This is a genomic window from Streptomyces sp. NPDC033966 (genome assembly GCF_055575955.1).
The window spans coordinates 113,276-226,749 of the sequence record NZ_JBVIRQ010000013.1 but is presented as its reverse complement, the minus strand read 5'-3'; the positions used below and the strand labels follow the sequence as shown (position 1 = coordinate 226,749).

Genomic DNA, 113,474 nt, shown 5'->3' with positions numbered 1-113,474 from the left:
GCGGGGAAGTGCGCACGGCGCAGCGGGCTGTGGATCCCGTCGGCGGCGACGACCAGGTCGGCGGTCAGGTCCGGTCCGCCCGCCGTACGGACGGTCGCGCGGCCCCCGGTGCCGTCGGGGCCCGCCGGGTCGACGCCGGTCACCGCGGTGCCGTAGCGCAGGGCCTCCGGCGGGAGGGCCGCGGCGAGGGCGGCGGTGAAGACCGGGCGCGGGACGGCGATCGGGGGGATGCCGTAGCGGGCCGCCATGTCCGCGGTCGCGGCCCGGGTGAGCCACCGGCCGTCGGGGCGGCGTACGCCCATGGTGCCGGGTACGGCGCTGCCCGCGGCGTGGGCGGCGTCGACGCCGATCGCCGCAAGTGCGCGCAGGGCGTTGGGGGCGAGGCCGATGCCGGCGCCGGTGGCCGGCGGTTCGGGGGCGCGTTCGCAGACGGTGACGCGCCAGCCCCGGCGGCGCAGGGCGAGGGCCGCCGTGAGCCCGCCTATCCCGGCCCCGGCCACCACCGCGTGACGTTCCGGCATCCGACACCCCTTCCGTTCGCCTCGGGCACCGTTCACGACGGCGGAGCCCCGACCCTACCGTCGTGGGCCGGGGCTCCGGCCGCGTGGTGTGCCCCGGGTGAAGCCGCGCCCCCGATGTCCTGACGCGGGGTCAGTGCTCCTGTGCCGTGACGGACTTGGCGTCCGCAACCGCCGGAACGGACGGCTCGGCGAGGAGGTCGTCGACGAGTACGAGCCGCGTCTCCGGCATCCTCTCCTCGATGGCCCCCGACATCATCTGGATGCCCTCCGGGTCCGGTACCGCGCAGCGCTCGCGGGTCTCCTCGTCCGGCCAGCGGGCGTACGCGACCCAGGTGCCGTCGTCCGCGCGGTGGAGCCGCGAGCCGTAGCTGCCGCACTCCCGCAGGATCGCCTCCGTCACCCGGCGCCAGCCCTCGCGGAACTGCTCCTCCTTGCCCGGCAGCAGCCGCCACCGGTAGATCACCGCGAACACGTTTCCCCCGTCGCTCCGTCGGCCGCCGCCGGTCGTGCGGCGCTCCGGGGTACACCGTACGGTGCGCGGCGACGGCGGCGGCGTCCGCGGGTCAGGAACCGCCCCGCGGGTGGCCGCCCCTGCGGCGGCGGACGGCCACCGCGGCCGCCGCCACGAGGAGCGGGCCGAGCGCGACGGGGCCCGCCCGGCGGGCCCCGGGAAGGCGTTACGCGGGGGCGGGCGCAGCGCCGGACTGCGGCGCGGCCTCGGCCGCGGTGTACGAGGAGGCGAAGGTGAACGCGTACGGGGACGGGCCGTGCTCCCTGAGGCCGGCCAGCCGCTCCAGGGCCTCCTCAACACTCGGGACGTGGCCGGCGGGGATCCACCAGAAGACCATGTGCGCCTCGACGTGCCGCTCGAACCAGTCACGGCGGCGGCGCATCACCTCCAGGTGCCCGCTGCGGTAGGTGAAGTCCCACAGCGCCTCCCGGCTCTCCCACACGGACATGTTGACGATGACGTTCTCACCCAGGGGGCGCAGGGCGGTGGCGTCGCCCTCCCCCTCCTCCGTGAGCCGCCACACGAAGCCGGGCGCCGCGTCGGCCGCGGAGTTGACCGGGTCGAGCATCTCGACGAACGGAGCCACGCGCGGGTCTTCCAGGGGGTGGCGGAGCGTCGCGACGTTGAGCTGGGCCAGGTGGACGGCGGCAGGGCCGTGCGGGGATGCGGTCATGACCCCATCCCAGCACGGCGGTTATTTCTATGTCAATGAGTATTGTTTTTAGAAGCCTCGACCACCACGCAGCACTCCCCGGGGCGGGCGTCCATCCGGGCGCGGACGGGACCGTCCGCGCCGAGCAGCCCTTCCAGCAGGGCGAGGTTCATTCCGCAGACGAGCGGCGGGAAGCGCTCGGCGACCGCATGGAAGGGGCAGTTGCGCATGCGGACCGCGGGCGCGGCCACCCCGGCCGCATCCTCGGGGCCCCCCTCCCCGCCCTCCCCGACTTCCCCGGCGCCCTCCAGGTGCGGTTCGTAGCCGCGGGCGGCCAGCACCTCCATCGCCTCTTCGAGCCCGGCGCAGGGCGCCGCCGGGCCGCGCAGGGCTTCGCCCCGGCGGCGCGCCGCCTCGCAGAGCCCGGCGTCGAGGCCCGCCCGCTCGGCGGCCTCGGCCAGCAGCTCGGCGGCCGTGAGGTAGTCGCGGGCCGGCAGCGACACCGACCACTCGGCGCGGGCCCGCGTGTAGACCTTGGCGGGACGGCCCGCCCCCGGCCCCGAACGGCCGGTCAGCCGGCGGCTGCCGCTCTCCAGCAGGCCCGCCTCGGTCAGCCTGTCCAGATGGTGCGCGGCGAGGGTGCGCGCGACCCCGGCCGCCTCGGCCGCCTCGTTCCGGCCGACCTCGCGGCCCTGCGCCACCACGTACTCGTACAGCCGGCGCCGCACGGGGTCCTGCAGCACCGCGATCGCATCGATGTCCTCCATCTCGCCATTCTAGGAACAACCGAGGTTGGAGATAGAAGGCCGGGCGGCACCCCGGGCGGACCTGACGGGGTGGAAGGTGACCGGGGAGGCCGGGAGGCGGTACGAAGGCGTACGTGAAGGAACACACCCAGACCGCGACCGTCCGCGTCTTCATCGCCCTCGCCCCGCCCGACGACGCGAAGGAGGAGCTGGAGCGGGCGCTCGCCCCCGCGTACGCGGCGCACCCGCACATGCGGTGGAACCGGGTCGAGGACTGGCACATCACCCTGGCGTTCCTCGGCGAGCTCCCGGTCACGGCCGTTCCGCCCCTGCGCCCCCGGCTCGCGGAGCTGGCGGCGGCACGCCGGCCCGTACGGCTGTCCCTGCAGGGCGGCGGACACTTCGACGAACGGGTGCTGTGGAGCGGGATAGGCGGGGAGCCGGCGGAGCTGCACGTACTGGCCTCCGAGGTGCGCGCCGTCGTCAAGGAGTGCGGCATCGGCTTCGCGGACCGGCCGCTGCGCCCCCACCTCACGCTGGCCCGGGCTCGGCGCGGCGACCCCTCCGCCGCACTGGAGGCCGCCGCCGGGCTCGCCGGCTTCAGCGGGCGGGAGTGGGGGGCGGAGCGTCTGCACCTGGTCGGCAGCAACATCGGCCGGGGCCCGGGGCCGATCCGCTACCGGGACATCGAGTCCTGGGCGTTCGGCGGCGGGAACTGAGGAACGAGGACCTCCGGAGGGCCGGATCGCGATCCGGAATTGCATGACCATGCGGCGGCATGCATAATCTTCCTATGTCTAAGGTCCTCACCTCCCTTCCCGCCGGCGAGCGCGTCGGCATCGCCTTCTCGGGCGGCCTCGACACCTCTGTCGCGGTCGCGTGGATGCGCGACAAGGGTGCCGTCCCGTGCACCTACACCGCCGACATCGGCCAGTACGACGAGCCCGACATCGCCTCGGTGCCCGGCCGTGCGAAGACCTACGGCGCCGAGATCGCGCGCCTGGTCGACTGCCGAGCGGCGCTGGTCGAGGAGGGCCTGGCCGCACTGACCTGCGGTGCGTTCCACATCCGCTCGGGCGGGCGGGCCTACTTCAACACCACCCCGCTCGGCCGCGCCGTGACCGGCACCCTGCTGGTCCGGGCCATGCTGGAGGACAACGTCCAGATCTGGGGCGACGGCTCGACCTTCAAGGGCAACGACATCGAGCGGTTCTACCGCTACGGACTGCTCGCCAACCCGCACCTGCGGATCTACAAGCCGTGGCTGGACGCGGACTTCGTGACCGAGCTGGGCGGCCGCAAGGAGATGTCGGAGTGGCTGCTGGCCCACGACCTCCCCTACCGCGACAGCACCGAGAAGGCGTACTCCACCGACGCCAACATCTGGGGCGCCACCCACGAGGCCAAGACCCTCGAGCACCTGGACACCGGCGTGGAGACCGTCGACCCGATCATGGGCGTCCGGTTCTGGGACCCGTCCGTCGAGATCGCCACCGAGGACGTGACGATCGGCTTCAACCAGGGCCGCCCCGTCACGATCAACGGCAAGGAGTTCTCCTCCGCCGTGGACCTGGTCATGGAGGCCAACGCCATCGGCGGCCGCCACGGCATGGGCATGTCGGACCAGATCGAGAACCGGATCATCGAGGCCAAGAGCCGCGGCATCTACGAGGCGCCGGGCATGGCCCTGCTGCACGCCGCGTACGAGCGCCTGGTCAACGCCATCCACAACGAGGACACCCTCGCCCAGTACCACAACGAGGGCCGGCGTCTCGGCCGGCTGATGTACGAGGGCCGCTGGCTGGACCCGCAGGCCCTGATGGTCCGGGAGTCCCTCCAGCGCTGGGTCGGCGCGGCCGTCACCGGCGAGGTGACCCTGCGGCTGCGGCGCGGCGAGGACTACTCGATCCTCGACACCCGGGGCCCTGCCTTCAGCTACCACCCGGACAAGCTCTCCATGGAGCGCACCGAGGACTCGGCCTTCGGCCCGGTGGACCGGATCGGCCAGCTCACCATGCGCAACCTGGACATCGCCGACTCCCGCGCCAAGCTGGAGCAGTACGCCGTGCTCGGCCTGATCGGAACCGGCAGCCCCGCCGTCGGCGCCGCGCAGGCGGCCGCGACCGGGCTGATCGGCACCATGCCGGAGATGCCGGAGGGCGGCGCCGAGGCCATCGCCTCGCGCGGCGAGGTCTCCGCCGACGAGCAGATGCTGGACCGCGCCGCGATGGAGTTCGGCACGGACTGACCCCTCGGCGGGCGGTACGACGCGAAGGACCGGCCCGGCGCCCCGGAGGCGCCGGGCCGGTCCTTCGCGCGTCCCGGGGCTCAGTACACGAGCTTGTACGTCACGTCCTTCGGCACCGGGTGCGGGGCGGTGCCGGTGTAGAGCAGCCGGATCGTGGTGAAGCGCCGGACGTCGGGGCGCTCGGGCCAGGGCTGCGGCTTGCTCAGGGTCACCGTCACCGGGTAGGCGCGGAAGTGGCCCGCCGCGCAGTACGGGCGGCAGTCGTTGACCATGTCGGTCCCGGTGGCGGTCGCGCTGCCCGGCCCCCAGCTCTCCCAGCGCAGCCCGACGAGCCGGTTGTTGCCGTCGCCGCAGGCCAGCAGGTACTCCTCGGGGCGGACCTGGGGCTTGGCGAAGCAGTCGACCACGACGAGCGGGTCCGGGTCCGGCGCGCGGGTGCGGGCGGCGGAGGCCGGGACGGCGGCGGCCGCGAGGACCGCGAGCGCGCACAGCAGCACCGCCCTGCGCGCCCCGTGCCGGCGTACCCGTACGGGTCGGGTCCCTCGCGAAGCTTCCATGGCGTCCACCAGCCCCTCCTCGCCGGTCCGGCCCGCCGCCGGCGCCGCGGCACTGCCCAGCTTTCCGTATCCGGCCGCGCCCCGCACCCGCAGGAGGTACCGGGGCCGGGTCCCGGCCGAGCGGCCGGCTCACCGCCCGGTCCGGCCGCTGGACCCCGCCCGCGTCCCGGGCGTTCCGCACCCGGATGAGCTCGGGGCGGAGTGGGAGGATCCCGTTGACCCCGGCCCCCTACGTGCCGGTAACTTGGTGGCCGCCCAAGAGGATCCGACCGGAGAGAACGGAAGACCCGTGGCAGATCACGACCTGACCGGCTTCACCAGCGGCACGTTCACGCACGAGGGCACCACCCGGCGGCTGCTGCGCCGGGGCACGGGCCCGGCGGTGATCGTCATGGCGGAGATCCCGGGCATCACCCCCAAGGTCCTGGAGTTCGCCGAACGGGTGGCGGAGGCGGGGTGCACCGCCGTGCTGCCCGTGCTCTTCGGCGAGCCCGGCCGGGACGCGGATCCCCGCACCGCGGGCTGGCCGAGGACGGGGCGTTACGTGGCCTCGACCATGCGGCGGGTGTGCGTGAGCCGGGAGTTCACGCTGCTGGCCACCGGGCGCGCGTCGAGGGTGGTGTCGTGGCTCCGGGCGCTCGCCGCGGCCGAACACGAGCGGTGCGGCGGTCCCGGGGTCGGCGCCGTCGGGATGTGCGTGACCGGGGGTTTCGCGCTGGCCATGGCCACCGACCCGCGCCTGCTCGCCCCGGTGCTGTCCCAGCCGTCGCTGCCGCTGGCCTGCACCCCCGGCCGTGCGGGCCGCATCGACATCTCCCCCGAGGACCTGGCGGTCGTACGCGGGCGCTGCGAGCGCGAGGGCCTCCAGGTGCTCGGTCTGCGCTTCCGGGGCGACCGGCTGGTGCCCGGCGACCGCTTCGCGTACCTGCGCCGCGAGCTGGGCGACGCGTTCGTCGCCGTCGAGCTGGACGACGCCGCGGCCAACCCCGGCAGCGCGCTGCCCCCGCACTCCGTCCTGACGGAGCACCTGGTCGACGAGCCGGGACAGCCCACGCGGCAGGCGCTGGACACCGTCCTCGACCTGTTCCGGACCCGGCTGCTGGCGGCCGAGCCCGGCTGACCGCGCTCAGGCGTGCCGCCAGACCGTTCCTCCCGTGCCGAGGGCGATCGTGACGCGGGGGCGCATCGGCCCCTCGTCCCGGCGCGCGAGCAGCACCACCTCGTCGACGCGGGCCGACATGGCGCCCAGGCGGGCGGCGCACTCCGGGGCCAGTCGGCGCGGGTCGCGGGTGCGGCCGAGCGACAGGTGCGGGGTGAACCGCGGGAACCGCCCCCGGCAGCGGGGGAAGGGCTCCGCCAGGGACTCCTGGAGCGCCGTCCAGGGGCGTTCGCCCGCCGCCGCGGGGTCGAGCCACACGGTGGCGTACGCACGGTGGCGGAAGGTGCGCACGCCGCTGAGGCGGACGGCGAAGGGCTCGCACCGCGCCGCGGCCGCCGCGAGCAGCGGTACGGCTGCCGGGAAGTCCTCCTCCGGTACGAAGCCGAAGAGCAGGTTCACGTGCGGCGGCCAGCGGCGGATCTGGGGGTCGTGCTCGGCCCGGAGGTCCTGGATGGGCGGCCACAGCCCGGGCGGCGGGAGCCACACGACGGCGGTCCGGGGCGTGGGGGCGACGTCCAGGATCTCGGGGACCCCGGCGGCCGGGCCGCCGGCGGCCGGGGGAGGGCTCGGCGGGCTCACCCCGCCATCATGCCCCCGGTCAGTCCCACGGGGGTGCCGGGGGGCGGATGCGGGACAGGTCCTGCCCGGCCAGCTCGGGGCGGACGGTGAGTTCGCCGTGGACCGCCCGCAGGAGCGGGAGCGGGGCGGCCGCTGTGTCCAGGGCCAGGGCGACGTCCTTCGCGGCCAGGGCCACCGGGAAGTGGGAACCGGCCGCGAAGGTGCGGGCGACCGCTCCCGCCAGCGGGCCCCTGGCCAGTTCCCCGCGGACCAGGTCGGCGGGGAGCCCGAGCGCCTGGCCGAGGCGGAGCGCCTCGGACACCAGGGCCACGCCGCCGATCACCGCGTTGATGAGGACCAGTTTGAGGGCGGCCCCGGCGCCGGGGGCGCCGCATTCGGTGACTTCTCCGAGCCGGTCCAGGACCCGGCGCACCAGGTCGGGGAGCGGTCCGCCCGCCAGGATCCACAGCTGTCCGGCCTCCGCCCGGTCCACGCTGCCCATCACCGGCGCGTCGGTCAGCGGGACCCCCTCCGGGAGGCGGGCGGCCAGCTCGGCGATCGCGTCGGGCCCCACCGTCGAGGTGTCGATCCAGTGGGTGCCGGGCCGCAGGGCCGGGATCACGGCGTCGGCCACGGCACGGGCGGCCGCCGGGTCGGCGAGCATCGTGATGACCAGGTCGGCCCCGCGGACGGCCTCCCCGGGCCCGTCGGCGAGGCGGGCGCCGGCCGCGACCAGCGGGCCGGCCTTGTACGGGGTACGGTTCCAGACGGTCAGCGGGTGGCCGGCGTCGAGCAGGCGACGGGCCATGGGCAGGCCCATGGTGCCGAGGCCGAGGAATGCGATCTTCTCCATGGCCCCGACGCTAGGACCGCCCGGGACATGCGACAAGCGAATGTCTAGCATGGCTGCCATGCCCGATTCACATGGCTTGTACGAGGTGTTCCTGCGGGTGGCCCGGGACGGCTCCTTCACCGCCGCCGCCCAGGCCCTCGGGTACACCCAGTCCGCCGTCTCCCGGCAGGTCCAGGCCCTGGAGGAGGAGTGGGGCACCGCCCTGTTCGACCGGCTGCCGCGCGGGGTGCGGCTGACCGAGGCGGGGCGCGTCCTGCTCCCGCACGCCGAGGGCATGCGGGAGCGGCTGCGGGCGGCGCGCGCGGAGCTGGCCGCGCTGCGCTCCCTCGGCGGCGGCACGCTGCGGATCGGGGCCTTCGCCGCCGCCAACGTGTCCCTGGTCCCGCGCGCCCTGGCCGCCTTCGGGGACAGGTACCCGGGCGTCACCGTCGTCCACTCGGAAGGGCCCACCGCCAAGCACGCGGCGCTGCTGGCCGAGGGCGGCCTCGACCTGGCCGTACTGAGCACGCCCGCCGGGATCACGCTGCCCGGACCGGAGTTGTACCACCTGCTGGACGAGCCGATGTACGTGGCGCTGCCGCGCGGCCACCGGTACGCGGGGCGCTCCGTGCTCCACCTGTCCGAACTGGCCGGCGAGGACTGGATCGAGGGGGACGTCCGCCCCGATCAGACCTTGCTGTCACCGGCGTTGGCGGCGGGGTTCGTGCCGCGCGTGGCGTTCCGGGTCAACGACTGGACCGCCAAGCAGGGCTTCGTCGCCGCGGGGCTCGGCATCACGGTGCTGCCGGAACTGGCGGCCGGGGCGGTGCGGCCGGACATCGCCCTCGTACCGGTCGACCCGGCGGACCTGCCCTGCCGGAAGGTGTACGCCGGCACCCCGCGCGGGCTCCGCCACTCCCCGGCGGTCGGGGCCTTCCTCTCCCTGCTGCGCTCCGCCGCCACCGGGCGGACGGACCCGGCCGAGGGGATCCGCCCGCCTGTCCGATGATCCGTCAGCGGGACTTGTTCCGAGGCGAGTTGACCGGGGACGGTCCTGCCGCAGGACTCCGGGCGGGCAGAACGACGGCGGGGCGGTCAGGGGCCGCCGTTGGCCGTAGCGCAGCACCGTGAACCGGCCCCGGCTGATGCCGTCCTGCTCGACGATGCCGGCGCCGGCCACCACGACCGCGCCGTCGGCCTGGAGCGCCAGCGCGTTCCCCCCGTCGCCGGAGCTGACGTGTGTGCGCACCCGCCCTCGGCGGGCCCCGCAGCCCGCCCCCGGTCCCGGGACACACCGGTCCCGGGCGCGCCGGATCAGCCGATCGGCCCCCGCGCGGCCCGTGTACGCCACGCCGGGCGCGGGCCGTCTCGGCGTGTCCAGGGGCCGGCCGTGACAGACTCCGCGCGGAATCCCGAGCCCCGTCCACCACGGGAGGTCGCCCGTGCCGAACCGCCCCTCCTCCGCCCTCGCCGCCGGCTCCCTGGCCCTCGTCCTGGCCGCCGGCGCCTCCCCCGCGGCGCCCGCGCCCGCGCCGCCGCCCCCGTCGGCCGCCGGGCCGCGGGCGACCGCCGTGGCGGCGGAGCCCGGGAGCGCGACGGCCCTGGCCGGGTACGCGATCCAGTCGACGGCCAAGGTCCCGGACTCGGCCGCCGCCGTGTCCAGCCCCGGCTATCCGGCGGCTGGCTGGTACCCCGCCGGGTCCCGGTCCACCGTCCTCGCGGCGCTGCTCGCGGCCGGGGTCCACCCCGACCCCTTCTACTCCGCCAACCAGAAGCGGATCCCGGCCGGGGACTTCACCGTGCCGTGGTGGTACCGGTCCGACTTCCTCGTCGCCGACACGAGCGCCCGTACGTACCTGGACTTCAGCGGGGTGATCTCCGCCGCGGACGTCTACGTCAACGGACGCCGGATCGCCGACACGAGCACCGTCACCGGCACCTACACCCGGCACGAACTCGATGTCACCGGCCTGGTCAGGGCGGGCACCAATACGGTCGCGTTCCGGATCCAGCCCAACAACCCGCGCAAGCACCTCACGATGGGCTGGCTCGACTGGCTGCAGCCGCCGCCCGACGAGAACATGGGGATCGTCCGCGACGTCACCGTGCGCCGGGGCGGTCCGGTCGCCCTGCGCGACGCGCACGTGGTGACCTCCCTGGCGCTGCCCTCGATGTCCTCGGCCGAGCTGACCGTCAAGGCCCGGGTGCGCAACGACTCGTCGGCCGCCGTCACCACGACGGTGGCGGGCACCGTCGGCCCGGCCTCCGTCAGCGGGAGCGTCACCCTCGCCCCGCACGAGACCCGGACGGTGGTCTTCTCCCCCGCCGACCACCCGGGCCTGCGGCTGGAGTCGCCCCGCGTGTGGTGGCCCGCCGAGATGGGCGGGCAGCCCCTCTACTCCCTCGACCTGACCGCCTCGGTGGACGGCCTGCCGTCCGACAGCGCGCACGAGTCCTTCGGCATCCGCGACGTGCGGGCGCCGCTGAACGCCGACGGAGCACGCCAGTACGTGGTGAACGGGCGCCCGCTGCTGATCCGGGGCGGCGGCTGGTCCCCCGACGAGTTCCTGCGCTGGGACGCCCGGTACGCCGAGGACCGGCTGAAGTACGCCGTCGACCTGGGGCTGAACGCGCTGCGTCTGGAGGGGCACATCGAGCCCGACGAGTTCTTCGACCTCGCCGACCGGTACGGGATCCTCACCCTGCCCGGCTGGGAGTGCTGCGACAAGTGGGAGGGGGAGGTCAACGGCTCGGAGGCCGGGGAGCGGTGGGAGAGCGCCGACTACCCGGTCGCCAAGGCCTCCATGGCCGCCGAGGCCGCACGGCTGCGCGACCACCCCAGCGTGGCCTCCTTCCTGATCGGCAGCGACTTCGCCCCGAACCGGACGATCGAGCAGGGCTACCTCGACGCGCTGAAGGCCGCCGACTGGACGGCCCCGGTGATCCCCTCGGCCTCCGCGCGGTCCTCGCCGGTCACCGGGCGCTCCGGGATGAAGATGACCGGCCCCTACGACTGGGTCCCGCCGGGCTACTGGTACGCCAAGCGGGAGGGCGGGGCGACCGGGTTCAACTCCGAGACGAGCGCCGGGCCGGACGTGCCGACCCTCGACACGCTGCGCCGGATGATGTCGCCGGCGGAGCTGGAGAGCCTGTGGAAGGACCCCTCGGCGGTTCAGTACCACCGCTCGCCCTCGGCCACGTTCTCGACGCTCGGGCTGTACGACGCCGCCCTGACGGGCCGCTACGGCGCGCCGACGGGCCTCGACGACTACGTGCGCAAGGCGCAGCTCGCCCAGTACGAGGCCGTGCGGGCGCAGTTCGAGGCGTACGCCCGCAACGCGAAGGACGTCTCCGCGCCGTCGACGGGGGTCGTGTACTGGATGTTCAACAGCGGCTGGACCTCGCTGCACTGGCAGCTGGTCGACCGCTACCTCGACCAGGGCGGGGCCTACTTCGGGGCGAAGAAGGCGAACGAGCCGCTGCACGTCCAGTACGGGTACGACAACCGCGCCGTGTCGGTCGTCAACAGGCGCGCGTCCGGGGCCTCGGGCCTGACCGCGCGGGTGACCCTCTTCGACCCCGACGGCACGCAGCGGTACGACCGGACGGTGACGGGGCTGAGCGTGGCGGGCGGCGGCGCGAGCACCACCGCGCTGACCCTGCCCGCGTCGGTCCCGGGCCTCGCCACCACCCACCTGGCGCGGCTGCTGCTCTCCGACGCCACCGGGCGGGAGGTGAGCCGCAACGTCTACTGGCTCTCGTCCCGGGCCGATGTGCTCGACTACTCCAGGAGCACCTGGTACCACACGCCGACCAGCGCGTACGCCGACCTCAAGGGGCTGAACCCGATGCCGCGGTCGGCCGTGGCGACGACGGCCGCCACGACGGCCGACGACCGGGGCGTGTCGACGACGACGGTGACGGTGCGCCACGCCGGCGCGGGCAGCGCCCCTGCCCTGCTCACCGACGTGCACCTGCTGGGCGCGGGGGGCGAGCCGCTCCTGCCCGTACGGTGGAGCGACAACCAGATCACCCTCTGGCCGGGCGAATCGGCGACGCTGACGGCGACCTACCGCACGGCCGGCCTGCGCGGCGCGGCACCGGCCCTGCGGGTCTCCGGCTGGAACACCCCGACGACCACGGTCCCGGCCGGCTGACGGCCGGGGGACGGGGGCCCCGGGGCGAGTTCCGTCACAGGGGTGAAGCCGGCGACAGCGCTGGCGCTGCGGGCCGAGGCGGTCGACGCCGCACGGCGGATGCACGCGCTGGAGCACGGGCGGGCGGGGCTGGTGCACACCGCGCTGGAGCGCTACCGGGAGCAGCTGGAGGTCATGGGGCTGCTGGAGGAACTGGCATCGGCAGAGGCGGAGATGGCACGCCTGCGGGCGGGGGGACGCTGAGTTCCGCGTCCGCTCCGGGGCCGGTGTCAGGGACGGTCGTACCAGGAGAAGTCGGCGGTGCACCGGCCCCGACCCGGCCGGGGTGCTCGCGGGTTCCTTAGCGGAACGTTAGATCTGGGTGCCGGGCCTTGTCCGGGTCCGGCACCGGATCCATGCTCTGGGCACCCCCCTCATCCGGGGCGTCCCCACCTCCCATCAGGGATTTCCGTCTGGAGCCGCCATGTCCTCGTCCGCCGTCACGCCCGAGTCTCCGCACCGGGAGGAGCGCGCCAGGCGCCGCCTCGCCCTGATCGGGGGGTCCCTCGGCAACCTCGTGGAGTGGTACGACTGGTTCGTCTACGCGAGCTTCGCGATCTACTTCGCCGACTCCTTCTTCCCCGGCGACAATCCGACCACGCAGCTGCTGAACACGGCGGGCATCTTCGCGGTCGGCTTCCTGATGCGCCCCGTCGGCGGGTGGATCCTCGGCCGGGCCGCGGACCGGCACGGGCGCAAGAGCGCGCTCACCCTCACCGTCACCATGATGTCGGTGGCGGCGCTGATGATCGCCGTCGCGCCGACCTACGGCCAGGCCGGGTACTTCGGCGCCCTGGTGCTGCTGCTGGCGCGCCTGCTCCAGGGGATGAGCATCGGCGGCGAGTACGCGGCCAGCGCCACGTACCTCACCGAGGCCTCGGCCCGCGACCGGCGCGGGCTGGGCTCGTCCTTCCAGTACGTCTCGATGACCTGCGGGCAGCTGCTGGGTCTCGGCATCCTGATCACGATGCAGCACACGCTGACCGCGGCCCAGCTGTCGAGCTGGGGGTGGCGGATCCCGTTCGTCGTCGGGGCCCTGTTCGCGGTGGTGGTCTTCTGGCTGCGGCGGCGGCTCCAGGAGACCGACGCGTTCGAGGAGGAGTCCTCGGAGGGGGGCGCCCACGACGACAGCCCGCGCGGCTCGCTGAAGGCGCTGTGGGAGCACCGGCGGCAGGCCGGTCTGGTGATGGCGCTGACCCTCGGCGGAACCGTGGCGTACTACACGTACACCACGTACCTCACCAAGTACCTGGTCGGCAGCGCGGGCATGGCCAAGACCACGGCGACGCTGGTGAGCTTCACCGCCCTGGCCCTCTTCGCCGTGCTCCAGCCCTTCGCCGGGATGCTGTCCGACCGGATCGGCCGCCGCCCGCTGCTGATCACCTTCGCGGTGGGCTGCACGCTCGGCACGTACCCGATCATGACGGCCCTCGGTTCGGCGAACTCGTACTGGTCGGCGCTGGGTCTGTCCCTGCTCGCCCTGGTGATCGTCACCGGCTACACCTCGATCAACGCGGCGGTGAAGGCCGAGCTGTTCCCGACCCGGGTGCGGGCCCTGGGCGTGGCGCTGCCGTACGCCGTCGCCAACGCGCTGTTCGGCGGCACGGCCGAGTACGTGGCCCTGTGGTTCAAGAGCGGCGGCCACGAGAAGATGTTCTTCTGGTACGTGTCCGGCTGCGCGCTGGTCTCGCTGGTGACGTACGTCCTGATGCCGGACACCCGCAACGCGGCGCTGAGCCGTGCCGAGGCGGCCGGGGCGGGCGCGTCCGACGGGGGCGCCACGTCGGCGAAGGCCGGTGCCGGGGCCGCCCGCTGAACCCCTGAACCCTCCGGAGGCCCGATGCACGCACTGCTCGTCGAGGACGACGACCGCATGGCCCGGGCCCTCGGCACCGCGCTCGCCCAGCGCGGGCACACGGTCCGCCGGGCGGCGCGGGCGGCGGACGCCCTGCGGCACGTCCGCGAGGCCGAGTTCGTCCTGCTCGACCTGGGACTGCCCGATCTCGACGGGCTGGAACTGCTGCGCCGGCTGCGTACGGTCTGCGACGCGCCGCTGATCGTGGTGACGGCGCGCTGCGAGGAGCGCGACATCGTGCAGGGGCTGCGGGCGGGCGCCGACGACTACGTGGTCAAGCCGTTCCGGATGGCCGAGCTCATGGCGCGGATCGACAGCGTGCGGCGCCGGTCGGGCGGGCGCACGGCAGCCGAACCCGCACGGTACGCCGGCGGGCGGGTGCGCAGCGGGGACGTCGAGGTGGATCCGGCGGGCCGCACCGTCACGGTGGCCGGGACCGAAGTCCGGCTGACGCGGCGGGAGTTCGACGTACTGGCCTTCCTGGCCGCGCGGCCGGACCAGGTGCATTCCCGGGAGGAGATCCTGGACCGGATCTGGGGCGACGCCTTCCTCGCCGCCTCCCGCTCCCTGGACGTGCACATCGCGGGCATCCGGGCGAAGACGGGCCGGTCCGGCCTCGTGCGCACGGTACGCGGGTTCGGTTACCAGCTCGGCTCCCCCGCCGGCTGTGCGGACCGGGACTCCGGCCCGTGAGGCGCAGGCTCCTCGTGGTGCTGATGGTCCTCATGGGGGCCGCCGCGCTGTTGCTGTGCGTCCCCCTGGCCGACGCGTACGCGCGCGGGCGGACCGAGCACCTGCTGCTGCAACGGCGTTCGGAGGCCGTACGCTTCGCGGACCTGGCCGACCGGGCGGGTACGGCCGCCGACCGGGCGGAGCTGTCGGCCGAGATCGGCCGGTACGCCGAGCTGTACGGGGCCGCGGTCGTGGTCGTCGACCCGTCGGGGGCGACGGTGGCGCGGGCCGGTTCGGGCGCGGCGTCGGCCGCCCTCACCGGGCCCGGGGCCTCCTCGGCGGCCGAGGCCCGGGACCGGGCGCTGACCGGGCGTTCCACCGACCGGCTGCCCACGGTGCGGCCCTGGGGGCCGGCGCGGGTGGTGCTCGCGGAGCCGGTGGGGCGGGACGAGCGGGTCAGCGGAGCGGTGCTGCTGGCGGTGCCGACGGACGCCGCCCGCCAGGACGTCACGGTCCGCTGGTCGCTCATCGCGGCCGGTGCGGCGGCCGCCTTCGGCGCGGCGGCGCTGGTGGCGGCGGGGATCACGCGCTGGCTGATGCGGCCGCTGCTCGACCTGGACCGGGCGGTGGAGGGGCTGGCCGCCGGGAGCCTGCACACGCGGGCGGTCTCCGACACCGGTCCGCCGGAACTGCGCCGGCTGCGGCGGCACTTCAACGCGATGGCGCAGGCCCTGGCCGACTCCATCGGCCGCCAGCGGGACTTCGTCGCCGACGCCTCGCACCAGCTGCGCAACCCGCTGGCGACGCTGGTGCTCCAGCTGGAGAACGTCGAGCCGCACGTCGCCCCCGGGCCCGGCCGGGCCGAGCACGGTCGTGCGCTGGAGGAGACGGAGCGGCTGGAGGAGCTGCTCGACGGGCTGTTGGCGCTGGCCCGGGTGGAGTCGGCGGCGCCGGAGCTGTGCGAGCAGGACGTGGCCTCGGCGGTACGGGAGCGGGTGCGCGCCTGGCTGCCGGTGTTCCGGGCCGCCGGTCTGGAACTGACGGTCTGCGGCCCGCCCGGGGAGTTGCGGGCCCGTGCCCTGCCGGACGCGGCGGGCCGGGTCCTGGACGCGGCCCTCGACAACGCCGTGAAGTTCGTACCGCGCGGCGGCCGGGTCGAGGTGTGCGCCCGGCGGGGCGCGGACGGTTCGGCCGTGGTCCGGGTCACCGATGACGGGCCGGGCGTCCCCGAGGAACAACTGGAGCTGCTGCCGAGGCGTTTCGCCCGCGCGCCCGAGCACCAGAACGTGCGCGGCAGCGGGCTGGGGCTGGCCATCGCGGACGAGATCGCCCGGACCAGCGGCGGCCGGCTCGGCGTCGGCGGCAACGCGCCGCGCGGGCTGGCGGTGGAACTCCGGCTGCCGGCGCCGTGACCGGGCCGCGTCTTTCGGATCTTGCCGGCTGAGCCCGCGGCTCCCCCGGCTACCGCTGGGAGGTGCCCCCAGTGCCGTGCCCCGGTGCGTTGGCGGGGCGCCCGTGTACTGGACGTACTCGGGCGCTCCGCAACGCGGCGAGGTGCGGTGCCGGGCGGCGCGGGCCCGGCCCGATCCGAAAGACACGGCCTAGTGCCGTGCCCGGAAAGGTCCACCGGGTCGCGGCGCCCGGCACGGCACTAGCCGTACACCGAGCGGTAGTGGGCGGCCGCGCCCGGATGGAGGGGGACCCTACCGGTCGAGATGGCGAACCGGGGCTCCAGCCGTACGCCCGCCGTCACTTCGCGCAGCAGGTCGCGCCACCGGTCGAACACCACCCGCAGCAGGGCGCCCGCGGCGTCCGCGGGCACCGTGTCCCGGGCGAGGAGGTAGTTGCCGACGCCGAGGGTGCCGACCGGCGCGGCCAGTCCGTACGCCCCGGCGGGGAGGGTGACGGCCGTGTAGACGGGGCCGTGGCGCTCGCGCAGCGGGCCCACGTGGCCGTCCAGCGCGAGGAAGCGCAGCGGCAGCTCCCGTGCCAGCTCCGTCAGTGCCGGGGTGGGAACGCCGCCGGACCAGAAGAAGGCGGCGACGGTGCCCGTGCGCAGGGCGGCCGCCGATTCGGCGAGGCCCAGCTGGCGCACGTCCGCCGGGGCGGGGCCCGCGCCGGAGCCGGTGAGCCCCGCCGCGCGCAGGATGCGTCCGGCGACCACCTGTACCCCGGACCCGGCGGCGCCCGCCGCGACGGGGCGCCCGGCGAGGTCGGGTACGGCGTGCACCGGTCCGGCGGCGGGGACCACCAGGTGCGTGTAGTTGACGTAAATCCGGGCCAGCGCCGTCACCGCGGCCGGCCGGGGAAACGGCTCCCGCCCGAGTACCGCGTCCTCGGCGACGTCGGCCGTGGCCAGGGCCAGGTCCACGGAGCCCTCGTCCAGTCTCCTCAGGTTGTCCACGCTCGCGGCGGTGTCCGCCGGCACGATCTCCAGCCCGCTCCCGCCGTCGGCGGCGGCACGTGCCAGGGCCAGGCCGAAGGCGTTGTACGGACCCCCGCGCGGCCCGGTCGCGAGCCGCAGCCGGCGTACCGGCCCGGCGTCCGCCGCGCAGCCGGCGAGCGCCGCGGCGGCCGCGCCGAGCCCGGCCCGTATCAGCCGCCGGCGGCCCGGCCCGGTGTCCGTCACGGGGGCAGCGTAACCACTCCGCCGCCGCCCGCTCCCCCGGCCGGCCGGGAAACGTCATGGTTGCGTGACAGGACTGCCACAACGGCGCAGCGCGGGAACTCCGGCGGGGGCGGGTGCCGTGTCCGTCCACGCGTGCCGGTGCGGGGCCGGCCGGGAGACACCGAGGAGCATCCCATGCAGTACACAGCAGGCCCGCGCCGCTCGGCGGCGGCACTCGTGGCGGCCGCCGCGGCCGCCGTCCTGATGACGGGCTGCGGTCCGGCCGACGACGGGGCGGCCGGGACACCGACGGCGCCGCCCGCCGCTTCGGTGCCGGCCAAGCCGACGCCCACCGGCGGCTCCTCGGCCGGCGGCACGGGCGGTTCCGCAGCCGGCGGCGGGGGCGGGACCACGCCGAGCCCGGCGGGGTCCGCCCCGGGCGGCGGCGGGGCGAAGCCCTGCACGATCGACGAGGTGAAGGTCTCGGACGCCGAGCAGGCCGCGGTCCGGCCGCCCGGTACGGGGACGGGGGCCGCCATCGTCTCCGTGACCAACACCTCGAAGCACGCCTGCACCCTCAACGGGTTCCCGACGGTCGCCGGGGCGGGCAACGGCTCGCCGGGCAAGAACGTTCCCCTGGCCGTCACCCAGAGCGGCAAGGCGTCGGCGGTCCCGCTGGCGCCGGGCGCCCGCGCGTGGACGAAGCTCACCTTCGTCAACGTCCAGGGCGAGGGGGACGGGTACTGCGTCTCCGGCGCCACTCCCGCCAGCTTCCCGACCATGGTGATCGGCGTCCCCGGCGCGGGCTCGCACCAGATCGCCATGACCGACGGCGTCTTCGCCGAATGCGACAACAAGGCGACCGCCACCGCCTTCTCCGCCGTCAAGCCCTCCTGAGGCGGGCGCGGGGTGGTGCGCCGGCGGACTCGCGCCGATACTTCACGGGCAGCTCGGTCTGACCATGGAGGGGAAGCGATGAGGCTCGACAGGATGCTCCGCACCGTCTTACGGGGACCCCGCGCGGGCTTCGTGGCCGCGGCCGTACTGGCCGCGGCCACGGCCGTTCCGGCGGCGGGGCCCGCGTACGCCGCGGCGCGGTGCGCGGCCGAGGCGCCGGCGCCGGCGCCGGCGCAGGTCGGACAACTCCCGGACTGGGTCGAGTCGATCGCCGTCGACGGGCGGGGCCGGATGTTCGCCACCGCCTACTTCAGCGGCCGGGTCTACCGGATCGACGCGCCGGGGAGCACCCCGGTGGCCCTGACCGGGGACATCGGGGCCAACGGCGGGATCGTCGTCCGCGGCGACGGGCAGCTCCTCGTCGGCACGGGCAACGACCTCGCGCACTCGCTGACCGGTGACCTCTTCCCCACTTCGCGGCTGCTGCGGGTGGACCCGGATTCCGGCGCGGTCAGTACGTACGCCTCCGGCCTCGGCGGGATCGACGGGGTCGCCCTCGCGCCCGACGGGACCGTGTACACCACGACCCTGGGCGGGCGGAACATCGGCCGGGTCACCCCGGACGGCCGGGTCGACCCGGCCTGGGCCCGCGTCCCGCAGCCCAACGGGATCGCCGTCTCCCCGGACGGGAGCGAGGTCTACGTCGTGCAGACCACCGTGGCCCCCGGGCTGTACCGGATTCCCGTCGGCGATCCGGCGCACCCCCGGCTGTGGGTGTCCGCCGGCGTCCTCGACGCCCTGGCCCTGCCGGACGGGCTGACCCTCGACGGTCTGGGGCGCCCGCTGATCGCCACGCACGCGGCGGGCGAGATCTGGCGGGTCGAGGACGGGCGGCTGTGCTCCGTGGAGTCGGGGCTCCACCTCTCGACCCAGATCACCTACGGGCACGGCGACCGGGGCTTCTCGGCGGGCCGGCTCTTCCGGGCGGGCGTCGACGGGAAGGTCTACGAGGTGCCGGGCGGCGCCGGGCCCGGTCGCTGAGCCGGCCCGCGGCCCCGCCCCGGGCGGGGCCGTGTCAGGTCCAGGGGAGGGTGCGCCAGGGGCTGGCGGGGTCCGTGGCCAGGACCCGGTGGACGCCGAGGACGGTCTCGTACCACTCCCCGAACTCCTCCTCGTCGAAGTGGAGGCAGCGGCCGAGCACGTAGGCGGCCGAGAAGTCCTCCCACGAGCGGTAGTTGACCTGGACCAGGCGGCCGGCGCGGACCACCGCCGCCTCCGCCTCCCGCAGGGAGCACAGGCGGGCGGCGAGGCCCCAGCGGGCCATGGCGGAGGCCCGCCCGTAGTCCCACGCCTCGACGGAGCGGACGAACCCGCCTTCGGGGAGCAGTCCGTCGGCGCGGAAGCGCGCCTCGTAGCGGGCGATGCGGCCGATCAGCCGCTGTACGCCCGTGACCTGGCCCTCGGTCTCCGCCTCGGTGACGGTGCGGCCCCGGCTGACGCCGTCGGCCGTCAGCCGGGGCTCGGCGGCCGCCTCGGCGCGCCGGCGCACCACGTTGGCCGCGGCCTGGCGCCAGTGGTCGGCGTCGACGGGGCCCGCGAAGTCCAGCGCCATGGAGCGGCGCAGCTGCAGGACGAACTCCCAGACGCCGCTGACCATGTCGGCGCGCAGCAGCCGCTCCTGGGTGTCGAGCCAGTCCTCCCGGGTGGTGACGCCCCACCAGCGCTCCAGCGTGCGCTTCTCGTCGTGGTAGCCGCAGCCGTGGTAGGCCATCGAGTTCCAGTAGCGGCCGTTGCGCACGTTGATGTGCGCGCCGGCCGCGAGGCCGAAGGCGACCTGGCCGCTGCGGGGGCCGCCGACCTCCAGGGTGTGGATGGCGTCCGGGGCGAGCCCGGGCCGGTCCACGGGGGCGGAGTGCCGCTGCCACAGGGCACGGCCCTCCGGTCCGGCCGGCAGCACGCCCTCGCACGGGCTGCCGGGGTTGACGACGAGGTAGGGCGGGTCGTCCGGGTTCCAGACCTTCGCGAACCAGCCCAGGTCGTAGCAGTTGTAGACGGGGTCGGCGGCGGGCGGCGGCAGCATGCCGCCCGTGTAGACGGCCAGGCACATGGACTGGGTCTGCGGGTTCCAGTACGGGTGGAAGCGGGTGTTCCCCGGGTTCGCGTCGACGTCGGCCCGCGACTCCATCATGTACAGGTCCGCGCGGGCGACGATGTCGTAGTACGCGGGCCAGTCGCCGCGCGTCCTCGCCTCGTACAGCCCCCGCTCGACCGCGCTCGGTGCCTGCCAGCCCTGCGCCGGCGCCGTCGGACCGGGCGGGGCTCCCTGTTCGTGACCTGCTGTCAAACCCATGGGCAAACCCTAAGGGGTGGGTCGTGCGGGGTGGCGGGCCGGTGTCAGCCCGCCGGGCGCGGGTCGAGCGGGGTGAGGACGCCGAGCCGGTCCTCCACCGCCTGGGCCGCGTCCAGGCACAGGTCCTCCCGGAAGGCCCGTCCGACGATCTGCACCCCGCCGGGCAGGCCGTCGTAGAGGCCGGTCGGCACGGCCACGGCGGGCACGCCCACGAAACTGGTGGCCGTGCACAGCCGCATGCCCGCGGCGACGCGGTCCCGGCCGGCGCGGTCGCGGGACTCCAGTCCCGGCTCGACGGGCGGTTCGGTGAAGGAGGGACCGAGCAACAGCGGGTAGCCGTCGAGGAATTCGGCCCACGAGCGGCGGATGTTCAGCCAGGTGCCCATCAGCCGGACGAGCTCTTCGGCGGTGGCGGGCGGGGTCTTCTCCATCGCCATCTGGATGTAGCGGTCCCCGCCCTCGCCCAGGAGGGTGCGCACCACGGGCCAGCTCGGGGCGAATTCGGTCATGGTGATCCGGTCGTACGCCTCCAGCGCCTCGTCCAGCCGGGGCACGTCCGCCACCTCGCGCACGTCGTAGCCGGCGTCGCGGAGGGCGCCGGCCGCGTCGGCGACGGCCGCGCGGACCGCCGGATGGACGCCGTGCCCGCCGGGGTCGGCCACCACCGCGACCTTCACGGGGCCGGGGAGCGGGGGCCCGTACACGGGGACGGGCACGGACCGGGGGTCGCGCGGATCGGCGCCGGCCAGCGCCTCGTACGCGAGCCGCAGGTCGCCCACCCGGCGGGCGAGGGGGCCGTCGGTGACCAGCGCCTGGGACGCCGGGCCGGGGTCGTCGGGGCCGAGGACGCGGTGGTCGGCGGGGAAGCGCCCGGTGGTGGGCTTGAGCCCGGCCACCCCGCAGAACTGGGCGGGGATCCGGATGGAGCCGCCGGAGTCGTTGCCGAGGCCGATCGCCGCCATGCCGGTGGCGACGGCGGCCGCGTCGCCGCCGCTGGTGCCGCCCGGGGTGCGGGTGGGGTCCCAGGGGTTGGCGGTGTCGCCGAAGAGCTCGCTGCGCGTGTGCATCCCGGCGAGGATCAGGGTGGGCATGTTGGAGTGCCCGATCGGGACGGCGCCCGCGGCGCGCAGCCGGGCCACGGGGGGCGCGTCGGCGGGGGCTGTCAGCCGGCGGAAGCGCTCGACGCCGAAGGTGGTCGGTACGCCCTCGACGGGGGTGCTCTCCTTGACCGTGAACGGCACGCCGGCGAGCGGGCCGAGCGGCTCGCCCGCGGCCCGGCGGCGGTCCGTCGCGGCGGCTTCTTCGAGCGCCCGGTCCGCCATCAGCTGGGTCACCGCGTTCACCGCGGGGTTGACCTCGGCGATCCGCTCCAGGTGGCTCCGGACGAGTTCCACCGCCGACACCTCGCCGCCGCGGACGGCTCGTGCCTGTTCGGCGGCCGGCCGCCGCCAGAGGGCTTCCTGTGTGTCCCGCATGGTCCGGTACTCCCCTGCTCGCTCTCGTTCTGATGCGCTTGCATCGGAACCATAACCGAGGAACCGATGCGCTCGCATCGAATAAAGTGGGAGGCGTACGCACGTGCGGCGGGCGGCCCGAGCGGGCCGGAACAGGAAGGCGGGTACGCATGCCCAGGCAGGTGGACCACGAGGGGCGGCGCCGTCTCATCGCCGAGGCCGTCTGCCGCCTCGCCGACGAACGCGGGCTGGAGGGCGTCACACTGCGCGACGTGGCGGCCCGCGCCGAGGTGTCGATGGGCGCCGTGCAGCGGTGCTTCGGCACCAAGGAGGAGATGCTGCTCTTCGCCCTCGGACACGTCGGCGAAGCCATCGGCGCACGCGTACGGGCCCGGCTGGTCCGCAGCCCCGCCCAGTCGGCCGCGTCCGCCCTGGGCCACGCGGCCACCGAGGTCGCACTGCTGCGCGAGGAGCACCGGGCCGAGGCCCGGGTCTGGCTCGCCTTCGTCGCGCAGGCCGCCGTCAGCACACCGCTGGCCGCGGCGCTGAAGGCCAACTACGCGGCCCTGCATTCGGCGTTCGCCCAGCTCATCGCGGAGGCCGACGAGGGCGCGGACGGGCCGGCGCGCCTCGATCCGCAGCGGGAGGCCCGCGCCGTCCTGGCCCTGGCGGACGGCCTCACCACGCACGTCCTGATCGGGCACCTCGCCCCGCGGGAGGCCGAGGAGGTGCTCCACGCCCACCTGCGCGGCCTGTGGGAAGGGCCGGCCGGTGCCCGGTGAGGCCGCCGCCGCGGGCCTGTGAAAGAGTGCCGACTCAGCGCACGACAGGACGGAAGGACTCCCCCACCATGCACACTGCCGACCGGATCGACCACGGGGCGGCGGTCGCGGCGGAGACCGCCCGCTTCGCGGCCCTGCTCGCGGACGCCGACCTGACGGTCCCCGTACCCACCTGCCCCGGCTGGACGCTGGCCGACCTGGTCCGGCACGCCGGCGGCGTGCACCGCTGGTTCTCGGTGCTGCTGCGGCAGCGGATCCAGCAGCCCCCGGCCGGCCGCGAAGTGGACCTGCGGCTGCCCGAGCGGCAGGACGGTTACGCCGAATGGCTGAGGGCGGGCGCGGCCGAGGCGGCGGAGGTGTTCGCCGGCACCGACCCGGACGCCCCGATGTGGGTGTGGGGCGCGGACGGGCACGCCCGGTTCTGGGTCCGCCGGATGCTGTTCGAGACGCTGGTGCACCGCGTCGACGCCGAACGGGCGCTCGGACTGGCCTCGGTCATCGACCCGGGGCTCGCGCGGGACGGCGTGGACGAGTTCCTGGCCAACCTGCCCTACGCCGCGCTGTTCGCGCCGAAGGTGGCGCACCTGCGCGGGTCCGGCGAGGCCATCCGCTTCCGGTGCACCGACATGGACGGGACCTGGCTGGTGCGGCTGCGGCCCGACGGTTTCGGCCTCGACGCTGACCTCGGCGCGGGCGGTGTTCCGGCCCCCGCCGAGGCGGAGGTCCGGGCGGGGGCCGCGGACCTCCTGCTCCTGCTCTACGGCCGGCTGGACCGTACGGCGCCGGGCGTCGGGACCACCGGGGACGGCGAGCTGCTCGACCTCTGGTTCGCCAACTCGGCGTTCTGACAGGCGACAGCCGCGCCGAACGGGAAATGCGGATCCCCGGGGGCTGTGTCAGCGTGGGAGGGGCACATGCCCCGCCGAAGGGATCCTCACGTGGCGTCTCCTGGTGACCCGCCGTCCGCCGCCGCCCTCGCGGCGCAGGCCCCTCCCCCCGCGGAGCGGCCCCTCGGGCAGGCGCCGACCGACCTGTGGGCGCTGGGCCTGGTGATGGCCGCCGCCCCGTGTTCGGCCCGTGAGGCGAAGCAGATCCTGCTGGCGGCGGCCGACCGGGCCCGGATCACCGCGGCGCAGGCCGCGGAGGCGATGGTGGCCGGGTCGCTGGGCCTGCCGGTGCCCGGGCGGGTGGAACGGGCCCTGCACCGGGCGCTGCAGGCGGCCCGCACCCCGCTGCCGCCGGGGGCCTTCCGGGGCGTCGGGATCCTGCCGAGCCGCCTGCGGACCGAGGAGGTCCTCTCACGGCTGCGCGGCTGCCAGGCCCGCCTCGCGGCCGCCCCCACCGACCCGGGCACGCTGCGGGCCATGGACGACGTGGCCTACACCCTGTGCGTCCTGATGGGCCGTCCCACCACCCACGAGGCCGTCCTGGCGGCCGAACGGCACCTCCGCGCCCCGGAGTAGGGCGCGCCGGTCACCAGCGGACGGGGAGTTCCCGTACGCCTCGGATCAGCATGCCGGGCACCCAGGAGAGCTTGGCGACGTCGGCGTCGCCCTCCAGGTCCGGGAAGCGCTCCAGCAGGGAGCGGAGGGCGATGCGGCCCTCCATCCGGGCCAGCGGCGCGCCCAGGCAGTAGTGGAGGCCGTGGCCGAAGGCGATGTGGCCGCGCGCGTCACGGCGGATGTCGAAGCGGTCCGGGTCCGCGAAGCGCGCCGGGTCGCGGTCCGCGTCGGCCATGGCGATCAGGACGGCGGAGCCCTTGGGGATCACCACCCCGCCCATCTCCACGTCCTCCAGGGCGAGTCGCTCGGTGCAGGTCTCCACCGGTCCGTCGTAGCGGAGCATCTCCTCGATGGCGCCGTCCAGCAGGCCGAGGTCCGCGCGCAGGTCGGCCAACTGCTCGGGGTGGGCGAACAGCGCGCGCATCCCGTTGCCGATCATGTTGACGGTGGTCTCGTGCCCGGCGATGAGCAGCAGGACGCACATGCCTATCAGCTCGGACGGCGACAGCCGGTCACCGCCCTCGTCGACGGCGTGGATCATCGCGCTCAGCAGGTCGTCGCCCGGTTCGGCGCGCTTGGCGTCGATCAGACCGCCGAGGTACCGGGGCATCTCCTCGTACGCGCGGGCCTCGGCCTCCGCGCTGGTACGGGCGACCATCTCGCTGGACCAGCCGCGGAAGGCCTCGCGGTCCAGGGTGGGCACACCGAGCAGTTCGCAGATGACGGTCATCGGCAGCGGGAAGGCGAAGGCCTCCACCAGGTCGCCGCGGCGGTCGCCGTTCGCCTGCATGGCGTCGAGCAGTCCGTCGGTGATCTGCTGGATGCGCGGCGCCAGCGCCTCGATGCGGCGCGGGGTGAACTCCCGGGCCACCAGGCGGCGCAGGCGGGTGTGGTCCGGCGGGTCCGACATCAGCATGTGGGCCAGCGCCGGGTGGTCCTGTTCGGCGTTGATGATCTGGCCGACGTCCCCGGAGCGGCGCCAGTCGCGGCTCAGCCGCGGGTCGGTGAAGGCCGTACGACAGGCCTCGTGGCCGACGACGAGCCACATGTGCTCGCCGTCGGGCGTCAGCACGTGGTGCACGGGGCCCCGCTCCCGCAGTGCCGCGTAGACCGGGTACGGGTCCCGTATGAAGTCCGGGCTGAGTTCCAGCAGATCGACGACGGCAGGCTGAAGTGCCATTCCATTCCCCCTGGATCGAATGCGTCGCGGCGCCGCGGCGCCGCGTGTTCACCCCAGAGTAGTCGCGGTGTCACCGCGAGGGGCGGCCGGCCTGCCCGGTTCCGGTTCGATCGCGCGTGGAGGCATTGCGGCGCCGTAAGTGGGAAGACGCCAACCGGAGATCGGAGAAGCCATGATCATTCTGGGCGTCATTCTGCTGATCGTCGGCTACGTGACCGGCATAGCCATCCTCTGGACCCTCGGCATCATCCTGGTCCTCATCGGCCTCGTCCTGTGGGTCCTGGGAGCCGTCGGACACGCCGTCGGAGGACGACGGCACTACTGGTAGGAGTGCCGGGCCCGGCGCCGTCCGCGGCGCCGTCCCCGGCGCCGGACGGCCGTACGGGCCGGAGGTTCACCCCTCCGGCCCGTACGCCGGCGCCCGCGGGCCGCGGCCGGTCAGTTCCCGGCGCCGTGGTCCTCGGGCAGTCCGGTGCCGCCCATGCGCGTGAGCAGGGCACTGAGGGTCTCGACCTCGGCAGGGGCCCACTCGGGTGCCGCGAACACCTCGGCCGCGACCTGACCGGCGGCCTTGAGGCACTCCGCCAGCCGTTCGCGGCCGGCGTCCGTCAGCGCCGCGTAGGCGACGCGGGCGTCACGGGCGTCGGCCTCGCGGACCACCAGGCCGATCCGTTCCAGCGGGCCCAGTCCCCGGGTCACGCCGGAAGCCGTCAGCCCCAGCGCGCCGGCGAGGTCGACGCGCCGCATCCGGCCGCCTTCCGCCCGCCCGAGGTGGAGCAGCACCATGAAGTCGGCCAGGCTGACTCCGTACAGCGACCCCAGGCGGGAGTCGAACCGTCGCACCAGGGCCGTCTGGGCCTTCACCAGGCGCAGGGACACATCCAGCGCATCACTCATTGCTACCTCCTTGACCCCTCAAGCATCTCTCCAAAAACTTGAGGAGTCAAGGAGCTGCCAAGCATTTCTCCCCGGGGCCGGGGCGGTGGCGTATCGTCCTCCCGTTCCCGAAACCGGAGGCACCGACCATGGGGCTCGTAGGGCTGCTCCTGCTGAACGGCTTCGCCCTGGCCGCGTTCGCCTTCGGCCGCCTCGCCGTCCGGCTGGTGCGCCGCGCGCCCGTGTGGGCGTACGCGGCCGCCCCGCCCCTGGCGGTCATCGCCGCCGGCTGGGCGCTGGGATGGCTGATGTGGCCCTCGTACGCGGCGGCCCCGGCGGTCCTGGTGTGGTGGCTGGGCGGACTGACCGGCGCCGTCACCTGGTGGACCTGCCAGGCCCGCACCCACCGGCGCCGCCACTGACCCGGCTGCCCGGGCCGTCTCTTTCGGATCTTGTCGGCCTAGTCTTCTCCCGTGACGACGAACGCGGAGACGGTCAGGGACGGCGGGAGGCTGCTCTACGGGTGCATGCGGCTGGGCGGGAGCTGGGAGCCCGGCCCTTACGGCCCCCGGGACATCGACGCCGCCGAGGAGGCCGTACGCGCCGCCCTCGACATCGGGATCACCGTCTTCGACCACGCCGACATCTACCGGCACGGCAAGGCCGAGGCGGTCTTCGGCGAGGTACTGGCCCGGACGCCCGGGCTCCGGGAACGCATCACCCTCCAGACCAAGTGCGGCATCCGCCTGCCCGGCCGGGACGGGGCCCCCGGGATGTACGACCTGCGCGGCCCGGGCATCGTCCGGCGGGTCGAGGAGAGCCTCGAACGGCTGCGGACCGACGTCATCGACGTGCTCCTGCTGCACCGCCCGGACCCCCTCGCCGACCCCGACGCGATCGCGTCCGCCCTGATGTCCCTGCACGGCCGGGGACTGGTGCGCGCCTTCGGGGTCTCCAACATGGGCGCCCCGCAGATCGCCCGGCTCCAGGCGCGCCTGGACCTGCCGCTGGCCGCCAACCAGCTGGAGATGAGCCTGCACAGCCGCGCCTGGGTGGAGTCGGGGGTACTGCTCAACACCCCCGAGGGCGCCGGCCACGGTTTCGCCTTCGGAACGCTGGAGCACTGCCTCGACCACGGCATCCGCCTCCAGGCCTGGGGCGCGCTCGCCCAGGGCCGGTTCACGGGACGGCAGCGGACACCGGCCGAGCGGGCCACCGCCGCCCTGCTCGAAGAGCTGGCGCGGAAGAAGGGCACCACCCCGGAGTCGGTGCTGCTGTGGTGGCTGACGCGGCACCCGGCGGGCATCGCGCCGGTGATCGGCACGGCGCGTCCCGACCGGATCCGCGCCTGCCGCGACGCCGCCCTGAATCCGCCCGACCTCACGCACGAGGAGTGGTACGAACTGTGGACCACGGCCCGGGGCGTACCGCTGCCCTGATCACTCGTCCCGCCTGCCGGGGGCGAGGTGGGCCACCACCTCGGCGAGGTCCTCGCACACCTCCTCGATCTTCAGGCGGACGTTGTTCTGCTCGGTGACCATGGCCGACAGCAGCAGTCCCGTCAGGGCCGCGGCCCCGTTGAGGGCCTGGAGGTTGACCATCACCTCCAGGAGGCTGTGGTGGGCGAAGGGCCCGGCCTGGTCGATCGCCGCGCCGACGGCCACGATGGACACGGCCAGGGCACAGGGCGCGCTGCCGGCCAGCTGGAAGCGCACCGCCGCCCAGATGAGCAGCGGGAAGACCAGGAAGAGCAGCGACAGGCTGCTGCGGGTCGCCACCTCGGTCACCACGACCGCCGCGAGCATCAGCGCGACCGCCTCGGCGATCCGGAACGGGTCCCGGGGCAGCCTGGCCCCGCGCAGGACCAGCAGCAGCGGGGTCACCAGCAGCACCCCCATGGTGTCCCCGGCCCACCAGGCCGCCCACACGCCCCAGAACTTCGCCGCCGGCAGGTCTCCGGTGAGCAGCAGCGTCCCGGCGCCGCCGGTGGCACTGATCAGCATCGGCGCGAGACCGCCCAGGAAGACCAGCACCACCCCGTCCCGCAGCCGGTCCAGCTCGGCCCGGAAGCCGACACGGCGGAGGAGTGCGTAGGCACACAGCGGGGCCAGGGTGTTCCCCGCGACGATGGCGAGGTCGACGGGGCGGAACGCGCTGATCCCCTCGATGGCGAGGTACGTGCCCAGCGCGATGCCCGGCCAGATCCGCGGTCCGAACCAGAGCAGGGCCGCCAGGGCGACCCCGGTGGGGGGCCACAGGGGCGTGACGACCGAGCCCTCGACGACGACCTGCCGCAGCAGGCCGAGCCGGCCGCTCAGGTAGTAGGCGGCGGCGACGCCGAGGATCCGAAGGAGCGCTTCGGACGGACGTCGCCATTCCACGGTGCGCACCACAGCATCAGACAACAGCCCGGCCACCGGGGCGGGGCGTGACACGCCCGGCGGGGTTCAGGGGCCCGCCGCATCGTGACTGAGGACGAGCACCGCCGCGTCGTCGGCGTGGCCGGTGGAGTCGGCCACCTTCATCACCTCGGCCGCCAGCTCGTCGGGGTCGCCGCCCGCCGCCTCCCTGACGATCCGCAGCACCCGCTCCAGGCCCACCTCGATCGGGAACGCCGGTCCTTCCACGACACCGTCGGTCAGCAGGACGATCGAGCCCGGCTCCGTCAGCCGGCGCCGGGTGACCGAGTACCGCGCGCCGGGGACCGTGCCCAGGGGCGGGCCGCCCGCGTCCTCGGCGACGCCGTACCGGCCGGCGGCGGTGGCCCAGACGGTGGGCACGTGGCCGGCCCGGGCGCTGGCGAGGTCGCCGGTGCGCGGGTCGTAGCGGAGCAGGCTGCACGTGGCGAACAGCTCGCTGTCGAGGGAGAGCAGTACGTCGTTGGCACGGCCGAGCACCTCGCCCGGATCGGTGACGACGGCCGCCACGGCGCGCAGGCAGACGCGGACCTGCCCCATGAAGGCGGCGGCGGCCACGTCGTGCCCCTGTACGTCGCCGATGGAGAAGGCGAGGGCGTCCTCGGCCACCCGGAACCCGTCGTACCAGTCGCCTCCGATCTCCAGGCCGTGCTGGGCGGGCGCGTACCGGGCGGCCGTGCGCAGCCCCGGCAGGACGGGGAGGGAGGAGGGCAGCATCTCTCGCTGGAGGGCCTCGGCCAGCTCCACGCGGGCGTGCTGGAACCGCGCCCCTTCCCGTGCCTGGGCGCTCAGCCGCCCCAGCATGCTCAGCAGGTCGGCGCTGTCCGGCCGGTGCGGTTGTCGCCGAGGGGTCACGGACCCCTCCGGGGTATGCCCATGGTCTCCCTGCTCCCGCCGCGCGAAGATGCAGGCCCATCATATTTCGGCCGGGCGGATTCCGCCGGGCGCCCGGCGCCGTCCCGTCCCGCACGACGAGTACCTACGGGGCGTCTTGTGGAGCACCAGCGCGCCGGGGGCCTGGCGCTCCAGGATCTCCACCGGCCGGTCGAAGACCGTCGGGCCGCGGCCCACGCGGGCGGCCGCCAGGTCCCGGGCGACCCGTTCGCGGTTGGTGGGGTGGCGGCGGCGCAGCGGTCCTCCAGGACCCGCGCGGTCTCCGCGTGGCCCAGGGCCTGCCGGGAGTGAAGGTGGCCGCGCCGTTCCACCGTGAAGGAGCCGTCCTCCGGTGTGCCGAACCCGCCGCGCAGGCAGTCGTCGAAAGCGTCGAGGTTCTTCCCGAAGTAGCCGCCGTGGCCGTTGACGGCCTCTCCGATCACCCGCCAGAAGTCGTCCAGGGTCTGGATCCGCTCGCCTTCCAGCACGCAGGACGTCGTCATGCGCTGATCCCACGGGCCGCCAACAAGCCATTTTCTGGCCGAAAATGACGGGGCTTCGGCCGGAACCTCGATGCCCTGCTCTGCATCATCTTGCGTAGGCCCTTGATCGACTCGGACCGCCGCCCGCCGCCCCTCACCCCCGGCGGCCGGTCTCCGGGTCCGGCTACCGCACCGACCGAGTATGAGGAACACCGTGCCCCTGCCTTACAACCGCCGTCTGGCCGTCAGCGCCGCCCTGCTGGCCACGGTGGCCGCCGTGGTGCCCGCCACCGCCGCCCAGGCCGCGCCCGCCGCCTTCCCGCAGACCGCCGGGACGGCCGCCGCCGCCACCCTGCCGGATCCCGATCTGGAGGCCGTGGCCCAGGCGTTGCGCAACACGTCCGCCGCCGGGGCCCCCGGCGCGCTGGCCCGCATCGGCGACGGGAGGAACACCCTGGTCGAGAAGGTCGGGGTGCGCGACAAGGGCACGGGCCAGGCGATGGACCCGCAGGCCCGCTTCCGGATCGGCAGCGTCACCAAGACGTTCTCGGCGGTCGTGCTGCTCCAGCTCGTGGACGAGAAGAAGATCGAGCTGGACCAGCCGGTCAACCGCTACCTGCCCGGCCTGCTGCCCGACGACCGGATCACCGTGCGGCACCTGCTGAACCACCGCAGCGGGCTGGCGGACTACACGAACGCCATGTTCGACAAGACCGTTCCCGGCTTCGAGGCCGTACGGAACAAGGTGTTCGGCTACGACGAGCTGGTGAAGCTCTCCCTGGCCGAGCCGCGCACGACGGAGCCGGGCGTCGCGTACAAGTACTCGAACACCAACTTCGTGGTCGTCGGCATGCTCATCGAGAAGGCCACGGGCCGGCCGGTGGCCAAGGAGTACGAGCGCCGCATCATCAAGCCGCTGAAGCTGCGCAACACCTCGTACGTGCACCCCGACGCGAAGATCAAGGGACTGCACACGCACGGCTACCTCACCCCGGACGAGGCCGGCGCCCCGCTGGTCGACTCCACCGAGCAGACGGTGTCGTGGGCCCAGTCGGCCGGTGCGATGATCTCCAACCCGGCGGACCTCGGCACCTTCATGTCCGCGCTGGTGAGCGGGAAGCTGGTCGCGCCCGCCCTGCTGGACCAGATGCTGACCATGACGCCCACCGACGCGACCAACACCCGCTTCTACGGGCTGGGCCTGCGCCGCTACGACCTGTCCTGCGGTACGTCGGTCTACGGGCACACGGGCACCGTGCAGGGCTTCTACACCTACGCCTTCGCCACCCGCGACGGCTCCCGCACCCTCACCGCCATGGCGAACACCTCGAACCAGGGTGCGGCGAACACCGCCCTGGGCGGCACCCTCGAAGGGGCCTTCTGCGGCAAGAAGCCGGTGAAGGCGAGCGCCCGCGGCTTCGCGGCGGCCCCGGCCGACGTGGACCTGCCGGAGCGCAACGCCCGATGAGGGCGGGCCGCCGCGGACTCCGGCCCGCGGCGGCCGTCCGGCACCGGGCTGCCGCTGCGCCCCGGCCGCCGGCCGCCAGGAGACCGCGGCGGGGCTGCTGGAGGCCGCGGTGCGCCGCGAGCTCGCGCCCGCGGCGCTGGAGGAACCGGCCGCCGGCTGTTCCTGCGGCCGCTGGGACCTGCCCGCCATGCTGCGCGCGCTGAGGCCTCTCCGGGCCGGCGCCGGATGCGCGTGCCGCTCGCGTCAGAGGTTGATCCAGTAGCGGCGCTTGGGGCCGACCAGGGTCTCCCGTACGTCCTCCAGGACGCCGCCGCCCCGCTCGATGGTGCGGGTGGATGCCTCGTTGCCGGGGTCGCAGGTGAGCAGGACCCGGTCCATGCCGAGCAGCCGCGCCTCGTGCAGGGCCTCGCCCAGGGCCCAGGTGGCCAGGCCGCGCCCGCGCGCCGAGGGCCGGACGCTGTAGCCGATGTGGCCGCCCGCGTCGAGCAGGAAGGCGTTCAGGTAGTGCCGCAGGTCGATGGCGCCGAGGTAGGTGTCGCCCTCGGTGATCCACCAGTAGGTGGCGTGGACCCGGCCCTGCTCCACGGGTGCCGTGCGGTCGGCCTGGCGGCGCAGCTTGTCGGTCCAGTCGGCGAAACCCCGCGGGGTCGTGACGTCGTCGGCGGAGCCGAGCCCGGCCCCGTCCATGTGGGCGTCGGGTCCCCATTCCTCCTGCGCGCAGAGCCAGGAGGAATGCAGGCGGGGGGTGGGGGCGACCAGTTCGGGCATACCCCGGACCGTAACAGTCCGGTGATCCGGCTCCGCAATCCGGTTCGGATCACGCCCACCGGCTGATGCCGAAGCCCTCTCCCTCCCGGCGGACCTCCACGGCTCCCCCACCGCCGAAGTGGGCGGGCACCACCAGTTCCCGCAGCTCCGCGGCCCGGCCGAGGACCTGTCGGCGCGTGGCGGCGGCCTGCCGCGGGTCCGCGCAGAAGCAGCTGTTGCAGGAGGGGGCGAGGATCTGGACCGGGCTGTGGACGAGGTCGCCGACGAAGACGGCCCGGTCGGCGCCGGAGGCCAGCCGCAGCACCGACGAGCCGGGCGTGTGGCCCGGGGCGGCCTCCAGGGTGAGGTGCTCGTCGATGCGGTGGGACCCCTCCCAGAGCACGGCCTGACCGGCCCGGTGCACGGGCGCGACGCTGTCCTCGTAGATCAGCCGGTCGTCCTCCCGCACCCCCTTGGCGTACCCGCCGCGCGGGCCGAAGTGGTGGTCGTCGGCGGCCGGGATGAGGTAGCGGGCGTTGGGGAAGGCGGGTATCCACTCCCCGGCGGCATCGACGGTGTTCCAGCCGACGTGGTCGGCGTGCAGGTGCGTGTTGACGACGTAGTCGACGTCGCGGGGGTCCACGCCCGCCCGGGCCATGGCCCCGAGGAAGTCGCCCTCCCGCCGGTGGAACAGCGGGGCGCTCGGGCGCTCGCGCCCGTTGCCCACTCCGGTGTCCACCACGACGGTGGTGCCGCCGCTGCGCAGGACCCAGGTCTGCAGGGCCATCACCGCCCGGCCGTCCTCCGCCCCCATGTGGTCGGGGGCCAGCCAGTGCTCGTTGTCCTTCCACATCCGCTCCCCCGCCTCGGGGACCAGGTCCCGCACGGGGCCGAAGGGCCCCTGCCACTCGATCACCCGGATGACCTCGACGTCGCCGAGCACCATGCTGCTGCCGTTCGCGTTCTCCATGATCGTCACTGTACGAAGGACCCGGTGAGCGGCTCAATGCTCCGGACGCTCTTCGGAATACGCGAGCGGCTCACCTCCGGCCCTCTGGATAGGCTGGCGCGGTGGATGTGGTGAGCGACGCGATCTCGGCCGTACGGGTCGGCAGGCCCTCGTCCGACCGGATGCGGGTGGACGGCAGCTGGTGCGTGCGGTTCGCCCCGTACGACGGCGCCGGTTTCCACGTCGTCCTGGAGGGCGGCTGCTGGCTGCTGCCCGACGGCGGCCCGCCCGTGTCGCTGGGCGCGGGTGACACGGTGCTGCTCCCGCACGGTACGGGGCACGTGATCGCGGACGCCCCCGCCGATGCACGGGCCGTGGCGCGGGCGGTGCCGTTCGAATCGGTGAGGGCGGGATGGCAGCGGCCCGGGCCGCAGGGCGACGGCGCCGGCGCGGTGGAGATGCTGTGCGGCAAATACCGGCTCGACCGCAGCCGGGCGCATCCGCTGATGGCCGAGCTGCCGCCGGTGGTGCACCTGCCGAACCGGGTGGGCAGCCACCCCGAGCTGCGCTCCGCGATCGACCTGCTGGGCCGCGAGCTGGGCGGGCAGCGGCCGGGGGCCGGTGTCGCGGTGCCCAGCCTGCTCGACCTGCTCCTCGTCTACATGATCCGCTCCTGGCTGACCGCCGAGGGCACGGCGGGCAGCTGGCCGGCCGTGCTGGGGGACCCGGTGACGGCCGCCGCGCTGCGGGCGCTGCACGCCGACCCGGCGGCCCCGTGGACCAACGAGCGGCTGGCCGCCGCGGCGGGCGTGTCCCGCCCCACGCTGGCGCGGCGGTTCACGGCCCTGGTGGGGCGGCCGCCGATGACGTACCTCACCTGGTGGCGGCTGAACCTCGCCGCCGCCCACCTGCGCGACACCGAGGATCCGCTGGCCGCCGTGGCGCGCCGGGTCGGCTACGGCACGCCGTACGCCCTGTCGCACGCCTTCAGCCGAGCGTTCGGTACGACCCCGGGCCGGTACCGGGCCCGGGGGGCGGCCGGCGCGGAGCCCGCCGGCCAGGCCCGGGACCCCGGGGAAGACTGACCGGAATCCGCCCCTACACTTTGTCCTTCGTTTGCCCATGCCCTCCGAACCGCGCAGGAGCCCACGCATGCCCCACCTCATACGCCGCCCCGTCCGGGCGGCGGCCCTGGCCGCCGCCTCCTTGCTGGCGGTCCCCGCCCTGGCGGCCTGCGGCAGCGATGCGAAGGCTCCGGCGCAGGCGAAGCCCTCGGGACCGGCCACCGCCACGGCGCCCGCCCCGCTGCCCGCACTGCCCGCTTCCCTGACCGGGCAGAAGCCCGAGTGGCGGACCTGCCCGGCGCCGTCGGCGGCCCAGGGCGGCGGCAAGGCCCCGGGCGCGGCGTGGGACTGCGCGAGCATGAAGGCGCCGCTCGACTACGCCAAGCCGGCCGGCGAGACCATCGACGTGGCCCTGATCCGCAAGAAGGCCACCGACGCCGGCAAGCGGATCGGCTCCCTGGTCTACAACTTCGGCGGCCCCGGCGCCTCCGGCGTCCAGACGCTCCCGCAGGCGGCGGACGAGTACAAGAAGCTGGGCGCGGTCTACGACCTGGTCAGCTTCGACCCGCGCGGCGTGGGCAACAGCGCCCCGGTCCTCTGCCTGGACGACAAGACGCTCGACGAGGACCCCGGCTCCGGCAACACCCTCGACGACATCAAGAAGTTCACCGACGCCTGCAAGCAGAAGTCCGCGAAGCTGCTCCCGCACGTCGGCACGGCCGACACGGCCCGCGACATGGACCTGATGCGCCAGGTCCTCGGCGACCAGAAGCTGAACTACTTCGGCATCTCGTACGGCACGCAGCTGGGCGGCGTGTACGCCCACCTGTTCCCGAAGAACGTCGGCCGCACCGTGTTCGACGCCGTCGTCGACCCCACGGCGGACCAGGTCCAGGCCGGTCTCGGCCAGGCCAAGGGCTTCCAGCTGGCGCTGGAGCACGCCATGAAGTACTGCCGTGACAAGTACACCGCCAACTGTCCGACCGGGCCGAGCGACGCCGAGGGCAACAAGCGGATCAACGAGCTGCTGGAGAAGCTGAAGGCGAAGCCCGCGGCCACGGACAGCGGCCGCAAGCTGACCTCCGACCTCGCGCTCACCGGCATCGCCGCCAGCCTCTACGACAAGGAGGCCTGGGAGTACCTCGTCCAGGGCCTCGGCGAGCTGCGCCAGCTGGGCACGGGGAACCTCCTGCTGCTGCTCGCGGACTCCTACAGCGGGCGCGGCGAGGACGGGCACTACGACAACTCGAACGCCGCGCAGGCGGCGATCAACTGCGTCGACACCAGCCGCCGGTACACCGTCGAGGAGAAGACGGCGCAGGAGCCCGCCTACCGCACCGCCTCCCCGGTGTTCGGGCCGGAGATGGCGGAGGGCCTGCTCGGCTGCTCCCAGTGGCCGGTCCGCGGCACCTCCGACAAGCCGCAGGTCTCCGCCGAGGGCGCGGCCCCGATCGTGGTGATAGGCAACACGGGCGACCCGGCCACCCCCGTCGCGGGCGCGAAGCGCATGGCGGACTCGCTCGGCCGGGGCGTCGGCGTCAACCTCACCGTCAAGGGCGAGGGGCACGGCACCTACGGCAAGAACTCCTGCGCCACCAAGGCCGTCGACGCGTTCCTCATCGGCGGCACCGCTCCGGCGGACGGGACCCAGTGCTCGTGAGCGCCCATCTCCGCCCGTACCGACCTCTGTTCGGCTGCCGCCAGGCCGCCGCCTACACTTGTGCCGCCCGGCCCGCGGTGCCGGCTTCAGGGGAGTGAATCCTAAGTGAGCAGCACCAGCAGTGATGCGCCGATCTACGCCCAGCTCGTACGCGAGCGCGGCGACGTACCCGGTCAGGTCCGACGGGAGGCGGAGGAGATCCTTCGCCACCTGGCGCAGGTGATGGCCTGGCGTCCTTCGTCGGCCGGCCTGCCGAACTGGCGCCCCCACCAGTAGGAGGGGCGGCCCGGGGTACGCCGACAGCGCCCCGGGCCGGCCCCCTGTGGTGCCCGCCGCCACAGCACGGCCGCCGAGTGTGGCGGCGGCGCACATCGGCACGGGGTCGCGCACGTCCTTAACGTTCGGGGCATGACCAGCGAGATCAGCACCTCATCCGGTGGAACGGCGTCCGTCCTTGCGGGGCGCGTGGCCCTGGTGACCGGCGGCGGCAGCGGCATCGGGCGGGCCTGCGCGGTGGCGCTCGCCGGCGCGGGGGCCTTCGTGCACGTCGTGGACGTGGACGCGCGGGCCGCCGGGGCGGTGGCGGAGCTCGTCGGCGGGCGGGCCCATTCCGCCGACCTCGCCGACCCCGAGGCGATCGGCCGGCTGCCCGCCGAGGCCGACGTCCTCGTCAACAACGCCGGGCTCCAGCACGTGGCGGCCATCGAGGACTTCCCGCCCGAGCGGTTCGAGCTGATCCAGAGGGTCATGGTCACCGCCCCGTTCCTGCTGCTGCGGCGGACCCTGCCGTACATGTACGGGCGTGGCTGGGGACGCGTCGTCAACATCTCCAGCGTCCACGGGCTGCGCGCCAGCGCCTTCAAATCCGGGTACGTGGCCGCCAAGCACGCGCTGGAGGGGCTCAGCAAGGTCACCGCCCTGGAGGGCGCCCCGCACGGGGTGACGAGCAACTGCGTGAGCCCCGGCTACGTGCGCACCCCGCTGGTGGAGCGGCAGATCGCCGCCCAGGCCGAGGCGCACGGCATCCCCGCCTCCCGGGTGGTCTCCGAGGTGCTGCTGCGGGGTTCCGCGATCAAGCGGCTGATCGAGCCGGAGGAGGTCGCGGCGGTCGCCCTGTGGCTCTGCGGCCCGCACACGGGCCACGTCACCGGCACCTCGGTGCCCATGGACGGCGGCTGGACCGCCGCCTGACCCGGATGCCCGGGCCCGTACCCCCCTGAACGGGCGGGTACCGGGTGTCCGGCAGCTCTCGTTACGTTCTCCGCGTCAAGGACGTTCTGACGACAGGAGAGAGCAAGTGGTGCGAAAGTTGGGCAGGCTCGGCGGGCACGGCGCGGTGGCCGCCCTGATGGGTCTGCTGGTCCTGCTGCTGCCCACGTCGCCGGCGCGGGCGGCCGAGAACCCCGGCATCCGGTACACGACCAGTTTCCACGACGCGGCCATCTACGAGCTGAGGGCCGCGGTCAGCGGGAAGTGCCTCGACATCCGCGGCGGCGGGCGTCCCCGGGAGGGGACGATCATCCAGACCTTCGACTGCAAGGAGGCGCTGCACCAGCGCTTCCACTTCCAGCACGCGGGCAACGGCAACTTCACCATCGGCGCCTTCGGCGTCTACTGCCTGAGCACGCAGGGCGGCGGCACCGCGCCCGGCACGGCGATGGTCCTGGCCGCCGGCCGGGGCTGCTCCACCTTCACCTGGAGGCACCGGGACACGGACGCCAACCCGAACCGCTGGGAGATCGTCGAGGCGAGCACGGGGCAGTGCATCCGGGACACCGGCCGCCGCGCCCCCGTGGTCCTGGGCGCCTGCGGCAGCACCAGCACCCCCTGGCCCGAGGTCTGGGCCCCGCAGTACAAGCAGCAGTACGACTACGACCAGATCGGCTGAGCACGGGTCACCGCGAGTGGCACGGGAGGCGGCACGGCGGAGGGCCCGCCGTGCCGCGTTCCGCGTGCTACCGGCGGGCGGGTCCTTTCCTGAGGCCGTCCTTTCCGCTGCCTTAAGCGGAACCTAAGGTTCGCCGATGGCGCCCCGAAGCGAACGAATGTCCGTTTCCGGGCGGCTAGCGTGCTGCCGCGTACCCAACTCCCCGGTCATACGAAGGCAGGCACTCCATGGGCAGCAGCACGGGCGGGCACCGGCGCAGGGCGAGCGGCAGGGCGAAGGCCGCGGGGGCGGTCGTCGTGGCGGCGGTGCTGGGGGGCGCGGCCTTCGCGTTCACCGGTACGGCCCAGGCCACGTCCGTCGGGGCGGTGTACACCAAGTCCAGTTCCTGGAGCGGCGGTTACACGGCGCAGTACGTGATCACCAACGGCACCGGCCGGGAACTGGCCGGCTGGACGCTCCAGTTCGACCTGCCGGCGGGGGTGCGGATCGGCTCGCTGTGGAACGGGACCCACACCGTCGACGGGCAGCGCGTCACGGTAAAGCCCGCCTCCTGGAACGGGGTGCTGGCGCCGGGTGCGTCGGTCACCGTCGGGTTCGTGGCGAGCGGCGCGGGCGCGGGGACGCCGGGCGACCCCACCCACTGCCTGATCAACGCCGTGAAGTGCTCGGTGGACCAGGGCGCCACGCCGCTGCCGAGCGGCCGGCCGACGACGGCGCCGACGACGGCGCCGACCGCGACGCCCACCGCCGCGCCGACGGCCACCGCCACCGGCACCCCCACCGCCACCCCGGTGGTCCCGCCCTCCCCCGCGCCGACGCCCGCGCCGACCGGCGCCCCCGCCGGCGGCGCGCGGTTCGCCCCGTACGTGGACACCTCGCTGTACCCCGCGTACGACCTCCTCGACACCGCGGCCAGGACCGGCGTCAAGGAGTTCCACCTCGCCTTCGTCACCGCCGGCGGCGGCTGCTCACCGCTGTGGGGCGGGGTCGCACAGCTCGCGGACGACAAGGTCGCGGCGCAGATCGGCGCGCTGCGCAAGGCGGGCGGCGACGTGCGGGTGTCGTTCGGCGGCGCCGCCGGGCGCGAGCTGGCGCTGAACTGCGCCACCGTCGACGAGCTGGCCGCCGCGTACGGGAAGGTGGTCGACGCCTACCGGCTCACCAAGGTCGACTTCGACATCGAGGGCGCCGCCCTGCCGGACACCGCCGCCAACACCCGCCGCGCGCAGGCGATAGCCCGGCTGCAGAAGTCCCACCCGGGCCTCGACGTGGCGTTCACCCTGCCGGTGATGCCGGAGGGGCTGACCCAGCCGGGGGTGGCCCTGCTGGCGGACGCCGCGAAGAACGGCGTACGGATCGGCGCCGTGAACATCATGGCGATGGACTACGGGCCGGCGTACTCCGGGGACATGGGCCAGTACGCCGTCCAGGCGGCGACCGCGACGCAGGCCCAGCTCAAGGGCGTGCTCGGGCTCTCCGACGCGGCGGCCTGGAAGGCGGTGGCGGTCACCCCGATGATCGGGGTCAACGACGTGGCCGCCGAGGTCTTCGGCGTGGCGGACGCGACGGAGCTCGTGCGCTTCGCCCAGGCGAAGGGGATCGGGCGGCTGGCGATGTGGTCGTCGGCGCGCGACCGCCAGTGCGCGGCGGGCGCCCTGGGCCACGCGGACGCCACCTGCAGCTCCGTCCTCCAGGAGCCGCTGGCCTTCACGAAGGCGTTCGCGGCGTACCGCTAGGAAGCCGCCGGGGCTCCGCCGGAGTGCCGGTGGAGCCCCGGTGGAGTGCCGGGCCCAACCGGGCGGGACGTCAGCCGGCGCAGGACGGGCACAGCCCCCGGTAGGTGATCTCGGCCCCGGACACCGAGAAGCCGAAGCGCTCGTCCGCCGGGAGGTCGACGAGGGGGTTCCCGGCGGGGTGGACGTCCCGGATCATGCCGCAGCCGGAGCAGACGAGGTGGTGGTGCGGGTGGTGCGCGTTGGGGTCGTAGCGCTTCGCCCGGCCGTCGGTGGAGACCTCCGCCACCTCCCCGAGGGCGACCAGCTCGCCCAGGGCGTTGTATACGGTGGCGCGGGAGATCTCGGGGAGCCGGTCCACGGCACGGGCGTGCACCTCGTCGGCGGTGAGGTGCACGTGGTCGCCGTCCAGGACCTCCGCGACGACACGCCTCTGGGACGTCATCCGCCAGCCGCGCCTGCGCAGCCGTTCCAGCAGGTCGCTCATGTCGGCTCACCCTCTCAGGTTCGACGGGCCGCCCGGGGCCCCGACGGCGCTTCCTTGGAACGGCCGGGATCCGGGCTTGGTCTGCTTCTTGACTTGGACTCTGTCAATCGTAGGATCTGACGCGTTGATAGCCAAGGGTTGAGAAGACCGTTCCTGAACAGCGTGATCCGCCTGGTCCGGAAGGATTTGCATGTCTGAGAACCATGACGCAGTCGTCGCAGACGCCGAAGCACGGGGTGCGGGCGGCTGCCCGGTCGCGCACGAGCGCGCCCCCCATCCCACCCAGGGCGGCGGAAACCGCCAGTGGTGGCCCGAGCGCCTCAATCTGAAGATCCTCGCCAAGAACCCCGCCGTGGCCAACCCGCTCGGCGAGGGGTTCGACTACGCCGAGGCCTTCAGGACCCTCGACCTCCCGGCCGTGAAGCGGGACATCGAGGAGGTCCTGACCACCTCGCAGGACTGGTGGCCGGCCGACTTCGGCCACTACGGCCCGTTCATGATCCGGATGGCCTGGCACAGCGCCGGCACCTACCGGATCAGCGACGGCCGCGGCGGTGCCGGCGCCGGCCAGCAGCGCTTCGCGCCGCTGAACAGCTGGCCGGACAACGCCAACCTCGACAAGGCCCGCCGGCTGCTGTGGCCCGTGAAGAAGAAGTACGGCCAGAGCCTGTCGTGGGCCGACCTCCTCATCCTCGCGGGCAACGTCGCCCTCGAATCGATGGGCTTCGAGACCTTCGGCTTCGCCGGCGGCCGCGCCGACGTGTGGGAGCCCGACGAGGACGTCTACTGGGGTCCCGAGACCACCTGGCTGGACGACCAGCGCTACACCGGCGACCGCGAGCTCGAAGGCCCGCTCGGCGCCGTCCAGATGGGCCTGATCTACGTCAACCCCGAGGGCCCGAACGGCAACCCGGACCCGCTCGCCGCGGCCCGCGACATCCGCGAGACGTTCCGCCGGATGGCGATGAACGACGAGGAGACGGTCGCCCTGATAGCCGGCGGCCACACCTTCGGCAAGACCCACGGCGCGGGCCCGGCCGACCACGTCGGCAACGACCCCGAGGCCGCCCCGCTGGAGGCCCAGGGCCTCGGCTGGCAGAGCACGTACGGCTCCGGCAAGGGCGCCGACACCATCACCAGCGGCCTCGAGGTCACCTGGACCACGACGCCGACGCGGTGGAGCAACAACTTCTTCGAGAACCTCTTCGGCTTCGAGTACGAGCTGACCACCAGCCCGGCCGGCGCACAGCAGTGGGTCGCCAAGGACGGCGCGGGCGCCGGCACCATCCCGGACGCCCACGACCCGTCCAAGAGCCACGCGCCGACGATGCTGACGACGGACCTCTCGCTGCGCTTCGACCCGGCCTACGAGCAGATCTCCCGCCGGTTCCTGGAGAACCCCGACCAGTTCGCGGACGCCTTCGCCCGCGCCTGGTTCAAGCTGACCCACCGCGACCTGGGCCCCGTCGTGCGCTACCTCGGCCCCGAGGTCCCGTCCGAGACCCTGCTGTGGCAGGACCCGCTGCCGGCCCTCGACCACGAGGTGATCGACGCCGCGGACATCGCCTCCCTCAAGGAGCGGATCCTCGGCTCGGACCTGACGGTGTCCCAGCTGGTCTCCGTGGCGTGGTCGGCTGCCTCGTCCTTCCGCGGCAGCGACAAGCGCGGCGGCGCCAACGGCGCCCGCATCCGCCTGCAGCCGCAGGCCGGGTGGGAGGTCAACGAGCCCGACCAGCTCGCCGCGGTGCTGCGCGTCCTGGAAGGCGTCCGGGAGTCCTTCAACTCCGCCCAGACCGGCGGCAAGCGGGTCTCCCTCGCCGACCTGATCGTCCTGGCCGGCACCGCCGCCGTCGAGCAGGCCGCCAAGGACGCCGGGCACGAGGTCGAGGTGTCCTTCACCCCGGGCCGCGTGGACGCCTCCCAGGAGCAGACCGACGTCGAGTCCTTCGCGGCGCTGGAGCCCGCCGCCGACGGCTTCCGCAACTACCTCGGCAAGGGCAGCCGTCTGCCGGCCGAGTACCTGCTGGTCGACCGGGCGAACCTGCTGAACCTGTCGGCCCCCGAGCTGACCGTCCTGGTCGGCGGTCTGCGCGTGCTGGGCGCGAACCACCAGCAGTCCGAGCTGGGCGTGTTCACCGATGCCCCCGGCACGCTGACGAACGACTTCTTCGTCAACCTGCTCGACCTGGGCACCACGTGGCAGCCCGCCTCCGCGGACCAGAACACCTTCGAGGGCCGCGACGCCGCGACGGGCGCCCTGAAGTGGACCGGCACCCGCGCCGACCTCGTCTTCGGCTCGAACTCCGAGCTCCGGGCGGTGGCCGAGGTCTACGCGAGCGACGACGCGCGGCGCAAGTTCGTGGAGGACTTCGCCGCCGCGTGGAGCAAGGTCATGGACCTGGACCGGTTCGACCTGGTCTGAGCTCTCCGAGCGGTGTGACGGCGACGCCCCGGGCCGGCCGGCCCGGGGCGTCGTGCCGCCCGGGGCCTACCGCCCGGGGAAGCCCTCGCCCACGACGGCGGGGCCGAGGCCGGCCGGGGCGTGGGCCAGTACGAGGGCCAGCGCCTCCCGGGTGGTGCCGAAGTCTCCGACGCCGCTCCGGTGGCGGACCCGGAACCGCCCGTCGGCCAGCGGCTCGACGGAGGGCAGCCGCACCTCGTAGGGGATCGTGGTGGTCGAGCTGAACTTCAGGATCATGTGGCTGGTGTACGGGTACAGCCGCCCCAGCTCCGGGACGGCGCGGGCCGCCGCGACGAGCTCGACGATGCGGGGGTAGACCCTGCCGGGGCTGCGGACCACGGCGTACGCGGCCGACCACTCCCAGGACCGGGCCACGTGCTCCCACTTCGCCTCGACGGCGGCGGCCGGTCCGAGCCGGTGGGCCGCGGCCAGGTCGACGCGTCCGGGGAGCGGAGGGCAGTCCGGGTGGCCGCGCCCGATGGGCCGGAACTCGTCGGGGATCACCGCTGAAGTATGCCTCCGCGTCGGGTGACTTGCCAGAACTCATTCGATTTCCGACGGGGCGACGGGGCACACGTGTGAGAGCTGAGGGGAAGCGGGGCGGAGCCGCTGGAGGCGGACGACCCGCGGCTGATCGGGCGTACGGCACTGGCGGCATGGGGCGGGTGTACCTCGGGGTCCTGGACGGACGGTACGTCGCCGTCAAACAGCTCCTCGCCTCGGTCGTCGGCGAGGACGAGGACGTCCGGCGCCGCTTCGGGCACGAGCTCGACAACCTCGCCCGGCTCCCGGAGAAGGCCACCGCCCCGCTGCTCGACAGCGACCGCACCGCGAACCCCCCGTGGTTCGCCACGGCCTGCATACCCGGGCTCACCCTGCGCGAGGCCCTCGCCCTGAACGGCGGGCCACTGCCCGCGCGGGCGCTGTGGCTGCTGCTGCGGGAGGCCGCGTCTTCGTGGGCGACTGCGGCGAGGACCTCGCCCGGACCTGGCGCACGGGTTCGGGCGGCACCGTCCGCAACGACTGGAACGGCGGCTGCCTCGACCTGGGCATGAGCAGCGGCCTGGTCGCGAACTCCTGCAACGGCAACCCCTCGCAGCGCTGGTCGCCGCAGTAGCCGCAGCAGCCGCAGCAGCCGCAGCAGCTGCCGACGGCGTGTTGGCCATTCGAGGTCGGCTCAAGGCTCCCTCGTACGCCGGCCCGTGCCCGCGTACAGTCCGTGCTGCCCGACCTCTGCCGGACAGGAGAACAGCCTTGGCCACACACGCCGTTACCGGGCAGCCCGCCCAGGGAGGGGCTTCCGGAGGGGGTCTGCCGGTGCCCGAGCTCGACGCCGCCGACGTCGAGCGGTGGCGGGCCGGAGGGGGCGGGCTGATCGAGCTGCTGGGCCTGGCCCGCGAGCGGCTCGGCGGCCTCGCCGCGGTGCGGATCGGGCCGGAACCCACCGTGCTGGTGACCGGGCCGGAGGCCGTGCAGCACGTACTGGCCCGCAACCCCGACGGGTACGTCAAGCGCTCCCACCGGGCCCGCCTGCTGATCGGTGACGGGCTCCTGGCGGCGACGGGGGAGGCGTGGAAGCGGCAACGGAGGCTGCTCCAGTCGCAGTTCACCGGTACGGGCATGCGCCGCTACGAGCGGCGGATCGCCGCGGCGGCCCGCACCACGGCGGAGCGCTGGGCCGGGTACGCGCGCAGCGGGGAGGTCTTCGACGTCGGCGAGGAGATGCGCCGCTTCGCCCTGGACACCATCTGGCGCGCGCTCACCGGGCAGCCCCTGGACGACGCCACCGCGCGGGAACTCACCGCCGTGGCGGCCGTGGTGGCGGCGCTGCCGAGCCTGCCGGCCGACGAGGTCGAGGCCCGGGGGTCGGTGGCCGCCGACCTCGCCCGGATCGACGCGGTCGCCCGGCAGGCCGTGGCCGCCGCCCGGGACCGCGAGTCGGGCCCGGAGGGTCCGGGGCTGCTCCAGGTGCTGGTGGACGCCTCCGAGACGTACCCGGAGTACACGGACCGGTTGCTGCGCGACGAGCTCGTCACGCTGCTGGTCGCCGGGCACGAGACCACCGCCACCACCCTGACCTGGCTGTACCTGCTCCTCGACCGCCATCCCTCGGCACGCGAGGAGGCCCTCGCCGCCGGGCCGGAGGGCTCGCCTGAGCGCCGGGAGGCCGTGCAGGCGCTGGTCAGCGAGACGCTGCGGCTCTATCCGTCGGCCTGGATCCTGCCCCGGCACGCGGCCGTGGCCGACACCGTCGCCGGCCACGCCGTCCCGGCGGGGACGGACCTGCTGGTCTGCCCGTACCTCACGCACCGCGACCCGGAGCTGTGGCCGGACCCCGAGCGCTTCGACCCGGGGCGGTTCACCGCCCCGGGCGGCCGGCCCTCCCGGCAGGGGTCCTACCTGCCGTTCGGCATGGGCCCCCGGGCCTGCCTCGGCACGCAGTTCGCCCTGCGCGAGTCGACCGCCCTGCTGGAGCTGCTGCTGCCCCGCCACGTGCCGGTGTTCGACTCCGTCCCCACCGGGGCGGCGTACAGCATCACGGTCCGGCCGGACGGCCCCGCCCCGGCCCGCCTCGCCCCCGCACCCCAGGGGAGGCCCGTGTGACCCTGCCCGGGCGGGCGCCGGGACACGCCTGGCGCGACGAGCTGTACCGCGACCCGTACCCGCTGTACGCCCGGGCCCGCCGGACCGAGGGGCTGACGTACCTGCCCGCGTTCGACGCCTGGCTGGTGGCGCGCGACCGGGACGTGCGGGAGGTGCTGCTGCGCGCCGAGGACTTCTCCTCCGTGAACGCGCTGACCCCCGACGTCGCGCTCCCTGACGCCGTCCTCCGTGTCCTGGCGGGCGGGTTCGGGCCGCGGCCCACCGTCGTCTCCTCGGACGGCGCCGCCCACCGGCGGCACCGGGCCCCGCTGAACCGGGGGCTGAACTCCGCCCGGGTGGCGGCGCTGCTCCCCCACGCCCGCGACTGCGCGCGGGAGCTGGTGGACGGCCTGCCCGCGTACGGGCCGGCCGAGCTGGTGGGGGCGTACGCCCGGCAGCTGCCGGGGCAGGTGATCGGGCGGCTGATCGGGCTGGACCCGGCGGACGTGCCGGCCGCCGTGCACGGCGGCTACCGGGCGGAGGAGCTGCTGTTCCGGCCGCTGTCGCCGCAGCAGCAGGTGGCCGCCGCCGAGGACGTGGTGGCGCTGCAGCGCCTGCTGGACGGATACGTGTGCGCCCGGCGCGAGCGGCCCCGGGACGACCTCTGCTCGGCGATGGTGGCGGCCCTGGCCCCGGGGACCGGGGAGCTGACCGCCGAGCAGCGCCACGAGCTGGTGGCGAACCTGCAGAACCTGCTGATCGCCGGCTTCCTCACCACCAGCGCCCTCATCGCCACCGCCCTGATGCACCTGCTCTCCGACCGGCGGCAGTGGCGGATGCTCCGCGACGACCCGTCCCTGGTCCCGGCGGCGGTGGAGGAGGCCGCGCGCCACGACGCGGCCGTGCAGGCCTTCCGGCGCCGGACCACCCGTCCGGTGACGCTGGCCGGGACCAGGCTGCCGGCCGGGGCGACCGTGCTGGTGGCGTACGGGTCGGCCAACCGCGACGGGCGGCGCCACGAGCGCGCCGACGCGTTCGACATCGGCCGCGGGGCCTCCGCCCGGCCCCACCTGGCCTTCGGGTACGGGCCCCACGGCTGCCCCGGCTCCCGGCTGGCCCGCGAGCAACTGCACCTGACCCTCGACCTGTTCGTCCGCCGCCTGCCGGGGCTGCGGCTGGAGGGGGAGCGGCCGCCGCGCATGCGTCCCACCCTGATCCACCGGTCGCCGGAGGAACTGTACGTGTCCTGGTGAGACCCTGGTAGCAGGAGGCTCCGGGAGGTCAGGAGGCACGCCATGTCACACGCCGAGGAATGGAAGGTCGGCGTCTACCTCATCGAGGAGGACGGTACGACCAAGGCCCGGGCGGTGCTGGAGACCGGGAAGGACACACTGGTCGGGCGGGGCCGGGCGCGGTGCAATCCGCAGGACGTGGAGGTCCCCGCGATCGGTGACGAGCTGGCGGCGAGCCGGGCGATGCGCGACCTGGCCGGCCAGCTGAGCCGGGCCGCCGACAAGGACCTGGCCGCGCTGGGCGCCGTACCGCAGGCGCCGCGCACCGGGTACGGCTGGCCGGACGACTCGGGCGGCGGTCGGTAGGCGGTCGGCGGGGAGGCGGCCGGCCGGGGGGTGTGGGACCGGGAGGTGTGCGGCGGGCCGTGCCGGGCAGGCGCCCGGCATGGTCTTCCGTCATCCGTCGGAGAAGAGCAAGGACGGCGGGCGGGCCGGCCGCTTCGAGCGGCTGGCCGAGCTCGCCTCGAATTTCACCAGTTCCGCCGTCTTCTCCGTCCTGTGCGTGGCCCTGGTGGCCGGTTTCCTCGTCGTGCACGTGCTGGGACTTTCCACGGACTGGCAGCACCTGGTGGGCGACTCGATCGGCGCGGTGTCCCTGCTGCTGCTGGCCCTGCTGAAGAACGCCGAACGGCGCGCCGAGCACGCCATCCAGCGCAAGCTCGACGCGATCGCCGCGGCGCTCCTGAAGGAACAGGAGGGCAAGGAGAGCGAGGCGCACGAGGACCTGGAGTCGGCGATCCGGATGGAAGAGCGCCTCTGACCGTGTCTTTCGGCCTCACATCTGGACGGCGACGGCGACCAGGAGCGCGGCCATGCCCACCGCCAGCCAGGCCAGGTAGTCGCCGAGCAGCCCCGAATGCAGCCGGCGCAGCGGCAGCAGCAGCGCGGCCGCGGCCCTGCGCGGGGTCCCGCCGGGGCCGCGTACGGCGGTGGCGGCGATCAGGAGGGCGAGGGCCACGGAGGCCAGGCCGAGCCCGATGCCGGCCGGGGTCCAGGCCGTGGCGACGGACTCCCCCGCCGCCGCGTCCGCCCGGCCGGTGCCGCCCGCGGCGGCGGCGTATCCGGCCGGGTCCGTGAAGAGCCGCGCCCCGTGGCCCAGGCTCTCCGCGACGGCCGGAACGACGCCGACGAGCAGGCCGAGGAGCAGCAGGACGGCCGGTACGGCCACCATGGGCGGGTGCGGGGAGCGCCGGGCGGTTCGGACCTCGGGTTCCTCCCCCTCCCCCGTGGTCTCGGCGTCGCGCGGGCCCGGGCGCGGTGGCGGGCCCGCGCCGAGGAAGATCCGGGCGGCGGCCCGCAGCAGGGTGGCGCCCGTGACGGCCGAGGTGACGAGGAAGACCGGGGTCAGCGCATGGCCCGCCGCCTCCTCGCCGAGGGCCTTGCCGAGGCCCGCGCCGAAGGGCGGCAGGCCGGCCAGGGCGAGGGCTCCGAGGACGAAGAGCACGCCGAGGACGCGGTGGCCGCGCGCCTTTCCGTGGAGGCCGTGCTCGTCGACCGAGCCGTACTGGTCGAGGAGCACCCCGCTCAGCGCGAACAGCGCCGCCTTCGCGCAGCCGTGCCCGGCGACGTACACGGCCGTGGCGGCGGTGCCGGCCGGAGTGAGCAGGGCGACGCCGATGAGGAACAGTCCGACGTGGCTGACGGTGGAGAAGGCCAGCATCCGCTTGAGGTGCCGCTGTGGCCAGCACATCAGCGCGCCCAGCAGGGCGGTGGCCACCCCGACGGTGACGAGGGTGGTGCGGAAGGCGCCGTGCGGGATGCCGCCGGGGCCGGCGAACACGGTCCAGTAGACGCGCGCGGCCCCGTACACGCCCAGCTCCACCATCACCCCGGACATCAGCATGCACACCGGGGTCGGCGCCACGGCGTGCGCGTCGGGCAGCCAGAAGTGGAAGGGGGCGGCGGCGGCCTTCACCAGGAAGGCGGTGGTCACGAGGACGAAGGCGACGACGGTGAGGGCGTCGGCCCGTTCGCCCGCGAGCCGTTCGCCGAGCCGGGCGAGGTTCAGCTCGCCGGTGCGGGCGTACAGCAGGGCGATGCCCAGGAGGCAGCCGTAGGCGGCGAAGGAGGTGACGATGCCGAAGGTGAGGGCGCCCTGGAGCGGGCGGGGGTCCTCGATGCGGTAGCCGGTGAGGGCGTAGGCGGCCACGCTCATCAGCTCGAAGAAGACGAAGGCGTTGAACAGGTCGGCGGTGAGGGCGAAGCCGGTCATGCCGGCTTCGAAGAGCAGGATCAGCGCGGGGAAGGTCCCGGCCCGGTCCCCGGAGGGCTCGTCGAAGTAGCGCCAGGAGTACACGATGACGGCCAGGACGAGCACGGCGGCGAGCAGCGCCAGGCCGGCGCCGAGGGGGTCGGCCGTCAGGACGATCCCGACGGGCGCGGGGACCCCGCCGACCCGGACGCCCGCCCGGTGCCCGGTGTGCGGCCAGAGCAGCACGAGGACACCGAGGCAGGCGGCGGCGGTCGTGGTGGCGAGCAGGTCGCAGCCGAGCCTGGGCAGCCGGCGGCCCGCCACGGCCAGCAGGGCGGCGCCTGCCAGCGGGACGGCGACGGCGAGCGGGAGGAGGGTCTGGGCCGCCGGCACGCGGTCAGCCCCGGAGCGCGGTGAGCGCCTGCGGGTCGACGGTGCCGTGGCGTTTGCGCAGTTGGATGGTGAGGGCGAGCAGCAGGGCGGTGACGGTGGCGCCGACGACGATGTCGGTGAGGGTCAGGGCCTGGACGACGGGGTCGACGACGGGCCTGCTGCCGGGCCGGAGGTCTCCGAAGACGGGAGCGGTGGCGCCGCGCCGGTATCCGACGCCGAGCAGCATCAGGTAGGTGGAGGACTGGGCGACGGCGAGGCAGCCGACGGCGTGGATGAGGTTGCGGCTGGTGACCAGGCCGTACAGGGCGGTCAGGAGCACCCATCCGGCGGCCAGGAACGGCAGGACGCCCATCAGCGCGCTTCCTCCTGCGGGTCGGGGGCGGGCGGGCGGCGGGGCCGTCCGTCGCCCGGTTCGGTGATCTCGACGGCCTGGTCGAGGAAGTGGGCGAGCAGCACGATCAGCCCGGAGCCGACCTCGATGCCCACGGCGAGGTTGAGGAGCGGGACCGTCCCGCCCGAGGTGAGCGTGTTGAACGTGCCGAGCGGGAGCACGTTCTCCAGGAAGGCCCCGCCCGCCGCGAGGCCGGCCAGGCCCAGCACGGTGAAGGACAGCGCGGCGAGGGCGTCCGCGGCGTCGAGGGCGGCGAGCGGACGGACCCGTTCGAGGACCCGGTAGTCGGCCGCGAGGTAGGCCAGGTGGAGGGCGGTGGCCAGGACCACTCCGCCCTGGAAGCCGCCGCCGGGGGTGAGCTGCCCGTGTGCCACCACGTACACGCCGGTGACCAGGGCGACGGGCAGCAGGACGGCGCCGAAGAGCCGGGTGGTGGGCAGGGCGCGTTCGGTGCGGGGCGGTTCGCGGTGTTCGTCACGGGCCAGGCGCAGCAGCAGGGTGGAGCCGAGGACGGTGACGAAGAGGATCGACTGCTCACCGAGGGTGTCGAGGGCCCGCAGGTCGAAGTTCACTGCGGAGACCGTGTTGGCCGTGCGGTGGGCGAGGGCGGCGGCGACGGCGCGGTCCCCGTAGGGGTGGCGGTCGGTGCCGAAGGCGGGCAGGTCCCGGCAGGCGGCGGCGAAGAACGCGGCGAGGACGGCGCCGGCGCCGCCGAGGAGGGCGCCCCGGGCGCGCGCCTTCACGGCCGGTCCTCCCGTTCGCTCCGCCCGGCGGGCGGGCGGCGGACCTTGCGGGCCGTGAGCAGGATCAGCAGCGGGGTGAGCGCCGTGCCGACGGCGAGTTGGGACAGCGCCACGTCCGGGGCCTGGAGCACGAGGAACAGCAGGGTCAGCGCGAGGCCCAGGACGGCGAGCGCCACGGCCTGCCGTACGGGCTCGCGGCAGAACACGGCGAGGGTGGCGGCGGCGACGACGAGGAGCAGGGCGGTGGTGGTCAGGGCGTCATCCATGCCGGGCCGGGCCTCCTTGGTGCTGCCGGGCGTGCTCCTCGTCCTCGCCCGCGGTGGCCCTGGCGACGGCGATGGTGGTCACCGTGGATCCGGCGGAGAGGAGCAGGCCGATGAGGAGGGTTTTGCCGGCGGCACGTCCGATGCCCTGCTCCAGGGCCACGGCGCAGGCGATCAGCGGTGTGCCGAGGCCGGCCGCCGGGGCCAGGGCGTGCAGCCGGGCCAGGCCCCCGGGCAGGAACGCCAGGGCCGCCGCGGACACGAGGAAGCAGCCCGCTCCGGCCCAGAGCAGGACGTGGGCCGCGAGGTGCGCGGTCTCCGCCCCGGACATCTCAGCCGTCCCCGTCGGAGGGACCGGATCCGGCGATCCGGGTGAAGACCAGCACCCCGGCCGGGGAGAGCACCGCGAACACGAGGGCGAGGTCCTGGTACGAGGAGCGGCCGTAGGCCATGGGCAGCAGCAGGAGGAGCGCCCCGGTGGCCGTGCCCGCCAGGCACAGCCCGGCCAGGCGGCGCACCGCGCTGCCCCGGGCCGCCGCCCACAGGCAGGCCGGCCAGACGGCGGCGAGCAGCACCAGGGCGGCCGCCGACCAGGTGGCGGCCGGTACGGGGCTCACCGCGCGCCCCCTCGGCGGTCCAGCGCCCGCTCCGGCCCGCCGGGGGTGGCGGCGAACGTGTGCACGACGGCGCTCGGGCGTCCCTCGGGGAGGTCGACGACGCAGGTGTCGGCGGACCAGCCCAGCAGGACCCCGGCCCATCCCGGGTCGGCTCCCTCGCGCAGCCGCACGGTGCGGATCCGGCCTCTGCGGGCCCCGGGCCGGGCGGCCGGGAGCCGGACGAGGGTGACGAGGCCCCTGAGGGCGCCGAGCGGCAGCGCCAGGACCGCGCGCGCGGCTCCGGCGGCGCCGCTGATCCGTACGCCTGCCGCCCGGCGCAGCCGGCCCGCCCCCCAGCCGGCCCCGGCCGCACCGACGGCCGCCACCAGCACTTCCACGGGGTCCAGGGTGGTGATCGCGAGCAGTGCGACGCCCGTGAGCGCCGCCCACCAGAGGAGGAATTCGACCGCCCTGCTCTTCACCCGCCGCTCCCTTCCCCGGTCCGCAGGGACAGGTTCGCGGCATCCGGGCGCCGCGCGCGGCGGTGCGGCGGCCGACTCGGGCGATGCCACCCGCCCGGCGCAACGGGAGGCGGTGCGCTCGCATGGGGCGTTAGGCTCGGACGGAGTGGCGCACGAGAGGGATGGTGCACATGTGCCGATGGCTCGCCTACTCCGGCTCCCCGATGCTCCTCGACGCCGTCCTGTACCAGCCGGAACACTCGCTGATCGACCAGAGCCTGCACGCGCGGATGGGCGTGGAGTCCACCAACGGGGACGGCTTCGGCATCGGCTGGTACAGCACCGACGGTGACGGCACCCCCGCGGTGTTCCGGGACATCGGCCCGGCCTGGAACAACCGGAACCTGCGGGAGCTGGCCTCGCACGTGCGGTCGCCGCTGTTCTTCGCGCACGTCCGCGCCTCCACGGGTTCGGCGATCCAGCAGACCAACTGCCATCCCTTCCGGCACGGCCGCTGGCTGTGGATGCACAACGGTTCGATCACCGACTTCCACCGGCTCCAGCGCGACCTGTGCATGGCCGTGGACCCGGCACTGTTCCCCTGCATCGAGGGTTCGACGGACTCCGAGGTGATGTTCTACCTGGCCGTCACCTTCGGCCTCGACCAGGACCCGCCCGGCGCGGTCGCCCGGATGGCGGGCCTGGTGGAACGGCTCGGCAAGGAGCACGGGGTCGCGGACCCGCTCCAGATGACGGTGGCGGTCAGCGAGGGCGAGCGCGTGTGGGCGTTCCGCTACTCCAGCCAGGGCAGGTCCCGTTCGCTGTACTACAGCAGCCGCGCCGAGACGGTGCGCCAGCTGTACCCGGAGCTGCCGTACCTGCGCTCGGTGTCCGACGAGACGCGGCTGGTGGTCTCCGAGCCGCTCGGAGACCTCCCCGGCGTGTGGAACGAACTGCCCGAGGCGAGCTACGCGGTGGTGCCGTGGGACGGCCCGGAGGACTACCTGCCCTTCATCCCCGAGCTGCCCTGACCCCGCCGCGCCCGCCCCGGGGGTCCCCGGCGGGCCGGTGTCAGCAGATCCTGGGCAGCTGCTCCCCGATCGGCAGGTCGACCACGCGCGTGCCGCCGAGGCCCGTACGGGCCACGACCAGTCCGGGGTGGTCCTCGACCGCCTCGCCGATCACCGCCGCCCGCCGGCCCAACGGGTGGGCCCGCATGGCGTCGAGGACGGCGTCGGCGTGCTCGCGGGGGACGAACGCGACGAGCTTGCCCTCGTTGGCCACGTAGAACGGGTCGAGCCCGAGGATCGCGCAGGCGTTGCGCACGGCCTCGGGGACCGGCACCCGGCCCTCCTGGACGGCCACTCCGGTGCCGGAGGCGGCCGCGATCTCGTTGAGGGCGGCGGCCAGGCCGCCGCGGGTGGGGTCGCGCAGCACGTGCAGGTCGGGGGTGACGGCGAGCATCGACTGCACGAGGCCGCCCAGGGCCGCGCAGTCGCTGGCGATGTCCGCCTCGAAGCCGAGGCCCTCGCGGACGCTCATGATGGCCACTCCGTGCAGCCCGATGTCCCCGCTGACGATGACCACGTCGCCCGGTACGACCCGCTGCGGCCGCAGGTCCACGCCGTCGGGGACGAGCCCGATGCCGGAGGTGTTGATGTACACGCCGTCGCCGTGGCCCACTTCGACGACCTTGGTGTCCCCGGTCGCCACCTCCACGCCGGCCGCGCGTGCGGCCGCGCCGAGGGCTTCGGCGACGCGGCCCACCGTGGCGGTCTCGACGCCCTCCTCCAGGATGAACCCGCAGGACAGGTACGCGGCCACGGCCCCGCTCATGGCGAGGTCGTTGACGGTTCCGTTGACCGCGAGGTCGCCGATGCTGCCGCCGGGGAAGAACAGCGGGCGCACCACGTACGAGTCCGTGGAGAAGGCCAGCCGGGCCCCGCCCAGGGTCAGGGTCGCGGAGTCGCCGAGCTGTGCGAGCACCTCGCCGCCGAAGGCGGGGGCGAAGACGTGCCGGACGAGTTCGGCGGAGAGGGCGCCCCCGCCGCCGTGGCCCATCACCACGCGGGGGTGGTCGCGCAGGGGGGCCGGGCAGGTCCAGCCCTGGACGTCCAGTGCGGTGTCAGACAACGGGGGTCGCCTCCAGCGGTGCCGTCTTTGCGGTCGGGATCTCCAGGCGCCGGTAGAGGTAGTACGCGGCGCAGGCGCCCTCGCTGGAGACCATGGTGGCGCCGAGCGGGGTGCGCGGGGTGCAGGTCTTGCCGAAGGCCTCGCACTCGTGCGGCTTGATCAGGCCCTGGAGGACCTCGCCGCTGCGGCAGGCGGCCGGCTCGCGGGTGTCGATGCCGGTCACCGAGAAGCGGTGTTCGGCGTCGAAGTCCCGGTAGCGGGCCGACAGCCGCCAGCCGCTGGCGGGGATGACGCCGATGCCGCGCCAGGCGCGGTCGGTGACCTCGAAGACGTCCTCCAGCATGGCGAGGGCGGCCGGGTTGCCCTCGGGGCGGACGGCGCGCGCGTAGGCGTTGTCGACGGTGTGCTCGCCGCGCTCCAGCTGCCGCACGGCCCGCCGTACGCCCTCCAGGATGTCGAGCGGCTCGAATCCGGTGACCACGATGGGGACCCGGTGGCGGGCGGCGAGCCGGGGGTACTCGGCGGTGCCCATCACGCTGCACACGTGCCCGGCGGCGAGGAAGGCCTGGACCCGGCAGCTCGGCGAGTTCATGATCGCCTCGATGGCCGGGGGGACCCGGACGTGGGAGACGAGCAGGCTGAAGTTGGTGATGCCGTGCTTCTTCGCCTGGTACACCGTCATGGCGTTGGGCGGTGCGGTGGTCTCGAAGCCGATGCCGAAGAAGACCACCTGGCGGTCCGGGTTCTGCCGGGCGATGCGCAGGGCGTCGAGCGGGGAGTAGACGACGCGTACGTCGCCGCCCTCGCCGCGCACCTGGAAGAGGTCGCGGCCCGTCCCGGGCACGCGGAGCATGTCGCCGAAGGAGCAGAAGATCACGCCGGGGCGGGAGGCGATCTCCAGGGCCTTGTCGATGACTTCGAGCGGGGTCACGCACACCGGGCAGCCGGGCCCGTGGATCAGCTCGACCTGTTCGGGGAGGAGCTGGTCGATGCCGTGCCGGATGATGGTGTGGGTCTGGCCGCCGCAGACCTCCATCAGCGCCCAGGGACGGGTGACGGTGGCGTGGATGTCGTCGAGCAGCCGGCGGGCGAGGCCGGGGTCCTGGAACTCGTCGATGTACTTCACTGCTGCGCCGCCTCCCGCGGGACGTCTTCGGGGTCGGGGGTGCCCGGCTCCAGGGCGCCGCCGAACTGTGCGGCCTGCTCCCAGGGGTCGCCGAACTCCTCCTGGAGCATGCCGAGTTCGGCGAAGAGCTCCAGGGTCTTGAGCGCCGACTCCTCGTCCAGGCGCTGGAGGGCGAAGCCGACGTGGACGATGGCGTACTCGCCGACCCTCAGGTCCGGCAGGTACTCCAGGCACACGTCCTTGACGACGCCGCCGAAGTCGACGGTGGCCATGCGGGTGCCGTCCCGCTCTCCGATGTCAATCACTCTGCCGGGTACCGCCAGGCACATGGGCCCCTCCTTGCTGTGGTTGTTCCGTGGCGCGGCCTGCCGTGGCCGCCGCCACCATGAGCTGGCCGAGGGCCAGTCCCCCGTCGTTCGGGGGGACCCGGTGCTGGCGCAGTACGGTGAAGCCGTGTTCCCGCAGCAGCCGTGAACAGGTGCCGGAGAGCAGGGTGTTCGCCATGACGCCGCCGGTCAGGGCGACGGTGTCGAGGCCGTGCGCCGCGCGGGCGGCGAGGCAGGCGTCCGTGACGAGGGCGGCGACCGCGGTGTGGAAGCGGGCCGCGACGAGCCCGGGCGCGGTGCCCGCCCGTACGTCGGCGACGACGGCGGCGAGGACCGGCGCCGGGTCGGCGGTGTGCGGGCCCGGGGTGCCGGGCGGCGGGGGGCGCAGGGCGAACCGGTAGCCGGGGTGCGGGTCCCCGGCGGGGGCCGCGAGGGCGGCCGCCTCCAGCTCGACGGCGGCCTGCGCCTCGTACCCGGCGAGGTGGCAGACGCCGGCCAGGGAGGAGACCGCGTCGAAGAGGCGTCCCATGCTGGAGGTGGGCACGCAGTTCAGGCCCCGCTCCAGCTGGCGTTCCAGTACGGGCAGTTCGCCGGGCGGGCAGGCCGCCACCGCGGGCAGGTCCGGGGTCCGGCCGAGGCCGGCGGCCCGCAGGTGGGCCACGGCCATCCGGTAGGGGCGCCGCACGGTGGCGTCGCCGCCGGGGAGGGGGACGTACGCGAGGTGCGCGAAGCGGGTGTGGCCGGTGTAGTCGGCGAGCAGCACCTCGCCGCCCCAGACCGCTCCGTCGTCGCCGTAGCCGGTGCCGTCGAAGGCGATCCCGATGACGCGCCGCCCGCCGTCCAGGCCGTGTTCGGCCATGGCGGAGGCGATGTGCGCGTGGTGGTGCTGGACGCGGACCAGGGGGCGGGCGCCGGCGTGCCGGGCGGCCCAGGCCGTGGAGCGGTAGCCGGGGTGGCGGTCGGCGGCGAACAGGGCGGGTGCCACTCCGGTGATGGACTCCAGCTGCCGCTCGGCGCGTTCGAAGGCGGCCTGGGTGGCCAGGTCGTCCATGTCGCCGATGTGCGCGGACAGCCAGGCCTTGCGGCCCTCGCCGAGGCAGAAGGCGTTCTTCAGGTCGCCCCCGGCGGCCAGCGTCGGCGGCACGTCCAGCGGCAGCGTGATCGGCAGCGGGGCGTGGCCCCGGGAGCGGCGTACGGTCAGCGGTTCGCCGTCGCAGACGCGCACCACGGAGTCGTCGCAGGGCACGTGGATGGGGCGGTCGTGGGTGAGCCAGGCGTCGGCGAGGCGGCCGAGGCGCTCCAGGGCCTCTGCGTCGTCGGTGACGATGGGCTCGCCGGAGAGGTTTCCGCTGGTCATCACGAGCAGCCGCGGCCCGGGCGGGTCGCCGGGCAGGCCCAGCAGCAGGTGGTGCACGGGGGTGTACGGGAGCATCACGCCCAGGTCGGGGCTGCCCGGGGCGACTTCGGCGGCGAGGACGGCGGCCGCCGCGGGGCGGCGGCGCAGCAGCACGATGGGCCGCTCGGGTCCGGTGAGCAGGGCCCGCTCGGCGGGGCCGATCCCGGCGAGGTGCCCGACGTCGGCGAGGGAGCGGGCCATCAGGGCGAACGGTTTGTCCCCGCGGGCCTTGCGGCGGCGCAGTTCGGCGACGGCCGCGGGCCGGGTGGCGTCGCAGGCGAGGTGGTAGCCGCCGAGGCCCTTGACGGCGAGGACCGCCCCTTCGGCGAGGAGCCGGCGGGCCCCGGCGACGGGGTCGGCGGCGGTGCGCTCGCGGGGCGGCGTCCCGGTGAGGAGGCGCAGTCGGGGCCCGCAGGCCGGGCAGGCCACGGGCTGGGCGTGGAAGCGGCGGTCGGCGGGGTCGGCGTACTCGCGGGCGCAGTCGGGGCACATCGGGAAACGGGCCATGGTGGTGTGGGCCCGGTCGTACGGGAGTCCGGTGACGATGGTGAAGCGGGGCCCGCAGTGCGTGCAGGTGATGAACGGGTGGCGGTGGCGGCGGTCGGCCGGGTCGGCGAGTTCGGCGAGGCAGTCGGCGCAGGTGGCGACGTCCGGGGAGACGAGGGTGCGGGCGGGGCCGCCGGAGCGGGAGGGGACGATGGCGAAGCCGGCGCCGCCCGGTCCGGCGGTGCCGACGGGGGGCAGGGTGTGGTGGTCGACGGCGTCCACGACGGCCAGGGGCGGGGCGTCGGCGGCGAGGCGTTCGCAGAACGCGGCGACGGCTGCGGGGGCGCCCTCGACCTCGGCGACGACGCCGTCGGGGGTGTTGGTGACGTGGCCGGCGAGACCGAGTCCGGTGGCGCGGGTGTACACGTAGGGGCGGAAGCCGACGCCCTGCACCACGCCGCGGACGGTGACTCGGCGGCGTTCGGGAGCCTCCATCAGCGGGGTTCCGGTGCGGGGCGGGTGGGGGCGTGGTCGTGTACGTACCCCGCGCCCGGGCCGTGGACGTGCCCGGGGCCGTGGGTGTGCCCGGGGGCATGGGTGTGCCCGGGGGCGTTGCCGGCACCGGGGGCGTGGCCTGCACCGGGGGCGTGGCCGGGACCGGGGTGGGTGTGGCCCGGGCCGTGGGTGGGGGCGTGACCGCCGTGGCTGTGGGGCTGGTGGGACATCACCGGGGTGTGGGGCGGGGTGCCTTCGGCGGTGCGGAGGGCGTGGGTCAGGAGGAGGCCCGTGCCTTCGGCCGAGCGGGACGAGGTGCGGAGCACCTCCACCCCGGGGTTGACCCGCTGGACATGGGCGCGGAAGGCGGCCTCGTCGAACCCGACGGCCTCCGCGATGTCCGTCTTGGTGATCAGCACGAGCTGCGCCAGCCCGAAGGCGGTCGGGTACTTCAGCGGCTTGTCCTCACCCTCCGTCACCGAGGCGAGCACCACCCGGAGCGACTCCCCGAGGTCGTACGAGGCGGGGCAGACCAGGTTGCCGACGTTCTCGACGAAGAGCAGCCGGGTGTCCTCGGGGAGCCAGCCGTCGAGGTGGCGGCCCAGCATGTGGGCCTCCAGGTGGCAGAGGCCGTCGGTGAGGACCTGCTTGACCGGCACCCCCGAACGGGCCAGCCGTACCGCGTCGTTCTCGGTCGCGAGGTCGGCCGTCAGCGCGGCCACGGGAACGCCCCGCTCACGGGCGAGGGTCAGTTCGCGTTCCAGCAGGGCCGTCTTCCCGCTGCCCGGGCTGGAGAGCAGGTTGACCACCACCGTTCCGCGGGCGGTGAGTTCGTCACGCAGGGCCTGCGCGGCCCCGTCGTTCTTGGCGAGCACCGCCTGTCTCAGGTCGACCACTCGGCACACGGCTCAGGCCTCCTCGGGGATCGGTTCGAGGGCGTCTTCGTCTTCCCAGACCACGCGGAGGATCCGCAGTTCGCGCCCCGTCAGGAGCTCCACGGCGGTGGCCTTCCCGCAGTCGGGACAGCGCAGGTCGGGGGGCATGCCGACGGCCCACTCCGCCGTGCAGGACGCACAGCGGGCGCGGGCCGTCACGGAGTGGGTGACGAGCTCGGCGCCTTCGAGGGGCGTCGCGGTGCAGGCCAGTCCGAAGGAGAAGGCCAGTGCGTCGGGGACGACGCCGGCCAGTTCCCCGATCTCCAGCTCCACGCGGCTCACGGAGCGCGCCGCTCCGGCCTGGGCCGCCTCCGCCACCTGGTCCACGACGGCCATGGCGATCGACATCTCGTGCATCGGACTCCGTCCTGCCGCGCCTCATTAGACCGGCGGGGCGGGTGGCCGGCGGACGGGCGCGCCGACGCACCGGGGACCCGTACGCCATTCGGGCGGCGGGGACCCGGCGGTCACATGCGGCTGATGCGCAGGTAGCGCTTGAGGTCGGGGAGCATGGTCACGAGCACGGCGCCGAGTGCGGCGGCCACGGTGAACACGATGGCCTTCTTCATGGGGTTCTCCTCGGGAGCAGTTCCTGGACCATGCGTACGGCGTGGGGTACGGCGGCGGCCACGGGCGGGCTCAGGCCGATGCCCTCCTCGACGGTGGCGGGTTCGCAGCCGACGACGAGGGTGCGCCGGGGCGGGGTGGCGCCGGTGCCCGCGCAGAGGGTGTCGAGGAGGGCGAGGACCGTGTCGGGCGACATGTCGTGCCCGTCGAGCACCGCGCTCCCGGGGTCGAGGGGTCCGGTTCCGTCGGCCTCGATGAGGTGGAGGGTGCCGGGTGCGGCGCCCCGGGCGGTGGCGTCGACGAGGACGAGGGTGTCGTAGCCGTCGAGGAGCTGGTAGGCGAGGTGGACGCCGCGCACGCCGAAGTCGACCGCCTCCACTCCGTCCGGCAGCGGCTGCGCGGCCAGGGCGCGGACCGTCTCGACGCCGAAGCCGTCGTCGCCGAGGAAGACGTTGCCGATGCCGGCGACCAGGGTCCGGCCGTTCACTCGTCCTCCAGGGGGGTGACCTCGTCGGGCTGGAAGTACAGGAACCGGCCCTGTTCGCGGCGGATGTCGGCGCCGGGGTCGCCGTCGACGGTGACGGCGAGGTGCACTCCGCCGTCGACGTCGTGCAGGACCGCTTCGACGTGTGCGGCCCTGCCCCGCAGGAACAGGTCCTGGGCGTCGGTGCGGCGCAGGCCCGGCCGCAGCAGGACGCGGCTGCCCGGGCCGACGGAGCGGCCGTCGACGGTGATCCGCTCCGGGGCGGGCTCGGCGGCGGCCCCGTGGGCCGGGTCCCACCAGGGGGTGTCCGGGGTGAACACGTCCTCCGGTACCGGCGCGCGGCCGGGCGGGTCGGTGATCTCGCGCAGGGCGCGGACGGCTCCGTGCAGGCGTTCCAGTACCTCGGGGGGCATGGAGTCCGCGAGGTCGACGACGGCGGCGGCGCGGGGGTCGGTGCCGCGGGCCTCGCGTTTCTCCTGGTCGGTGAGGGCGGCGGTGCGCAGGGCGAGGATCTCGTCGATCTCCAGGGCGTCGTACATGGCTCCGGCGCTCTCGGGTGCGATCGCGGCGTGGTCCTCCAGGATGATCGGGGAGGACAGGACCACGTCGGCACGGCCGTCTTCCCCCGCGAGCACGGGCCAGGTGTGGCGGTTGTCGCAGCCGCGCACGGCGGGCCGGGCCCATTCGGGCGGGTCGGTCATGGACAGGAAGGAGCCCGCGCTGAGGCCCAGCAGGAGGTGGGCGGCGACCAGGGACCGGGGCAGGGCGCTGTCGCGGCCGGCGCCGGGCTCCGGGGTCCAGGCGGCGGTGTTCTCGACGACGGCGGTGAGCTTCAGCGCCCGGTAGGGCACATCGAGTTCCTCGGCGCGCAGCCGGACCTCGGCGTCGATCCGCTCGGCGCGCCGGACCAGCCGGCCGCGTTCGCGCCCGGCCGCGTCGAGGACGGGTTCGGTCTCCTCGCGGGCGGGCCGGGCCAGGGGCAGGGTCACCTCGCCCGCGGCGAGTTCGGCGACGGGTACGGTCAGCTCGGCCTGTTCCTCGGTCCCCTCGTCCCAGGGGACGAGGACCCGGTCGGGCAGGTGCAGTTCGGGCACGGGCGTGAACGAGCCGTCCCCGAGGGCCTGTTCGACGGTGCGCCGCCAGGCCCTCAGGAAGCGGAGTTCGAGGTGGAGGACGGCCTCGCCCCTGGGCTCCATCACCAGCTCGGTGCGCTGGCAGGAGTGTTCGCCGTGCGCGGGGCCCCAGGCGGGCGGGACCAGGACGCCGAACTGCCAGCGCATCCGGTTCTTGGCGGCGGAGGCCCGGTAGGGGTACAGCACGTACCCCTCGAAGAGGACCGCGTCGGCCAGCTGCCGGGCCGCCGCGAAGCGGGCGTCCGGCGGGGAGGTGGTGGTCACGGGGCGGTCCTCCCGGCCAGCCGGTCCAGCAGTGCGGCGGCCCGGAGGGGCTCCGGGGCGGCGGCGGGGGCCGCCGGGGTCGCGGCGGCGTCCAGGAGGGTGCGTACGGTCGACTCCCAGGAGGCGAGGGCGTGCCGCGAGCGGAAGGCGAGGAGCTCGTCCATGGTGTCGCGGGGCAGCCGCAGCCATCCGCAGCCGGGGAAGTGCTGTTCGATCATCTCCCGCCACACGGACACGGGCATCCGGTACGAGGCTTCGCGGTCCCAGGGGACGGGTTCGACGCGGAAGCCGCCGGAGCCGGTGAAGGCCGTGCCGGAGAACAGCATCAGCAGCGGTACGTCGCCGTCCTCCAGGGCGTCGAAGTAGCGGGTGGCCGCGATGTCCATGTCGTAGGTGCAGGGCACGGGCACCTCGGTCTCGGTCTCCCCGGTGAAGCTCGGGACCATGACGGCGACCTGGGCGAACTGGACGGGCTGGAGGGTGGTGCCCCAGCGGGAGCGCTCGCCGAACAGGTCCTGGAGCGCGGCGGCCTCGCCGGGGCCGTAGCCCCGGCGGGCCGGTTCGATGCGCAGTTGGCAGCGCAGGGCGAGGGCGTGGACGCGGGTGGCGCAGGGGGCGGCGACGCGCAGCCGCAGCAGGAGGGTGGGGCCGGCCGCGTAGGGGTCGGCGCGCACCCCGGTGCAGGTGAAGGTGAGGTCGGTCATGGGCGCGGCTCCCCGGCCGGTGCCGTGGCGGGCTGCCGGCCGGCGGGTACGGCGCGCCGTTCGACCTCGGCGAAGAAGGTGTCGAGGGCGGCGCGGGCTTCGGCGCCGCCGTCGAAGCCCTGCCACAGCAGTCTCATGCGGCCCACCAGTTCGTAGCAGATGTCGATGGGGACGAGGTAGCAGGCGGTGCGGCCGTGTGAGCGGCGCAGCAGCAGTGCCTCGACGTCGGGTTCGAGGAGTCCGGCCAGCGGGCCGGCGCCGAGGACGCGCTGCCAGGTGCCGGGGTCGAGTTCGCTCTCGGTGGCTCCGGCCGGGCTGGGGTACAGGGCGACGAGCCGGTCGAGGGCGGCGTTGCGGAAGAAGAAGGCGACGCCCACGGGGATCTGGAGGAGGTCCCAGGCCTCGTCGTCCCAGCGGTGGCCGGGGTCGCTCAGGTAGCGGTCGGGGACGGTGCGGAAGCGGCCCGCGCCGGCGCCGGGCCGGTCGAAGAGCAGGGCGCAGGGGGTGCAGGCGCAGACCAGGGCGCGTTTGTCGGTCTCCACGAGGTGGCGGTGGCCGTCCCGGGCCACCGCCGTACCGCACAGTTCGCAGGTCTCGGGGCGGGGGGCGCGGGGCCGGGTGAAGCGCCGGAGTCCCCGGGCGGGGGCGGACGGCCGCAGGTCGGGGCTCACCGGACGCGCGCCGGGGCGTGGGGCCGGGTGGTGATCTGGAGCAGCGGGGGTGTCGGTACGGCGGGTGCCAGTTCCACGGAGGCGACCTCGGGGGCGAAGGCGGCCACGACGTCCTCGATGCGCCCCAGGGTGTCCTCGGCGCTGCTGCCGCAGCCGCAGCCCGTCCCGGGTGCGGTGCGCAGCCGCAGGGTGCCGTCGCTCTCGTCGTAGCCGGCGAGTTCGGCCTCGGGGAGGGAGTCCAGGGCGCGGGCGATGCGGGTGTGGACGTCCTCGGGGTGGAGGTCGTGCAGGGTCAGCAGGCTCGCGGTGAGCTCGTCCTCCAGGAGGGCGGCCAGGGGGTCGGCGCCGGGCGCGAGGGCGGTGAGCCGCTCCACGATCCGGCCGAGGCCGGCTCCGTAGAAGTCCATGAGTACGCGGACCAGTTCCTCGGCGGCCTCGTGGGTCTGCCGGTCGCCGGTGGCGGCGAGCCGGTCGAGGACCTCTTCGATGCGGCGGCCGGCCCGCAGGCCGTCGGCGGTCGTGGCGCTCATCCGCCGAGTCCGCTCAGGCCGGTGGGGACGTGCATGGACTTCACGGTCTTGCCGCCGCCGACGTACATGTGGACGCCGCAGGGCAGACAGGGATCGAAGCTGCGGACGGCGCGCATGATGTCGATGCCCTTGAAGTTCTCCGGGGGGTTCTCCTCGAAGATCGGGGTGTTCTGGACGGCGTCCTCGTACGGTCCGGGGGTGCCGTAGCTGTCACGGACGCTCGCGTTCCAGGGGGTCGGCGGGTAGGGGTGGTAGTTGGCGATCTTCCCGTCGCGGATGACCATGTGGTGGGAGAGGACGCCGCGCACCGCCTCGGTGAAGCCGCAGCCGATGGACTCGTCCGGCACCTCGAACTTCTCCCAGGTCTGGCTGCGTCCGGCGCGGACCTCGGCCAGCCCCTTCTCGGCGCAGTGCAGGGCGATGCCGGCGGCGTACGCCTGGAAGTAGGTGCGGGCGCGGTTGCGCTCCAGGGCGTTGCTCCACTTCGGGATCCGCCACTCGAAGGTGGTCTCCGGCTTGGTCATGGTGCGCGGCAGGTTGATGACCACGCTGTGTCCGGTGGCCTTGACGTAGCCGACGTCGACCAGGCCGGACAGGGCGGTGGACCAGAGGCGGGCGATGGGGCCGCCGCCGGTGTCGAGGGCCAGGTGGTCCTTGCCGTCGAACCAGCGGGGGGACATCACCCAGCTGTACTTGTCGTCGAAGGCGCGCTTCTGCGGGGCGGGGATGGTGTGCTGGTTCCAGGGGTGGCGGGGGTCTACGGGGTTGCCGAGGGGGTCGTGGGTGACGAACTGCTCCTGGCCCTCCCAGTCGTCGTAGTAGGAGCTGCCGAGGAGGATGCGGATGCCCAGGTTGATCTGCGTGAGGTCGTTGGTGACCAGCTTGCCGTCCACGACCACGCCCGGGGTGACGAACATCTTCCGTCCCCAGTCGGTCATGTTGGCGTAGGTGAAGTCGCAGTACTCGGGGTCGTTGAGGGCGCCCCAGCAGCCGAGGAGGACCCGGCGGCGGCCGACCTCCTCGTAGCCGGGCAGGGCCTCGTAGAAGAAGTCGAAGAGGTCGTCGTGGAGGGGGACGACCCGCTTCATGAACTCGACGTACCGCATGAGGCGGCTCATGTAGTCCGTGAAGAGCTGGACGGAGGCGACCGTGCCGACGCCGCCCGGGTAGAGGGTGGAGGGGTGCACGTGGCGGCCCTCCATCAGGCAGAACATCTCCCGGGTGTAGCGGCTGACCTGGAGGGCCTCGCGGTAGAACTCGCCCTCGATGGGGTTGAGGGAGCGCATGATGTCGGCGATGGTGCGGTAGCCGTGCTCCGCGGCGTGCGGGGACTCGGTGCGCTCGGCGAGCTCGAGGACGCCGGGGTTGGTCTCGCGGACCATCTTCTCGCAGTAGTCGACCCCGACCAGGTTCTCCTGGAAGATGTTGTGGTCGAACATGTACTCGGCGGATTCGCCGAGGTTGATGATCCACTCGCCGAGGTGCGGCGGCTTCACGCCGTAGGCCATGTTCTGCGCGTACACCGAACAGGTGGCGTGGTTGTCGCCGCAGATCCCGCAGATGCGGCTGGTGATGAAGTGCGCGTCGCGGGGGTCCTTGCCGCGCATGAAGACGCTGTAACCGCGGAAGACCGACGAGGTGCTGTAGCACTCCGCGACCCGCTTCTGCTTGAAGTCGATCTTCGTGTGGATGCCGAGGCTGCCCACGATCCGGGTGATCGGATCCCAGGCCATCTCGACCAGCCCGCTGCCGTCGCCGGCCGCCTTCGTCTTCGGTGTCATCGTGTCTGCCGTGGCCCTTCTTGTGTACGGGAGCTGGGTCTGCGTCGCGGCTGAGCGGAGGGGAACGGGTGCGGGGCCGCCGTCACCAGGGCGGTCGGTAGCCGGTGGTCAGCTGCCGGCCCTTCTGGCGCCACTTGGGCTCCTTGTCCACGGTGTGGGCGGTGACCGCCCGGAGCTTGCGGATCACGGCTCCGTAGGCGCCGCTGGCCTTGGTGGACAGGGTCGCGCCGGGCGGCTGGTCCATGAACGGCATGAACTTGTCGGGGAAGCCGGGCATGGTGCAGGCGATGCAGATGCCGCCGACGTTCGGGCAGCCGCCGATGCCGTTCATCCAGCCGCGCTTGGGGACGTTGCACTTGACGACCGGCCCCCAGCAGCCGAGTTTGACCAGGCACTTGGGCGAGTCGTAGGTATGCGCGAAGTCGCCCTGCTCGTAGTAGCCGGCCCGGTCGCAGCCCTCGTGGACGGTGGCGCCGAACAGCCAGGTCGGGCGCAGCTTGTCGTCCAGCGGGATCATCGGCGCGGATCCGGCCGCCTGGTACAGCAGGTAGGTGAGGGTCTCGGAGAAGTTGTCCGGCTGGATGGGGCAGCCGGGGACGCACACGATCGGGATACCGGCCTTGGACTTCCAGTCCCAGCCCAGGTAGTCGGGGAGGCCCATGGCGCCGGTGGGGTTGCCCTCCATCGCGTGGATGCCGCCGTACGTGGCGCAGGTGCCGATGGCCACGACGGCGAGGGCCTTGGGGGCGAGCCGGTCGATCCACTCGCTGGTGGTGATGGGCTGGCCGGTCGCCGGGTCGTCGCCGAAGCCGCACCAGTAGCCCTCGGGCTTGATCTTCTCGTTGGGGATCGAGCCCTCGACGACCAGGACGAAGGGGTCGATCTCCCCGCGCTCGCCCTTGAAGAACCATTCGATGAAGGTGTCGGCGCCGCCGACCGGTCCGCACTCGAAGTCGATCAGCGGCCAGTGCACGGCGATCTTCGGCAGGCCGGGGAGCACCCCCGTGACGATCTCCTCGATGCTGGGCTGCATCGCGGCCGTCAGGGACACCGAGTCGCCGTCGCAGCTGAGTCCGGCGTTGATCCAGAGGATGTGGATCGGGGGGTCCTCCACCGCGCTGGGCGTTGCTGCATCCATGGGGGTGCTCCTCGGGAGGGGTGCGGGAGGGGTGGGCTCGGGGCGTGGGGATCCGGATCGGCCCCACCCTTCTTGCTAGCAGGGGTGCGGTCCCGCCGCCCTGCCGGAGGGGGCCGGTCCAGTGACGGGGGGCCGGCGCGAGGGCAGCGGAGCGGTGTGCCGGCCGGGTACGGGGCGCGTCAGGTGCGGCGGTGTCCGGTCGGCGGGCTCCTTGCGCACGAAGGCCCGGCGCAGCGCGTGGTAGGGCGCCGCCGGGTCGTGGAAGGTCTCCCGCATCCGGGCCAGCTCCGCCTCCCGGTAGGCGGCGAGCGGGGTGGCTGCCTCGTCGCGGTCGCGCCGGGCCTTCTTGCGGGCGATGGCGGACTGGGTGGCGGGTGAGGCCGCGAGGCGTACCGCGAGCCGGGCGGTCTCCTGCGCGAACTCCTGCGGGCCGCAGTCGAGGGTCCGGTCGGTCAGGCCGAGCCGGCGGGCGGCGGCGGCGCTGAGGGGCAGGGCCTCGGCCATGAGGCGTTCGGCCACGCCGGTGCCGGTCCGGCGGGGCAGGGTGTAGGTCCAGTACTCGGATCCGTACAGCCCCATGAGCCGGTAGTGCGGGTTCAGCACGGCGCCGGACCTGCACCAGACCTCGTCGGCGGCGAGGGCGAGCATGGCCCCGCCGGCGGCCGCGTTGCCTCCGACGGCGGCGACGACGAGCCGGTCGGTGGTGGTCAGGACGGCCTCCACCAGGTCGTCCATGGCGGTGATGTTGGCCCAGGACTCGGCGGCGGGGTCGGCGGCCGCCTCGATGACGCCGAGGTGGATGCCGTTGGAGAAGAAGTCGCGGGTGCCGCCGAGGACGAGGACGGAGGTGGGGCGGGAGCAGGCCTCGCGGTAGGCGGCGAGCAGGCGGCGGCAGTGGCCGGTGCTCATGGCGCCGCCGGGGAAGGAGAAGGTCAGGAAGCCTGCCCCGCCCTGTTCCCGGTAGCCGATGTCGGTCCAGGTGCGGGTGCCGGCCGGGGGTCCGTCCGGTGGGGCGGGGATCTCGGGGAGGGCGGGCAGCCGGTCCCCGAGGGCGAGCACGGCGGGGAGTTTGACGGGGGCGGGCTCCCCGGCAGCGCGTTTGGCGCGCAGTTCGGGGATCCAGACGGCGCCGTCGCGGGTGGCCCGGCAGACGGCTCCGGCGCGGGTGGCGAGCAGCTGCCCGGGGGCGCCGCGGAGGGTGTCCTCGGGGTGGCCGCCGTGCAGGAACCACTGGCCGCCGAGGAGGTCGTCGAGTACGCCGGGCCGGGAGTCGGCCGCGCGCAGGGCGCGTACGACGGTCTCGGTGCTGTCGTGGTCCCAGTCGATCCGGCGGTGCGGCTGGCGCAGGTAGGGGCGGGCGGTGGCGGCGCCCTGCGGGGCCGGGACGTGGCTGCCGGAGGCGAAGCGCTCGACGGCGAGCAGGACGGCGGCGAGGGCGGCGTCGGCGACCTCGCCCCGATAGGCGTCGCTCTTGCCGACGGGCGCGAGGGTGCAGTCGGCGCTCGCCCAGACATCGCCCGCGTCCATCTCCTCGTCGGCCTGCAGGACGGTGACGCCCCACCGGGTCCGGTCCTCGGTGACGGCCCAGTCCAGGGAGGAGGGACCGCGGTCGCCCACGGGTCCGGGGTGCACGATCAGGCAGGTGTACGCGGACCAGACCTCGCGCGGGACGGCCGTCTTGAGCATCGGCGCGACGACGAGGTCCGGGTGGTGGCGGCGGACGGTCTCGGCGAGGTCCGTGCCGGGCAGGGCGAGTTCGAACGCCACGCGGTGCCCGTGGTCCCGCAGTTCGGCGTGGACCCGTTGGGTGAGGCTGTTGAAGGCGCTCGCGACGAGCAGGACGTGCACATGAACTCCCAGGCGTCCGGAACCCCGCGATCGGCGGGCGGTGCGGGTACGGCCGCTGGCGATCGTGGGCCCGCGCCCCGCGTCGCGGGCCGAAGCCCGGCACGAGTGTCACCCGGAAGGGGGGCCGGGGGGCCGCCACCTGGTGGATCGGCGGTCCCGCTCAGCGGTCGTCGCTCTCCCGCTCGGGGCGGGGGTGGTACTGCGGCGGGTGCGGGCGGACCTGTTCCTCCCGTCCGACGCCGGGCCGCTGCCGCTTCGCGGAGTGGCCGCCGGCCTCGTCGTCCCGGCCGGTGTCCCCGGCCCGCTGGGCTTCGTGGTCGCCGCTCCCGTCCGCCGCCCGCGAGGGCGGGGTCCGTGACCAGTGGTGCTGCCTGTGCTCGCTCATGTCGTGCTCCTCGTCTTGCGGGTCTCCCCGGTCTCCTGGGCCTCCTCGGCGGTGTAGCGGATCCGGGCCCACAGGGGCAGCGCGTACCAGCACAGCAGGTACCAGGCGACCACGGCGGAAACCAGCCATGGCACGAGGGTGTGGGAGGCCGCGACGCGCAGCACGAGGAAGAGGGCGGAGGTGCAGGTGGCCAGCAGCAGGAGGGTGCCGGCGAAGGTGAGGCGCGCGGCCCACCGCACCGCCTCCGGCTTGATACGGCGCCCCGAGACGATCCGGTGGAAGGAGACGGGGCCGATGAGCGCGCCGGTGGCCAGGGAGCCGAGGACGACCGTGGCCGTGTAGATCGCCTTGTCGGTTTCGGCCAATCCCTGGAAGTGCGGGGTGAAGGCGACCGTGAGCAGGAACCCGAAGAGGATCTGCACCCCGGTCTGAGCGACCCGGATCTCCTGGATCAGCTCCTGCCACTGCCGGTCCGCCCGTTCGTCCGCGGTCTCGTTGCGTCCCTGGGACCTCTCTCGCGGCATACGGCCTCCTCCGTCCAACCGGGCGCCTGCCCGGTCGGACGGCCGGCCAATCCCCCCGGGCCCGAACGGGGGCCCGGACCGGCTCCGCCAGGGGGCCGTCCCCGGAATCGGGCCGTCCGCCCCTATGCCCTACCGGCCGGTAGGTGCGCGACGTCGACCGTTCCTGCACATTCTTTTTCTCCGCCCTTTACCCGCTCTAGGGGTTTCGGTCGTGTGATCGGGGTCACAGGGGCATTTCCTGGACAGCCCGGCGTAGATCAAGTTTCGATATGGCCTGCGCGGCCGACGATCTCGGTCCGCGACCACGGGGAATTTCCCGAATCCTGTCGTCGGCAACGGCGCTTGACGAGGAGTGGGGGGCGTGTCAGTGATCCTGGCGTGCGCAAGAGGAAGATCCACGACGTCCGCCCGCGGCGGCGAGGACCGCGTTGCGGTCGGCGGCGCGGAGCGCGTTGCGGCAGGCCGATGCTGAGCCGACTGCTCCCGCCCGCCGGCCCGGCACGCGTACTCACCGGCATCACCCTGGTGCACACCCTGGGGCAGGGCCTCTGGATGGCGCTGAACGCCATCTTCGCGACCGCCGTGCTCGGGCTCTCCCCCGGCCGGTTCGCCCTCGGCATCGGCGTCGCCGCCGGCATCGCCCTGCTGGTCAGCACGCCGACCGGACACCTTGCCGACCGCGTCGGCCCGCGCTCCGTGCAGATCTGGTCCTTCATCGCCCTCGGGCCGCTCACGGCCGCCCTGCTCGCGGTGCAGGGCTTCACGTCGTACCTGCTGGTGGTGAGCGCGCAGGCGGTCGCCTACAGCGCCAGCCGCAGCGCCCGCATGGCCATGGTCGCCGGGCTGGTGCCGCCGCAGGACCGGGTCACGGTCCGCGCCTACCTGCGGGCCACGAGCAACGTCAGCGTCTCCGTGGGCGCCGCCCTGGCCGGCCTGCTGCTCGCCGCCGACTCGGTCTGGGCGTACAAGGCGGCCGTCGTCTTCAACGCCTCCACCTACCTGGCCACGGGGCTGCTCACCCTGCTCCTGCCCGCCGTGGCGGCACAGCCGGCCCGCCCCGGACCGGCCCTGACCGTACTGCGGGACCGCCCCTACCTGACGTTCGTGGCGCTGGACGGCCTGCTGTCCATGCACAACCTGCTGCTCGACGTCGTCCTGCCGCTGTGGGTGCTGCACCGCACGAACGCACCGCGCTGGATGATCGCCGCGATCCTGCTGACCAACACGGTCGCCGTGGTCCTGCTCCAGGTCAGGGCCGCGCGCGGGACCGACGAGCCGAGCGCGGCGGCCCGGGCCTCACGGTCCGGGGCACTGTGCCTCGCGGTGGCCTGCGTGGTCTTCTCCTTCAGCGGCGGGGTCTCCGCGACGCTCTCGGGAGCGCTGCTGCTCCTCGGGGCGCTGGCCCACGTCCTGGGCGAGATCCGGCAGTCGGCGGGCAGCTGGGGGATGTCGTTCGGGCTGGCGCCCGAGCACGCCCAGGGCCAGTACCAGGGCACGTACGCGATGGGCTCGGACCTGGGCAAGATGATCGCTCCGGCGCTGCTGACCTGGCTCGCCGTCGACCACGGCAGCCTGGGCTGGCTGGCCATGGCCCTCGGGTTCGCGCTGGCCGGAGCCGCCATGCCGGGCATCGCCGGCCGGGCGCTGCGGGGCCGCGAGGCCGCGCCGGACACCGTCGCGGCGTGACGGGGCCGCACCCCGCTCCTCCTTTCCGTCCGAATACTCCGCCATTCATTTCCCTGTTCCAGTTCCGGTGTTTTTTCGCGCCGTCACACCCTTTCCGCATTCCGGGCCGGGCGATGTCGCGCGACGTGTGAATGACCCGCCGCAACGCAATTCGATTGCGCGGGGTCCGTAAATGTGCGGCGTGCGTGTATTCGGCATGCCCGCCGCACGGCAGGTGAACGAAATGCAAACGAGGGGACCATCACTGTGGGCGACATTTCCGCCGACTCACCGCCGGCCCTGCAACTGCCCGTGCGGGACGCCGGGCACGGCGCCCCGGACGGCGCGGGAAGCGGTGCGCACTCCTGGTCCGGCGCGGTGCCGCCGCCGGGCGGGGCGGCCGCCGGAGCCGCGGCCGCCGACCTGTGGCACGCCGCGTTCGCCGTGCTCGTGCACCGCTACAGCGGTCAGGACGACATCGTGCTGGCCCGGGCGGGCGGCGCGCACGGTGCGCCGGTCGCCGTCCGCTCCCTCCTCGCGCCGGAGCAGACCCTCCCGGCCCTCGCGCTGGGACTCGCCGCCGCCCACCGGGAGGCCGTGAGCGGGGCCGTGCCCGGCGCCGCGGCCGACCTGGGCGGCGGCCTGCGGGCGGGCTTCCTGGAGTCGGACGGCGTCTCCCCCGTGCCGGAGGGCTTCGCGCTGCTGCTGGAGGCCCGGCCCGCCCCGGACGGCCCGCTGTTCACCCTGCACTACGACCGGGCCCTGTTCCCCGGCACGGTGATCGCGCGGATGGCCGCGAACCTGGACACCCTGCTGGCGGACGCGGCCGCCCGCCCCGGGGCCCCCGCGGGCGAGCTGGCCCTGCTGTCCCCGGAGGAGTGCCGCCGGCTGCGGGGGTTCAACGACACGGCCCGCCCCTACGACCGCGACACCCCCCTGCACGCCCTCGTGGAGGCCCAGGCCGCCCGCACCCCCGACGCCCCGGCCGTCGAATGGCGGGGCAGCGTGCTCACGTACCGCGGGCTGGACCGGCAGGCCAACCGGCTGGCCCGGGCCCTGGCCTCGCACGGGATCGCCCCGGGCTCGCGGATCGGCCTCTCCCTGGGCCGCACGCACCACTCCGTCGCCCTGCTGCTCGCCGTCCACAAGGCGGGCTGCGCGTACGTACCGCTCGACCCCGCCTACCCCGCGGACCGGCTGGCCGCCATCGCCGCCACCGCCGACCTGGCCGCCGTCGTCCACGACGGCGACGACGCCCCGGCGTGGCTCGGCGACGGGCCCGTACGGGCGCTGCCGTGGCGGGAGCTGCGGGAGAAGGCGGAGAGCGAGGACGAGCGGGCCCCGGACGTCACCGTCGGCCCGGACGGCACCACCCACCTCATATACACCTCCGGCTCCACCGGCCTGCCCAAGGGCGTGGTGATCAGCCACCGCAACGTGGCGGCCCTCCTCGCCTGGGCGCAGGAGACGTACGGGGACGGGGACCTGCGGCGGGTGCTCTTCTCCACCTCGCTCAACTTCGACCTGTCGGTGTACGAGCTGTGGGCCCCGCTCACCCGCGGCGGCTGCGTCGTCGTCGTGGACAACGTCCTCGCGCTCACCGAGGACGAGGGGCTGCGCCCGACCCTCGTCAACACCGTGCCCAGCGCCCTGAACGTGCTGCTCCAGCGCGGCGCGGTGCCCGCCTCCACCCGCGTCCTGAACGTGGCCGGCGAGCCGCTGTCCCGGGAACTGGTGAACGAGGCCTTCGCGTCCACCGGCATCGAACGGCTCTACAACCTGTACGGGCCCTCCGAGGACACCACCTACTCCACCTGGAAGTGCTTCACCGGCCCCACCGACGGCGCGCCCACCATCGGCGCGCCCGTGCACAACACCACCGCCCACCTCCTGGACCCGCTCGGCCGGCCCGTGCCGATCGGCGCGACCGGCGAACTCCACCTGGGCGGCGACGGCCTGGCCGCCGGCTACATCAACGACCCCGAGCGCACCGCGGCCTCGTTCATCGCCGCTCCGGCGCACCTCGGCGGGGTACCGGGCGGGCGGCTGTACCGCACCGGCGACCTGGCCCGGTGGACGGAGGAGGGCGAGCTCCGCTTCCTGGGCCGCCGGGACAACCAGGTGAAGGTGCGCGGCTTCCGGATCGAACTCGGCGAGCTGGAGGCGGCACTGCGCGGCGCCGTGGGCCTGAAGGACGTCGCGGCCCTGGCCGTGCGCACCGACGGTGACACCCGGCTGGTCTGCTACGTGGGCCTGGAGGGCGACGACGTCACCGTCGAGGCAATGGCCGCCCATCTGCGGGCCAAGCTGCCGCAGTACATGCAGCCCGCGAGGATCGTCGTCGAGGAGCGGCTGCCGCGGCTGCCCAACGGCAAGGTCGACCGCAAGACCCTGGCCGCCCGGGACGTCGACTGGGGGCAGCAGTCCGTCGACGGCGACGCCTTCGACGACCCCGACGAGGCCGAGGTGGCGGCGGTCTGGTCCGATCTGCTCGGCCTGTCCCGGGTCTCCCCCGGGGTGGACTTCTTCTCCGTGGGCGGCCACTCGCTGCTCGCCACCCTGCTGGCGGCACGCCTGTCCGACGCGGCCGGCCGGCCCGTCCGGGTGGCGGAGATCTACCGCCACCGCACCCTCGCCGAGCAGGCCGCACTGCTGCGCCGCACCCGCGGGGAAGCGGCGGGGGCGGCCGCCGCCGGGGCGGTGGCGGGGCCGGCGGAGCGGCTGCGCGCCGTCGCCGACACCCTGCGCGAGTCCGCGCGCGGCCACGGCGTACCGGGTGCCGGCGCCGCCGTGTTCCTGGACGGGGCGCTGGAGCTGACCTACCACGGCGTCACCGACACCGTCTCCGGCGCCGCGTACGGGCCCGGCACCCGCCAGCGCGTCACCTGCGTCACCAAGCCGATGCTGGCGTTCGTCGCCCTGCGCCTGGTGGACCGGGGTCTGCTGGGGCTGGACCAGCCGCTGGACGAGCTGCTGCCGCAGGCGTTCCGGCGCCGCGGCGGGGGCACCGTGAAGGTGACGCTGCGGCACCTCCTGTCGCACACCAGCGGGGTCGACGACTCGTACGAGGTGTGGCACGACACCGGCCTGCCGGACCTCGGCTCCTACATCGCCACGCTGCCCGCCTACGGCCAGCTGTTCGAGCCGGGCGAGGTGTTCGCGTACTCGGCGGTGGGGACCTCGATCGTCGCCGCACTGATCGAGAAGCTGCTCGGGGTCCCGTGGCGTCGCGCGGTGAACGAGCTGATGCTCGCCCCGCTCGGCATCCGGGAGGTGCCCGAGACCCTCACCGAGGGCGGCCACTACGGGGGTACGGTCTCGGCCGGCTACGTGTGGACCGAGCGGGTCAAGGGCTACGTGCGCCACGACCCGCCGCCGCAGACCATCGCCGACGACGCGGCCGGCTCGTTCTCCGTGTGCCTCACCCTGGACGAACTGGCGAGGATCGCGATGCTGGCCATTGACGACGGGGTCGCCCCCGGCGGTGAGCGGCTGCTCTCGGCCGAGCTGGCGCGCGAGATGCGCACGCCCCAGATCCCCGTCCCCGGCCACCACTTCATGCACGCGTGGGGCCTGGGCTGGCTGATGTTCGGGCCGTCCGCCTTCGGCTTCAACTCCAACGGCAGCGGCCACCACAACTTCATCCAGATCTTCCCCGAGCAGCGCTCGTTCCTGCTGCTGCTCGCCAACGCCTACCCGGCCTTCGGCCTCTACGAGGACCTGCTGCGGTCCCTCACCGGCGAGGGGCTCATCCGCACCGGTCGCCCGTTCGAGATGGAACTCGGCGACTGCGCCGGCCTGTACGCCTCCGACGGCTACCGGCTGGAGGTGCTGCGCGGTACGGAGCACCTGCGCTACGCGTACTCCGAGCGGCAGCCGGACGGTGCGTGGCTGTGCCTGGACGAGGGCGACCTGGTGCTGTCCGGCGCCGGCGGCTTCAGCTCGATGTCCGAGAAGAACATCCTCGCCGGCTCGATCTCCTTCATCCCCACCCCCGGTACCGCCGTCCCGGGATTCGTCCGCATCGGCCAGCGCTTCGCGAGGAAGACACGATGACCGACCCACTGCACCCCCCGCACCCTTCCGCACCCGACGCCCGGCACGTGGTCTTCGTGACCTGGAAGGCGGGCAACGCCCCCGCGTTCGAGGCCGCCAAGCGGCTCGGCCACCACGTGACGCTCATCCGCTCGCTGCTCATGGAGCAGGCCCAGAACATCGACTTCGACGCCTCCCCGTACGCGCGCTTCGTCGACCGGGTCCACGTCCTGAAGGACGCCACCGACCCCGCGGCGCTGCGCTCGTGCGTACAGGAGGTCCACCGGGAGCGTCCGGTCGACGGCTTCGTCGCCACCGTGGACGCGCTGGTGGTCCCCGTCGCGCGGATCGCCGAGGAGATCGGGGTTCCGTTCACCGACGCCGGCGGGGCCGAGACGGCCAAGCAGAAGGACCGCTGCCGGGAGGTGCTGGCGGCGGCCGGGGTGGACTCCACCCGGTACGCGGTCGTCGGCGGCTTCGAGGAGGCCGCGGCCTTCGCGGCCGCCGGAGGGTACCCCGTCGTCGTCAAGCCGGCCCGGGGCTCCGGGAGCGAGGGCGCCCATGTCGTCGCGGACGAGGAGCAGCTGGCCGGTGTCCTCGCCGGGGCCCCGGACGACGCGTACGCGGCGGGCATCCTCGTCGAGGAGTACCTGAGCGGGCGGTTCGTCTCCGCGGAGATCGGCCTGGTGCACGGGCGGTTCCTGCGGCTGGCCGTCAGCGAGCGCTCCACCTGGCACCGGCACGAGGCCCTGGAGACCGGTACGACGATCCCGGCGGGCATCTCGTCCGAGGAGCACGACCGGGTGATGCGGTTCGCCGAGGAGGTGGTCGGCGCGGTCGGCCTGCGGCTCGGCGTCTTCCACGTGGAGGTGATGCTGGGGGCGGACGGCACGCCCCGGCTGATCGAGCTCAACCCCCGCATCATGGGCTCCTGCCTGCCGAACCTGTTCCGTCTCGCGGGCGGCGGGGACATCTTCGAGCTGCTCGTCCGGATCCACCTGAACGAGCCGATCGAGCGCGGTCCGACGGCCTTCGACGGGTACGCCACGGTCCGCTGGTTCGGTGCCGCCGACCGGGTGCCCACCCCGGAGCGGGTGCCGGACCTCGGCTGGGCCGCCGAGCGGTACGGCGACAGCCTGCACTCGTTCACGGTCCGCTTCCCCGAGGGCGACACCCTGCTGCCCTGCCGGGGCAACCTCGGGAACTTCGGCGAGGTCCAGGTCGTGCACCCCGACCGGGCGACGTCGATACGCATCGCCGAGGACGTCGTCGCCGGCACGGCCGAGCGGCTCGGTATCGAGGTGACGAGGTGAGGACGACGACCACGACCGCCTTCTTCGACCAGACCCGTCGGCAGCTCGCCCGGCTGGGCCTGCCGGACGGGGACCCGCAGCTCACGCCCGACTCGGACGCCGTCTTCGCCGACGGCGGGCACTTCCGCATCGAGGTGCCGACGGTGAACTCGGTGGAGGCCGCCGAGCGGCTGCTGAGCGAGAGCCGCCGCCGGGGCTTCACCGTCAACCGCATCACCGAGACCCGCGGCATGTACCGGCACACGGCCCGCGAGATCGGCGAGTACGTGGCGCTCGGCAAGGAGTTCGGCGCCGAGGTCCTGATGTCGGTCGGCCCCCGCGCCACCAACGACATCGGGGCCGGGGCGCAGACGCCCGAGGGGGCCCGGATCGGCTACCGGCTGCGCGGGCAGGAGCAGATCGTGCGCGCCGTCGAGGACGTCAAGCGCGGCATCGGCCTGGGCGTGCGCGGGTTCGTCGTCTACGACGAGGGCCTGCTGTGGGTGCTGGGACGGCTGCGGACCGCCGGCGAGCTGCCGGCCGGGATCCACCTGAAGGTGTCCGCGCACTGCGGGCAGGGCAACCCGGCGTCGGCGCAGATGCTGGAGATGCTCGGCGCGAACAGCTTCAACCCGGTGCGCGACCTGACGCTGCCGATGATCGCGGCGCTGCGGCAGGCGGTGACGGTCCCACTGGACCTGCACGTGGACAACCCGCGCAGCTCGGGCGGGTTCATCCGCACCTACGAGGCCCCCGACATCGTCCGGGTGGCGGCGCCGGTCTACCTCAAGACGGGCAACAGCGCCCTGGAGGGCCACGGGGTGAGTCCGTCCCCCGCTCAGCTGGACGACATCCTGCGGCAGGTCGAGCTGGTCACCGAGTTCGTCGGCCGGCACCACCCCGGGGCCCGGCAGAGCCGCCCCGGGTCCGCCGCCCTCTCCCTGGAGGCCGCCGGGAGCGTTCCCGCCCCCGGCCGCCGGACGGAGGTGTGAGCCATGTGCCGCATCCACGGCTGCTTCGGCGGGGAACCCGCCGGGCGGGAGGTGCTCGACGCCGTCGCGGCGGCGATGACCGAGGGCGGGCCCGACGCGCAGACCGTCCGGCGCGGTGACGGCTGGGCGCTCGGCAACAACCGGCTCGCCATCCAGGGCATCGCCTCCGGCGACCAGCCCTTCGTGCGCGGCGCGCTGTGCTGCGTGTTCAACGGCGAGATCTACAACCACCGGCAGCTCCGCGCCGAGCTGGCCGCGCACGGCTACTCCTTCGAGGGCGACTGCGACGGCGACGTGCTGCTGCCGCTGTACGAGCTGTACGGCGACGCCTTCACCAGCCGGCTGGAGGGCATGTTCGCGATCGCGCTGGTCGACGAGCGGGAGGAGCCGTGCCTGAAGCTCTTCACCGACCACGCGGGCATGAAGTCGCTGTACTACTACGTGTCCGCCGACGGCCGCCGGCTGTGCTTCGCCTCCGAGCTGCGGGCGCTGGCCCGTTTCCCGGACTTCCCCGACGAGCTGGATCCGCTCGCGGTCGACCGGTACCTCGGCGGGAAGGCGGTCTGGGGCCCGGGCACCGTGTACACCCGGGTCCGCACCCTGGAGCCCGGCTCGGTGCTGCGCTTCGCGGACGGGCGCGAGACGCTGACCCGCACGGACCTGGAGCCCGCCGAGGTCGACTGGCCCGGCGGCGCGCCGACCGTGGAGGCGGCGGCGGAGCTGCTGGACGGGCTGCTGCGCACCGAGATGGGCCGCATGCTCGACGCGGACGTCCCGGTGTGCGTGATCACCAGCGGCGGGCTCGACTCCAGCTACACCACCGCCCTCGCCGCCCACCTGGTGTCCGACGTGGCCTCGTTCAACATCGCCTACCGGGGTGACTGGCCGGCCGACGAGCGCCACTGGGCGGCGGAGGTGGCCCGCCACTGCGGTACGGAGCACCATCAGGTGCTCCTCGACCCGGCGGGGTTCCCGGAGCTGGTGGAGCGGTTCACCCGCCACCTCGACCAGCCGAACAACGCCCCGCACAGCCTCAGTACCTTCGCCCTGTTCGAGGCGGTGCACGACGCCGGGTTCAAGGTGGCCCTGACGGGTGACGGGGCGGACGAGCTGTTCGCCGGGTACGCCCGCTTCACCAAGGCGGACCGGGACGGCGACTCCGCCTGGCACCGGGCCTACCAGGACACGATGGCCGTCGCCGGCCCGGCGGCGCTCGCCCGGCTGTACACGCCCGCCCACCTGGAGCGCGTACGGGCGGCCGGGGGCCACTTCGGGGACCGCAGCGGCGACGAGCTGGCGCGCCGGGTGCGCTCCGGCCCGCACGGGAAGCTGGAGACGCTGCTGCGCTACGACCAGGCGGAGCGGTTCCCCTACTACATCCTGCGCCGCGTGGACCACCTGAGCATGGCGCACTCGGTGGAGGCCCGGATCCCGTTCCTCCAGCCGTCGGTGATGCGCCTGGCGCACGCGCTGCCCGCCGCCGTGAAGGTGGCCGGCGACACGGTGAAGGCGCCGGTGGCGCGGGCGGCCCGGCCCTGGGTGCCGCGGAGCGTCATCGACCGGCCCAAGCAGCCGTTCACCCTGCCGGTCGCGGCGATGATCCGGCCGGGCGAGGCGCTCTACGACATGGTCGGCGACCTCCTCCTCGGCCCCGGCGCCCGCTGCCTCGACTACGTCCGCCGGGACGCCGTCCGCGAGCTCTTCCGCTCCCAGACCGAGAGCCCCGGGGCGCACGCCGCCGAACTGCTCTGGTCCCTCCTGGTCCTGGAGAGCTGGCTCTCCGCACGCGGTCTGACCCCCGCGCCCCTCCACCCGTAGACCCCTCCACACCCGAGAAACGAGACAGGACATGACCGACACGCCCGAGTCCCGCCCCGCGATCACCTCGCTGCTGGCCGGAGTCACCAGGGCCGACATCCGCCGCGACCCGTTCCCGCACGTCGTGATCAGCGACGCGCTGCCCCAGGAGCTGTACGACGCCCTGGCGAAGTCGATGCCGACCGCGGAGTACATCGGCGAGCGGATCGGGAAGCCGATCACCTCGAACGAGCGCTACAACTACATGTCCGAGATGGTCCTCGCCGACGCCACGATGGCGCAGGTGTGGAAGGACTTCGTCACCTACCACTCCTCCCCGGCCTTCTACGAGGAGTTCCTCGACCTCTTCGAGGAGGACCTGCTCGCCAACCTCCCGGAGACCGAGGAGCTGGTGGGTCCGCTGCGCGAGCTGCGCGTGGGCCGCCGCAACCGGGACGGCTTCGAGACGCACGACATCCTGCTGGACTGCACGGCCGTCATCAACTCGGCCGTCACCGGCCGCCCCTCGGCCTACCGCGGGCCGCACGTGGACAAGCCGCACAAGCTCTTCGGCGGGCTGTTCTACATGCGTCTGCCCGAGGACGACGCGACCGGCGGCGACCTGGTGCTCTACAAGTACCGGCCGGGCGCGCACAAGTTCCACACCAGCGCCTCCGAGTACGGTGACAACCGCTTCGACATCGACCCGCAGTACGTCGAGGAGGTCACGACCGTCCCGTACCGGAGCAACACCCTGGTGCTGTACCCGATCAACCCGCTCGCCCTGCACGGGGTGTCGGTGCGCAGCCTGACCCAGCACCAGCGGCGCTTCATCGCCCTCGTCGGGGACCTGCCGCGGCAGCTCTTCGACCTCGCGCTCTGAGGAGGAGGCGGCTGTGATCCCCTTCGACCAGCGCACCGGCAAGATCTGGTACGACGGCTCCCTCGTGGACTGGGGCGACGCCCGGCTCCACGTGCTCAGCCACGGACTGCACTACGCGTCCAGCATCTTCGAGGGCGTCCGCGTCTACGGCGGCGAGGCGTTCATGCTCAGGGAGCACATCGCGCGGCTCGGCGCCTCGGCCCGCATCCTGGACTTCGAGCTGGAGTACACCGAGGAGGTGCTGTACGAGGCCACCCGCGCGGTGATCGCCGAGGCGGGCATCACCGAGGGCTACGTCCGCATGAACGCCTGGCGGGGTTCGGAGATCATCCAGACGGCGGCGCTGAAGACGTCCGTGCACACCTCGGTGGCCGCGTGGGAGCTCCCGGCGGGCTACTACGCGGCGGAGGACGCCGTGGACCAGGGGATCTCCCTGGTCACGGGCCGCTACCGCAGGCCTTCGCCGGAGTACGCCCCGGTCAAGAGCAAGGCCGCCGGCAACTACATGATCGGCACGGTCAGCAAGAACGAGGCGCTGCGGGCGGGGTTCGACGACGCCCTGCTCCTCGACGACCGCGGGCACTTCGTCGAGGCGACCGGGGCGCACCTGTTCTTCACCAAGGACGGGGCGCTGTACACCCCGACGACGCGCTGCACCATCGACGGGATCACCCGGGCGTGCGTACTGGCGATCGCCGACCGGGAGGGGATCGAGTGCGTGGTCGCCGACCTGGCCCCGGCGTTCGCGGGCGAGGCCGACGGCGCGTTCCTGTGCGGGACCGCGTGTGAGATCCTCCCGGTCGGCCGCCTCGATGATCATCACTACGACGTCGCCGGCAACGCGGTGACACACAAGATCGTCACGGCCTACCGGGAGCTGGTCCGGGGAGGCGCCGAGCTGCGCGTTCCCGGCGGCCGGGCCCGGTAGGAAGCCGTCGCGACAGGGAAACAGGCCCCTTCCGAGGGGGCCGCAAGAGCAAGGGCACGTGCATGGGAGCGGTAGATGCTCTGGAAAAACTCGCACCGGTGGTGCTGGCCTTCGGTTGCGGGGTCGTCCTGGCACGGCGGAAGGTGGTGCCGGCCGAGAGTTCCAAGGTGTTCGCGGACTACGCGTTCCTCTTCGCCGTGCCCTGCTTCCTCTTCGGGAACATCTACCGCAGCGACCTGGGGGCCCTGTTCAACTGGCGGGCCATCAGCGGCTACGCGGCCGCGGCGTGCGCCGCGGCCGCGCTGATCGGCGTACTGGCCTGGGTCCTGGGCGTACGCGATCCGCGCGGCGTGGCGCTGCGCATCATGGCCGCCGTCCAGGTGAACACGGCCTACTTCGCCGTGCCGGTGTTCATCATGCTGTTCGGGAACGCGGCGCCGATCTTCCCGGTGCTGCTGTTCCAGGTCTGCGTGCTGTCCCTGATCATCATCTCGATCATGGAGCTGGGGCGCCCGGACCGGGTCGGGAGCCCGGCCCGGCGGCTCGGGTCCGCCGTCGCCGCCTCGCTGATGACCCCCGTCGTGATCGCCTGCAACGCGGGCATCGTGCTCAACCTGCTGCCCGTCACGGTGCCCGGGGTCGTGCTCGACAGCTTCACCTTCGTCGGCGACAGCGCCTCGCCCGTCGCGCTGTTCGCCCTCGGACTGCACCTGGGCGGAAGCGGGATCAAGATCCGCGGCACCACCATGGAGGAGGTCTGGATCACCGGCTTCAAGTGCGTGGCACTGCCGCTGATCACCTACACCGTGTGCCGCTTCGTCTTCGGCGTGGAGGGCGAGTGGCTGAGCTACCTCGTCCTGATCGCGGCGATGCCCGCACCCCAGAACCTGTTCATCTTCGCCCAGCGCTACGACGTCGGGGTCGACATGTCGGCCTCCCTCGTCATCAAGAGCTCGGTCCTCGCGCTGCTGCTGCTCCCGCTGTGGACGCAGCTGGTCGCCCACCCGGCCTGAGCCGTACCGATCATCCAGAAAGGCACAATCGTGACGCAGACCGCGCAGCCCACCAGGATCGCCGTCGAGCAGGTGGCCGGCCGCATCGGGGCCGAGATCTCCGGGGTCGACCTGGGCCAGGAGCTGGACGAGGCCGTGGTGGCCGAGATCCGCAAGGCCGTCCTCGCCCACCGGGTCGTCTTCTTCCGCGGCCAGGACATCACCCACGCCCAGCACATAGCCTTCGGCCGCCGCTTCGGCGCGCTGACCCGCCGCCCGGGCAAGAAGCACGGCGTGCACCCCGAGGGGTACCCGGAGATCCTCACCGTCGACCCGAAGGCGGACACCGCGCGCTACGGGGCCGACTTCGAGGAGCACTACCGCCGCAAGTGGTCCTCCCCGCTGGCCGGCTGGCACAGCGACCTCACCCAGGCCGTCAACCCGCCCAGCCTCTCCATCCTGCGGGCCGAGCGGACGCCCGCCTTCGGCGGGGACACCCAGTGGACCAACACGGTCGCCGCGTACGAGGGCCTGTCGGCGCCGCTGCGCGAGTTCGTGGACGGGCTGACCGCCGAGCACGCCTTCTTCACGGCCGTGCACCTGCGCCACTCCGACGAGCGGGACCGCGAGATCCTGCGGATCTACTGCGAGGACCCGCAGGTGGCCGTCCACCCGGTGGTGCGGGTCCACCCCGAGACCGGCGAGAAGGCCCTGTTCGTCAGCCCCGGCTCGACCACGCGGATCACCGGGTTCACCGAGCTGGAGAGCCGCCACCTGCTGGAGCTGCTGTTCCAGCACCTGACCAGCGCCGAGTACACGGTCCGCTTCCGGTGGGAGCCGGGCAGCATCGCCCTCTGGGACAACCGCAGCACCTGCCACTTCGCCCCCACCGACTTCGCCCACCTCGACGTCGACCGGGTGATGCACCGCGTGACGGTCCTGGGGGAGCCCGCGCGGGGGCCGCACGGCTTCGTCTCGCAGCTCGTGGAGGGGGAGCCGATGCGGGCCTGGTAGACGGGCCGCCCCGGCGGGCATAGAGGTCGGGCCACGGACGTACGGACCCCGGAGTGCCCCATGAGCCCCAGCGCCGCCGATGCCACCGCTCCCCCGCCGGAGGGTCCCCCCGGGGCAGCGGCCGTGTCCCGCCGGGAGTTCGACGCCCTGTTCGACGCGGTCCGGACCTGGGGCCGGTGGGAGGCGGCCGGGCGCGGCGCCTGGAACAGGGTGACGCAGGAGCACGTGCGCGGGGCCGCCGCGCTGGTCCGCTCGGGCACGATCGTTCCCCTGGGGCGCCCCTGGGACACGGCCCCCGGGCCGGACAACGCCCGGCCGGCCCTGCACCACATGACCGACCTCGGCGACGTGGAGGAACCGGAGCCGTCCGCGTACAAGGACTTCCTCGGCGCGGACTACCACGGCAAGTCGGTCAGCCACCTCGACGCGCTGTCGCACATCGGCTACCGGGGGCGACTCTACGACGGCCGGGCGGCGCGCGAGGAGGCCGGCGCCGGGGGCGTACGGTTCGGCTCGGTGGCGTCCCTCGGCCCGCTGGTCACCCGGGGCGTGCTGCTGGACCTGCCCGCCGTGCTGGGGGTGCCGTGGCTGGAGCCGGGGCACGCGGTGCGGGCGCGGGACCTGCCGGCCGCGGAGGAGGCCCTCGGCGTGCGGATCGGGGAGGGCGACGCGGTCCTGCTGCGCTCCGGACGGTTCCGCCGCCGCCGGGAGCTGGGCCCCTGGGACCCGGGGACGGGCAGCGCCGGCTGGCACGTGGACGCCGTCCCGCTGCTGGCGGAGCGGGGCGTGGCCCTGCTCGGCGCCGACGGGGACAGCGACGTCCGGCCCTCGCCGGTGGAGGGCCTGCACTCCCCCGTCCACACCCTCGCCATCACGGCGATGGGGGTGCCCCTGCTGGACAACCTCGACCTGGAGGCGCTCTCCGCCGCCTGCGCCGGGGCGGACCGCCACGTGTTCATGCTCGTCGTGTCCCCGCTGAACGTGCCGGGCGGGACGGGTTCACCGGTCAACCCGGTCGCGGTGCTCTGAACCGTCCTCGCACGGCCATCCGGCCCCCACGGCGCGGCAAAACCGGAGGAATATACTCAAAACCGAACCATCGAGACTGCTCCGACGAGGGAAGTGGTGCACATGGGGGTCGTCGACGACCGCACCGGCCCCGTGCAGTCCCGTGACCGGTTCCTGCACGGCGGGTCGGCCGAGTCGGTCGTCCGGAGCGTGCGCAGTCCGATCCTGAGTTCGTGGCAGCGCAGCATGCTGCTGGGGCTGTCACCGGACCAGACCGAGCTCCCGTTCACCGAGGACTTCGACGCGGACGGTCCCGTCGTCCGCGCCGCCGCACCCGTGCTCGACCGGCTCGCGTCGCTCTTCGCGGGCAGCCGGATGAACATCTGCCTCGCCGACGGGCACGGCACCGTGCTCGAACGCCGCTTCGGCGACAAGTCCCTGCCCGGCCGGCTGCCGGCCATCCAGACCCAGCCCGGCTTCGTCTTCACCGAGCGGGTCGCGGGCACGAACGGGATCGGCCTGACCCTCGCGGAGCGGCAGCTCGTCCAGGTCAACGGCGCCGAGCACTTCGCCGAACGCTCCCAGTCCAGCGCCTGCACCGCGGCGCCCATCCGCGACCAGCTCAGCGGGCACATCGAGGGCGTCCTGTGCCTCGGCTACCCCTACACCGACGCGGACCCGGCCCTGGCCGCCGTCGTCCGCCGCGCAGCCGAGGCGATCGAACGGCGGCTGATGGAGCAGAGTTCGGCGCGCGAGCGCGGGCTGCTCCAGGCGTACCTGGAGGCCGGGAACCGGGTCCGGGCCCACGGGGACACCCTCGACGGGCATCCGGTCGCCCTGGCGCTGCTGCTGCTGAGCGAGCTGGAGCAGAGCGACCACACGACCCTCAAGGAGAAGGCCACCGAGCTGCTGTCCGGCGCCCGCCGGGCCGCCGCGGAGGTGTCCCTGTCCCACGGCAGGCGGGTCACCCTCGTCAGCCGGCCCGTGACGAGCCCGGCCGGGGTGGAGGGGATCGTCGTCGAGGCCCTGCTGCCCGACGAGGAGGAGCACCACGCCCCCGCCCCCGCGCCCCTGCACGCCCATGCCGCCCCGCCCCCGTCCGGGAGCGCGCCCGCCGCTGCCGCCCCGGCCTCCGCCTCGGGTACCGGCGCGGTGCGGGGGCTGGTGCTGGTCGGCGAGCCGGAGGTGGGGAAGTACGCCGTCGCGGCACGCCGGCGCCTGGAGCTGCTGGCCGAGGCCAGCACCCGGATCGGCACCACGCTCGACGTGGACCGCACGGCCCGGGAGCTGGCCGAGACCGCGGTCCCGAGGCTGGCGGACTTCGTCACCGTCGACGTGCCCGAGTCGGTGCTGCGCGGCGAGGAGTCCGGCGACCCGACCGGGGAACTGCACCGCACGGTGGTGCACGGCATCCGCGACGACTGCCCCTTCTACCCGGTCGGCGAGCGGCTGGTGCTCCGCCCGACCACGCCCCACATGCGCTGCCTGGCCACCGGGCAGCCGGTGCTGGAACCCGAACTGAAGGCGGCCTTCGGCTGGATCGCCCAGGACCCGGAGCACGCCGAGCTGCTCCTCGCCCACAACGTCCACTCGCTGATCACCGTGCCGCTGCTCGCGCGGGGCGTCGTCCTCGGCGTCGCGTGCTTCTACCGCTCCCGCAACCCCGCCCCGTACGGGGACGACGACCGCTCCCTCGCCCAGGAACTCGCCGCCCGCGCCGCCCTGTGCATCGACAACGCCCGCCGCTACACCCGCGAGCACACCCTGGCCCTGAGCCTCCAGCGCAGCCTGCTCCCCCACGGGCTGCCCGAGCAGAGCGCCGTCGAGGTCGCCCACCGCTACCTGCCCGCCGAGTCCGGGGTGGGCGGCGACTGGTTCGACGTCATCCCGCTGTCCGGGACCCGCGTCGCCCTCCTCGTGGGCGACGTCGTCGGCCACGGACTGCACGCGGCGGCGACCATGGGCAGGCTCCGCACCGCCGCCCGCAACTTCGCCGAACTGGAACTGGCCCCCGACGAACTGCTCACCCACCTGGACAACCTCATGGTGCGCCTGGACCGCGAGGAGGGCGGCGACGACCCGGCCCTCGGCAGCACCGCGATCGTCGGCGCCACCTGCCTGTACGCGGTCTACGACCCGACCACCCAGCGGTGCACGATGGCCCGCGCCGGCCACCCGCCGCCGGCCCTGCTGCTGCCCGACGGCACGGTGACCTTCCCCGAACTGCCCGCCGGGCCCCCACTGGGCCTGGGCGGCCTGCCGTTCGAGTCCGCCGAGATCTACCTCCCCGAGAACAGCCGGCTGATCCTCTACACCGACGGGCTCATCGAGGACCGCCACCGCGACATCGACCTCGCCCTCGAAGAGCTGCACCGCATCCTCGCCACCGACCCCCACCGCTCCCCCGAGGACACCTGCCAGGCGGTCCTCGACGCCCTGGCCCCCGAGCACCCCGCCGACGACATCGCCCTCCTGGTCGCCCGCACCCGCGCCACTCCCCCGGACCGGATCGCCGCCTGGGAGCTGCCGGCCGACCCGGCCCGCGTCGGCGACGTCCGCGCCGCGGCCGTGGAGCAGCTCGCCCGGTGGGGCCTGGAGGAGTCCGCCTTCGCCACGGAACTGCTGCTCAGCGAGCTGGTCACCAACGGGATCCGGTACGGCGGCGGTGAACCCGTCCGGGTGCGCCTGATCCACGACCGCACCCTGATCTGCGAGGTGTACGACTCCAGCAACACCGCCCCGCGCATGCGCCAGGCGGCCAACACCGACGAGGGCGGCCGGGGCCTGTTCCTCGTGGCGCAGCTCGCCCAGGCCTGGGGCACCCGCTACACGCCCGACGGAAAGGTCATATGGGCGGAATGCACCCTGGACGCGGCGTGACCCGGTCCCGGCGGCAAGGTCCTCTAGAGTCGAGGAATGAGCCCACCTCCGCGTCCCGGTGGAGAACCCCTCGTCCGCGTGCGCGGTCTGCGCAAGCGCTTCGGCGGCACCCTCGCGCTGGACTCGGTCGACCTCGACCTGTACCGCGGCAGCGTCCTGGCGCTGCTCGGCCCCAACGGCGCCGGGAAGTCCACCCTCATCAAGGTGCTCGCCGGGGTCCACCACGCCGACGCGGGCGAGGTGACCGTGGCCGGCCGGCCGCTCGGCTCCCACGGGGCCGCCCGGCACATGTCCTTCATCCACCAGGACCTCGGGCTGGTCGAGTGGATGACGGTGGCCGAGAACATCGCCCTGGGCACGGGCTACCCGCGCCGGGCCGGGCTGATCTCCTGGCGGCGGACCCGGGAACGGTGCCAGGAGGCCCTGGGGACCGTCGCCGGGCACCTGGACGCCGGCGCCCGGATCGCCGACCTCGCCCCCGCGGAGCGCTCGCTGGTCGCCATCGCCCGCGCCCTGGCCGCGCGGGCCGAGGCCATCGTCCTCGACGAGCCGACCGCCACCCTGCCCGCCGCCGACTGCGCCCGGCTGTTCGGCGTACTGCACGCCCTGCGCGACCGGGGGCACGGCATCCTCTACGTCAGCCACCGGCTCGACGAGGTCTACCGGGTCGCCGACGCGTTCGCCGTGCTGCGCGACGGCCGCGTGGTCGAGCACGGCCCGCTCGCCGGGTACGGCCCCGGCCGGCTGGTGCGCGCCGTCGTCGGACACGAGCCGGCCGTCCGCCGCCCCGCCGCGCCCGCGGTGCGTACGGCGGGCCCGCCCCTGCTGCGCCTGGACGGGGTACGGACCGAGCACGCCGGGCCGGTCGGCCTGGAGCTGCGCGCCGGCGAGATCCTCGGCATGGTCGGCCTGACCGGCGCCGGGCACCGGGAGCTCGGCCGCGCGCTGGCGGGCGTCCGGCCGGTGCGCGGCGGGCGGGTGCTGCTCGGCAGCCGCCCGTACCGGCCGCGTACGGCCTGGGACGCCGTCGGCGCGGGCGTCGGCTTCGTGGCCGGGGACCGCCAGGCGGAGGGCTGCGCCCCGGAGCTGACGGTACGGGAGAACTTCCTGGCGAACCCGCGCGCCGCCGGCGTGCCCGCGTGGCGCTGGACCTCGCCCCGGCGCGAGCGCGCCGAGGCGGCCGCGCTGATCGACCGGTTCTCCGTGCTCCCCCGGGACGGCGAGGCGCCCATCGCCACGCTGTCCGGCGGCAACCAGCAGAAGGTGATGGTCGGCCGGTGGCTGCGGGGAGGGCTGCGGCTGCTGGTCCTGGAGGAGCCGACGGCCAGCGTGGACGTGGGGGCCAAGGCGGTGGTCCACCGGCTGCTCGACGAGGCCGCCGCGGCCGGCCTGGGGGTGCTGCTCGTCTCCACCGACTTCGAGGAGGTCGCGGACCTCTGCCACCGCGCCCTGGTCTTCGTCCGCGGGAGGGTGGGCGCCGAACTCGCCGGCCGGCGGCTGACCGTGGCCGAGCTGACCCGGACGGCCTCGGCCATGCCCGCCGTCACCGGAACCGCGTGACGGGCCCATGACCCATTCCCCACCGCCGCGGTCCCCGCTGGAGCGGCTGCGCGGGCACCACATCGGCAGCTACGGCCTGCCGGTCCTGGCCGCCCTGCTCTTCCTGGTCTTCTCGCTCCTCCTGCCGCAGACCTTCCCCACCCGGGACAACGTCTCCGCGATCCTGTCGAACCAGGCCGTCCCGGCCGTCCTCGCGCTGGGGGCGACGGTCCCCGTCGCCACCGGCAGGTTCGACCTGTCCATCGGCTACGGGCTGGGACTCGCGCACGTGATGGTGATGCGGCTGGTCGTCACGGAGGGCTGGCCCTGGCCCCTGGCCTGCCTGGCGGTGGTGTGCGGGGGCGCGGTGGCGGGCGTGCTCACCGGTGTGATCGTCGAGTTCGGGCAGATCGACTCCTTCATCGCCACCCTGGGGACCGGCAGCATGATGTACGCGGTCACCGGCTGGATCACCGGCGGCGCCCGGATCGTGCCCGGCCCGGAGGGCCTGCCGGCCGGCTTCACCGCCCTGTACGACGCCCGCTTCCTCGGGCTGCCGCTGCCGGCCTTCTACGTGCTGGCCGTCGCGGCCGTGCTGTGGGTGGTGCTGGAGCGGCTGCCGGCCGGCCGGTACCTGTACGTCATCGGCTCGAACCCGCGGGCCGCCGCCGTGATCGGCATCCCCACCCGGGCCTACTGCGTGGCCGCCTTCGCCGGTTCGGGACTGGTCACCGGTTTCGCCGGGGTGCTGCTCGCCGCCCAGCAGCAGACCGGCAACCCGAGCACGGGGCTGGACTACCTGCTGCCGGCCTTCGTCGGCGCCCTGCTCGGGTCCACCACGATCAGGCCCGGCCGCGCGAACGCCCTCGGCACCGTCGTGGCCGTCGCCGTGCTCGCCGTCGGGCTCGCCGGGATCGGCCAGCTCGGGGCCCAGTTCTGGGCCACCGCGCTGTTCAACGGCGGGACCCTGCTCATCGCCGTCGGCCTGGCCGGCTACGCGGCCCGCCGCCGGCTGCGCGCCGGTGCCGCCGCCTCCCGCCGCCCGCCCGTGCAGGAGCCGCCCGCACCGGCCCAGGACACCGCCTGAACCCCGTTACGCGCACCCACGCCAGGAGCACCGTGTCCCCGAAGCACCCGAAACCGAGAACGTCCGTCACCACCGCGGCCCTGCTCGCGGCGGCCACCGCCCTCCTGACCGGATGCGGCGGCGGCCCGCCGGCCGCCAACGGGCCGTCGAAGGCCGGCTGTCCGGAGGTCCTCCCCCGGGCCGAGGCCGCCGTCCGGCGGGCCGAGACCGCCGACGCCTCCTGGAACGGGCCCGCCTCCGGGCCGGCGGCCGTTCCCGGCAAGAGCATCGTGTACGTCGCGCAGACGATGACCAACCCGGGCGTCGCGGGAGTCGCCAAGGGCGTCGAGGAGGCGGCGAAGGCCATCGGCTGGACGGTCCGGGTGATCGACGGGGACGGTACCCCGGCCGGCATCCAGGCGGCGCTCAGCCAGGCGGTCACCCTGAAGCCCTCGGGCATCGTCATCGGCGGGTTCGACCCCCGTCCGGCCTCGCGGCAGATGGCGGCGGCCGGCGCCGCGCGCATCCCGGTGGTCGGCTGGCACGCGGTGGACTCCCCCGGGCCCAGCCGGGACCCCGCGCTCTTCACCAACGTCACCACGAAGGTGGAGGACGTGGCGAGGATCAGCGCGGACTGGATCATCGCCCGGTCCGGGGGTGATGCCGGGGTCGTCCTGTTCACCGACGACTCGATCCCCTTCGCCCGGAACAAGGCCGACCTGATCGAACGGGAGCTGGCGTCCTGTTCCGGGGTACGGCTCCTGACGTACGAGAACATCCCGATCCCGGACGCGAGCAGCCGCACCCCGCAGGCGGTCTCCTCCCTGCTCGCCCGTTTCGGGAAGGACTGGACCCACTCGGTCGCCATCAACGACCTGTACTTCGCCGACGCCGCCCCGGCGCTGCGGGCGGCGGGACGTCCGGGGGCGGGGCCGCCCCTGAACATCGGCGCGGGCGACGGCGACCCCTCCGCCTTCCAGCGGGTCAACAGCGGGCAGTTCCAGGCGGCCACCGTCCCGGAGCCGCTGTCCCAGCAGGGCTGGCAGATCGTCGACGAGTTCAACCGAGCCTTCGCCGGTCAGCCGGCGAGCGGCTACGTGGCCCCCGTCCACATCGCCACGGCCGGCAACAGCCGGGGCGCCACCTCCTGGGACCCGCCGGGCTACCGGGAGGCGTACCGGAGGATCTGGCAGGCCGGAGAGCCCCATGAGTGAAGCTTCAACCACCTTGCGCAGCAGGAGAGTTGACCGTCACCCGATATGACCGGCGCCGTGGGCGCGTGGCATGATCAACCTTCACGTTACCTACCAGTAACGGCACTTCCCCCCAATTCGAAGGTCACACCCACGTGCGTACGCTCGCCAGACGCCTCCTGCTGCCCGGCCTGACCGCCCTCGCGCTCACCACCGCCGGCTGCTCCTCCCCGGCCCCCGTGAACACCGCCGGACCGGGCAGCCCGGCCGCCCTCCCCTCCACCTCCGACGGCACGCAGCGGCTGGACGTGGACGCCGCGCCGCAGGGGGCGGGCACCCCCTCCGCCATCGCCCGCACACGCGGCGGCCAGGGCCCGGAGAAGGCCCCGCTGAAGGTCGCCTCCTACGACAAGGCCAGCGGACGCGCCGTCATATCCGCGGCCCCGCAGGGCGGCGGCGCCTCGGCGAACCGCTCCTCCGCACCCTCCTCCGCACCCTCCGCCAAACCGTCCGCCGGCTCCTCCGCCGCGGCCGCCAAGCCCGTCGCGGTGGGCGACGTCATCGCCAGCGCCCCGGCGCCCGGCGCCCCCGACGGCCTCCTCGCGAAGGTCACCGAGGTCGTCGGCAAGACCGACCGCGGCACCGAGGTGAAGACCGCTCCCGCCACACTGGCCGCCGCGCTCGGCGACGACAGGGCCGACGGCAAGGTCCCCGTCGACCCGGCCTCGGTGGTCGTCGAGCCCCTGATGAAGGGCGTCACCTTCTCCTGGGCCAAGGGCCGGGGAGTCACGTCCGGGCCCCAGGGCGCCAAGCTGCCGCTGGGCAACCTGCGGCTCGACGTGGACGCCGCCGTCGACACCGCCAAGGACGCCCCCGCGTCGGCGGGCGCCTCGGTGTCCGGCTTCGTGCAGCTCGCCCCCCAGGTCGAGTTCTCGTACGACGGCAGCAAGGGCGCCGGCCACGGCCCGGACGCGGCGTTCCTCGGGATGAGCGGCGACTGGTCCTCCCAGTGGGCCCTGAAGGGCCGCGCCGCCGCGAGCACGGGCGCACCCAAGCGGATCCCGTTCGCCAAGCTGCGCAGCAACCCCGTCCTCCAGGTCGGCCCGGTCCCCGTCGTCGTCAACCTCGAACTCACCTGCTACGTACAGGTGGAGGCCGACGGCAAGGTCACCCTCGACGTCCAGCAGGACGTCAAGGGCGACTTCCGCGTCGGCGGCAGCTACGCGACGGGCAAGGGCTGGACCCCGGTCAGCTCCTCGGCCGTGCACAGCACCCCGGTGAAGGCGGCCGTCACCGCCGCCGGCCGGGTCAAGGGCGCCCTCGGCGCCGAGGCCTCCGTGGGCCTGTACGGGGCCGTCGGCGTCACCGCCGACTTCGCCCCCTACCTGCGCGGCGAGGCCGACGCCTCCGCGAGCGCGTCCACCGACGGGAAGACCTCGGCGAACGGCTCCTGGGCCCTGTACGGCGGCTTCGACCTGAGCGGCCAGCTCCAGCTCCAGCTGTCCGTGTTCGGCACGCCGGTCGTCGAGCGGCGCGTCCCGCTGGGCGCCCTGCACCGCGAGTGGCCCCTGGTGAGCGGCCGCGCCGGGCAGTGAACCCGCCCGCCCGGCCGGGCTCCGCTCCGCGGATCCCGGTCAGGCGGTCGGTTCCGCTCCCGGCGGCGGGGGCAGCGGCGGCAGGGCCGTACCGTACAGCCAGGCCGCGAACAGGCCGTCCAGCGGCCCGGCGGCGTAACCCGCCGCGTGGGCGGTGAAGGCGGCCGTGGTCACCACGCCGTGCCGGTGCAGGGCCGCCCAGTCGCGGAGCATCCGGAAGAACGCCGCGTCGCCCAGGGCACAGCGGACGGCGTGCACGGTCAGGCCGCCCCGCTGGTAGAGGCGGTCGTCGAACATCAGCCGGCGGCCGGGGTCGGCGAGCTCCAGGTCCTGCGGCAGCGCGCCCAGCAGCCGGTGCGCGGCGTATGCGTGCTCGTGCGCGCTGCGGCCTCCGGAGCGCTCCGACCAGAGCCACTCGGCGTACTTGGCGAAGCCCTCGTTGAGCCAGATGTGGCGCCAGTCCGCGATGCCCACGCTGTTGCCGAACCACTGGTGCGCCAGTTCGTGGGCGACGAGCCGCTCGGAGCCGCGCGCCCCGTCCACGTGGTTCGTGCCGAACAGGGACAGCCCCTGGGCCTCCACGGGGACGTCCAGCTCCTCGTCGGCCACGGCCACCGCGTACTCGCCGAAGGGGTAGGGGCCGAAGAGCTCCTCGAAGAGGCGCATCATGGCGGGCTGCCGGGCGAAGTCCCGGGAGAACCGCGGCAGCACGTGGGCGGGCACGTGGGCGGTCTGCGGCACCCCGCCGAGGCCCGGGTCGCCGAGCAGCACCGTCTGGTACTGGCCGATGGCCAGCCCGACCAGGTAGCTGGCGGTGGGCGCGGACTGCTCGTACACCCAGGTGGTGGTGCTGGCCCTGGTGGTCCGGGTGAGGAGGCGGCCCACGGCGGCCACCGTGTACGCGGACGGGGTGTTCAGGGAGATGTGGTAGGCGGCCTTGTCGGCGGGCCGGTCGTTGCACGGGTACCAGGAGGGCGCGCCGACGGGCTGGCTGGCCACGAGCGCCCCGTCGGTCAGCTCCTCCCAGCCGAGCCCGCCCCAGGGGCTGCGCACGGGTTTCGGGTTGCCCGCCCAGTGGACCTCGACGGTGAAGGCGGCGCCGGGGTGCAGGGCCTTGGCCGGCCGGATACGGAGCCGGCCGGCCCGGTGGGTGTAGTGCGGGGCACGGCCGTCCACCAGGACCCGGCCGATCCGGAAGGCGGCCAGGTTCAGGTGGAACTCCGCCAGCGGGGCCGGCCCGGCGATGGCGCTGAGCCGGGCGGTGCCGGCCAGCCGGTTGGGCCCGGGCCGGTACTCCAGGGCGAGTTCGTAGCGGTGCACCCGGTAGCGGGGGTCGCCGTTGTCCGGGAAGTACGGGTCCGCCGCGCTCTGGCCACTCATCGCCGGTTCCGCTCCCGCTCTGTGCCCCGGTCCTCGGACTAGGACCGCCACGCCTCGATCGGATTGCCCAGCCAGCGGGTGTCGGCCGGGACGGACTCCCCGGCCATCACGAGGGAGGCGGGACCCAGGGTGCTGCGCGCCCCGACCGTGCTCCCGGGCAGGACGATTCCGCCCGGCCCCAGGGTGGCGCCCTCGCGGAGGACCACAGTATCCGTCCGCAAGATCCGGTCGTGGAAGAGGTGCGTCTGCAACACGCAGCCCCGGTTGACGCTGACCGCGTCGCCGAGGGTCACCAGGTCCGTCTCGGGCAGCCAGTAGCTCTCGCACCACACTCCCCGGCCGATGCGCGCCCCGAGCCCGCGCAGCCACAGGACGAGCAGCGGGGTTCCGGGGACGGATCCGGCGAGCCAGGGCACGGCCAGTACCTCCACGAAGGTGTCGGCCAGTTCGTTGCGCCAGACGAAGCCGCTCCACAGCGGGTGTTCCGCCCGCCGGTGCCGGCCGACCAGCAGCCACTTGGCCGCCACGGTGACGGCGCAGGCGGCCGCGCCCGCGGTGAGCAGGACCGCTCCGGACAGCAGGGCGGCGCCGGGGACGCCCAGCGCGGCCGTGGCGCCCAGCGCGCACAGCGCCGCCAGGGTCAGGACGGCGAGGGCGGCCGAGCAGAAGACGGGCACGAGCCGGCAGGCCTCGACCAGGCCGCGCGCCCACAGCAGCCGGGCGGGCGGGTCGTAGGTGCGGCCGCGGTCGGCGGCCGCGGCGGACCTGGGCAGCCGTACCGGCGGCAGGCCCAGGTACGAACTGCCCTTCTTCGCCTTCTTCGGGGTGGCGGACAGTACGCCGACCAGCCCGCCGTCCGGCACGCTGCGGCCGGGCGCGGTCATCCCGGAGTTGCCGAGGAAGGCCCGGCGGCCGATCTCGGAGCGGCCGATGCGCATCCAGCCGCCGCCGCGTTCGCAGGGGGCGGTCAGGGTGTCGTCGGCGAGGAACGCGCCGTCGCCGACGGTGGTCAGGCTGGGCAGGGCGAGCACGGTGGACACCTCGGCGCCCCGGCCGACGCGCATGCCGAGCAGCCTCAGCCACACCGGGGTGACCAGCCCGGCGTACAGCGGGAAGAGCGTCGCCCGGGCCAGGTCCATCAGCTGGACGACCGCCCAGGCCTGCCAGCCGACGCGGCTGTGGGTGGGGTGGTTCCCGGTGCGCAGTCCGAGGCTGAGCAGGCGTACGGCGGCCAGTACGAGCAGCGCGTACGCCAGGGCGAAGGCGAGCGCGCCGGGCACGACGGCGAGCAGCGCCCCGCGCAGGGCCTCGGCGGGTGCGGCGCCGGCGGGCACGAAGCGGGCGGCGACGAGCAGCGCGGGGAGGGCGGCGAGCAGTGGCAGGGCCGTGAGGCAGAATCCGGTGGCCCCGTACATGGCCCGCCAGCGGCGGGCTCGCGGCGGGCGCTCCACGGGCCAGTTGTGCTTGGCCCGGCCGAGCCGGACGGCGGGGGCGCCGCCCCAGCGCTGGCCGGCCGGGACCTGTCCGGCCACGGCGGAGCCCGGTGCCACCTCGGCCCGCTTGCCGACGCGCGCGCCGGGGAAGAGCATGCTGCGGGTGCCGACGACCGCGCCCGCGCCGATCCGGACGGGGCCGATCTCCAGGCGGTCGCCGTCCAGCCAGTGGCCGCTGAGGTCCACCTCCGATTCCACGGCGCAGCCGCGGCCGAGCCTGAGCATGCCGGTGACCGGGGGCAGGGAGTGCAGGTCCACGTCGGGTCCCACGCGGGCGCCGAGGGCGCGGGCGTACCGCTGGAGCCAGGGGCCGGTGAGGGAGGTGGCGCCGGAGCACTCGGCGAGCCGCTCGGCCGTCCACAGCCTCAGGTGCACGCCGCCGCCCCGCGGGTGGCGTCCGGCCCGTACCCCGCGCAGCAGCAGGCGGGCGCCGCCGGCGGCGATGGCCAGGCGGCCGGGCGGGCTGAACAGCAGGGCCGCGCCGGCGGCCACGTACCACCAGGAGGCGGTGGGCGCCCACGGGTACGGTCCGAGGCGGTGCAGCAGGTTGCCGAGGGCCAGCAGGGCGACCGTCCAGCGCAGGCCGACGAGGGTGAACAGCGGCAGCAGCAGGAGGCACTGGGCGGCCTTGGCGCGCGCGGGGACCGGCGCGACGGTGCGGGCGGTGCCGTCCTCGCGTACGGACCGCTCCAGCCGCCGGGCCAGTTTGCGCAGCGTCGGGTACTGGTAGACGTCGAGGACGGCGACGCCGGGGTAGCGGGTGCGCAGCCGGGTGGTGAGCTGCGCGGCGGCGAGGCTGTTGCCGCCGGTGGCGAAGAAGTCGTCGCCGGCGCCGGTCACGGGCACGCCGAGGGTTTCGCTCCACTGTTCGGCGAGCCAGGCCTCGGTGCCGTGGAGGGGCTCGGCGGGGCCGGCGGTCTCCAGTCCGGGCAGGGGCCAGGGCAGTGCGTCGCGGTCGACCTTGCCGGAGGTGCGGGTGGGCAGGGCGTCGACCTGCGCGAGGAGCGGTACGAGGGCGGCGGGCAGTGCGGCGCGCAGCCGTTCGACGGCGGCGGTGCGGTCCCAGCCGTCCTGGGTGACGAGGTACCCGACGAGCAGGTGGTTTCCGCCACGGGCGGTGCGTACGGCGGCGGCCGCGCCGGCGACGCCGGGCAGGGCCTGGAGCGCGGCGTCGACCTCGCCGAGTTCGATCCGCCGGCCGCCGAGTTTGACCTGCTCGTCGGCGCGGCCGAGGAAGACCAGGCCCTCCGGTTCGGCGCGGACCAGGTCGCCGCTGCGGTAGGCGCGCGGCCAGCCGAGGGATTCCAGCGGGGCGTACTTCTCGGCGTCCTTGGCGGGGTCGAGGTACCGGGCGAGGCCGGCGCCCCCGATGACGAGCTCGCCGCTGCCGCCCATGGGGACGGGCTCGCCGGACGTGTCGACCACGGCCAGTTCCCAGCCGGCGAGCGGGAGGCCGATCCTGATGGGCTCCTCGCCGGTCAGCGGGCAGGCGCAGGCGACGACGGTGGCCTCGGTGGGGCCGTACGTGTTCCAGACCTCGCGTCCCTCGGTGACCAGGCGTGCGGCCAGTTCGGGCGGGCAGGCCTCGCCGCCGAAGATCAGCAGCCGGACCTCGTCGAGGGCGGCGGGCTCCCAGAGCGCGGCCAGGGTGGGCACGGTGGAGACCACGGTGATCTCCTGTTCGACCAGCCAGGGGCCGAGGTCGGCGCCGCTGCGGACCCGGTGGCGGGGTACGGGGACGAGGCAGGCGCCGTGGCGCCAGGCCAGCCACATCTCCTCGCAGGAGGCGTCGAAGGCGACGGAGAGTCCGGCCATGACCCGGTCCCCGGGGCCGATCGGCTCCTCGGCGAGGAACAGGGCCGCCTCGGCGTCGACGAAGGCGGCGGCGCTGCGGTGGCTGACGGCGACGCCCTTGGGCCGGCCGGTGGAGCCGGAGGTGAAGATGATCCACGCGTCGTCCTCGGGACCCGGCCGGACGGCGGGGGCGGGGGTACGGGTGGGGCCGGTGGGGCCGGTGGGGTCGATGCGCCTGCCGGGGCCCAGTACCGCCCGTACGCCCGCTTCGCCGAAGACCAGCCGGGCCCGCTCGTCGGGGTCCTCGGCGTCGACCGGTACGTAGGCGGCGCCCGCGGCGAGGACGGCGAGGACGGCCACGTACAGCTCGTTGGTGCCGGAGGGGACGCGTACGCCGACCCGGTCGCCGTGTCCCACTCCGGCGGCCGCGAGGGCCCGCCGGCGGCGTTCGACCCGGGCGGCCAGGGCCCGGTAGGTGAGCCGGGAGGTGCCGTCGTCCAGGGCGGGCTCGTCGGGGTGGGCCCGTACGGTGGCCTCGAAGACGTCGAGGAGGGTACGGGCGGGGGCGGCGGGACCGGCGGAGAACCGGGCGGTCTTGCCGGGGTCCCCGGGTGGCTCCCCTTCGTCGGGCACCGGCTCGTCGGGCAGGGCCCCGTCGGCCGTCAGGGTGAGTTCACCGCGTTCGGGTGTGGCTGCCATGGGCCCTCGCGTCTCGCTCCCGGACACGTCCGGGGTGCCGGCGGAGCCCGGGTCTGCCCGGGTTGTTCCGGTCCGGCGGAGAACAGCCCACCAGCCTAGTTCGCCGTCGGGGAATTTCCCGTCGAAGGCCCGGGCGTGGCCGGAAGGCGTACTTCCTCTCAGGACGGTCGCACCGTGCGGGGCCCGGCGCAGTGGGCTCCGTAGGCTTTCACCCGTTCGCGCAGGGCGCGGTCGGCGGTGACCACCACGCAGGGGCGGCCGGTGTGGGCGGCGGCGAGTTCCACGATGCGGTCGTCGCCGCTGCCGGGCGCGGAGTCGACCCGGACGCCGGGTACGGACGCGATGCCGCGGGCCGCGCCCTCGACGACGAGGATGACCTCCTCGCCGGTGTCCCGCTCCGCGAGCCGGTCGCGCAGCCGCTCGGCGGCGCCCTTGCGGTCGCGCCACCAGCCGTCGGGCACGGAGCCGACGACGTTGGCCGCGTCGACGATGAGGACGGAGGTGAGGGGTTCGGTCACGTTCCGTCATTCTGCCACGGGGGTCTCCGGGGGCGCGACGACGAAGACGTCGGACAGCGGTGAGGTGTCCGCGCTGGCGCTGATCAGCAGGTCGTAGGTGTCGGGGGGCAGTACGCCGAGGTCGAACCGCTGCCGTTCGCGCGGGACGGTGACGGCACGGTCGACGGCCGGCAGGCCGGTGGTCCGGCTGGTCACCGTGAGCCGGGCCTGGATCTCGGGCAGTGCGCTCTCGCTCTGGGCGCTGTTGGCCCCTATCTCGCAGACCACCGGCTCTCCGTCGAGGTAGAGGTCGTCGCCGAGGTAGCTGAACCAGGTGGTCACGGCGGCGCGCAGGTCGTCGACACGGATGTCGTGCAGGGACTCGAGGATGCCCTTCAGGTGGTCGAGCATCGCGTCGTGGTTCTGCAGGCTGCCGTGCTTCTGCGGGACGAAGGTGCGGGCGTCCTCGGTGCCGGAGAGGGCCGCGGAGAGCTTGGGGACGGTGCCGTCGCCGCCCTCGTCGTGGTCACCGCGCGCCATCAGGGTCTCGACCTTGTCGCCGACGGTCCTGGCCGACTGCCGGGTGGGCTGGTCCATGCCGACGACGGGGTGGTAGACGACCTGGTTGGACTCCCAGGCCGGGTCCTTCCGGTTCTCGGCGGCCGCCTTCTCCATCTCCTCGTGGAACTCCGTGAGGTGGCTGCTCCACTGGGGCTGCCAGCCGGGCAGTTGGGCACGGGCGGGAGTGGTGGCCACGCCGTCGGGCCCGTACACGCACCGGTAGACGGGCGCGAGCTGGTGCAGGCCGGTCAGGGAGCGCAGGAGCCGGGTGAGGTCGTGTTCGAAGGGACCGATGCGCTTCTGGAAGCCGTTGCACAGGAACTCGACGGCGTTGAGGGATCCGTAGTAGGGGGTGCCGAAGGTCACGATGGCGCGGGTGTCCTTCCAGCCGCCGAGCACCTCGACGTAGTAGCGGGAGACGAGGCCGCCCATCGAGTGCCCGATCAGGACGAGCTGGGCGGCGGAGTTGCCGCTCTTCTCACGCCAGTCGCGCAGCCAGAGCTCGCTCCGCTCGGCCAGCTGCCGGGCGGCGGCCCGGTTGTCGCGCCGCCAGTCGTAGGGGAACGGGAAGTAGTTCTGGCCCGGTGTCAGTTCGAACCGGCTCAGCAGGAACTTCTCGGTCGCCGTGTAGCCGTCGATCTTCCACAGGCCGGGCAGGGTGTGGAGGTCGGGCACCAGCCGGGTGGCGACGACGTCGTCGCCGAGGTCGTCCTCGTGCCAGTCGTCCTGGCCGTCGCGCAGTTCCAGCTCCTCCAGGGAGCGGCCCAGGCTCGTCAGGGCGCCCATGACCGCCGAGGCCGAGGGGGCCCACACGTCCTTTCCCTTCCGCGTCAGTACGCTGCCGGTGATGCCGGGGAGCAGTACGACGACGTCGGGCATCGGGCTCTTGCCCATGAGCCGGCCTCCTAGCTCTCTTGCGGGTCGGACGGGTTCTCTTTCTCGGGTGGGACGAACGGATCGGAGGCGTCCCCGTAGTGCTGGTAGGCGGCCCAGGAGCTCCACCGCTGCCGGTTCTGCCCGCCGTCGGCCCACTCGTTCTCGGCGCGCTGCTCGTAGAGCTTCTTGCGCGCGGAGCGGACGGCGGCTCCCACCGTCGGGGGGTCCTCGGCGGGCCCGATCGTGAACAGGTGCCGGTAGAACTGCTCGGCGAAGGAGATGCCCTGGTCGTCGGGGATCCGCCAGGCCGCGCCGATGTAGTGGCCGACGCCGATGCGCAGGAACTCGTCGGCGAGGCTGGGGACGAGCGCGGCCTGCGGGTTCCCCCAGGGACTCCGGTCGGCCGCCGCGGGCGCTCCGGCGGCGCCGAGCCGGGCCGTGTAGCAGGCGTTGGCCACGACGATCAGCGGAGGCCGCTCCAGCAGGGACAGTTCCTGGGCGGTCAGCAGGCCGTCGGCGAAGACCCAGCCCGAGCGCCGGCCCGTGCCGGACAGGTCGAAGTCGCTGTGGCCGCAGTAGTGGACGATGTCGTTGCACCCGCACAGCAGGGCCCGCAGGACGTCGAGCCGCCTCGCGGGCTCCACGCCCGGCTGGCGGGTGGAGTTCGGGGCGCCGACGAAGAGGCTGACGTCGACCCCCAGGGCCGTGAGCTGGGCGGCGACCGCGAGCGCCTCGCTGCGGGCGCCCGGCAGCTGGAAGCCCTTCTCCGGGTCGCCGGGGTCGCCGATCACCAAGGCGTGCAGCACTCCGTCGGCCGGTCCCTCGGTCATCACGCGTGCGTAGGGGGTCCTCAGTTGCCGGGACAGCTGGGTGCGGATCGCCAGGGGATCGCGCCGCTCGTCGCTGGCCGGCTGGACCTCCGTGAGGAACTCCCAGGGCACGGAGGCCGTGTCGCGGTCGAGTTCCAGCAGCACCGTGGCGTCGTCGGAGATCAGCCGCTGGAAGTCCCCGGGCACGAAGCGGGAGAGCAGGTCCGGCAGTCCGCGCGCGTCGTCGACGGTGGGTTCCGTCAGCCGGCCCACCAGCTCGCGCAGCAGGTCCGTGTCCACGGGGACGATCCGTTCCGGTACGGTGGCGCGCCCGGTCAGCGCCGCCCAGCTCAGGCCGTTGACGCCCGACTGGACGGACATCCGCACCGGCAGGGAGCCGTCCGGGCTCTCGGTGGGACCGCGGACCGTCAGGGACAGGTCGGTCCGGGCCACTTCGGCGAGGTGGGCCAGCTGCTCGCGGACCTGGTCGCGGATGCCGGCATCGAAGTCGGCCAGCACGGTGCGCAGGGCCTCTTCCGCGGAGGCCGTCTCCGGGCCGCCCGGCGCGCCGGCGCCGCCGTCCGGGGCCGGGTCCGCCGGGCGGGCCAGTCCGGACAGCGCTTTCAGGGCGTAGACGGCGGCCGAGGGCGCGAACAGCCGGCCGCCGCCTTCCTCCCGCAGGTCCGTGCCGATCCGCAGCTGCGGGTGGTTCGCGGCGGCGTTGGTCAACGCCAGCAGGAGTTGTTCGGCGCGCAGCCGGTCGACCTCCACGATGAGCACCTCGGTGAGCCGGGGCGTGGGTGCCAGGGGGCCTACCGAGGCGAGGGCGGTGGCGAAGCCCCGGACGAGGGAACGGGCCGCCCCGCCGACGGAGAGGTTCCCCGCCCCTGCGCCGACGAGGACCGTCGCCAGGGTCTCGACATGGCCGACGGCGAAGGCTTCGTTCAGCAGGGAGGCGTACATCTGGATGGCACGGCGTTCGGTGAGGGTGCCCATGCGGCCCATGCCGACGACGGCGGCCGACCGGACGGGGCCCGCCTTGCACGGGAAGTAGGTGACCTCGCCGAGCTGGGCGTCGACCCAGCCGAGCCGGGTGTGCTCCGTGATCAGCGGGCGGGGGCCGTCGGATATGGCGCGGTCCAGTGCGAGTTCCGCCGCTGAGGGCACGACCGACTGGTAGTGCCCGGTGACGTGCAGATCGGCGGCGGTCCGCACGAGGTCGCCCCAGACCACGGTGATGTTGACGGTTGGACCATCGGTGCGCGGCGGCGGGGCGGGAACCGGGTCCGGACGGCGGACGGGCTGTGGGTTGGAGGGCGTCGGCACGCCTTCCAGCAAGTCGGCGATGCGAGCGGCGGGGGTGCTCACCACGATGCTCCTCCTTCGAGTCGCCCGAGATTCGCGTACCGGGTGCGCCGCACCTCTCCCCCCACAGGATTATCCCACCGATTCCGCGCGGGGCCCTGCCCGGGCGGGGCGCCCGCTCGCCCGAACGTGGGGAGTGCGCGGCCCGGCGGGGCGCGCCGACCGGTGGCGCGTACGCCGTGCCCCGATGGTGGGGGCGGGCCGGTGCGCGCACCGCGCACCGCGACCGTGTGGCGAAGGGAGACCGTTCTGGACGGTCCTGGGCCGGACGCCCCGGACAGGGACCCCGCCGGCCGTGCGCCCCGGTCCCCCGGGCCCGCTGACGGCGGTTCCGGCAATCCACCGTGGGGGCTGGCCCTGCTCGCCCTCGCCGGCACGCTGCTCACGGCGCTGCTGGGTCCGCTGCTCCAGCTGCTCGGGATCAAGTCCAGCCCGGTGGCGGCCGTTCTCGTCCTGTTCGCGGTGCTGGTCGGCGGGGTCGTCGCCGTCAGGAAGGCGTTCAAGGACCGGCCCGGGATGTCCCGCCGCGCGCGCCTGCTGTCCGTCGCGGGCCTGGTCGTGTTCCTGCTCGCCTGCACCGCCCTGGTGGTCCTCTTCCGGCCCGGCGCGGCGCCGCCGGAGCTGGTCCGGCTGCCGGGGACGCAGGACGTGGCCGTGGTCGGCTTCGAGGGCGTCGGGCCGGGCCAGGACCAACGGGTGCTGGACGACGTGTCGGAGGCGTTCACCGCCGCGCTGTCGCAGGACCGGCTGCCCGAGGGCAGCACGGCGCACGACTACGCCCGGGTCACCGCGCCTCCGCTGGGGGTGCTCGCGGGCAGCGGGCGGGAACGGCGGAAGCTGGACGACTGGACGGCCGGTTTCGTCGACGAGACCAATGCCGGGATCGTCGTCGGGGGCCTGGTCACCACGGACTCCGGGGGGCAGAACGTGCTGCGGCCCGCCGTGTACGTACGGGCCGCGCAGGTGCTGGACGCACCCGAACTCGCCGGGTGGTACCTGAGCGGCCCGATCCGGCTCGACCAGGACTGGAACTCCGACGCGGGCCGCAGGCACGTGATCGCCGAACTGGCGCGCCGTACGCACGGACTGGCCGGCTTCACCCATGCCCTCGACCTCTGGCGGGCCGGCCGGGTCGCCGACGCCAAGCGCGAGCTGGACCGGCTGCTGCCGCCGGCCTCGGGCGGCGGACGCGACGACGGCTCGGAGTTCGTCACGGCCGACCTGGTGCGCCTCTTCCGCGGACACTCCCTGGAGCAGATCGCCTCCGGGCTCCCGGCCGCCGGGCGCGTACCGTACTTCGAGGCGGCCCGCGCCGACTACCGGGCCGTCGACCCGACGGGCCCGGTCGGCCTGCGGGCCCGGCTCAGCCTGGCGGGTACCCGGTACCAGCTGGCGCTCGGCCCGAATCCGAGCTGCCGCCCGGGCACGGTGGACGCCGGGGCGCTGGCCGCCGCCTCCGCCGAGCTGCGCGCGCTCGCGGACGACGGAGCCTTCTCCGAGACCGGCCGGCTGCGGGCGTCGGTGAACCTGGCCCAGGTGGAGCTGTGCCGGCTGACGGCGGGCCTCGTCGGGGACGACGGGACGATCGGGCGGGCCCTGGACCGCGTGCGCTCCGCCGAAGGGGGCGGTGACGCGGTCCAGGAGCTGCGGGTGCTGGCCATGTCCATCGCGGCGACGTACGCCTCCGGGCGCGGGGACCTGGCGGGCGCCGTGGCCACGATGAAGGAGGCGGTCGCCAAGGAACGCGGCTTCGCCCGGCGCGGACTGTGGCAGGCGATCGCGGCGGGGTGGGAGTTCCGGCTCGGCGAGCTGACGGCCGGCTGCGCGGACCTGCGGGAGGCGCTCGGTCAGCTCGGCGACGCCCGCACGAAGGGGGAGATCACCGCTCAGCGGCACGAGGAACTGGCCGGGGCCCTCCGGAAGGGGGCCGCGGACGCCGGGGCCCCGTGCTCAGGGGCCGCGCCGAGCGGCCCGCCGTCGAAAGGACCGTGAAACACGTGAGGCCACACATGCTGCTCCCGGGCGCGGTCGTGCTGGGCTGGCTCCTCGCCGGCTGCGGTTCGACCCCGTCCCCGGGCACCTCCGGCGGTGCCGGCGACGTGCCCGCTCCCCCGGTCACCACCAGCCGGGCCGCCGGCCCCACCACCGCCGCCCCGACCGCGACCGGCCCGACCACGCCCGCGCCGGCGCCCTCGACGTCCGGGCCCAGGCCCACCGACCCGGCCACGGACGTGCTGCTGGCGCAGCAGATCACGGTCCTCGCGGCCGGTGACGGAGCCGTCCCGGACTGCGCCGCGGATCGGGCACGGGTCCCGGGGGCCGGCCGGGGGCCCGCGGTGTGGATCGGGAACATCTCGGGCCGGGACCGGGTGCTCACCCCGGACGAGGTGGCGCTGTGCCTGAGCGGCTTCGCGCCCGGTGAGCCGGTCGAGGTGACCGTCACGGCCGGGGGCAAGCGGTACACGACCACGGCGCGGCCGGGCACCCCCGGGCTCACCTCCGCCGGACTCGAACCGTCGGACTCGCTGTTCGACGGCCGCGAGCTGACGGTGCACGAGCTGGGCAACGGTGTGCTGCAGAGCGAGAAGTGGTGGTTCGTGCCGCCCGAGACGGCGCGCGAGGACCTCGCCGCCTCGGGTGAGCTCACGGTGGAGGCGGCCCAGGGCGCGCTGTCCGCCCGGCACGTCCACCCGGTCGAACTCCCGGACAGGACCGACCGCATGACGGTGGACCAGGGGAGCCACCGCATCCTCGTCTACGGCTTCCAGCCCGGCCTGCGGCTGCCCGTGGGCCTCTACAGCGTCGACCCCTCCTCGCAGCGCGCCTCGCTGGTCCGCCAGATCGGCACCGTGGTGATGCCCCGGTCGAGGACGGCCGTGTTCACCGTCCCCGAGGCGGTCGTCGAGGAGACCGGCGGCCAGGGCGTGTACTGCGTCACCGTGCCGCTGGAACAGCAGTACAACTGCCCCGAGCCGTAGGCCGGTTCAGCGGTAGCGGGCGGAGGCGGCGGCGAAGGGCGTGGCGTGCTGGGGCGCCGTGGCGAGGAGCGCGACCCAGGAGCCGTCGGTGAACTCGATGTCCATCCGGCCCTTCTGGAGGACGCCCGTCGGGTTGGCGCGTACGGCGGCCACCGCCGAGCGGGGCACCTCCCAGTGGTGCTTCATCACCGGCGCCGACTGCCACAGCGGCGAGACGTCGCTGAGCCCGAACCAGCGCCGGTCGGTGAGGACCAGTACGGAGGCGTTGGAACGGCGCACGTTGGCCAGGCTGATGACGAAGTGTCCGGCCGCGCTCTGCCAGCCGCCCTCCATGTTCTTGCCGTGCATCAGGCGCGTGCCGAGCTGGTCCAGCGCGTCGGGCATGCGGTCGATCGCGTCCGCCGCGGCGGCCGGCCGCGACCGCCGCGGGTCGAGCACCCGGGACTTGGCGATCTGCCGCAGCTGGCGGGGCAGTCGGGCCTCGATCCGCCGCTGGAGGTCGGAGGGGTCCGGGGGCGCGAGCATCGACTCGGGCGGGGTGGGTACACCCGGCCCGAGTTCGTGGGCGCAGGCGGCTATGAGGTGCTCTCCCGGCTGGAGGAACTGCCGGGCCTGCTGGCGCCTCTCCTCGTTCAACGGGCGTGCTCCTGTCCTTCTTGGGTGGTCATGTCCGGTGGAGTGGATTCTCCCCCATCACCCGGATTTCATGATCACCGGGGGTCGCCCCCGACGGCGGCCCGCGACGCCCCCCGGGCCGCGCCTAGGCCGTCTCTTCCGGCAAGTGGATGTCGAGGACGCAGATGTCGTCGCGGTTCCCCGGCCGCAGCGCGGCCAGGGAGCGGGCGAGGGGCTCGCCCGCGCCTTCCCGCACCAGCCTGGCGGCGGACTCGGCGAGGCGGTCGAGCCCCGCCTCGATGTCCTCGCCCGGTTCCTCCACCAGGCCGTCCGTGTACAGCAGGAGGTGGTCTCCGGGCAGCAGGTCGAACATGTCCTGCCCGTACGAGGAGTTGAAGTCGGCACCCAGCAGGGTGCCGTCCGGCTGTGGCAGGAAGCTCGCCGTGCCGCCCCGGACCAGCAGGGGCGGCAGGTGCCCCGCCCGGACCCAGGTCAGGCGGTGGTCCCACGGCTGGTAGCGGCCCATGACCATCGTGGCGGTGGCCCCCTGCTGCTCCCCGGCCGTGTGCAGCAGGAGGCTGTTGAGGCGTTGCAGTACGTCCGGCAGGGGCGATCCGGTGATGACCATCCCCTTGGCGGTGAACCGCAGCTGGGCCATGGTGCCCACGGCGGGCAGGCCGTGTCCGGCTACGTCGCCGACGACGAACAGGGCGCTCCGGTCGGGGAGTTCGATCGCCGAGTACCAGTCGCCCCCCACGTTGATCCCGCGGTCGGCGGGAACGTAGGCGACGTCGGCGCACAGGCCCGCCAGCTCCAGCGACTGCCGGGCGACGGGCAGCAGCGTGTCCTGGAGGCGGGCGGCGAGGGCGCGTTCGGCCGTCAGCATGCCGCGCTGGACCAGGTTGGCCCGTTCGCTCTCGCGCAGGGCCAGCTCCGCGTCCCGCAGCGCGGTGAGGTCCTGGAAGAAGCCGTGCACCTCGATCGGGCTGCCGTCCGCGTCCGCCTGCGCCTCCGCCACGAGCCGCAGGTGCCGCACGCCCCGGTCGGTGCCGATCCGGAACTGCTGGTCGATCGCCCCGCCACCGGCCAGCAGCCGCCGCACCACGGCGGCCATCCTCGGCAGCTCCTCCGCCGGCAGGTGCGCGGGCAGCTCCTCCAGCCGCATCGGGCCCAGAGCCGGATCCCGGTCGAAGATCTCGTAGACCTGGTCGGACCAGATGACGGTGTCCGTCACCAGGTTCCAGCTGGCCCAGCCCAGGTTCCCCAGCCGCTGCATGTCGGCCAGCCTGCGGGTCTCCCGCTCGTTCGTGTCGTGGCGGATCCACGACACCACCAGCCGGTCCCCCAGCCGGGCCGCCCGGACGGAGTACACGGACTGCTGCGGCACCCCGGCGGTGACCTCCTCGTAGGTGAACGGCTCGCCCTCGTACACCGCGCCCGTGGCCAGCGCGTCCAGGTACCCCTCCCAGAGGGCTCTGCCCGCCACGGTCGGATAGGTCTCCAGGATCCGCCGCCCGACCAGCTCCTTGCCGCTGCGCCCCGCCACGTCCAGCGACTCGGGAGCGGCCGCCTCGATCCGGTAGTCCTCGACCTCCCCCGACGGCGAGCGGAGCGGGGTCAGCAGGACCGCGGGCCCCGCCAGGGCGTCGAAGATCCTCTGGACGGCGTCCACGTCCTCGTGCAGCGGTACGGGCCCGTGGGGGCCCCGGTCCTCGCGCAGCGGCCCGCCGCAGAGCCGCACGGCCCTGCGGAACAGGGTCCGGGTGGCGGCGTCGAAGGGGCCCGGGCAGCCGCGGAAGAAGCCGACGACCGCCGCCACCGGCCCGGTGCCGGGGACCGGGACCCAGGCGCGCGAGGGCCACTGACCGGGGGGATCGCCGATCAGCTGGAACCGGGCGGCGTCGTGGTCCAGGTCCTCCAGCCACACCGCCTCCCCGGATTCGAGGGCCTCCAGCGCGGCGACCCCGCTGAGCGGGGGAATGTGGCTCCACTGCTCGGCCAGCCCGTCGCCGACGCCCGCGTGTCCGGCGAGCTCCAGGCTGCCGGCGGAGGCCACGGTGTAGATCATCACCGCTCGCACGTCCTCCGTCTCCCCGAGCGCGCGGCACAGCAGCTCCGCGATCCCGTCCGGGGTCCCCACGCCCGCCAGGTCCCGGGCCAGCCGGGCGAGGAGCTCCCGGTTGCCGGCCGGGCGCCCGGAGCCGGCGGCGTACGTGCCGGTGCCGAAGGCAGGGGCCGCGGCCCGTGGCTCCCGCCCGGGCTCCGGCCGTACGGGGGTCCGGTCGGCCCGCAGGGCCGCGGCGGAACCGCTGCCGGTGCGGCCGAGGGTGATCCAGCACTCCTCCAGGACGGTGCGCCGGTGCTGGGCGGCGCGGTCCACCAGCAGTTGGTGCGCGGCGTCCGCCGAGAGGTCCTCCCGGGCCATCACCACGCCCTTGGCCCGTTCGAGGACGGCCGTCATCGAGGCCACGCCCTCCAGGTCGACCACCTCGGCGCGCAGTCTGGCGACCACCTTGGCCAGCGCCAGCACCTCGGGGGCCGCGGCGTCACCGGCAGCGGGAAGCACGGACTCGCCCTCCATACGTCGAGGATGCCATGCGGGGGGTGAGCCGGGCGTGAGCCACGGCCCGCGTCAGCGCGGCGCGGCGGACCGGCCCCGGACCGGGCCCCGGGCGGGGGCCGGGGGCGGGTCCGTCCGGCAGGAGTTTGTCCGGCATGAGGGTGGGCAGCCGCGCCATACAGGCGAAAGGCCCCAGGACGGAGGCCCAGGATGTCCACAGGCACACTCATAGCCGTCATCGCCGCCGCGGTGGTCGTGGTGATCGCCCTCGCGGTGATCATGTGGCTGCTGGCGCGGCGGCGCCATCTGCGCGACCGCTTCGGGCCGGAGTACCAACGCACGGTCCGGGAGGAGGGCGGCACACTGGCCGCCGAGCGCGAGCTGCGCGCCCGAGAGGCACGGCACGACGAACTCGACATCAAGGAACTCCCCCCGGACCGCAGGCGCCAGTACGCCGAGGAGTGGACCGGAGTGCAGGAGCACTTCGTGGACCGGCCGGCGGGCGCCGTCGACGAGGCCGACGACCTGGTCTCCCGGCTGATGCGGGAGCGCGGCTACCCCACCGAGGGGTACCGGGGAACGGTGCGCGACCTGTCGGTCGAACACGGCCGCACACTGGAGCACTACCGGGCGGCGCACGACGTCAAGTCGCGGAGCGTGAACGGCCGCGCGACGACGGAGGAGCTGCGCGGTGCGATGGTGCACTACCGCGCCCTGTTCGAGGAACTGCTCACGGACCAGAGGAGCCGGTGACATGCAGAACCACGACGAGAACCCCACCACCGAACGCACCCCCCTGACCACGGAGGACCTCGCGCGTCCGGCCGCGGCCGACGGGGGCGGCGCGCCGGTCTACCCCGGAGAGGCGTCCGGGGACACGGGCGGACACACCCCGTCCGGCCCGGACGACGAGGACCGCGCGGACCCGGACGACGAGGACCGCGCGGAGGAGTCCTACGAGCCCTCCGGACCCGAGGAGCCCGCGGAGCCGGACGCCGGGGAGGAGCAGCCGCTGCTCTCCGCCGGGGACGCCGAGCGGTACCGCACGGAATGGGCCGAGATCCAGGGCCGCTTCGTCGACGACCCCAAGGCCGCGGTCACGTCGGCGGACACGCTGGTGGCCGAGGTCATGCAGAACCTCGCCGGGACCTTCGCCACGCACAAGCAGGACCTGGAGGGCCAGTGGCAGAGCGGGGACCGCGTACCCACCGAGGAGCTCCGGCTGGCGCTCCAGCACTACCGGTCGTTCTTCAACCGGCTGCTGAGGACCTGAGGACCTGGACCGCCCGGGCACCCCGTGCGGAGGGGGGCGGAAAGACCTTGGTCTTTCCGCCCCCCTCCGCACGGGGTGCCCGGGCCACGGGCTATTCCGAGGCGCAGCCGATGCACTCCACGTCGATCTGATCGGCGAGCTCGGTCAGTACGTCGGCCAGTTCGGACACCGTCTCCTCGTCCGCGGCCATCTCGCCCGTCTCGGTGGCGTGCAGCCAGTCCTCGGCCAGCTGCCGCAGCAGCGCGGTGACGTGGTCCGCGGGGATCAGCAGACCGCCGTCGGCCGCGGGAAACAGCGGTATCGAGACCTGGATCATGGCATTTCCTCCCGGACGGCTCCTTACCGGCGGCTACCCGCGCTGCGCGAGGACAACCGTCGCCGGCCGCTCAGCTGCCGCCCGGGCCGCCGACGGCCGCCAGAGCGGCGAGGACCCGGTCGGGGGTGAGGGGCAGTTCCCGGATCCGGCGGCCGGTCGCCCGGGCGAAGGCGTTGCCGATGGCGGCGGCCGCGCCCACCGTGCCGATCTCGCCGATCCCCTTGCTCCCCATCGGATTGAGGTGCTTGTCGTGCTCGTCGACCCAGTACGCCTCGATGTCGGGCACGTCCGCGTGCACCGGCACGTGGTACGAGGCCAGGTCCCGCGCGGTGAAGTCGCCGTACTCCGGATCCAGCGGGGAGTGCTCGGTGAGCGCCATCCCCAGGCCCATCACCATGCCCCCGACGAACTGGGAGCGGGCCGTCAGCGGGTTGAGGATCCGGCCGGCCGCGAAGACGCCCAGCATCCGCAGCACCCGCACCTCGCCGCAGACCGGGTCGACGGCCACCTCGGCGAACTGGGCGCCGAAGGCGTGCCTGGCGTACGGCGAGCGCTGTTTGGCGGCGGCCGTGGTGTCGGCGGAGGCGACCAGACCGCCCTCGGGCACCTTGCCGTCGCGCCGTCCGAGCTTCAGCGCGAGCGCGCGGCACGCCTCGTGCACCGCCCACCCCCAGGACCCGGTGCCGCAGGAACCGCCCGCCACCGAGGCCCGGGGCAGGCCGGAGTGCCCGAGCACGCTCGTCACCCGGTCCGCGGACACGCCCAGCGCGTCCGCCGCCACCAGGGCCAGGACCGTCCGCGCCCCGGTCCCGATGTCGGTGGCGGCCACCTCCACCCGGTAGGTGCCGTCCGGCAGGGCGTGCGCCAGTGCCTGGGACGGGGCCAGGTAGACCGGGTACGTGGACGCGGCCACGCCGGCGCCGGTCAGCAGGCCGTCCCGGGACCGCGGGCCGCGGGTCCCCGGCCAGCCGAAGCGCCGTGCGCCCTCGCGCAGGCAGGCCACCAGGTTGCGGCTGCTGTACGGGTGCCCGCTGTCCGGCTCGGCGGCGGGCTCGTTGCGCACGCGCAGCTCGACGGGGTCGACTCCGACGGCGTCGGCGAGTTCGTCCATGGCCGACTCCAGCGCGTACATGCCCGGGGTCTCCCCCGGTGCCCGCATCCACGAGGGGGTGGGCACGTCGAGCGGTACGACCCGGTGCGCGGTGAGCAGGTCGGGGGCCGCGTACATGACCCGCGCGGGGACGGCCGCCTGCTCGACGAACTCGCGGATGCGCGAGGTGTGGGTGGTGATCTCGTGCGCCAGGGCCGTGAGGGTGCCGTCGGGCCTGGCCCCGAGGCGCACCCGGTGCAGGGTGGGGGCGCGGTGGCCCACCACGGCGGGCAGGTGGGCGCGGGGCAGCACGAGCTTGACGGGCCGGCCGGTGTGCCGGGCCGCCATGACGGCGAGCACCACGTGCGGGCGGGGTGTGCCCTTGCAGCCGAATCCGCCGCCCACGTGCTCCGAGTGCACGGTGATCCGCTCCTCGGGCAGGCCGAAGAGGGAGGCCAGGACCGTGCCCACGAGCCCGGCCCCCTGGCTGGAGTCGTACACCGTCAGCCGTTCGGCGTCCGCGTCCCAGTCGGCGGTGGCCGCGTGCGGCTCCATCGGGTGGTTGTGCAGCGGGGGTACCAGGTAGCGGCAGTCGACGCGTACCGGGGCGGCGGCGTGCGCGGCGAGCGCGTCGCCCCGCTCGCGGCGTCCGGGGTAGCCGCCGTTGACCTGCTCGGGCTCGTAGGCGTCGGGGTGGTCCTCGTACAGCCCTACGTCGGGGGCGGCGCCCCCGGTGTCGTACGTGACGGACACGGCCTCGGCGGCGGCGCGGGCCCGCTCCGGGGTGTCGGCGACGGCGAGGGCCACGTACCAGCCGCGGTGGGGCACCCGGGCGTCCTGGAGGAGCCGTAGCCCGGGGTCCTCGGTGGGCCCGAGCCGGGGGGCGTCGGCGGCGGTGATGACGGCCGCCACGCCGGGCAGCGCGGCGGCCTCGGCCGTGTCCACGCGGACCACCCGGCCGACCGCCACGGTGGCGGGCACCGGCCAGGCGTACAGGCAGCCGGGCGGGGTGTGGTCGGCGGCGTAGCGGGCGGCGCCGGTGACCTTCTGCGCGGCTTCCCGCCGGGTCGCGGGCGAGCCGAGCGCGGGGGTGCCTTCCATGGTCCGTCTCCCTCTTTCCTGTCTCTCCCGCTCCGGCCGGCGGGGCTCAGTCCCGCGCGGGCCCGGCGAGCCCGCCCAGTACGTCCCGGGCGAGGTTGCCCGCGAGGAGCACCTTGAAGGCGTTGTCGCGCAGCGGGCGGGCCGCGTCGAGTTCGGCCTCCACGGCCGTGCGGACGGCTTCGGGCGTGGGGCGTACGCCCAGCAGGCGCTCCTGCGCCACCCGGGCCCGCCACGGCCGGTGCGCCAGTCCGCCGAAGGCGAGCGCGATCCGGGTGACCAGGCCGTCCCGGGTCTCCAGGACCGCGGCCACGGAGGCGAGCGCGAAGGCGTACGAGGCCCGGTCGCGGGCCTTGCGGTACGCGGAGGGCGCGCCGAAGGCTCCGGGCGGCAGCAGGACCGCGGTGACGAGCTCGCCGTGCCGCAGCGTCGTGTCCTGTTCGGGCCGCTCCCCGGGCAGCCGCAGGAAGCCGTCGAGCGGCACCGTGCGGGCTCCTTCGGCGCCGGTGACCTCCACCTCGGCGTCCAGTGCGCTCAGCGCCACCGCGAGGTCGGAGGGGTGGGTGGCCACGCAGAGCGGGGAGTGCCCGAGGACGGCGTGTTCGCGGTTGGCGCCGTCGAGGGCCGCGCAGCCGCTGCCGGGGTCGCGTTTGTTGCAGGGCTTGGACACGTCCTGGAAGTAGCCGCAGCGGGTGCGCTGGAGCAGGTTGCCCCCGGTCGTCGCGGCGTTGCGCAGCTGTCCCGAGGCTCCGGACAGCAGTGCCTGGGCCAGGACCGGGCAGCGGGCCCCGGCGAGGGGGTGTGCGGCGAGCTCGGTGCCGCGGACCCCGGCGCCGACGCGCACGCCGCCCGAGGCGGTGGTCTCGACCCCGGCGGGGAGCACGCGGGAGATGTCCACGAGGGTGTCGGGCCGTTCGACACCGAGCTTCATCAGGTCGACGAGGTTGGTGCCGCCGGCCAGGTAGGCGGAGCCGGGGCGGCCGCCGTGGGCCTCGGCCGCCTCGGCGAGGCTCGCGGGGCGGACGTAGCGGAAGGGTTTCACGTGATCACGTCCCGTACGGCGTCGACGATCCGCGGGTAGGCGCCACAGCGGCACAGATTGCCGCTGAGCCGCTCGGCGATGGCCTCGCGGGTGGCCTCCGCGCCCTCGGCCGCCACCTCGGCCAGCATCCCGACGGCCGAGCAGAGCTGGCCGGGCGTGCAGAAGCCGCACTGGAGGGCGTCCCGGGCGATGAAGGCCTCCTGGAGCGGGTGGGGGCGGCCGTCCTCTCCCGCGAGGCCCTCGACGGTGGTGATGCGCGCGCCGTCCTGGGCGACGGCGAGCAGCAGGCAGCTGTTGAGGCGCCGGCCGTCGACGAGGACGGTGCAGGCCCCGCACTGGCCGTGGTCGCAGCCCTTCTTCGCGCCGGTGAGGTCCAGCCGCTCGCGCAGCGCGTCGAGCAGGGTGGTGCGGTGGTCCAGGTCGAGTGCGTGCCGTTCGCCGTTGACGTGGAGCGTGACCTGCGAGTGCGTGGCCTCCTGGCCGTCCATGACGAAGCGCCTGCCTCTCCTCGCGGTTCTCCCCGCCCCTTGGCGTCTAACCGGCGGGGGGCGCTGCGCAACGCATCGTCGGCCGGTTCCACCCGATTGGATTCGGACGGCGGAACCTGGGCAGGCGCCGGGCGAGGCTCTCGAAAGGAGTTCGCCATGGCTGAGAAGGCCAAGGGCAAGATGGAGCAGGCCAAGGGCAAGGCGAAGGAAACCATCGGCAAGGTCTCCGGCAGCGACCGGCTGAAGGCCGAAGGCAAGATGGACCAGGCCAAGGGCAAGGCCGAGGAAGCCGCGGGCAAGGCCGAAGAGACCGTCCGCGGAGTCGGCGACTCGCTGCGCGGCCGCCGCCACACCTGACCCCTCCCACCCCGTGAGGCGTGCCCCCGGCCGGTTCCGGCCGGGGGCACGCGTGTGCCGGACCGGCCTCAGGCGGGGTCGGGCTCCAGGAAGTGGAAGCCGGGGCGCGGGTGCATCAGGAAGTCGTGGTGGGAGATGTTCCAGGCGTACGCGCCCGCGACGCCGAAGGCCACCCGGTCCCCGGCCCGCAGGCCGGCCGCCGGCACGCCCCCGGCGAGCAGGTCCTTCGGGGTGCACAGCTGGCCGGTGAGCGTGACCCGCTCCGCTCCGGCGGCGGGACGGGGCCAGGGGTGGGGCCACTCCTCCACGGGGAGGAGTGTGCAGGGCTGGTCGTGGCCCTTGGTGGCCGGGGTGCGCAGGTGGTGGGTGCCGCCGCGGACCACCGCGAACTCCTCGCCGTGGCTGCGCTTCACGTCCAGTACGTCGGTGGCGTACCAGCCGCAGTACGCGGTCAGGGCACGGCCCGGCTCGATGCGCAGGGTCAGGCCGGGGTGCGCGTCCGCGAGCCGGGCGAGGCCCGCGCCGTAGGCCGCCCAGTCGAAGCGGGACTCCGGGTCGGCGTAGTCGACGTTCATCCCGCCGCCGACGTTGACCTCCGCGAACTCGACCCCGTGGCGGCCGGCGAGGCCGGCGGCCCAGCCGACGACCGACTCGGCGACCGCGAGCTGGTCGGGGGCCTGGAGCCCGCTGGCCAGGTGGGCGTGGACGCCCAGCAGCCGCAGCTGCGGGTACGTGCCGTCGGTGAGCAGGCGCACCGCCGTGTCGGCGTCGGCGGGATCCAGGCCGAAGGGGGTGGGGCGGCCGCCCATGGCCAGCGAGCTCCCTTCGAGGGAGGCCGCGGCCAGCGGCAGGTTGAAGCGGAGCAGCACTCCCGTCGGGGCGCCGCCGGCGCCGCGCGCGGCGAGCTCGGCCAGCATGCCCAGCTCGTGGAGGCTCTCCACGTGGAAGCGCTCGACGCGGAGTTCGAGGGCGGTCCGGATCTCGGCGGGGGTCTTGCCGGGGCCGCCGAAGGCCAGCGGGCGGCCCGGCACCGCCTTGCCCACGTGTACGAGCTCGCCGCCGGAGGAGACCTCGTACCCG

104 protein-coding genes and 2 pseudogenes (2 of these 106 running past the window's edge) are annotated in these 113,474 nt (G+C 74.5%); 51 read left to right on the top strand and 55 right to left on the bottom strand.

Annotation, left to right across the window (positions count from 1 at the left end; genetic code table 11):
• The 4 genes from ACZ518_RS31440 to ACZ518_RS31425 all read right to left on the bottom strand — a co-directional run.
• A protein-coding gene (locus ACZ518_RS31440) for an FAD-dependent oxidoreductase (protein ID WP_469116424.1) crosses the window boundary here: on the bottom strand, window positions 1–521 show its 5' portion. The gene continues 685 nt to the left of window position 1, outside the view; 521 of the gene's 1,206 nt are visible here — the first part of the coding sequence; it begins with the start codon at window positions 519–521; the stop codon falls past the left edge of the window.
• A gap of 130 nt (window positions 522–651) precedes the next feature.
• The gene (locus tag ACZ518_RS31435) at window positions 652–993 is read right to left on the bottom strand and encodes a putative quinol monooxygenase (RefSeq protein ID WP_469116423.1); all 342 of its coding nucleotides are present in this window, start codon (window positions 991–993) and stop codon (window positions 652–654) included.
• Window positions 994–1,198: 205 nt separating this feature from the next.
• Entirely contained in the window at window positions 1,199–1,705 is a 507-nt protein-coding gene (locus tag ACZ518_RS31430; RefSeq protein WP_469116422.1) for a DUF3291 domain-containing protein, read from the bottom strand.
• A gap of 32 nt (window positions 1,706–1,737) precedes the next feature.
• On the bottom strand, window positions 1,738–2,451 hold the full coding sequence (locus ACZ518_RS31425; RefSeq protein WP_469116421.1) for a helix-turn-helix transcriptional regulator: 714 nt from the start codon (window positions 2,449–2,451) through the stop codon (window positions 1,738–1,740).
• A 113-nt stretch (window positions 2,452–2,564) separates the two neighbouring features.
• Between ACZ518_RS31425 and thpR the strand changes: the two genes are divergently transcribed.
• Entirely contained in the window at window positions 2,565–3,149 is a 585-nt protein-coding gene (gene thpR, locus ACZ518_RS31420; RefSeq protein WP_469116420.1) for an RNA 2',3'-cyclic phosphodiesterase, read from the top strand.
• A 74-nt stretch (window positions 3,150–3,223) separates the two neighbouring features.
• Window positions 3,224–4,678, top strand: coding sequence for an argininosuccinate synthase (gene argG, locus ACZ518_RS31415; RefSeq protein WP_469116419.1), 1,455 nt, complete (start codon window positions 3,224–3,226; stop codon window positions 4,676–4,678).
• 80 nt (window positions 4,679–4,758) lie between these two features.
• Here the strand turns inward: argG and ACZ518_RS31410 are convergent, their stop codons facing one another.
• Complete coding sequence (locus tag ACZ518_RS31410) at window positions 4,759–5,235, bottom strand: hypothetical protein (RefSeq protein ID WP_469116435.1); 477 nt, start codon at window positions 5,233–5,235, stop codon at window positions 4,759–4,761.
• A gap of 289 nt (window positions 5,236–5,524) precedes the next feature.
• On the opposite strand from ACZ518_RS31410, the gene ACZ518_RS31405 reads away from it, so the two are divergent.
• A complete protein-coding gene (locus tag ACZ518_RS31405) occupies window positions 5,525–6,355 on the top strand; it encodes a dienelactone hydrolase family protein (RefSeq protein ID WP_469116418.1) in 831 nt (276 codons plus the stop codon).
• A gap of 6 nt (window positions 6,356–6,361) precedes the next feature.
• Here ACZ518_RS31405 and ACZ518_RS31400 read toward each other — a convergent pair whose 3' ends face one another.
• Window positions 6,362–6,973 (bottom strand): 2'-5' RNA ligase family protein, encoded by a 612-nt coding sequence (locus ACZ518_RS31400; RefSeq protein ID WP_469116417.1) that lies wholly within the window; start codon window positions 6,971–6,973, stop codon window positions 6,362–6,364.
• Between the two features lie 19 nt (window positions 6,974–6,992).
• Entirely contained in the window at window positions 6,993–7,805 is an 813-nt protein-coding gene (locus ACZ518_RS31395; RefSeq protein ID WP_469116416.1) for an NAD(P)-dependent oxidoreductase, read from the bottom strand.
• 58 nt (window positions 7,806–7,863) lie between these two features.
• On the opposite strand from ACZ518_RS31395, the gene ACZ518_RS31390 reads away from it, so the two are divergent.
• The 6 genes from ACZ518_RS31390 to ACZ518_RS31365 all read left to right on the top strand — a co-directional run bounded on the left by ACZ518_RS31390 (window position 7,864) and on the right by ACZ518_RS31365 (window position 15,919).
• Complete coding sequence (locus tag ACZ518_RS31390) at window positions 7,864–8,793, top strand: LysR family transcriptional regulator (RefSeq protein WP_469116415.1); 930 nt, start codon at window positions 7,864–7,866, stop codon at window positions 8,791–8,793.
• Window positions 8,794–9,226: 433 nt separating this feature from the next.
• Window positions 9,227–11,941 carry a glycoside hydrolase family 2 protein gene (locus ACZ518_RS31385; RefSeq protein ID WP_469116414.1) on the top strand — a complete coding sequence of 905 codons (2,715 nt, stop codon included), beginning with the start codon at window positions 9,227–9,229 and terminating at the stop codon, window positions 11,939–11,941.
• A 42-nt stretch (window positions 11,942–11,983) separates the two neighbouring features.
• Window positions 11,984–12,184: a hypothetical protein gene (locus ACZ518_RS31380; RefSeq protein ID WP_469116413.1), complete on the top strand. Its 201-nt coding sequence runs from the start codon at window positions 11,984–11,986 to the stop codon at window positions 12,182–12,184.
• A gap of 220 nt (window positions 12,185–12,404) precedes the next feature.
• A complete protein-coding gene (locus tag ACZ518_RS31375) occupies window positions 12,405–13,796 on the top strand; it encodes an MFS transporter (protein WP_469116412.1) in 1,392 nt (463 codons plus the stop codon).
• A gap of 24 nt (window positions 13,797–13,820) precedes the next feature.
• Window positions 13,821–14,528, top strand: coding sequence for a response regulator transcription factor (locus ACZ518_RS31370; RefSeq protein WP_469116411.1), 708 nt, complete (start codon window positions 13,821–13,823; stop codon window positions 14,526–14,528).
• Window positions 14,525–15,919, top strand: a complete 1,395-nt coding sequence (locus tag ACZ518_RS31365) for a HAMP domain-containing sensor histidine kinase (RefSeq protein WP_469116410.1) — start codon at window positions 14,525–14,527, stop codon at window positions 15,917–15,919. Before ACZ518_RS31370 ends, ACZ518_RS31365 begins: the two co-directional genes overlap by 4 nt.
• 239 nt (window positions 15,920–16,158) lie before the next feature.
• On the opposite strand, the gene ACZ518_RS31360 is transcribed toward ACZ518_RS31365, so the two are convergent.
• Window positions 16,159–17,136, bottom strand: coding sequence for a TAXI family TRAP transporter solute-binding subunit (locus ACZ518_RS31360; RefSeq protein ID WP_469116409.1), 978 nt, complete (start codon window positions 17,134–17,136; stop codon window positions 16,159–16,161).
• A 174-nt stretch (window positions 17,137–17,310) separates the two neighbouring features.
• Here ACZ518_RS31360 and ACZ518_RS31355 point away from each other — a divergent pair, with 174 nt between their 5' ends.
• Entirely contained in the window at window positions 17,311–18,012 is a 702-nt protein-coding gene (locus ACZ518_RS31355) for a DUF4232 domain-containing protein (protein WP_469116408.1), read from the top strand.
• A 78-nt stretch (window positions 18,013–18,090) separates the two neighbouring features.
• Window positions 18,091–19,053, top strand: coding sequence for an SMP-30/gluconolactonase/LRE family protein (locus tag ACZ518_RS31350; RefSeq protein WP_469116407.1), 963 nt, complete (start codon window positions 18,091–18,093; stop codon window positions 19,051–19,053).
• Between the two features lie 34 nt (window positions 19,054–19,087).
• Here the strand turns inward: ACZ518_RS31350 and ACZ518_RS31345 are convergent, their stop codons facing one another.
• Window positions 19,088–20,362 (bottom strand): DUF1266 domain-containing protein, encoded by a 1,275-nt coding sequence (locus tag ACZ518_RS31345; protein ID WP_469116406.1) that lies wholly within the window; start codon window positions 20,360–20,362, stop codon window positions 19,088–19,090.
• A gap of 44 nt (window positions 20,363–20,406) precedes the next feature.
• Window positions 20,407–21,837 (bottom strand): amidase, encoded by a 1,431-nt coding sequence (locus tag ACZ518_RS31340; RefSeq protein ID WP_469116405.1) that lies wholly within the window; start codon window positions 21,835–21,837, stop codon window positions 20,407–20,409.
• 149 nt (window positions 21,838–21,986) lie between these two features.
• On the opposite strand from ACZ518_RS31340, the gene ACZ518_RS31335 reads away from it, so the two are divergent.
• The 3 genes from ACZ518_RS31335 (at window position 21,987) to ACZ518_RS31325 (ending at window position 24,061) form a co-directional block, all read left to right on the top strand.
• Window positions 21,987–22,598, top strand: a complete 612-nt coding sequence (locus ACZ518_RS31335) for a TetR/AcrR family transcriptional regulator (protein WP_469116404.1) — start codon at window positions 21,987–21,989, stop codon at window positions 22,596–22,598.
• Window positions 22,599–22,666: 68 nt separating this feature from the next.
• The gene (locus tag ACZ518_RS31330; protein WP_469116403.1) at window positions 22,667–23,446 is read left to right on the top strand and encodes a maleylpyruvate isomerase family mycothiol-dependent enzyme; all 780 of its coding nucleotides are present in this window, start codon (window positions 22,667–22,669) and stop codon (window positions 23,444–23,446) included.
• A 90-nt stretch (window positions 23,447–23,536) separates the two neighbouring features.
• Entirely contained in the window at window positions 23,537–24,061 is a 525-nt protein-coding gene (locus tag ACZ518_RS31325) for a DUF5133 domain-containing protein (RefSeq protein ID WP_469116402.1), read from the top strand.
• A 10-nt stretch (window positions 24,062–24,071) separates the two neighbouring features.
• Here ACZ518_RS31325 and ACZ518_RS31320 read toward each other — a convergent pair whose 3' ends face one another.
• Window positions 24,072–25,280, bottom strand: a complete 1,209-nt coding sequence (locus ACZ518_RS31320) for a cytochrome P450 family protein (RefSeq protein ID WP_469116401.1) — start codon at window positions 25,278–25,280, stop codon at window positions 24,072–24,074.
• Between the two features lie 172 nt (window positions 25,281–25,452).
• Between ACZ518_RS31320 and ACZ518_RS31315 the strand changes: the two genes are divergently transcribed.
• The gene (locus ACZ518_RS31315; protein WP_469116400.1) at window positions 25,453–25,608 is read left to right on the top strand and encodes a DUF6131 family protein; all 156 of its coding nucleotides are present in this window, start codon (window positions 25,453–25,455) and stop codon (window positions 25,606–25,608) included.
• Between the two features lie 110 nt (window positions 25,609–25,718).
• Here ACZ518_RS31315 and ACZ518_RS31310 read toward each other — a convergent pair whose 3' ends face one another.
• On the bottom strand, window positions 25,719–26,177 hold the full coding sequence (locus tag ACZ518_RS31310; RefSeq protein WP_469116399.1) for a MarR family winged helix-turn-helix transcriptional regulator: 459 nt from the start codon (window positions 26,175–26,177) through the stop codon (window positions 25,719–25,721).
• 128 nt (window positions 26,178–26,305) lie between these two features.
• On the opposite strand from ACZ518_RS31310, the gene ACZ518_RS31305 reads away from it, so the two are divergent.
• Window positions 26,306–26,578 (top strand): hypothetical protein, encoded by a 273-nt coding sequence (locus ACZ518_RS31305; protein ID WP_469116398.1) that lies wholly within the window; start codon window positions 26,306–26,308, stop codon window positions 26,576–26,578.
• A 51-nt stretch (window positions 26,579–26,629) separates the two neighbouring features.
• Window positions 26,630–27,595 (top strand): aldo/keto reductase, encoded by a 966-nt coding sequence (locus ACZ518_RS31300; RefSeq protein WP_469116397.1) that lies wholly within the window; start codon window positions 26,630–26,632, stop codon window positions 27,593–27,595.
• On the opposite strand, the gene ACZ518_RS31295 is transcribed toward ACZ518_RS31300, so the two are convergent.
• The 3 genes and pseudogenes from ACZ518_RS31295 to ACZ518_RS31285 all read right to left on the bottom strand — a co-directional run.
• Window positions 27,596–28,549: an MASE1 domain-containing protein gene (locus tag ACZ518_RS31295; RefSeq protein WP_469116396.1), complete on the bottom strand. Its 954-nt coding sequence runs from the start codon at window positions 28,547–28,549 to the stop codon at window positions 27,596–27,598. It lies immediately after the preceding gene.
• A gap of 54 nt (window positions 28,550–28,603) precedes the next feature.
• Complete coding sequence (locus tag ACZ518_RS31290; protein ID WP_469116395.1) at window positions 28,604–29,428, bottom strand: PP2C family protein-serine/threonine phosphatase; 825 nt, start codon at window positions 29,426–29,428, stop codon at window positions 28,604–28,606.
• A 141-nt stretch (window positions 29,429–29,569) separates the two neighbouring features.
• A pseudogene (locus ACZ518_RS31285) lies at window positions 29,570–29,949 on the bottom strand (barstar family protein); the annotation flags it as partial.
• A gap of 193 nt (window positions 29,950–30,142) precedes the next feature.
• Between ACZ518_RS31285 and ACZ518_RS31280 the strand changes: the two are divergent.
• Window positions 30,143–31,396, top strand: a complete 1,254-nt coding sequence (locus ACZ518_RS31280; RefSeq protein ID WP_469116394.1) for a serine hydrolase domain-containing protein — start codon at window positions 30,143–30,145, stop codon at window positions 31,394–31,396.
• A 243-nt stretch (window positions 31,397–31,639) separates the two neighbouring features.
• Here the strand turns inward: ACZ518_RS31280 and ACZ518_RS31275 are convergent, their stop codons facing one another.
• Together ACZ518_RS31275 and ACZ518_RS31270 are read right to left on the bottom strand one after the other, a co-directional pair.
• Window positions 31,640–32,164 (bottom strand): GNAT family N-acetyltransferase, encoded by a 525-nt coding sequence (locus ACZ518_RS31275; RefSeq protein ID WP_469116393.1) that lies wholly within the window; start codon window positions 32,162–32,164, stop codon window positions 31,640–31,642.
• A gap of 49 nt (window positions 32,165–32,213) precedes the next feature.
• The gene (locus tag ACZ518_RS31270) at window positions 32,214–33,113 is read right to left on the bottom strand and encodes an MBL fold metallo-hydrolase (protein ID WP_469116392.1); all 900 of its coding nucleotides are present in this window, start codon (window positions 33,111–33,113) and stop codon (window positions 32,214–32,216) included.
• A 101-nt stretch (window positions 33,114–33,214) separates the two neighbouring features.
• On the opposite strand from ACZ518_RS31270, the gene ACZ518_RS31265 reads away from it, so the two are divergent.
• The 6 genes from ACZ518_RS31265 (at window position 33,215) to ACZ518_RS31240 (ending at window position 39,440) form a co-directional block, all read left to right on the top strand.
• Complete coding sequence (locus tag ACZ518_RS31265) at window positions 33,215–34,177, top strand: AraC family transcriptional regulator (RefSeq protein WP_469116391.1); 963 nt, start codon at window positions 33,215–33,217, stop codon at window positions 34,175–34,177.
• A 67-nt stretch (window positions 34,178–34,244) separates the two neighbouring features.
• The gene (locus ACZ518_RS31260; RefSeq protein WP_469116390.1) at window positions 34,245–35,816 is read left to right on the top strand and encodes an alpha/beta hydrolase; all 1,572 of its coding nucleotides are present in this window, start codon (window positions 34,245–34,247) and stop codon (window positions 35,814–35,816) included.
• A gap of 105 nt (window positions 35,817–35,921) precedes the next feature.
• A complete protein-coding gene (locus tag ACZ518_RS31255) occupies window positions 35,922–36,092 on the top strand; it encodes a hypothetical protein (RefSeq protein ID WP_007262051.1) in 171 nt (56 codons plus the stop codon).
• Window positions 36,093–36,224: 132 nt separating this feature from the next.
• Complete coding sequence (locus tag ACZ518_RS31250; RefSeq protein ID WP_469116389.1) at window positions 36,225–37,007, top strand: 3-hydroxybutyrate dehydrogenase; 783 nt, start codon at window positions 36,225–36,227, stop codon at window positions 37,005–37,007.
• 106 nt (window positions 37,008–37,113) lie between these two features.
• Window positions 37,114–37,704 carry an RICIN domain-containing protein gene (locus tag ACZ518_RS31245; RefSeq protein ID WP_469116388.1) on the top strand — a complete coding sequence of 197 codons (591 nt, stop codon included), beginning with the start codon at window positions 37,114–37,116 and terminating at the stop codon, window positions 37,702–37,704.
• Between the two features lie 227 nt (window positions 37,705–37,931).
• Window positions 37,932–39,440, top strand: a complete 1,509-nt coding sequence (locus ACZ518_RS31240) for a glycoside hydrolase family 18 protein (protein WP_469116387.1) — start codon at window positions 37,932–37,934, stop codon at window positions 39,438–39,440.
• Window positions 39,441–39,510: 70 nt separating this feature from the next.
• Here ACZ518_RS31240 and ACZ518_RS31235 read toward each other — a convergent pair whose 3' ends face one another.
• Window positions 39,511–39,924, bottom strand: a complete 414-nt coding sequence (locus tag ACZ518_RS31235; protein WP_469116386.1) for a Fur family transcriptional regulator — start codon at window positions 39,922–39,924, stop codon at window positions 39,511–39,513.
• Window positions 39,925–40,114: 190 nt separating this feature from the next.
• Between ACZ518_RS31235 and katG the strand changes: the two genes are divergently transcribed.
• Window positions 40,115–42,346 (top strand): catalase/peroxidase HPI, encoded by a 2,232-nt coding sequence (gene katG, locus ACZ518_RS31230; protein ID WP_469116385.1) that lies wholly within the window; start codon window positions 40,115–40,117, stop codon window positions 42,344–42,346.
• Window positions 42,347–42,412: 66 nt separating this feature from the next.
• Here the strand turns inward: katG and ACZ518_RS31225 are convergent, their stop codons facing one another.
• Complete coding sequence (locus ACZ518_RS31225) at window positions 42,413–42,889, bottom strand: DUF6193 family natural product biosynthesis protein (RefSeq protein WP_469116384.1); 477 nt, start codon at window positions 42,887–42,889, stop codon at window positions 42,413–42,415.
• 105 nt (window positions 42,890–42,994) lie between these two features.
• Here ACZ518_RS31225 and ACZ518_RS31220 point away from each other — a divergent pair.
• The 5 genes and pseudogenes from ACZ518_RS31220 to ACZ518_RS31200 form a co-directional block, all read left to right on the top strand.
• A pseudogene (locus ACZ518_RS31220) lies at window positions 42,995–43,347 on the top strand (protein kinase family protein); the annotation flags it as partial.
• Window positions 43,348–43,702: 355 nt separating this feature from the next.
• On the top strand, window positions 43,703–44,989 hold the full coding sequence (locus ACZ518_RS31215; protein WP_469116383.1) for a cytochrome P450: 1,287 nt from the start codon (window positions 43,703–43,705) through the stop codon (window positions 44,987–44,989).
• Entirely contained in the window at window positions 44,986–46,221 is a 1,236-nt protein-coding gene (locus ACZ518_RS31210; RefSeq protein ID WP_469116382.1) for a cytochrome P450, read from the top strand. Before ACZ518_RS31215 ends, ACZ518_RS31210 begins: the two co-directional genes overlap by 4 nt.
• Before the next feature lie 42 nt (window positions 46,222–46,263).
• Window positions 46,264–46,566 (top strand): DUF1876 domain-containing protein, encoded by a 303-nt coding sequence (locus ACZ518_RS31205; protein WP_362464027.1) that lies wholly within the window; start codon window positions 46,264–46,266, stop codon window positions 46,564–46,566.
• A gap of 79 nt (window positions 46,567–46,645) precedes the next feature.
• On the top strand, window positions 46,646–47,020 hold the full coding sequence (locus ACZ518_RS31200) for a low affinity iron permease family protein (protein ID WP_469116381.1): 375 nt from the start codon (window positions 46,646–46,648) through the stop codon (window positions 47,018–47,020).
• Window positions 47,021–47,035: 15 nt separating this feature from the next.
• Here the strand turns inward: ACZ518_RS31200 and ACZ518_RS31195 are convergent, their stop codons facing one another.
• Genes ACZ518_RS31195 through ACZ518_RS31165 form a run of 7 tightly spaced genes read right to left on the bottom strand, consistent with a single transcriptional unit; the run spans window position 47,036 to window position 51,319 of the window.
• A complete protein-coding gene (locus tag ACZ518_RS31195) occupies window positions 47,036–48,844 on the bottom strand; it encodes a complex I subunit 5 family protein (RefSeq protein ID WP_469116380.1) in 1,809 nt (602 codons plus the stop codon).
• Window positions 48,845–48,848: 4 nt separating this feature from the next.
• Complete coding sequence (locus ACZ518_RS31190; protein ID WP_469116379.1) at window positions 48,849–49,196, bottom strand: sodium:proton antiporter; 348 nt, start codon at window positions 49,194–49,196, stop codon at window positions 48,849–48,851.
• Window positions 49,196–49,978, bottom strand: a complete 783-nt coding sequence (locus ACZ518_RS31185; protein ID WP_469116378.1) for an MnhB domain-containing protein — start codon at window positions 49,976–49,978, stop codon at window positions 49,196–49,198. The genes ACZ518_RS31190 and ACZ518_RS31185 overlap by 1 nt, the downstream gene beginning before the upstream one ends.
• Window positions 49,975–50,244, bottom strand: coding sequence for a Na(+)/H(+) antiporter subunit B (locus ACZ518_RS31180; RefSeq protein ID WP_469116377.1), 270 nt, complete (start codon window positions 50,242–50,244; stop codon window positions 49,975–49,977). Before ACZ518_RS31180 ends, ACZ518_RS31185 begins: the two co-directional genes overlap by 4 nt.
• Window positions 50,237–50,572 (bottom strand): cation:proton antiporter, encoded by a 336-nt coding sequence (locus ACZ518_RS31175; protein ID WP_469116376.1) that lies wholly within the window; start codon window positions 50,570–50,572, stop codon window positions 50,237–50,239. The genes ACZ518_RS31180 and ACZ518_RS31175 overlap by 8 nt, the downstream gene beginning before the upstream one ends.
• Before the next feature lies 1 nt (window position 50,573).
• Window positions 50,574–50,858 (bottom strand): monovalent cation/H+ antiporter complex subunit F, encoded by a 285-nt coding sequence (locus tag ACZ518_RS31170; protein ID WP_469116375.1) that lies wholly within the window; start codon window positions 50,856–50,858, stop codon window positions 50,574–50,576.
• Window positions 50,855–51,319 (bottom strand): hypothetical protein, encoded by a 465-nt coding sequence (locus ACZ518_RS31165; RefSeq protein ID WP_469116374.1) that lies wholly within the window; start codon window positions 51,317–51,319, stop codon window positions 50,855–50,857. Before ACZ518_RS31165 ends, ACZ518_RS31170 begins: the two co-directional genes overlap by 4 nt.
• A gap of 170 nt (window positions 51,320–51,489) precedes the next feature.
• Here ACZ518_RS31165 and ACZ518_RS31160 point away from each other — a divergent pair, with 170 nt between their 5' ends.
• A complete protein-coding gene (locus ACZ518_RS31160; RefSeq protein WP_469116373.1) occupies window positions 51,490–52,329 on the top strand; it encodes a class II glutamine amidotransferase in 840 nt (279 codons plus the stop codon).
• A 40-nt stretch (window positions 52,330–52,369) separates the two neighbouring features.
• On the opposite strand, the gene hypE is transcribed toward ACZ518_RS31160, so the two are convergent.
• The 17 genes from hypE to ACZ518_RS31075 all read right to left on the bottom strand — a co-directional run bounded on the left by hypE (window position 52,370) and on the right by ACZ518_RS31075 (window position 68,224).
• A complete protein-coding gene (gene hypE, locus ACZ518_RS31155) occupies window positions 52,370–53,431 on the bottom strand; it encodes a hydrogenase expression/formation protein HypE (protein ID WP_469116372.1) in 1,062 nt (353 codons plus the stop codon).
• A complete protein-coding gene (gene hypD, locus ACZ518_RS31150; protein WP_469116371.1) occupies window positions 53,424–54,557 on the bottom strand; it encodes a hydrogenase formation protein HypD in 1,134 nt (377 codons plus the stop codon). Before hypD ends, hypE begins: the two co-directional genes overlap by 8 nt.
• Window positions 54,554–54,886, bottom strand: coding sequence for a HypC/HybG/HupF family hydrogenase formation chaperone (locus ACZ518_RS31145; protein ID WP_362464055.1), 333 nt, complete (start codon window positions 54,884–54,886; stop codon window positions 54,554–54,556). The genes hypD and ACZ518_RS31145 overlap by 4 nt, the downstream gene beginning before the upstream one ends.
• The gene (gene hypF / locus ACZ518_RS31140) at window positions 54,855–57,260 is read right to left on the bottom strand and encodes a carbamoyltransferase HypF (protein ID WP_469116370.1); all 2,406 of its coding nucleotides are present in this window, start codon (window positions 57,258–57,260) and stop codon (window positions 54,855–54,857) included. The genes ACZ518_RS31145 and hypF overlap by 32 nt, the downstream gene beginning before the upstream one ends.
• Window positions 57,260–58,165: a hydrogenase nickel incorporation protein HypB gene (gene hypB / locus ACZ518_RS31135; protein WP_469116369.1), complete on the bottom strand. Its 906-nt coding sequence runs from the start codon at window positions 58,163–58,165 to the stop codon at window positions 57,260–57,262. The genes hypF and hypB overlap by 1 nt, the downstream gene beginning before the upstream one ends.
• A gap of 3 nt (window positions 58,166–58,168) precedes the next feature.
• Entirely contained in the window at window positions 58,169–58,552 is a 384-nt protein-coding gene (locus tag ACZ518_RS31130; RefSeq protein ID WP_469116368.1) for a hydrogenase maturation nickel metallochaperone HypA/HybF, read from the bottom strand.
• Window positions 58,553–58,662: 110 nt separating this feature from the next.
• Window positions 58,663–58,764, bottom strand: a complete 102-nt coding sequence (locus tag ACZ518_RS31125) for a DUF6893 family small protein (RefSeq protein ID WP_469116367.1) — start codon at window positions 58,762–58,764, stop codon at window positions 58,663–58,665.
• Entirely contained in the window at window positions 58,761–59,249 is a 489-nt protein-coding gene (locus ACZ518_RS31120) for a hydrogenase maturation protease (protein WP_469116366.1), read from the bottom strand. The genes ACZ518_RS31125 and ACZ518_RS31120 overlap by 4 nt, the downstream gene beginning before the upstream one ends.
• Window positions 59,246–60,643, bottom strand: coding sequence for a hypothetical protein (locus tag ACZ518_RS31115; protein ID WP_469116365.1), 1,398 nt, complete (start codon window positions 60,641–60,643; stop codon window positions 59,246–59,248). The genes ACZ518_RS31120 and ACZ518_RS31115 overlap by 4 nt, the downstream gene beginning before the upstream one ends.
• A complete protein-coding gene (locus tag ACZ518_RS31110; RefSeq protein WP_469116364.1) occupies window positions 60,640–61,347 on the bottom strand; it encodes a DUF6084 family protein in 708 nt (235 codons plus the stop codon). Before ACZ518_RS31110 ends, ACZ518_RS31115 begins: the two co-directional genes overlap by 4 nt.
• Window positions 61,344–62,018, bottom strand: a complete 675-nt coding sequence (locus tag ACZ518_RS31105; protein WP_469116363.1) for a DUF5947 family protein — start codon at window positions 62,016–62,018, stop codon at window positions 61,344–61,346. The genes ACZ518_RS31110 and ACZ518_RS31105 overlap by 4 nt, the downstream gene beginning before the upstream one ends.
• Window positions 62,015–62,548 (bottom strand): hypothetical protein, encoded by a 534-nt coding sequence (locus tag ACZ518_RS31100; RefSeq protein WP_469116362.1) that lies wholly within the window; start codon window positions 62,546–62,548, stop codon window positions 62,015–62,017. The genes ACZ518_RS31105 and ACZ518_RS31100 overlap by 4 nt, the downstream gene beginning before the upstream one ends.
• Window positions 62,545–64,329 carry a nickel-dependent hydrogenase large subunit gene (locus tag ACZ518_RS31095; RefSeq protein WP_469116361.1) on the bottom strand — a complete coding sequence of 595 codons (1,785 nt, stop codon included), beginning with the start codon at window positions 64,327–64,329 and terminating at the stop codon, window positions 62,545–62,547. Before ACZ518_RS31095 ends, ACZ518_RS31100 begins: the two co-directional genes overlap by 4 nt.
• Before the next feature lie 82 nt (window positions 64,330–64,411).
• Entirely contained in the window at window positions 64,412–65,467 is a 1,056-nt protein-coding gene (locus ACZ518_RS31090; RefSeq protein ID WP_469116360.1) for an NADH-quinone oxidoreductase subunit B family protein, read from the bottom strand.
• A gap of 75 nt (window positions 65,468–65,542) precedes the next feature.
• A complete protein-coding gene (locus ACZ518_RS31085; RefSeq protein ID WP_469116359.1) occupies window positions 65,543–67,315 on the bottom strand; it encodes an enoyl-CoA hydratase-related protein in 1,773 nt (590 codons plus the stop codon).
• Between the two features lie 160 nt (window positions 67,316–67,475).
• Window positions 67,476–67,700, bottom strand: coding sequence for a hypothetical protein (locus ACZ518_RS31080; RefSeq protein ID WP_469116358.1), 225 nt, complete (start codon window positions 67,698–67,700; stop codon window positions 67,476–67,478).
• Window positions 67,697–68,224 (bottom strand): DUF6328 family protein, encoded by a 528-nt coding sequence (locus tag ACZ518_RS31075; RefSeq protein ID WP_469116357.1) that lies wholly within the window; start codon window positions 68,222–68,224, stop codon window positions 67,697–67,699. Before ACZ518_RS31075 ends, ACZ518_RS31080 begins: the two co-directional genes overlap by 4 nt.
• 465 nt (window positions 68,225–68,689) lie before the next feature.
• Here ACZ518_RS31075 and ACZ518_RS31070 point away from each other — a divergent pair, with 465 nt between their 5' ends.
• The 15 genes from ACZ518_RS31070 (at window position 68,690) to ACZ518_RS31000 (ending at window position 91,103) form a co-directional block, all read left to right on the top strand.
• A complete protein-coding gene (locus ACZ518_RS31070) occupies window positions 68,690–69,910 on the top strand; it encodes an MFS transporter (protein ID WP_469116356.1) in 1,221 nt (406 codons plus the stop codon).
• A gap of 246 nt (window positions 69,911–70,156) precedes the next feature.
• Window positions 70,157–73,945, top strand: coding sequence for a non-ribosomal peptide synthetase (locus ACZ518_RS31065; protein WP_469116355.1), 3,789 nt, complete (start codon window positions 70,157–70,159; stop codon window positions 73,943–73,945).
• On the top strand, window positions 73,942–75,237 hold the full coding sequence (locus tag ACZ518_RS31060) for an ATP-grasp domain-containing protein (RefSeq protein WP_469116354.1): 1,296 nt from the start codon (window positions 73,942–73,944) through the stop codon (window positions 75,235–75,237). Before ACZ518_RS31065 ends, ACZ518_RS31060 begins: the two co-directional genes overlap by 4 nt.
• Window positions 75,234–76,208 carry a peptidase gene (locus ACZ518_RS31055; protein WP_469116353.1) on the top strand — a complete coding sequence of 325 codons (975 nt, stop codon included), beginning with the start codon at window positions 75,234–75,236 and terminating at the stop codon, window positions 76,206–76,208. The genes ACZ518_RS31060 and ACZ518_RS31055 overlap by 4 nt, the downstream gene beginning before the upstream one ends.
• Before the next feature lie 3 nt (window positions 76,209–76,211).
• Window positions 76,212–78,026 (top strand): asparagine synthase (glutamine-hydrolyzing), encoded by a 1,815-nt coding sequence (asnB, locus tag ACZ518_RS31050; protein WP_469116352.1) that lies wholly within the window; start codon window positions 76,212–76,214, stop codon window positions 78,024–78,026.
• Window positions 78,027–78,057: 31 nt separating this feature from the next.
• A complete protein-coding gene (locus tag ACZ518_RS31045; RefSeq protein ID WP_469116351.1) occupies window positions 78,058–78,888 on the top strand; it encodes a hypothetical protein in 831 nt (276 codons plus the stop codon).
• Window positions 78,889–78,901: 13 nt separating this feature from the next.
• Window positions 78,902–79,816 (top strand): aminotransferase class IV, encoded by a 915-nt coding sequence (locus tag ACZ518_RS31040; RefSeq protein ID WP_469116350.1) that lies wholly within the window; start codon window positions 78,902–78,904, stop codon window positions 79,814–79,816.
• A gap of 62 nt (window positions 79,817–79,878) precedes the next feature.
• On the top strand, window positions 79,879–80,829 hold the full coding sequence (locus tag ACZ518_RS31035) for an AEC family transporter (protein ID WP_469116349.1): 951 nt from the start codon (window positions 79,879–79,881) through the stop codon (window positions 80,827–80,829).
• 30 nt (window positions 80,830–80,859) lie between these two features.
• Window positions 80,860–81,822: a TauD/TfdA dioxygenase family protein gene (locus ACZ518_RS31030; RefSeq protein ID WP_469116348.1), complete on the top strand. Its 963-nt coding sequence runs from the start codon at window positions 80,860–80,862 to the stop codon at window positions 81,820–81,822.
• 60 nt (window positions 81,823–81,882) lie between these two features.
• The gene (locus ACZ518_RS31025; protein ID WP_469116347.1) at window positions 81,883–82,851 is read left to right on the top strand and encodes a cyclase family protein; all 969 of its coding nucleotides are present in this window, start codon (window positions 81,883–81,885) and stop codon (window positions 82,849–82,851) included.
• A 102-nt stretch (window positions 82,852–82,953) separates the two neighbouring features.
• On the top strand, window positions 82,954–85,710 hold the full coding sequence (locus ACZ518_RS31020) for an ATP-binding SpoIIE family protein phosphatase (RefSeq protein WP_469116346.1): 2,757 nt from the start codon (window positions 82,954–82,956) through the stop codon (window positions 85,708–85,710).
• 36 nt (window positions 85,711–85,746) lie between these two features.
• The gene (locus ACZ518_RS31015) at window positions 85,747–87,270 is read left to right on the top strand and encodes a sugar ABC transporter ATP-binding protein (RefSeq protein ID WP_469116345.1); all 1,524 of its coding nucleotides are present in this window, start codon (window positions 85,747–85,749) and stop codon (window positions 87,268–87,270) included.
• 7 nt (window positions 87,271–87,277) lie between these two features.
• Window positions 87,278–88,336 (top strand): ABC transporter permease, encoded by a 1,059-nt coding sequence (locus ACZ518_RS31010; protein WP_469116344.1) that lies wholly within the window; start codon window positions 87,278–87,280, stop codon window positions 88,334–88,336.
• A gap of 32 nt (window positions 88,337–88,368) precedes the next feature.
• A complete protein-coding gene (locus tag ACZ518_RS31005; RefSeq protein WP_469116343.1) occupies window positions 88,369–89,529 on the top strand; it encodes a substrate-binding domain-containing protein in 1,161 nt (386 codons plus the stop codon).
• Window positions 89,530–89,663: 134 nt separating this feature from the next.
• Complete coding sequence (locus tag ACZ518_RS31000; protein WP_469116342.1) at window positions 89,664–91,103, top strand: hypothetical protein; 1,440 nt, start codon at window positions 89,664–89,666, stop codon at window positions 91,101–91,103.
• A 39-nt stretch (window positions 91,104–91,142) separates the two neighbouring features.
• On the opposite strand, the gene ACZ518_RS30995 is transcribed toward ACZ518_RS31000, so the two are convergent.
• From ACZ518_RS30995 to ACZ518_RS30975, 5 genes are all read right to left on the bottom strand, one after another.
• Window positions 91,143–92,483, bottom strand: a complete 1,341-nt coding sequence (locus ACZ518_RS30995; protein ID WP_469116341.1) for a M1 family metallopeptidase — start codon at window positions 92,481–92,483, stop codon at window positions 91,143–91,145.
• A gap of 38 nt (window positions 92,484–92,521) precedes the next feature.
• On the bottom strand, window positions 92,522–96,469 hold the full coding sequence (locus ACZ518_RS30990; protein ID WP_469116340.1) for a Pls/PosA family non-ribosomal peptide synthetase: 3,948 nt from the start codon (window positions 96,467–96,469) through the stop codon (window positions 92,522–92,524).
• A gap of 158 nt (window positions 96,470–96,627) precedes the next feature.
• Complete coding sequence (locus ACZ518_RS30985; RefSeq protein WP_469116339.1) at window positions 96,628–96,987, bottom strand: NYN domain-containing protein; 360 nt, start codon at window positions 96,985–96,987, stop codon at window positions 96,628–96,630.
• Window positions 96,988–96,993: 6 nt separating this feature from the next.
• On the bottom strand, window positions 96,994–98,421 hold the full coding sequence (locus tag ACZ518_RS30980) for a lipase family alpha/beta hydrolase (RefSeq protein WP_469116338.1): 1,428 nt from the start codon (window positions 98,419–98,421) through the stop codon (window positions 96,994–96,996).
• An 11-nt stretch (window positions 98,422–98,432) separates the two neighbouring features.
• The gene (locus ACZ518_RS30975; protein WP_469116337.1) at window positions 98,433–100,583 is read right to left on the bottom strand and encodes a CHAT domain-containing protein; all 2,151 of its coding nucleotides are present in this window, start codon (window positions 100,581–100,583) and stop codon (window positions 98,433–98,435) included.
• A 198-nt stretch (window positions 100,584–100,781) separates the two neighbouring features.
• Here ACZ518_RS30975 and ACZ518_RS30970 point away from each other — a divergent pair, with 198 nt between their 5' ends.
• Both ACZ518_RS30970 and ACZ518_RS30965 read left to right on the top strand, forming a co-directional pair.
• A complete protein-coding gene (locus tag ACZ518_RS30970) occupies window positions 100,782–102,569 on the top strand; it encodes a hypothetical protein (RefSeq protein WP_469116336.1) in 1,788 nt (595 codons plus the stop codon).
• 5 nt (window positions 102,570–102,574) lie between these two features.
• Complete coding sequence (locus ACZ518_RS30965; protein WP_469116335.1) at window positions 102,575–103,555, top strand: hypothetical protein; 981 nt, start codon at window positions 102,575–102,577, stop codon at window positions 103,553–103,555.
• A gap of 6 nt (window positions 103,556–103,561) precedes the next feature.
• On the opposite strand, the gene ACZ518_RS30960 is transcribed toward ACZ518_RS30965, so the two are convergent.
• Together ACZ518_RS30960 and ACZ518_RS30955 are read right to left on the bottom strand one after the other, a co-directional pair.
• Entirely contained in the window at window positions 103,562–104,191 is a 630-nt protein-coding gene (locus tag ACZ518_RS30960; protein ID WP_469116334.1) for a hypothetical protein, read from the bottom strand.
• Between the two features lie 124 nt (window positions 104,192–104,315).
• Window positions 104,316–106,751 carry a SpoIIE family protein phosphatase gene (locus ACZ518_RS30955; RefSeq protein WP_469116333.1) on the bottom strand — a complete coding sequence of 812 codons (2,436 nt, stop codon included), beginning with the start codon at window positions 106,749–106,751 and terminating at the stop codon, window positions 104,316–104,318.
• 189 nt (window positions 106,752–106,940) lie between these two features.
• On the opposite strand from ACZ518_RS30955, the gene ACZ518_RS30950 reads away from it, so the two are divergent.
• Complete coding sequence (locus ACZ518_RS30950) at window positions 106,941–107,483, top strand: hypothetical protein (RefSeq protein ID WP_469116332.1); 543 nt, start codon at window positions 106,941–106,943, stop codon at window positions 107,481–107,483.
• A gap of 1 nt (window position 107,484) precedes the next feature.
• Entirely contained in the window at window positions 107,485–108,003 is a 519-nt protein-coding gene (locus tag ACZ518_RS30945; protein ID WP_469116331.1) for a hypothetical protein, read from the top strand.
• Between the two features lie 91 nt (window positions 108,004–108,094).
• Here ACZ518_RS30945 and ACZ518_RS30940 read toward each other — a convergent pair whose 3' ends face one another.
• The 4 genes from ACZ518_RS30940 to ACZ518_RS30925 form a co-directional block, all read right to left on the bottom strand.
• The gene (locus ACZ518_RS30940) at window positions 108,095–108,319 is read right to left on the bottom strand and encodes a DUF6213 family protein (protein WP_469116330.1); all 225 of its coding nucleotides are present in this window, start codon (window positions 108,317–108,319) and stop codon (window positions 108,095–108,097) included.
• 70 nt (window positions 108,320–108,389) lie between these two features.
• Window positions 108,390–110,510 carry a xanthine dehydrogenase family protein molybdopterin-binding subunit gene (locus ACZ518_RS30935; RefSeq protein ID WP_469116329.1) on the bottom strand — a complete coding sequence of 707 codons (2,121 nt, stop codon included), beginning with the start codon at window positions 110,508–110,510 and terminating at the stop codon, window positions 108,390–108,392.
• A gap of 46 nt (window positions 110,511–110,556) precedes the next feature.
• Window positions 110,557–111,549 carry an FAD binding domain-containing protein gene (locus ACZ518_RS30930; RefSeq protein ID WP_469116328.1) on the bottom strand — a complete coding sequence of 331 codons (993 nt, stop codon included), beginning with the start codon at window positions 111,547–111,549 and terminating at the stop codon, window positions 110,557–110,559.
• Window positions 111,546–112,037, bottom strand: coding sequence for a (2Fe-2S)-binding protein (locus tag ACZ518_RS30925; protein ID WP_469116327.1), 492 nt, complete (start codon window positions 112,035–112,037; stop codon window positions 111,546–111,548). The genes ACZ518_RS30930 and ACZ518_RS30925 overlap by 4 nt, the downstream gene beginning before the upstream one ends.
• 156 nt (window positions 112,038–112,193) lie before the next feature.
• Between ACZ518_RS30925 and ACZ518_RS30920 the strand changes: the two genes are divergently transcribed.
• Complete coding sequence (locus ACZ518_RS30920) at window positions 112,194–112,394, top strand: CsbD family protein (RefSeq protein ID WP_469116326.1); 201 nt, start codon at window positions 112,194–112,196, stop codon at window positions 112,392–112,394.
• Between the two features lie 68 nt (window positions 112,395–112,462).
• On the opposite strand, the gene ACZ518_RS30915 is transcribed toward ACZ518_RS30920, so the two are convergent.
• Window positions 112,463–113,474 carry the 3' portion of a type III PLP-dependent enzyme gene (locus ACZ518_RS30915; protein ID WP_469116325.1) on the bottom strand. It continues 203 nt past the right edge of the window, so the window shows 1,012 of its 1,215 coding nt (coding positions 204–1,215); its start codon lies beyond the right edge, outside the window; it ends in the stop codon at window positions 112,463–112,465.

Coding starts and splice junctions, on each gene's coding strand:
- ACZ518_RS31430 (WP_469116422.1), bottom strand. CDS start 1,705: ATGACCGCATCCCCGCACGGCCCTGCCGCCGTCCACCTGGCCCAGCTC.
- ACZ518_RS31425 (WP_469116421.1), bottom strand. CDS start 2,451: ATGGAGGACATCGATGCGATCGCGGTGCTGCAGGACCCCGTGCGGCGC.
- argG (WP_469116419.1), top strand. CDS start 3,224: ATGTCTAAGGTCCTCACCTCCCTTCCCGCCGGCGAGCGCGTCGGCATC.
- ACZ518_RS31410 (WP_469116435.1), bottom strand. CDS start 5,235: ATGGAAGCTTCGCGAGGGACCCGACCCGTACGGGTACGCCGGCACGGG.
- ACZ518_RS31395 (WP_469116416.1), bottom strand. CDS start 7,805: ATGGAGAAGATCGCATTCCTCGGCCTCGGCACCATGGGCCTGCCCATG.
- ACZ518_RS31390 (WP_469116415.1), top strand. CDS start 7,864: ATGCCCGATTCACATGGCTTGTACGAGGTGTTCCTGCGGGTGGCCCGG.
- ACZ518_RS31375 (WP_469116412.1), top strand. CDS start 12,405: ATGTCCTCGTCCGCCGTCACGCCCGAGTCTCCGCACCGGGAGGAGCGC.
- ACZ518_RS31370 (WP_469116411.1), top strand. CDS start 13,821: ATGCACGCACTGCTCGTCGAGGACGACGACCGCATGGCCCGGGCCCTC.
- ACZ518_RS31355 (WP_469116408.1), top strand. CDS start 17,311: ATGCAGTACACAGCAGGCCCGCGCCGCTCGGCGGCGGCACTCGTGGCG.
- ACZ518_RS31350 (WP_469116407.1), top strand. CDS start 18,091: ATGAGGCTCGACAGGATGCTCCGCACCGTCTTACGGGGACCCCGCGCG.
- ACZ518_RS31345 (WP_469116406.1), bottom strand. CDS start 20,362: ATGGGTTTGACAGCAGGTCACGAACAGGGAGCCCCGCCCGGTCCGACG.
- ACZ518_RS31340 (WP_469116405.1), bottom strand. CDS start 21,837: ATGCGGGACACACAGGAAGCCCTCTGGCGGCGGCCGGCCGCCGAACAG.
- ACZ518_RS31335 (WP_469116404.1), top strand. CDS start 21,987: ATGCCCAGGCAGGTGGACCACGAGGGGCGGCGCCGTCTCATCGCCGAG.
- ACZ518_RS31330 (WP_469116403.1), top strand. CDS start 22,667: ATGCACACTGCCGACCGGATCGACCACGGGGCGGCGGTCGCGGCGGAG.
- ACZ518_RS31320 (WP_469116401.1), bottom strand. CDS start 25,280: ATGGCACTTCAGCCTGCCGTCGTCGATCTGCTGGAACTCAGCCCGGAC.
- ACZ518_RS31315 (WP_469116400.1), top strand. CDS start 25,453: ATGATCATTCTGGGCGTCATTCTGCTGATCGTCGGCTACGTGACCGGC.
- ACZ518_RS31310 (WP_469116399.1), bottom strand. CDS start 26,177: ATGAGTGATGCGCTGGATGTGTCCCTGCGCCTGGTGAAGGCCCAGACG.
- ACZ518_RS31305 (WP_469116398.1), top strand. CDS start 26,306: ATGGGGCTCGTAGGGCTGCTCCTGCTGAACGGCTTCGCCCTGGCCGCG.
- ACZ518_RS31275 (WP_469116393.1), bottom strand. CDS start 32,164: ATGCCCGAACTGGTCGCCCCCACCCCCCGCCTGCATTCCTCCTGGCTC.
- ACZ518_RS31270 (WP_469116392.1), bottom strand. CDS start 33,113: ATGGAGAACGCGAACGGCAGCAGCATGGTGCTCGGCGACGTCGAGGTC.
- ACZ518_RS31260 (WP_469116390.1), top strand. CDS start 34,245: ATGCCCCACCTCATACGCCGCCCCGTCCGGGCGGCGGCCCTGGCCGCC.
- ACZ518_RS31250 (WP_469116389.1), top strand. CDS start 36,225: ATGACCAGCGAGATCAGCACCTCATCCGGTGGAACGGCGTCCGTCCTT.
- ACZ518_RS31240 (WP_469116387.1), top strand. CDS start 37,932: ATGGGCAGCAGCACGGGCGGGCACCGGCGCAGGGCGAGCGGCAGGGCG.
- ACZ518_RS31235 (WP_469116386.1), bottom strand. CDS start 39,924: ATGAGCGACCTGCTGGAACGGCTGCGCAGGCGCGGCTGGCGGATGACG.
- katG (WP_469116385.1), top strand. CDS start 40,115: ATGTCTGAGAACCATGACGCAGTCGTCGCAGACGCCGAAGCACGGGGT.
- ACZ518_RS31205 (WP_362464027.1), top strand. CDS start 46,264: ATGTCACACGCCGAGGAATGGAAGGTCGGCGTCTACCTCATCGAGGAG.
- ACZ518_RS31200 (WP_469116381.1), top strand. CDS start 46,646: ATGGTCTTCCGTCATCCGTCGGAGAAGAGCAAGGACGGCGGGCGGGCC.
- ACZ518_RS31190 (WP_469116379.1), bottom strand. CDS start 49,196: ATGGGCGTCCTGCCGTTCCTGGCCGCCGGATGGGTGCTCCTGACCGCC.
- ACZ518_RS31180 (WP_469116377.1), bottom strand. CDS start 50,244: ATGGATGACGCCCTGACCACCACCGCCCTGCTCCTCGTCGTCGCCGCC.
- ACZ518_RS31175 (WP_469116376.1), bottom strand. CDS start 50,572: ATGTCCGGGGCGGAGACCGCGCACCTCGCGGCCCACGTCCTGCTCTGG.
- ACZ518_RS31160 (WP_469116373.1), top strand. CDS start 51,490: ATGTGCCGATGGCTCGCCTACTCCGGCTCCCCGATGCTCCTCGACGCC.
- ACZ518_RS31145 (WP_362464055.1), bottom strand. CDS start 54,886: ATGTGCCTGGCGGTACCCGGCAGAGTGATTGACATCGGAGAGCGGGAC.
- hypF (WP_469116370.1), bottom strand. CDS start 57,260: ATGGAGGCTCCCGAACGCCGCCGAGTCACCGTCCGCGGCGTGGTGCAG.
- ACZ518_RS31130 (WP_469116368.1), bottom strand. CDS start 58,552: ATGCACGAGATGTCGATCGCCATGGCCGTCGTGGACCAGGTGGCGGAG.
- ACZ518_RS31125 (WP_469116367.1), bottom strand. CDS start 58,764: ATGAAGAAGGCCATCGTGTTCACCGTGGCCGCCGCACTCGGCGCCGTG.
- ACZ518_RS31110 (WP_469116364.1), bottom strand. CDS start 61,347: ATGACCGACCTCACCTTCACCTGCACCGGGGTGCGCGCCGACCCCTAC.
- ACZ518_RS31100 (WP_469116362.1), bottom strand. CDS start 62,548: ATGAGCGCCACGACCGCCGACGGCCTGCGGGCCGGCCGCCGCATCGAA.
- ACZ518_RS31095 (WP_469116361.1), bottom strand. CDS start 64,329: ATGACACCGAAGACGAAGGCGGCCGGCGACGGCAGCGGGCTGGTCGAG.
- ACZ518_RS31090 (WP_469116360.1), bottom strand. CDS start 65,467: ATGGATGCAGCAACGCCCAGCGCGGTGGAGGACCCCCCGATCCACATC.
- ACZ518_RS31080 (WP_469116358.1), bottom strand. CDS start 67,700: ATGAGCGAGCACAGGCAGCACCACTGGTCACGGACCCCGCCCTCGCGG.
- ACZ518_RS31075 (WP_469116357.1), bottom strand. CDS start 68,224: ATGCCGCGAGAGAGGTCCCAGGGACGCAACGAGACCGCGGACGAACGG.
- ACZ518_RS31070 (WP_469116356.1), top strand. CDS start 68,690: ATGCTGAGCCGACTGCTCCCGCCCGCCGGCCCGGCACGCGTACTCACC.
- ACZ518_RS31060 (WP_469116354.1), top strand. CDS start 73,942: ATGACCGACCCACTGCACCCCCCGCACCCTTCCGCACCCGACGCCCGG.
- asnB (WP_469116352.1), top strand. CDS start 76,212: ATGTGCCGCATCCACGGCTGCTTCGGCGGGGAACCCGCCGGGCGGGAG.
- ACZ518_RS31045 (WP_469116351.1), top strand. CDS start 78,058: ATGACCGACACGCCCGAGTCCCGCCCCGCGATCACCTCGCTGCTGGCC.
- ACZ518_RS31035 (WP_469116349.1), top strand. CDS start 79,879: ATGGGAGCGGTAGATGCTCTGGAAAAACTCGCACCGGTGGTGCTGGCC.
- ACZ518_RS31025 (WP_469116347.1), top strand. CDS start 81,883: ATGAGCCCCAGCGCCGCCGATGCCACCGCTCCCCCGCCGGAGGGTCCC.
- ACZ518_RS31020 (WP_469116346.1), top strand. CDS start 82,954: ATGGGGGTCGTCGACGACCGCACCGGCCCCGTGCAGTCCCGTGACCGG.
- ACZ518_RS31015 (WP_469116345.1), top strand. CDS start 85,747: ATGAGCCCACCTCCGCGTCCCGGTGGAGAACCCCTCGTCCGCGTGCGC.
- ACZ518_RS31010 (WP_469116344.1), top strand. CDS start 87,278: ATGACCCATTCCCCACCGCCGCGGTCCCCGCTGGAGCGGCTGCGCGGG.
- ACZ518_RS30995 (WP_469116341.1), bottom strand. CDS start 92,483: ATGAGTGGCCAGAGCGCGGCGGACCCGTACTTCCCGGACAACGGCGAC.
- ACZ518_RS30990 (WP_469116340.1), bottom strand. CDS start 96,469: ATGGCAGCCACACCCGAACGCGGTGAACTCACCCTGACGGCCGACGGG.
- ACZ518_RS30980 (WP_469116338.1), bottom strand. CDS start 98,421: ATGGGCAAGAGCCCGATGCCCGACGTCGTCGTACTGCTCCCCGGCATC.
- ACZ518_RS30955 (WP_469116333.1), bottom strand. CDS start 106,751: ATGGAGGGCGAGTCCGTGCTTCCCGCTGCCGGTGACGCCGCGGCCCCC.
- ACZ518_RS30950 (WP_469116332.1), top strand. CDS start 106,941: ATGTCCACAGGCACACTCATAGCCGTCATCGCCGCCGCGGTGGTCGTG.
- ACZ518_RS30945 (WP_469116331.1), top strand. CDS start 107,485: ATGCAGAACCACGACGAGAACCCCACCACCGAACGCACCCCCCTGACC.
- ACZ518_RS30940 (WP_469116330.1), bottom strand. CDS start 108,319: ATGATCCAGGTCTCGATACCGCTGTTTCCCGCGGCCGACGGCGGTCTG.
- ACZ518_RS30935 (WP_469116329.1), bottom strand. CDS start 110,510: ATGGAAGGCACCCCCGCGCTCGGCTCGCCCGCGACCCGGCGGGAAGCC.
- ACZ518_RS30925 (WP_469116327.1), bottom strand. CDS start 112,037: ATGGACGGCCAGGAGGCCACGCACTCGCAGGTCACGCTCCACGTCAAC.
- ACZ518_RS30920 (WP_469116326.1), top strand. CDS start 112,194: ATGGCTGAGAAGGCCAAGGGCAAGATGGAGCAGGCCAAGGGCAAGGCG.